The 114,095-nt window shown below is 59.1% G+C and carries 110 protein-coding genes, 3 tRNA genes and 1 pseudogene (2 of these 114 running past the window's edge); 41 read left to right on the plus strand and 73 right to left on the minus strand.

All coding sequences use genetic code 11. The features are described 5' to 3' along the window. The 17 genes from ACQUTG_RS08210 to ACQUTG_RS08290 form a co-directional block, all read right to left on the minus strand. Window positions 1–614, minus strand: the 5' portion of a protein-coding gene (locus ACQUTG_RS08210; RefSeq protein WP_428918934.1) for an outer membrane beta-barrel protein. The gene continues 652 nt to the left of window position 1, outside the view; only the first 614 of its 1,266 coding nucleotides appear in the window; the start codon lies at window positions 612–614; its stop codon lies off the left edge, out of view. Beyond that, on the minus strand, window positions 607–1,518 hold the full coding sequence (locus ACQUTG_RS08215; protein ID WP_428918935.1) for a polysaccharide biosynthesis protein: 912 nt from the start codon (window positions 1,516–1,518) through the stop codon (window positions 607–609). The genes ACQUTG_RS08210 and ACQUTG_RS08215 overlap by 8 nt, the downstream gene beginning before the upstream one ends. After that, window positions 1,515–3,041, minus strand: coding sequence for an XrtA system polysaccharide chain length determinant (locus ACQUTG_RS08220; protein ID WP_428918936.1), 1,527 nt, complete (start codon window positions 3,039–3,041; stop codon window positions 1,515–1,517). Before ACQUTG_RS08220 ends, ACQUTG_RS08215 begins: the two co-directional genes overlap by 4 nt. 54 nt (window positions 3,042–3,095) lie before the next feature. Beyond that, a complete protein-coding gene (locus ACQUTG_RS08225) occupies window positions 3,096–3,740 on the minus strand; it encodes an XrtA/PEP-CTERM system exopolysaccharide export protein (RefSeq protein ID WP_428918937.1) in 645 nt (214 codons plus the stop codon). A 61-nt stretch (window positions 3,741–3,801) separates the two neighbouring features. Then, on the minus strand, window positions 3,802–5,214 hold the full coding sequence (locus ACQUTG_RS08230; protein WP_428918938.1) for a TIGR03013 family XrtA/PEP-CTERM system glycosyltransferase: 1,413 nt from the start codon (window positions 5,212–5,214) through the stop codon (window positions 3,802–3,804). Between the two features lie 240 nt (window positions 5,215–5,454). Beyond that, window positions 5,455–6,228 carry a PEP-CTERM sorting domain-containing protein gene (locus ACQUTG_RS08235; protein WP_428918939.1) on the minus strand — a complete coding sequence of 258 codons (774 nt, stop codon included), beginning with the start codon at window positions 6,226–6,228 and terminating at the stop codon, window positions 5,455–5,457. A 145-nt stretch (window positions 6,229–6,373) separates the two neighbouring features. Then, window positions 6,374–7,858: a 2-methylcitrate dehydratase gene (prpD, locus tag ACQUTG_RS08240; RefSeq protein WP_428918940.1), complete on the minus strand. Its 1,485-nt coding sequence runs from the start codon at window positions 7,856–7,858 to the stop codon at window positions 6,374–6,376. 116 nt (window positions 7,859–7,974) lie between these two features. Then, a complete protein-coding gene (gene prpF, locus ACQUTG_RS08245; RefSeq protein ID WP_428918941.1) occupies window positions 7,975–9,159 on the minus strand; it encodes a 2-methylaconitate cis-trans isomerase PrpF in 1,185 nt (394 codons plus the stop codon). Window positions 9,160–9,245: 86 nt separating this feature from the next. Then, entirely contained in the window at window positions 9,246–11,843 is a 2,598-nt protein-coding gene (acnD, locus tag ACQUTG_RS08250; RefSeq protein ID WP_428918942.1) for a Fe/S-dependent 2-methylisocitrate dehydratase AcnD, read from the minus strand. An 83-nt stretch (window positions 11,844–11,926) separates the two neighbouring features. Next, a complete protein-coding gene (prpC, locus tag ACQUTG_RS08255; RefSeq protein WP_428918943.1) occupies window positions 11,927–13,060 on the minus strand; it encodes a bifunctional 2-methylcitrate synthase/citrate synthase in 1,134 nt (377 codons plus the stop codon). Window positions 13,061–13,278: 218 nt separating this feature from the next. Further along, window positions 13,279–14,166 (minus strand): methylisocitrate lyase, encoded by an 888-nt coding sequence (prpB, locus tag ACQUTG_RS08260; RefSeq protein WP_428918944.1) that lies wholly within the window; start codon window positions 14,164–14,166, stop codon window positions 13,279–13,281. 89 nt (window positions 14,167–14,255) lie between these two features. Beyond that, window positions 14,256–14,936 carry a GntR family transcriptional regulator gene (locus ACQUTG_RS08265; protein WP_091999539.1) on the minus strand — a complete coding sequence of 227 codons (681 nt, stop codon included), beginning with the start codon at window positions 14,934–14,936 and terminating at the stop codon, window positions 14,256–14,258. 108 nt (window positions 14,937–15,044) lie between these two features. Next, window positions 15,045–16,631 (minus strand): glucan biosynthesis protein, encoded by a 1,587-nt coding sequence (locus ACQUTG_RS08270; RefSeq protein ID WP_428918945.1) that lies wholly within the window; start codon window positions 16,629–16,631, stop codon window positions 15,045–15,047. A gap of 42 nt (window positions 16,632–16,673) precedes the next feature. Then, window positions 16,674–18,782 (minus strand): glucans biosynthesis glucosyltransferase MdoH, encoded by a 2,109-nt coding sequence (mdoH, locus tag ACQUTG_RS08275; RefSeq protein ID WP_428918946.1) that lies wholly within the window; start codon window positions 18,780–18,782, stop codon window positions 16,674–16,676. After that, complete coding sequence (locus ACQUTG_RS08280; RefSeq protein WP_428918947.1) at window positions 18,775–19,044, minus strand: hypothetical protein; 270 nt, start codon at window positions 19,042–19,044, stop codon at window positions 18,775–18,777. The genes mdoH and ACQUTG_RS08280 overlap by 8 nt, the downstream gene beginning before the upstream one ends. Before the next feature lie 24 nt (window positions 19,045–19,068). Next, window positions 19,069–20,616, minus strand: a complete 1,548-nt coding sequence (locus tag ACQUTG_RS08285) for a glucan biosynthesis protein G (protein WP_428918948.1) — start codon at window positions 20,614–20,616, stop codon at window positions 19,069–19,071. Window positions 20,617–20,723: 107 nt separating this feature from the next. Further along, the gene (locus ACQUTG_RS08290; RefSeq protein WP_428918949.1) at window positions 20,724–21,875 is read right to left on the minus strand and encodes a ShlB/FhaC/HecB family hemolysin secretion/activation protein; all 1,152 of its coding nucleotides are present in this window, start codon (window positions 21,873–21,875) and stop codon (window positions 20,724–20,726) included. Between the two features lie 283 nt (window positions 21,876–22,158). On the opposite strand from ACQUTG_RS08290, the gene galU reads away from it, so the two are divergent. Then, complete coding sequence (gene galU / locus ACQUTG_RS08295) at window positions 22,159–22,995, plus strand: UTP--glucose-1-phosphate uridylyltransferase GalU (protein WP_428918950.1); 837 nt, start codon at window positions 22,159–22,161, stop codon at window positions 22,993–22,995. Between the two features lie 15 nt (window positions 22,996–23,010). On the opposite strand, the gene ACQUTG_RS08300 is transcribed toward galU, so the two are convergent. Further along, window positions 23,011–23,427: an XRE family transcriptional regulator gene (locus ACQUTG_RS08300; protein ID WP_428918951.1), complete on the minus strand. Its 417-nt coding sequence runs from the start codon at window positions 23,425–23,427 to the stop codon at window positions 23,011–23,013. Between the two features lie 153 nt (window positions 23,428–23,580). Between ACQUTG_RS08300 and ACQUTG_RS08305 the strand changes: the two genes are divergently transcribed. The 7 genes from ACQUTG_RS08305 (at window position 23,581) to ACQUTG_RS08335 (ending at window position 28,300) form a co-directional block, all read left to right on the plus strand. Then, entirely contained in the window at window positions 23,581–24,309 is a 729-nt protein-coding gene (locus tag ACQUTG_RS08305) for a hypothetical protein (protein WP_428918952.1), read from the plus strand. Window positions 24,310–24,501: 192 nt separating this feature from the next. Beyond that, complete coding sequence (locus ACQUTG_RS08310; protein ID WP_428918953.1) at window positions 24,502–25,464, plus strand: DMT family transporter; 963 nt, start codon at window positions 24,502–24,504, stop codon at window positions 25,462–25,464. Window positions 25,465–25,519: 55 nt separating this feature from the next. Beyond that, window positions 25,520–25,596, plus strand: a tRNA-Val gene (locus ACQUTG_RS08315). 254 nt (window positions 25,597–25,850) lie between these two features. Then, window positions 25,851–26,042, plus strand: coding sequence for a hypothetical protein (locus tag ACQUTG_RS08320; protein WP_428918954.1), 192 nt, complete (start codon window positions 25,851–25,853; stop codon window positions 26,040–26,042). Window positions 26,043–26,063: 21 nt separating this feature from the next. After that, window positions 26,064–26,864, plus strand: coding sequence for a hypothetical protein (locus tag ACQUTG_RS08325; protein ID WP_428918955.1), 801 nt, complete (start codon window positions 26,064–26,066; stop codon window positions 26,862–26,864). Between the two features lie 159 nt (window positions 26,865–27,023). Further along, the gene (locus tag ACQUTG_RS08330; protein WP_428918956.1) at window positions 27,024–27,254 is read left to right on the plus strand and encodes a hypothetical protein; all 231 of its coding nucleotides are present in this window, start codon (window positions 27,024–27,026) and stop codon (window positions 27,252–27,254) included. Between the two features lie 236 nt (window positions 27,255–27,490). Then, entirely contained in the window at window positions 27,491–28,300 is an 810-nt protein-coding gene (locus ACQUTG_RS08335; protein ID WP_428918957.1) for an RluA family pseudouridine synthase, read from the plus strand. Here ACQUTG_RS08335 and ACQUTG_RS08340 read toward each other — a convergent pair. From ACQUTG_RS08340 to dapA, 9 genes are all read right to left on the minus strand, one after another. Beyond that, window positions 28,292–28,855: a winged helix DNA-binding protein gene (locus ACQUTG_RS08340; protein ID WP_428918958.1), complete on the minus strand. Its 564-nt coding sequence runs from the start codon at window positions 28,853–28,855 to the stop codon at window positions 28,292–28,294. The genes ACQUTG_RS08335 and ACQUTG_RS08340 overlap by 9 nt on opposite strands. A gap of 72 nt (window positions 28,856–28,927) precedes the next feature. Next, on the minus strand, window positions 28,928–30,232 hold the full coding sequence (locus ACQUTG_RS08345; protein ID WP_428918959.1) for a TRAP transporter large permease: 1,305 nt from the start codon (window positions 30,230–30,232) through the stop codon (window positions 28,928–28,930). Window positions 30,233–30,236: 4 nt separating this feature from the next. Further along, a complete protein-coding gene (locus ACQUTG_RS08350) occupies window positions 30,237–30,776 on the minus strand; it encodes a TRAP transporter small permease (protein WP_428918960.1) in 540 nt (179 codons plus the stop codon). 40 nt (window positions 30,777–30,816) lie between these two features. Beyond that, window positions 30,817–31,791 carry a TRAP transporter substrate-binding protein gene (locus ACQUTG_RS08355; RefSeq protein WP_428918961.1) on the minus strand — a complete coding sequence of 325 codons (975 nt, stop codon included), beginning with the start codon at window positions 31,789–31,791 and terminating at the stop codon, window positions 30,817–30,819. 421 nt (window positions 31,792–32,212) lie between these two features. After that, window positions 32,213–33,220, minus strand: a complete 1,008-nt coding sequence (locus ACQUTG_RS08360; RefSeq protein WP_428918962.1) for an NAD-dependent epimerase — start codon at window positions 33,218–33,220, stop codon at window positions 32,213–32,215. 138 nt (window positions 33,221–33,358) lie between these two features. After that, the gene (locus tag ACQUTG_RS08365) at window positions 33,359–34,096 is read right to left on the minus strand and encodes a TIGR04219 family outer membrane beta-barrel protein (RefSeq protein ID WP_428918963.1); all 738 of its coding nucleotides are present in this window, start codon (window positions 34,094–34,096) and stop codon (window positions 33,359–33,361) included. 37 nt (window positions 34,097–34,133) lie between these two features. After that, on the minus strand, window positions 34,134–34,847 hold the full coding sequence (gene purC, locus ACQUTG_RS08370) for a phosphoribosylaminoimidazolesuccinocarboxamide synthase (RefSeq protein WP_428918964.1): 714 nt from the start codon (window positions 34,845–34,847) through the stop codon (window positions 34,134–34,136). 40 nt (window positions 34,848–34,887) lie between these two features. Then, on the minus strand, window positions 34,888–35,985 hold the full coding sequence (bamC, locus tag ACQUTG_RS08375; RefSeq protein ID WP_428918965.1) for an outer membrane protein assembly factor BamC: 1,098 nt from the start codon (window positions 35,983–35,985) through the stop codon (window positions 34,888–34,890). Between the two features lie 35 nt (window positions 35,986–36,020). Beyond that, entirely contained in the window at window positions 36,021–36,899 is an 879-nt protein-coding gene (gene dapA / locus ACQUTG_RS08380) for a 4-hydroxy-tetrahydrodipicolinate synthase (protein ID WP_428918966.1), read from the minus strand. Between the two features lie 74 nt (window positions 36,900–36,973). On the opposite strand from dapA, the gene ACQUTG_RS08385 reads away from it, so the two are divergent. Further along, a complete protein-coding gene (locus tag ACQUTG_RS08385) occupies window positions 36,974–37,441 on the plus strand; it encodes a peroxiredoxin (protein ID WP_428918967.1) in 468 nt (155 codons plus the stop codon). Window positions 37,442–37,448: 7 nt separating this feature from the next. Here ACQUTG_RS08385 and ACQUTG_RS08390 read toward each other — a convergent pair whose 3' ends face one another. Further along, window positions 37,449–38,528 carry an AI-2E family transporter gene (locus ACQUTG_RS08390; RefSeq protein WP_428918968.1) on the minus strand — a complete coding sequence of 360 codons (1,080 nt, stop codon included), beginning with the start codon at window positions 38,526–38,528 and terminating at the stop codon, window positions 37,449–37,451. Between the two features lie 16 nt (window positions 38,529–38,544). Further along, the gene (locus tag ACQUTG_RS08395) at window positions 38,545–38,772 is read right to left on the minus strand and encodes a sulfurtransferase TusA family protein (RefSeq protein WP_428918969.1); all 228 of its coding nucleotides are present in this window, start codon (window positions 38,770–38,772) and stop codon (window positions 38,545–38,547) included. A 159-nt stretch (window positions 38,773–38,931) separates the two neighbouring features. Here ACQUTG_RS08395 and ACQUTG_RS08400 point away from each other — a divergent pair, with 159 nt between their 5' ends. Next, entirely contained in the window at window positions 38,932–40,410 is a 1,479-nt protein-coding gene (locus tag ACQUTG_RS08400; protein ID WP_428918970.1) for a M48 family metalloprotease, read from the plus strand. 22 nt (window positions 40,411–40,432) lie between these two features. On the opposite strand, the gene nadA is transcribed toward ACQUTG_RS08400, so the two are convergent. The 15 genes from nadA to aspS form a co-directional block, all read right to left on the minus strand. Then, window positions 40,433–41,494: a quinolinate synthase NadA gene (gene nadA / locus ACQUTG_RS08405; RefSeq protein ID WP_428918971.1), complete on the minus strand. Its 1,062-nt coding sequence runs from the start codon at window positions 41,492–41,494 to the stop codon at window positions 40,433–40,435. 191 nt (window positions 41,495–41,685) lie between these two features. Next, a tRNA-Lys gene (locus ACQUTG_RS08410) sits at window positions 41,686–41,761 on the minus strand. Window positions 41,762–41,828: 67 nt separating this feature from the next. Further along, window positions 41,829–41,904, minus strand: a tRNA-Lys gene (locus tag ACQUTG_RS08415). Between the two features lie 83 nt (window positions 41,905–41,987). After that, window positions 41,988–42,737: a tol-pal system protein YbgF gene (gene ybgF / locus ACQUTG_RS08420; protein ID WP_428918972.1), complete on the minus strand. Its 750-nt coding sequence runs from the start codon at window positions 42,735–42,737 to the stop codon at window positions 41,988–41,990. A 28-nt stretch (window positions 42,738–42,765) separates the two neighbouring features. Next, window positions 42,766–43,329 (minus strand): peptidoglycan-associated lipoprotein Pal, encoded by a 564-nt coding sequence (gene pal / locus ACQUTG_RS08425; RefSeq protein ID WP_343810107.1) that lies wholly within the window; start codon window positions 43,327–43,329, stop codon window positions 42,766–42,768. A gap of 56 nt (window positions 43,330–43,385) precedes the next feature. Further along, window positions 43,386–44,699 carry a Tol-Pal system beta propeller repeat protein TolB gene (gene tolB / locus ACQUTG_RS08430; RefSeq protein ID WP_428918973.1) on the minus strand — a complete coding sequence of 438 codons (1,314 nt, stop codon included), beginning with the start codon at window positions 44,697–44,699 and terminating at the stop codon, window positions 43,386–43,388. A gap of 16 nt (window positions 44,700–44,715) precedes the next feature. Further along, window positions 44,716–45,756 (minus strand): cell envelope integrity protein TolA, encoded by a 1,041-nt coding sequence (gene tolA / locus ACQUTG_RS08435; RefSeq protein WP_428918974.1) that lies wholly within the window; start codon window positions 45,754–45,756, stop codon window positions 44,716–44,718. A gap of 22 nt (window positions 45,757–45,778) precedes the next feature. Beyond that, window positions 45,779–46,225, minus strand: coding sequence for a protein TolR (tolR, locus tag ACQUTG_RS08440; protein WP_428918975.1), 447 nt, complete (start codon window positions 46,223–46,225; stop codon window positions 45,779–45,781). 31 nt (window positions 46,226–46,256) lie between these two features. Then, window positions 46,257–46,946, minus strand: a complete 690-nt coding sequence (gene tolQ, locus ACQUTG_RS08445; RefSeq protein WP_428918976.1) for a protein TolQ — start codon at window positions 46,944–46,946, stop codon at window positions 46,257–46,259. 3 nt (window positions 46,947–46,949) lie between these two features. Next, window positions 46,950–47,411, minus strand: coding sequence for a tol-pal system-associated acyl-CoA thioesterase (gene ybgC, locus ACQUTG_RS08450; RefSeq protein WP_428918977.1), 462 nt, complete (start codon window positions 47,409–47,411; stop codon window positions 46,950–46,952). After that, window positions 47,404–48,435, minus strand: coding sequence for a Holliday junction branch migration DNA helicase RuvB (ruvB, locus tag ACQUTG_RS08455; protein ID WP_428918978.1), 1,032 nt, complete (start codon window positions 48,433–48,435; stop codon window positions 47,404–47,406). Before ruvB ends, ybgC begins: the two co-directional genes overlap by 8 nt. 148 nt (window positions 48,436–48,583) lie before the next feature. Next, window positions 48,584–49,216: a Holliday junction branch migration protein RuvA gene (gene ruvA, locus ACQUTG_RS08460; RefSeq protein ID WP_428918979.1), complete on the minus strand. Its 633-nt coding sequence runs from the start codon at window positions 49,214–49,216 to the stop codon at window positions 48,584–48,586. A 30-nt stretch (window positions 49,217–49,246) separates the two neighbouring features. Further along, the gene (ruvC, locus tag ACQUTG_RS08465; RefSeq protein ID WP_428918980.1) at window positions 49,247–49,774 is read right to left on the minus strand and encodes a crossover junction endodeoxyribonuclease RuvC; all 528 of its coding nucleotides are present in this window, start codon (window positions 49,772–49,774) and stop codon (window positions 49,247–49,249) included. 19 nt (window positions 49,775–49,793) lie between these two features. Continuing rightward, window positions 49,794–50,537, minus strand: coding sequence for a YebC/PmpR family DNA-binding transcriptional regulator (locus ACQUTG_RS08470; protein ID WP_428918981.1), 744 nt, complete (start codon window positions 50,535–50,537; stop codon window positions 49,794–49,796). Window positions 50,538–50,598: 61 nt separating this feature from the next. Next, window positions 50,599–52,398, minus strand: coding sequence for an aspartate--tRNA ligase (gene aspS / locus ACQUTG_RS08475; RefSeq protein ID WP_428918982.1), 1,800 nt, complete (start codon window positions 52,396–52,398; stop codon window positions 50,599–50,601). 332 nt (window positions 52,399–52,730) lie between these two features. On the opposite strand from aspS, the gene fabR reads away from it, so the two are divergent. Continuing rightward, complete coding sequence (gene fabR / locus ACQUTG_RS08480; RefSeq protein WP_428918983.1) at window positions 52,731–53,345, plus strand: HTH-type transcriptional repressor FabR; 615 nt, start codon at window positions 52,731–52,733, stop codon at window positions 53,343–53,345. 7 nt (window positions 53,346–53,352) lie between these two features. Here fabR and ACQUTG_RS08485 read toward each other — a convergent pair whose 3' ends face one another. The 6 genes from ACQUTG_RS08485 to guaB all read right to left on the minus strand — a co-directional run bounded on the left by ACQUTG_RS08485 (window position 53,353) and on the right by guaB (window position 59,943). Further along, window positions 53,353–53,772 (minus strand): HIT domain-containing protein, encoded by a 420-nt coding sequence (locus ACQUTG_RS08485; protein ID WP_428918984.1) that lies wholly within the window; start codon window positions 53,770–53,772, stop codon window positions 53,353–53,355. A gap of 3 nt (window positions 53,773–53,775) precedes the next feature. Beyond that, window positions 53,776–55,122 carry a UDP-glucose dehydrogenase family protein gene (locus ACQUTG_RS08490; protein WP_428918985.1) on the minus strand — a complete coding sequence of 449 codons (1,347 nt, stop codon included), beginning with the start codon at window positions 55,120–55,122 and terminating at the stop codon, window positions 53,776–53,778. 42 nt (window positions 55,123–55,164) lie between these two features. Then, on the minus strand, window positions 55,165–56,160 hold the full coding sequence (gene galE, locus ACQUTG_RS08495) for a UDP-glucose 4-epimerase GalE (protein ID WP_428918986.1): 996 nt from the start codon (window positions 56,158–56,160) through the stop codon (window positions 55,165–55,167). Window positions 56,161–56,169: 9 nt separating this feature from the next. Next, window positions 56,170–56,673 carry a tRNA adenosine(34) deaminase TadA gene (tadA, locus tag ACQUTG_RS08500; protein WP_428918987.1) on the minus strand — a complete coding sequence of 168 codons (504 nt, stop codon included), beginning with the start codon at window positions 56,671–56,673 and terminating at the stop codon, window positions 56,170–56,172. A gap of 164 nt (window positions 56,674–56,837) precedes the next feature. Then, window positions 56,838–58,415: a glutamine-hydrolyzing GMP synthase gene (gene guaA, locus ACQUTG_RS08505; RefSeq protein ID WP_428918988.1), complete on the minus strand. Its 1,578-nt coding sequence runs from the start codon at window positions 58,413–58,415 to the stop codon at window positions 56,838–56,840. 64 nt (window positions 58,416–58,479) lie between these two features. Continuing rightward, a complete protein-coding gene (gene guaB / locus ACQUTG_RS08510) occupies window positions 58,480–59,943 on the minus strand; it encodes an IMP dehydrogenase (protein ID WP_428918989.1) in 1,464 nt (487 codons plus the stop codon). Between the two features lie 285 nt (window positions 59,944–60,228). Here guaB and xseA point away from each other — a divergent pair, with 285 nt between their 5' ends. From xseA to ACQUTG_RS08525, 3 genes and pseudogenes are all read left to right on the plus strand, one after another. After that, on the plus strand, window positions 60,229–61,548 hold the full coding sequence (gene xseA / locus ACQUTG_RS08515) for an exodeoxyribonuclease VII large subunit (RefSeq protein ID WP_428919260.1): 1,320 nt from the start codon (window positions 60,229–60,231) through the stop codon (window positions 61,546–61,548). A 96-nt stretch (window positions 61,549–61,644) separates the two neighbouring features. After that, window positions 61,645–63,540, plus strand: a pseudogene (locus ACQUTG_RS08520) (propionyl-CoA synthetase); the annotation flags it as partial. A 314-nt stretch (window positions 63,541–63,854) separates the two neighbouring features. Next, complete coding sequence (locus tag ACQUTG_RS08525; protein WP_008169155.1) at window positions 63,855–64,064, plus strand: cold-shock protein; 210 nt, start codon at window positions 63,855–63,857, stop codon at window positions 64,062–64,064. 95 nt (window positions 64,065–64,159) lie between these two features. Here the strand turns inward: ACQUTG_RS08525 and leuA are convergent, their stop codons facing one another. After that, entirely contained in the window at window positions 64,160–65,854 is a 1,695-nt protein-coding gene (leuA, locus tag ACQUTG_RS08530) for a 2-isopropylmalate synthase (protein ID WP_428918990.1), read from the minus strand. Window positions 65,855–65,999: 145 nt separating this feature from the next. Here leuA and ACQUTG_RS08535 point away from each other — a divergent pair, with 145 nt between their 5' ends. Further along, a complete protein-coding gene (locus ACQUTG_RS08535) occupies window positions 66,000–66,497 on the plus strand; it encodes an Lrp/AsnC family transcriptional regulator (protein ID WP_428918991.1) in 498 nt (165 codons plus the stop codon). Between the two features lies 1 nt (window position 66,498). Here ACQUTG_RS08535 and ACQUTG_RS08540 read toward each other — a convergent pair whose 3' ends face one another. After that, window positions 66,499–67,113: a TetR/AcrR family transcriptional regulator gene (locus tag ACQUTG_RS08540; RefSeq protein WP_428918992.1), complete on the minus strand. Its 615-nt coding sequence runs from the start codon at window positions 67,111–67,113 to the stop codon at window positions 66,499–66,501. A gap of 126 nt (window positions 67,114–67,239) precedes the next feature. Between ACQUTG_RS08540 and ACQUTG_RS08545 the strand changes: the two genes are divergently transcribed. Next, a complete protein-coding gene (locus ACQUTG_RS08545; RefSeq protein WP_428918993.1) occupies window positions 67,240–68,973 on the plus strand; it encodes a proline--tRNA ligase in 1,734 nt (577 codons plus the stop codon). 21 nt (window positions 68,974–68,994) lie between these two features. Here the strand turns inward: ACQUTG_RS08545 and murB are convergent, their stop codons facing one another. The 9 genes from murB to ACQUTG_RS08590 form a co-directional block, all read right to left on the minus strand. Continuing rightward, the gene (gene murB, locus ACQUTG_RS08550) at window positions 68,995–70,044 is read right to left on the minus strand and encodes a UDP-N-acetylmuramate dehydrogenase (protein ID WP_428918994.1); all 1,050 of its coding nucleotides are present in this window, start codon (window positions 70,042–70,044) and stop codon (window positions 68,995–68,997) included. Next, window positions 70,041–70,520 carry a low molecular weight protein-tyrosine-phosphatase gene (locus ACQUTG_RS08555; protein ID WP_428918995.1) on the minus strand — a complete coding sequence of 160 codons (480 nt, stop codon included), beginning with the start codon at window positions 70,518–70,520 and terminating at the stop codon, window positions 70,041–70,043. Before ACQUTG_RS08555 ends, murB begins: the two co-directional genes overlap by 4 nt. 2 nt (window positions 70,521–70,522) lie before the next feature. After that, complete coding sequence (gene kdsB / locus ACQUTG_RS08560) at window positions 70,523–71,311, minus strand: 3-deoxy-manno-octulosonate cytidylyltransferase (RefSeq protein ID WP_428918996.1); 789 nt, start codon at window positions 71,309–71,311, stop codon at window positions 70,523–70,525. 23 nt (window positions 71,312–71,334) lie between these two features. Further along, window positions 71,335–71,523: a Trm112 family protein gene (locus ACQUTG_RS08565; RefSeq protein ID WP_091999861.1), complete on the minus strand. Its 189-nt coding sequence runs from the start codon at window positions 71,521–71,523 to the stop codon at window positions 71,335–71,337. After that, window positions 71,516–72,574, minus strand: a complete 1,059-nt coding sequence (lpxK, locus tag ACQUTG_RS08570) for a tetraacyldisaccharide 4'-kinase (RefSeq protein ID WP_428918997.1) — start codon at window positions 72,572–72,574, stop codon at window positions 71,516–71,518. Before lpxK ends, ACQUTG_RS08565 begins: the two co-directional genes overlap by 8 nt. Next, a complete protein-coding gene (gene msbA / locus ACQUTG_RS08575; RefSeq protein WP_428918998.1) occupies window positions 72,571–74,349 on the minus strand; it encodes a lipid A export permease/ATP-binding protein MsbA in 1,779 nt (592 codons plus the stop codon). Before msbA ends, lpxK begins: the two co-directional genes overlap by 4 nt. Then, window positions 74,336–74,764 (minus strand): ExbD/TolR family protein, encoded by a 429-nt coding sequence (locus tag ACQUTG_RS08580; RefSeq protein WP_428918999.1) that lies wholly within the window; start codon window positions 74,762–74,764, stop codon window positions 74,336–74,338. The genes msbA and ACQUTG_RS08580 overlap by 14 nt, the downstream gene beginning before the upstream one ends. A gap of 5 nt (window positions 74,765–74,769) precedes the next feature. Further along, window positions 74,770–75,396, minus strand: coding sequence for a MotA/TolQ/ExbB proton channel family protein (locus ACQUTG_RS08585; protein ID WP_428919000.1), 627 nt, complete (start codon window positions 75,394–75,396; stop codon window positions 74,770–74,772). Between the two features lie 72 nt (window positions 75,397–75,468). Beyond that, the gene (locus ACQUTG_RS08590) at window positions 75,469–77,841 is read right to left on the minus strand and encodes a DNA internalization-related competence protein ComEC/Rec2 (protein WP_428919261.1); all 2,373 of its coding nucleotides are present in this window, start codon (window positions 77,839–77,841) and stop codon (window positions 75,469–75,471) included. Between the two features lie 131 nt (window positions 77,842–77,972). Here ACQUTG_RS08590 and ACQUTG_RS08595 point away from each other — a divergent pair, with 131 nt between their 5' ends. Beyond that, window positions 77,973–78,518 carry a DUF2062 domain-containing protein gene (locus tag ACQUTG_RS08595; protein WP_428919001.1) on the plus strand — a complete coding sequence of 182 codons (546 nt, stop codon included), beginning with the start codon at window positions 77,973–77,975 and terminating at the stop codon, window positions 78,516–78,518. On the opposite strand, the gene ACQUTG_RS08600 is transcribed toward ACQUTG_RS08595, so the two are convergent. Both ACQUTG_RS08600 and ACQUTG_RS08605 read right to left on the minus strand, forming a co-directional pair. Further along, window positions 78,506–79,216: an ABC transporter ATP-binding protein gene (locus tag ACQUTG_RS08600; RefSeq protein ID WP_428919002.1), complete on the minus strand. Its 711-nt coding sequence runs from the start codon at window positions 79,214–79,216 to the stop codon at window positions 78,506–78,508. The two genes, ACQUTG_RS08595 and ACQUTG_RS08600, sit on opposite strands and share 13 nt — an antisense overlap. After that, window positions 79,209–80,450, minus strand: coding sequence for a lipoprotein-releasing ABC transporter permease subunit (locus tag ACQUTG_RS08605; protein WP_428919003.1), 1,242 nt, complete (start codon window positions 80,448–80,450; stop codon window positions 79,209–79,211). The genes ACQUTG_RS08600 and ACQUTG_RS08605 overlap by 8 nt, the downstream gene beginning before the upstream one ends. A gap of 259 nt (window positions 80,451–80,709) precedes the next feature. On the opposite strand from ACQUTG_RS08605, the gene ACQUTG_RS08610 reads away from it, so the two are divergent. From ACQUTG_RS08610 to infA, 8 genes are all read left to right on the plus strand, one after another. Beyond that, window positions 80,710–81,018, plus strand: coding sequence for a hypothetical protein (locus ACQUTG_RS08610; RefSeq protein ID WP_428919004.1), 309 nt, complete (start codon window positions 80,710–80,712; stop codon window positions 81,016–81,018). Between the two features lie 103 nt (window positions 81,019–81,121). After that, window positions 81,122–82,174 (plus strand): agmatine deiminase family protein, encoded by a 1,053-nt coding sequence (locus ACQUTG_RS08615; protein ID WP_428919005.1) that lies wholly within the window; start codon window positions 81,122–81,124, stop codon window positions 82,172–82,174. Continuing rightward, window positions 82,171–83,094: a carbon-nitrogen hydrolase gene (locus tag ACQUTG_RS08620; protein ID WP_428919006.1), complete on the plus strand. Its 924-nt coding sequence runs from the start codon at window positions 82,171–82,173 to the stop codon at window positions 83,092–83,094. The genes ACQUTG_RS08615 and ACQUTG_RS08620 overlap by 4 nt, the downstream gene beginning before the upstream one ends. 7 nt (window positions 83,095–83,101) lie before the next feature. Beyond that, complete coding sequence (locus ACQUTG_RS08625; protein ID WP_428919007.1) at window positions 83,102–84,013, plus strand: AAA family ATPase; 912 nt, start codon at window positions 83,102–83,104, stop codon at window positions 84,011–84,013. 149 nt (window positions 84,014–84,162) lie between these two features. Next, a complete protein-coding gene (gene trxB, locus ACQUTG_RS08630; RefSeq protein WP_428919008.1) occupies window positions 84,163–85,116 on the plus strand; it encodes a thioredoxin-disulfide reductase in 954 nt (317 codons plus the stop codon). A gap of 25 nt (window positions 85,117–85,141) precedes the next feature. Then, window positions 85,142–85,855, plus strand: a complete 714-nt coding sequence (gene aat / locus ACQUTG_RS08635) for a leucyl/phenylalanyl-tRNA--protein transferase (protein ID WP_428919009.1) — start codon at window positions 85,142–85,144, stop codon at window positions 85,853–85,855. Continuing rightward, window positions 85,856–86,569: an arginyltransferase gene (locus tag ACQUTG_RS08640; RefSeq protein WP_428919010.1), complete on the plus strand. Its 714-nt coding sequence runs from the start codon at window positions 85,856–85,858 to the stop codon at window positions 86,567–86,569. It begins immediately after the preceding gene. Between the two features lie 81 nt (window positions 86,570–86,650). Beyond that, the gene (gene infA, locus ACQUTG_RS08645; protein WP_014421226.1) at window positions 86,651–86,869 is read left to right on the plus strand and encodes a translation initiation factor IF-1; all 219 of its coding nucleotides are present in this window, start codon (window positions 86,651–86,653) and stop codon (window positions 86,867–86,869) included. Between the two features lie 106 nt (window positions 86,870–86,975). Here the strand turns inward: infA and clpA are convergent, their stop codons facing one another. Beyond that, entirely contained in the window at window positions 86,976–89,246 is a 2,271-nt protein-coding gene (gene clpA / locus ACQUTG_RS08650) for an ATP-dependent Clp protease ATP-binding subunit ClpA (protein ID WP_428919011.1), read from the minus strand. Window positions 89,247–89,264: 18 nt separating this feature from the next. Further along, a complete protein-coding gene (gene clpS / locus ACQUTG_RS08655; RefSeq protein WP_091999910.1) occupies window positions 89,265–89,624 on the minus strand; it encodes an ATP-dependent Clp protease adapter ClpS in 360 nt (119 codons plus the stop codon). A 331-nt stretch (window positions 89,625–89,955) separates the two neighbouring features. Between clpS and ACQUTG_RS08660 the strand changes: the two genes are divergently transcribed. The 8 genes from ACQUTG_RS08660 (at window position 89,956) to ACQUTG_RS08695 (ending at window position 97,029) form a co-directional block, all read left to right on the plus strand. After that, a complete protein-coding gene (locus ACQUTG_RS08660) occupies window positions 89,956–90,264 on the plus strand; it encodes a cold shock domain-containing protein (RefSeq protein WP_428919012.1) in 309 nt (102 codons plus the stop codon). A 227-nt stretch (window positions 90,265–90,491) separates the two neighbouring features. Continuing rightward, entirely contained in the window at window positions 90,492–91,109 is a 618-nt protein-coding gene (locus ACQUTG_RS08665) for a pseudouridine synthase (RefSeq protein ID WP_428919013.1), read from the plus strand. Next, a complete protein-coding gene (locus tag ACQUTG_RS08670; protein ID WP_428919014.1) occupies window positions 91,106–91,555 on the plus strand; it encodes an NUDIX hydrolase in 450 nt (149 codons plus the stop codon). The genes ACQUTG_RS08665 and ACQUTG_RS08670 overlap by 4 nt, the downstream gene beginning before the upstream one ends. A gap of 48 nt (window positions 91,556–91,603) precedes the next feature. Continuing rightward, window positions 91,604–92,782: a tRNA 2-thiouridine(34) synthase MnmA gene (gene mnmA, locus ACQUTG_RS08675; protein ID WP_428919015.1), complete on the plus strand. Its 1,179-nt coding sequence runs from the start codon at window positions 91,604–91,606 to the stop codon at window positions 92,780–92,782. After that, window positions 92,779–93,417 (plus strand): high frequency lysogenization protein HflD, encoded by a 639-nt coding sequence (hflD, locus tag ACQUTG_RS08680; RefSeq protein ID WP_428919016.1) that lies wholly within the window; start codon window positions 92,779–92,781, stop codon window positions 93,415–93,417. The genes mnmA and hflD overlap by 4 nt, the downstream gene beginning before the upstream one ends. Before the next feature lie 104 nt (window positions 93,418–93,521). Next, entirely contained in the window at window positions 93,522–94,889 is a 1,368-nt protein-coding gene (purB, locus tag ACQUTG_RS08685) for an adenylosuccinate lyase (RefSeq protein WP_428919017.1), read from the plus strand. A 15-nt stretch (window positions 94,890–94,904) separates the two neighbouring features. Further along, window positions 94,905–96,056, plus strand: a complete 1,152-nt coding sequence (locus ACQUTG_RS08690; RefSeq protein WP_428919018.1) for a JmjC domain-containing protein — start codon at window positions 94,905–94,907, stop codon at window positions 96,054–96,056. A gap of 7 nt (window positions 96,057–96,063) precedes the next feature. Then, window positions 96,064–97,029 (plus strand): GNAT family N-acetyltransferase, encoded by a 966-nt coding sequence (locus ACQUTG_RS08695; protein ID WP_428919019.1) that lies wholly within the window; start codon window positions 96,064–96,066, stop codon window positions 97,027–97,029. Here the strand turns inward: ACQUTG_RS08695 and ACQUTG_RS08700 are convergent. Beyond that, complete coding sequence (locus tag ACQUTG_RS08700) at window positions 97,018–98,028, minus strand: LysR family transcriptional regulator (RefSeq protein ID WP_428919020.1); 1,011 nt, start codon at window positions 98,026–98,028, stop codon at window positions 97,018–97,020. The genes ACQUTG_RS08695 and ACQUTG_RS08700 overlap by 12 nt on opposite strands. Window positions 98,029–98,277: 249 nt before the next feature. Here ACQUTG_RS08700 and ACQUTG_RS08705 point away from each other — a divergent pair, with 249 nt between their 5' ends. Next, window positions 98,278–100,602 (plus strand): ATP-binding protein, encoded by a 2,325-nt coding sequence (locus ACQUTG_RS08705; protein ID WP_428919021.1) that lies wholly within the window; start codon window positions 98,278–98,280, stop codon window positions 100,600–100,602. Window positions 100,603–100,632: 30 nt separating this feature from the next. Here the strand turns inward: ACQUTG_RS08705 and ACQUTG_RS08710 are convergent, their stop codons facing one another. Beyond that, entirely contained in the window at window positions 100,633–101,118 is a 486-nt protein-coding gene (locus tag ACQUTG_RS08710) for a glutathione peroxidase (protein ID WP_428919022.1), read from the minus strand. Window positions 101,119–101,354: 236 nt separating this feature from the next. Between ACQUTG_RS08710 and ACQUTG_RS08715 the strand changes: the two genes are divergently transcribed. From ACQUTG_RS08715 to htpX, 3 genes are all read left to right on the plus strand, one after another. After that, complete coding sequence (locus ACQUTG_RS08715; RefSeq protein WP_091999942.1) at window positions 101,355–102,569, plus strand: pyridoxal phosphate-dependent aminotransferase; 1,215 nt, start codon at window positions 101,355–101,357, stop codon at window positions 102,567–102,569. Between the two features lie 10 nt (window positions 102,570–102,579). After that, window positions 102,580–103,047: a hypothetical protein gene (locus ACQUTG_RS08720; protein ID WP_428919023.1), complete on the plus strand. Its 468-nt coding sequence runs from the start codon at window positions 102,580–102,582 to the stop codon at window positions 103,045–103,047. 93 nt (window positions 103,048–103,140) lie between these two features. Beyond that, window positions 103,141–104,022 carry a protease HtpX gene (gene htpX / locus ACQUTG_RS08725; protein WP_428919024.1) on the plus strand — a complete coding sequence of 294 codons (882 nt, stop codon included), beginning with the start codon at window positions 103,141–103,143 and terminating at the stop codon, window positions 104,020–104,022. Window positions 104,023–104,193: 171 nt separating this feature from the next. Here the strand turns inward: htpX and pdxB are convergent, their stop codons facing one another. Genes pdxB through ACQUTG_RS08740 form a run of 3 tightly spaced genes read right to left on the minus strand, consistent with a single transcriptional unit; the run spans window position 104,194 to window position 107,237 of the window. After that, window positions 104,194–105,348, minus strand: a complete 1,155-nt coding sequence (gene pdxB / locus ACQUTG_RS08730) for a 4-phosphoerythronate dehydrogenase PdxB (RefSeq protein ID WP_428919025.1) — start codon at window positions 105,346–105,348, stop codon at window positions 104,194–104,196. 15 nt (window positions 105,349–105,363) lie between these two features. After that, window positions 105,364–106,650 carry a DEAD/DEAH box helicase gene (locus ACQUTG_RS08735; protein ID WP_428919026.1) on the minus strand — a complete coding sequence of 429 codons (1,287 nt, stop codon included), beginning with the start codon at window positions 106,648–106,650 and terminating at the stop codon, window positions 105,364–105,366. Then, entirely contained in the window at window positions 106,647–107,237 is a 591-nt protein-coding gene (locus ACQUTG_RS08740; RefSeq protein ID WP_428919027.1) for an elongation factor P hydroxylase, read from the minus strand. The genes ACQUTG_RS08735 and ACQUTG_RS08740 overlap by 4 nt, the downstream gene beginning before the upstream one ends. A 128-nt stretch (window positions 107,238–107,365) precedes the next feature. Here ACQUTG_RS08740 and dsbD point away from each other — a divergent pair, with 128 nt between their 5' ends. Continuing rightward, window positions 107,366–109,291, plus strand: a complete 1,926-nt coding sequence (gene dsbD, locus ACQUTG_RS08745) for a protein-disulfide reductase DsbD (protein WP_428919028.1) — start codon at window positions 107,366–107,368, stop codon at window positions 109,289–109,291. An 8-nt stretch (window positions 109,292–109,299) separates the two neighbouring features. On the opposite strand, the gene tusA is transcribed toward dsbD, so the two are convergent. Then, a complete protein-coding gene (tusA, locus tag ACQUTG_RS08750; protein WP_428919029.1) occupies window positions 109,300–109,539 on the minus strand; it encodes a sulfurtransferase TusA in 240 nt (79 codons plus the stop codon). 87 nt (window positions 109,540–109,626) lie between these two features. Between tusA and ACQUTG_RS08755 the strand changes: the two genes are divergently transcribed. Next, window positions 109,627–109,917: an antibiotic biosynthesis monooxygenase family protein gene (locus tag ACQUTG_RS08755; protein ID WP_428919030.1), complete on the plus strand. Its 291-nt coding sequence runs from the start codon at window positions 109,627–109,629 to the stop codon at window positions 109,915–109,917. 20 nt (window positions 109,918–109,937) lie between these two features. Here ACQUTG_RS08755 and rlmM read toward each other — a convergent pair whose 3' ends face one another. Next, window positions 109,938–111,011 carry a 23S rRNA (cytidine(2498)-2'-O)-methyltransferase RlmM gene (gene rlmM, locus ACQUTG_RS08760; protein ID WP_428919031.1) on the minus strand — a complete coding sequence of 358 codons (1,074 nt, stop codon included), beginning with the start codon at window positions 111,009–111,011 and terminating at the stop codon, window positions 109,938–109,940. Between the two features lie 112 nt (window positions 111,012–111,123). On the opposite strand from rlmM, the gene ACQUTG_RS08765 reads away from it, so the two are divergent. Further along, window positions 111,124–112,989, plus strand: coding sequence for a sensor domain-containing diguanylate cyclase (locus ACQUTG_RS08765; RefSeq protein WP_428919032.1), 1,866 nt, complete (start codon window positions 111,124–111,126; stop codon window positions 112,987–112,989). Here the strand turns inward: ACQUTG_RS08765 and ACQUTG_RS08770 are convergent. Then, window positions 112,958–113,611 (minus strand): alpha/beta family hydrolase, encoded by a 654-nt coding sequence (locus tag ACQUTG_RS08770; protein ID WP_428919033.1) that lies wholly within the window; start codon window positions 113,609–113,611, stop codon window positions 112,958–112,960. The genes ACQUTG_RS08765 and ACQUTG_RS08770 overlap by 32 nt on opposite strands. Window positions 113,612–113,831: 220 nt before the next feature. On the opposite strand from ACQUTG_RS08770, the gene ccoN reads away from it, so the two are divergent. Beyond that, on the plus strand, window positions 113,832–114,095 hold the beginning of the coding sequence (gene ccoN, locus ACQUTG_RS08775) for a cytochrome-c oxidase, cbb3-type subunit I (RefSeq protein ID WP_428919034.1). Its footprint extends 1,167 nt past the window's final position; only the first 264 of its 1,431 coding nucleotides appear in the window; its start codon is at window positions 113,832–113,834; its stop codon lies off the right edge, out of view.

Raw genomic sequence — 114,095 nt, forward strand, 5'->3', positions numbered from 1 at the left:
TCTTCCTCTATGGTATCCAGCTCTGCCCGATCAGCAGATGCAAACAGACCCGCCGTCAGGGTCGGACTGAACAGATGATTCCATGCAGCGGATGCGATGTAACGTTCGCTGTCCGGCTCAACCGGCTCGCTGTAGTCCGTCTGCTCATAGGAAGCCCGGAACACCAGTTCGTCCACCGAGGTCGCCCTGAAGCTCAGCACGGGGCCGGTTCGGAAGAGATTCTTTCGGGTGCGGTTCTCAGGGGTATCTCCGGCCCGGGAATCCTGCGTGACATCGCGGAGGTAGTCGGTCAACTCCCAGCTCAGGTTGTCGTTGATCTCGCAATCACCGAGAAACGTCATGTTGCTGTAGACTTCCGGATCATAGGTATCATCCATCCAGTATCCGTAACCGAAGCGTGAACCCAGATCGGCGTTACACCGACCAGGATCGGTGCGGTATCCGATGCCGATGGTGGTCCGGGTTTCCAGATCGCTGGTTTCATCCGAGGCCGACAGTTCCGCGTTGTCACTGAATCGACCTTGCAGAGAACCATCGATCCGCAGAGGCTCGGCGACAGCGGTCGATAACCCGGTGGTTGCGATTGCCAATACCAGTACCTTTTTTTCAACCATTGATCACCGCCCCGACAAATTTCTGCGGATGGAATGCAAGCGCTGCCTGCTCGGCTGTTGCGGGACTCACCCGGCCATGGGGAACCACCAACATGGCGTAGTCGCACAGTTCACCGAGAATTCGGGCGTCCGGCGAATCACTGATCGGGGCGGTATCGAAAATGATGAAGCGGTCCGGATAGCGCCGACGCACGGCCTGCACAAACTGTTTCATGCGAAAAGAGGTAAAAAATTCTGCGGGTATCTCCCGCCGGCTGCCTGCCGGAATCAATCTCAGCCTGGGAATACCGGTGGGATACAGGATACTGGCGACATCGAAATCCGGGTCATCAAGAAAGTCAGTCAGACCGTATTCCGGCACTACATCGACCAGTGAGTGCAGACTCGGCTCGTGCAGATTGCAATCAATAACAACCGCCGTCTTGGCCTGATCAAAGGCAAAGGCCGCCGCGAGATTGAATGCCACAAACGAACTCCCGGCGCTGCTGCTGGCGCCACTGACCACCAGAGTGAAGTTGTTGCCTCCGGAGGCTTCCAGAAGTTTGGTGCGCAAAGCCCGGAACCGGTTGACCAGTTGGCGATTGGGAGATTCGGGATAGATGATGCGCCGCTCGTCAAGATCATCATGGCTGAGCCGCCGCGGCTCCTGCATCCGCACGATCTGTTTGCTGATGACATAGCGGTCGACAGCGCCCGGTCCCAACTCCAGGGAGCTCGGCACCAGCATGCGGGAATCATCCCATTCCGAGTAGGGTACGCCCTCGCCTTTCAGGGCTTTTTCCGCATCGCTCTCCTCCGGTGCCTGTTTGTGCACCTCCCAGAAACGGCCTTCCCGGTTCTGCTGCTCGGCGTCCGGATTGACCGAGCGATCCGTGGTCTTGGCGTGTTTGCTTTGCTCAGTCATCCGATGACTCCCATCATTGATGCTGCCGCGATGGCAACGTAGGCCCCGCAAACCAGCAAGGCGCAGACCACAACCAGCGTTGTCAGGCGGCGTTCACGACGTTGCTCGTAGGGTGTTTTGACCTGCGGCAACTCGGCCAGGACCGGCAAACCGATGGTCTCTTCCAGTTGCTTGCGAGCGCGAACGCGAGGGTCGATCTGGAGCAATCCTGCTATCAGCCCGAAGGGCGCAATGGCACCGAGAAACAGGCCGGCAAACGCAAACGTCGAGAATTTCGGGCCTTTGACTCCACGCGGATACTGAGCATTCTCACTGATCCTGTAGCTCAGACCCTGGCCTTCAACATCCAGATGCATGGACACCCGGGCCCTTTCACGACGTTTGAGCAGATCATCGTAAATCTGCTTGTTCACTTCCATGTCGCGGGTCAGATCGGAGTACTCGGCCTTGTTTTCCTGGATTCTCTCCATACGGAGCATGTGCTCAGACAATAACTCATTAAGTGCCCTGATCCGGGTGTCTTTGGTCCGGATATCGGCGCGGGTTTCTGCCAGTGCGCTCCTGACCTCCTGGAAGACCGGGTTGGCTTCGGCATCCCCGCCGGACACCACGTTTGCCGGCCCGCCGTCCGCCAGGGCCTGGGCCCGGCGCCGCTCGAGTTCCGCAATCTGCTCCCGAAGGATCACGATATCGGGATAGGTGTCGTGATAGCGGAGCCTCAGGTTATCGAGCTTGTCCTGCAAGCCGTTTATGCGTTGCTGATATTGGTCCACCGCCCGTTGCTGGATGACCGGAGCCATCCCCAGCAACTCTTTCTCCAGGGAGGCAGCACGGGACTGCAGTTCCCGGCGGTCGAGTTCGGCCCGTTCAATCTGGCTGCGCAGATTGGCCATGCGCTGGTTGGCCTCACCCTCGGTGCCGTCAACATTTTCCGAGAGGAATTGCTTCATTCGTTCTTCAACCTGAGCCAACTGCTGCTCGTAGCTCTTGACCTGCTTGTCGATGAACTCGTAAGCATTTCTGCTTTCACTGCGCTTACGGGAATTGTTTTCAGCGATGAAAAGCTGGCCGAGCCTTTGTGCAATCTGAAAGGCCTGGTCAGGAGATTCTGATGAGTATCCTATGCTGAAGTAGCTATCGCCCCTGGGACGCACAAAGAGGTTGGCGCGGATAGCGGCAATCCGGTTCTCCAGTGCTTCGGGCGACAGTCCGGATGCTTCCTCCCCGTATATTTCCGGGTCCGTGGCTACGGGCTCGACAATATTCCGGCTCCAGAGCAGCTCCCTGGCGGCAGACGTCCGGTCACTGACCCGTGTCGTCACCGCGCTACCCTCCATAAGCGGGCGGATGATATTCCGGTCATCCACGAAGATAACGACCTGGGACTCGTATTTGTATGGCCACAGAAAGCCGGCGATCAGCACTGCGAAACTGACAACAGCGAATACCATCAGGGCCAGCCACTTGTGGGCCTTGATTTCCCGGAACATTTCGGCCGGCAATTGGGAAAAAGGGAGGGTCATGACACTGTTCCTTCCCGGTTCATACCGGGGTCTGCTACCTTGAAAATCCTTTTATCAGAAGACCCGCTCAGGAACGCTGAGGATATCGCCCGGACGCAACGGGTAGTTTGTCTTTACATCGCCTCGCGTGAGGATATCCCCAAGCCTTACCGGGATCGCCACTACATCGTTACCAACCTGCCGGTACAGCATGGCGTTGTTCTCGGCGGCAAACTGATTGGCACCACCGGCCTGGAGCACGATGTCCAGCACCGTCATACCTGCACGATGGGGCATCGAGAGGGGCTGTTCGACGGCACCGGCAACACGGACCCTGTCGATAAACTCGTGACTGCCCATGCTGGTGACGACAACGCTGACCTGGGGTTGGCGAATAAAGGAAGACAGCTGCAGTTCGATGTCACTGGCGAGACCTTCCGGCGTTTTTCCGCTTGCCTGGACGTCGCCGACCAGGGGCACGGAGACTTTGCCGTCCGGGCGGACCGGAACCGTGATACTGAGGTCTTCGTTTCGCCATACCGAGACCCGGACGGTATCGGTGGGCCCGAGAATGTATTCATCAACGCTTGTCGTTGTATCGACCGTAAGCGCCCTGTTAATCGCTTCGGGCGACGAAGCGCTGGGTGCAGCACATCCTGTAGACAACGCTACCGCCACCAGGGTCGCGATTACGCCCCAAAACCTGAACATCCGTGACATTGTTATTCCTCTCTGAAATCCCTGTTTGAGTTCGGCTCCGAAGACTGCGCCCCTTCCGAAGCTACCTTGAACCTTTCCTGAACAAGATCACTTCCACCGTCTGCATCATGATCAGAAGATCCAGCAACAGACTCTGGTTCTTGATGTAGTAAAGGTCATACCTGAGCTTTTCGCGACTGTCCTCTTCGTTATCTGCGTACGCGAAACACAGTTGCGCCCAGCCTGTAATTCCGGGCTTTACGCGATGCCGTTCGTTGTAGAACGGGATAGTTGCTGCCAGCTTCTCGACAAATATCGGCCGTTCCGGACGGGGCCCGACAAAGGCCATCGTACCGTTCAGCACATTGAAGATTTGTGGCAATTCGTCGATGCGCAACTTCCGGATAAATTCACCAACCCGGGTAACCCGGGTGTCACCCTTGCTGGCCCAGACAGCGCCGTTCTTTTCCGCATCGGTCACCATCGAGCGGAACTTGTGTACACGGAACACCTTGCCATTGAGCCCCACCCGCTCCTGACTGTAGATAACCGGGGCACGGAAGCCGTCTTCCAGCTTGATCGCGAGCATCGTCAGCAACATCAGGGGAAGGGTCGCCAGCAGCAGGGTGATCGATGAAGCCAGGTCCAGTGTTCTTTTCCAGAAACCAGCGACGGAGGCGACGTTGTAACCGTCAGAGAACACCAGCCAGCCCTGGGTAATCATTTCCAGGGCCACCTTGCGGGATTCCCTTTCGTAGAAGGTGGCACCGTCAACAACCTTGACGCCCTGCATTTTGCACTCCAGCAGGTCCTCCATGGGCAGCCCCTTGCGGCGGTCTTCAACCGCCACGACAATTTCATGCACCCGAAGGGAAAGAACAAATCTGTGCAGCGCCACAGCCGGCGTAACCAGCTGGCTCTTGCTCACAGCCACCGGTTCACCCGGCATAGGCACAAAACCCGCCAGCGTAAAACCTTTCCGGTTGAACGGTGTCTTCAGGTCCTCCAGCAACTGACTGGCTCTTGGTCCGGCGCCCAGCACCAGCACCCGCCGCTTGAATGCGTCCTTCCCTACCAGAGCGAAAAAGACAGTTCTTACCAGTCCCAGCATGAACAGCCCGAACACGGCAGCGGTGGTCAGAACACTGGTGTGCCCCAGATACCACAGCCAATCACCACCAATCAGATAGGCCAGACCGCAAAGTGGAAGGCTGATGATCAGGGCCATGAGGGTCCGCAGCATCATGCCTGACATGCCCTCTTCCAGGCGCGCCTGATGAACCGCAACGGCCACCATCACAAACAGATTCAATAGAGCAAAGGCGAGCGCAGAGGGAACGACATACCAGATCTGCGTAATGAAGAACGAAACGTCACCAAAAAAAGCAAAAAAAACAGACAGGCAAAACGCCAGAATCAGGACCAGAAGATCAATCAGCCCCAGGATCAGGAAGGGTAAATGAATGTAATGCCGAAAAAACCTGACGTGAGCCACATAAACTCCTTGTGTTCTTCACGTAACAACCACAACTTTGCCTCACCGGAATGCAGGGTTTTTAACTCTTTCCTGAGCACCTGGTCCGGTCTCAACCGGGCAATAGCTTACTTACAAAGTGTAACCTGTTTTTACAGTCCGTCAACAAACCGCCCTTCGGAAAGTCCGCGAGAATGCCGGCAAAAAATTTCCCCGGCTTCCCCGCGGAGCCTTCGGTTCTGGATTGATTTGATATGGAATTTAACAGGCGGTGTCAGATGACTTGCGCCGCTTCATGACTCCCATTCCGACAAGTCCAAGACCCAGCAAGGCCAGGGTTCCGGGCTCCGGAACGGTACCGACTGTCACATTGTCGATGCCGAAACCATCGTTCTCATCGTTGGTGTAGAAGGTCAGCGAACTGATTGCCACATCGCTCATGATGCCGACGTAGAAGGCAGAGCCACTCGCGAGGCTGGGATCGAATACCGCGCCGAGATCAAGCGTACCTTCAGTCTGATCTGCGAACAGAATATTCATGATACCGCCGACATCATTGGGATCCGTCAGATAGAAGCCCACGGCGGTGTACATGCCCGCAAGCGAGAACTTCATCTGCTGGGAATCCATGCTGTCGAGCCAGTTCTGGTTCTCACCATCAGCCGGCATGGGGTAACGGCCACTGAACGGACTGGTGTCCGAATTCAGGATGGCCAACCCACCCGCGCAGCTGAAGCCACCATCGTTACAGGACTCGGACGGATAATCTCCGCCAGGCTGCAACTGGGTGAAGTCGCCAACGCTGGTGTTGATGGTAGTGGTCTGGTCTGCCGAGCCGGTGGCTGCGGTAAACCCTTCGAAGGTTTCTGTTGTCGTATCCTTGAGGAACGCCAGAAAATCCGTCTCTGCAGCCTCAGCCTCCGTGACTCCCGGACCGCTGACGGTCACGTCGATCATGGCGGCATTCGCTACTGAAACGGAAAATGCAGAAGCAAGCGCAATCCCCGTTAGTTGCTTTGCTAGAGCCAATTTCATGTCTCACTCCTTTGACAATGATTGTGGGTATGTCCACGCCCTCCACCAAAGCAAACAAGGAGCCAACTTCTATTTTTTTTCGCCCTTTCAGTAAGTTAAAAAATGCATCTAAAAGCAGTGTAAAAAATACTGACGGTTTCTCCCCTCAAATCACAAAAAGATTTACAAACTCTGGAACCGACACTTTTTCAAGCCTCTGCTGATCTCTGCTCAAACTGAATATCCGCTCACATTGCTGCACCGGAAACCGCGTCCCCAGATTGGCCCGGAATTTCTCCTCCAGCAGAGGAATCCCATCTTTCCGACGCCGGCGATGGCCAATCGGGTACTCCACGGCCACCTTGTCGGTACTGGAACCATCCTTGAAGAATACCTGTACAGCGTTGGCGATGGAGCGCTTCTCGGGTTCCAGGTATTCGCGGGTGTAGCGGGGGTCTTCCACCACTTCCATCTTGTCCCGCAGCTCGTCGATGATCGGGTGGCCTTCGTGGAAGCTGTCTTCGTAGTGCTCTGCCGTCAGGCTTCCGAAGATCAGCGGTACCGCCGTCATGTACTGCAGGCAGTGGTCCCGGTCCGCCGGATTGGCCAGCTTGCCTACCTTGGAAATGATGCGGATCGCAGACTCATGGGTGGTGATAACGATCTTGTCGATCTCGTCCAGTCGGTCTTTTACTTCCGGGTGCAGCGTAACCGCCGCTTCGGCTGCGGTCTGGGCGTGGAATTCCGCCGGGAAGGAAATCTTGAACAGGATGTTTTCCATCACGTAGGAGCCGAACGCCTGTGGCAGGGAGAACTGCTGCTCCTCCTCGGGCTTGAGCTTCTGGTCCTTGTTGGTCTTGCTGAACAGGACGTCGTAAAAGCCCCACTGGGGCGCGGTCAAGACACCCGGAATGCCCATCTCACCACGCATGGCGATGTCGGCGAGCCGGACCGCACGGGAGCTGGCATCCCCTGCTGCCCAGGATTTCCGGGAGCCGGCATTGGGAGCATGGCGATAGGTCCTGAGTGCCTGGCCGTCGACCCAGGCATGGGACAGGGCCGACAACAGCTGTTCCCGGTTGGCACCCATGAGCTTGGCGGCCACGGCCGTTGAAGCCACTTTCACCAGCACCACGTGGTCCAACCCCACCCGGTTGAACGAGTTCTCAAGCGCCAGTATGCCCTGGATTTCATGGGCCATGATCATCGCTTCCAACACATCCTTCATGACGAAGGGTTGCTTTCCTTCGGCCACCCGCTTCTGGGACAGGTGATCAGCCACCGCCAGGATGGCCCCCAGGTTATCGGAAGGATGGCCCCACTCTGCGGCCAGCCAGGTGTCGTTGTAATCCAGCCAGCGGACGATGCAGCCGATGTCCCAGGCCGCTTTTACCGGGTCGAGCCGGAACTGGGTGCCAGGCACCCGGGCGCCGTGGGGAACAACGGTCCCTTCGACGATGGGGCCAAGATGCTTGGTGCATTCGGGAAAACGCAAGGCCAGCAGGCCGCAGCCAAGGGTGTCGATCAGGCAGTTACGGGCCGTATCCCAGGCCTCATCGCTGTCGATCTCATAGTTCAGGACATAATCCGCGATCTTCTGGAGTACTTCGTCATAATCCGGACGGACATTGACGTCGAACGTTGCAGACATGCTGTTGCCTCCTTTCCTGATTGCTTTCCCGGGCAAATAAAAATGCCCCCGGCTGTTTACCCTCTACCTGAAAGATAGACGGTATACAGTCCGGGGGCATTGTCGGTTCAGCGGGTTCAGCCCTGGAACGAATCCCCCGGCACCCTCACCCAACCTTCCATCAGAATCCGCGCACTGCGGCTCATGATGGCTTTTGTCGCGGTCCACTGACCATTTACTTCCTTCGCCTCCGCGCCAACGCGCAGGGTTCCGGACGGGTGGCCGAAGGTGACGTGGGTACGGTCCCCGCCGCCCGCGGCCAGATTGACCAGTGTACCCGGAACTGCAGATGCCGTAGCGATCGCCACCGCCGCGGTGCCCATCATGGCGTGATGGAGCTTGCCCATGGACAGGGCACGTACCAGTACGTCGATGTCACTGGCGGTGATTTGCTTGCCACTGGAGGCTACGTAGTCCACCGGTTTTGCGACGAAGGCGACCTTGGGCGTGTGCTGACGGTTGGCTGCTTCGCTCACGTCCTGGATCAGACCCATCTTCACGGCGCCGTGGGCACGGATGGTTTCGAACATCTCCAGCGCCTTCGGATCGCTGTTGATGTCGTCCTGCAGCTCGGTGCCCTTGTAATCAATATCTTCGGCATTGATGAAGATGGTCGGGATACCGGCATTGATCATGGTGGCTTTCAGGGTGCCCAAACCGGGCACGTCCAGGTCGTCCACCACATTGCCGGTGGGGAACATGGCACCGTCGCCGTCGGCCGGATCCATGAATTCGATCTGGACTTCCGCCGCCGGGAAGGTCACGCCGTCCAGCTCGAAATCGCCGGTTTCCTGCACTTCACCGTTGGTGATGGGTACGTGGGCGACGATGGTCTTTTTGATATTGGCCTGCCAGATGCGGACGGTGCAGATGCCGTTTTCCGGAATCCGCTCTTTCTCTACGAAACCGCCGTTAATGGCAAACGCACCGACGGCTGCAGTCAGGTTGCCGCAGTTGCCGCTCCAGTCCACGAAGGGCTTGTCGATGGAGACCTGGCCGAACAGGTAATCGACGTCGTGGTCCGGCTGGGTGGGCGCAGCCAGGATCACGGTCTTGCTGGTGCTGGAGGTGGCGCCGCCCATACCGTCGGTCTGCTTCTGGTAGGGATCGGGGCTGCCGATTACCCGCAGCAGCAGCTTGTCCCGGGCTTCACCGGGCACCTGTGCGGCTTCGGGCAGGTCCTGCAGGCGGAAGAACACGCCTTTGCTGGTGCCGCCACGCATGTAGGTGGCGGGGACTTTGATTTGGGGAGCATGGGTCATGGGTTTGCTCTCTGTATCCGTGAAGATGGGGCTGGTCATGAACATGGGGTCAGATGAAAGCCTTCATCTGCCCCCTGCTTTGCGACTCACGCTGCCCCTTCAGACTCCAGGAAGTCCTGGGCGAAGCGCTGCAGCACGCCACCGGCCTTGTAGATGGAGACCTCTTCCGCGGTATCCAGGCGGCAAATCACGGGCACGTGTTCGGTGCTGCCGTTCTTGCGGTGGATGACCAGGGTCAGCTCGGCGCGCGGCGCCGGGGTGCCTTCCACATCGTAGGTCTCGGTGCCGTCGAGGGCCAGGGTCTTGCGGGTGGTGCCTTCCTCGAACTGCAGGGGCATCACGCCCATGCCGACCAGGTTGGTCCGGTGGATGCGCTCAAAACCTTCGGCCACGATCGCTTCGACACCAGCCAGGGCAACGCCCTTGGCCGCCCAGTCACGGGAGGAACCCTGCCCGTAGTCGGCGCCGGCGACGATGATCAGCGGCTGCTTGCGCTCCATGTAGGTCTCGATGGCTTCCCACATGCGGGTCACCTTGCCTTCCGGCTCGATGCGGGCCAGGGAGCCTTGCTTCACGTTGCCGTTCTCGTCCAGGACCATCTCGTTGAACAGTTTCGGGTTCGCGAAGGTGGCACGCTGGGCGGTCAGGTGGTCACCACGGTGGGTCGCGTAGGAGTTGAAGTCCTCCTCCGGCAGGCCCATCTTCGCCAGGTACTCACCGGCGGCACTGCTGGCCAGGATCGCGTTGGACGGCGACAGGTGATCGGTGGTGATGTTGTCCGGAAGGATCGCCAGCGGGCGCATGCCCTTGAGGGTCTTCTCTCCGGCCAATGCACCTTCCCAGTAAGGCGGGCGACGGATGTAGGTACTCTGCGGACGCCACTCGTAATTCGGGCTTACGTTTGCCTGGGCGTCCCGGGTGATGTCGAACATCGGGATGTAGGTCTGGCGGAACTGTTCCGGTTTGACCGACTGCTTCACGATGGCGTCGACTTCCTCATCACTCGGCCAGATATCCTTCAGGGTGATGGGGTTGCCGTCCTGATCGTAACCCAAGGCATCCTTCTCGATGTCGAAACGGATGGTGCCGGCAATGGCGTAGGCAACCACCAATGGCGGTGACGCCAGGAACGCCTGCTTGGCATACGGGTGAATCCGGCCGTCAAAGTTCCGGTTGCCCGACAGGACCGCGGTGGAATACAGGTCCCGATCGATGATTTCCTGCTGGATTTTCGGATCCAGGGCACCACTCATGCCGTTACAGGTGGTACAGGCAAAGGCCACCACACCAAAACCGAGGTTTTCCAGCTCTGGCAGCAGGTTGGCTTCTTCCAGGTACATCTTTACGGTCTTGGAACCCGGTGCCAGGGAGCTCTTCACCCACGGCTTTCGGGTCAGGCCCAGCTTGTTGGCGTTACGGGCAATCAGGCCGGCCGCCACCATGTTGCGCGGGTTGGAGGTGTTGGTACAGCTGGTGATGGCTGCGATGATCACCGCGCCATCCGGCATCTTGCCCTCTTCCAGTTCCCAGTCGCCGGCGATGCCGCGCTTGGTCAGCTCGGAAGTCGGCAGGTGCGCGTGCGGGTTCGACGGGCCAGCCAGGGTGCGGGTGACCTTGGACAGGTCGAACTTCAGCACCCGTTCATACTCTGCATTCTTCAGGCTATCGGCCCACAGGCCAGTTTCCCTGGCATATTTCTCCACCAGGGCTATCTGGTCGTCTTCGCGGCCGGTCAACTTCAGGTAGTCGATGGTCTGACCGTCAATGTAGAACATCGCGGCGGTGGCGCCGTATTCCGGGGTCATGTTGGAGATGGTGGCACGATCACCCACAGTGAGGCTGTCGGCACCCTCGCCGTAGAACTCCAGGTAGGCACCAACCACCCGCTCTTTACGCAGGAATTCGGTCAGGGCCAGCACCATGTCGGTACTGGTAATGCCCGGCTGAAGCTTGCCGGTGAGCTCGACGCCCACAATGTCCGGCAGGCGCATCATGGAAGCGCGGCCAAGCATCACACTCTCGGCTTCCAGGCCGCCCACGCCGACTGAAATGACGCCCAGGGCGTCAACCATCGGGGTATGGCTGTCGGTCCCGACACAGGTATCCGGGAAGGCCACACCGTCACGAGCCTGAACCACCGGAGACATCTTCTCCAGGTTGATCTGGTGCATGATGCCGTTGCCCGGCGGGATCACATCCACATTCTTGAACGCGGTCTTGGTCCAGTTGATGAAGTGGAAGCGGTCGTCGTTGCGGCGGTCTTCGATCTGACGGTTCTTTTCGAAGGCATCTTTCTCGAAACCGGCGTGCTCAACGGCCAGGGAGTGATCCACGATCAGCTGGGTGGGTACCACCGGGTTGACCTTGGCGGGATCCCCGCCCTTCTCGGCGATGGCATCACGCAAGCCGGCCAGGTCCACGAGGGCGGTCTGGCCCAGAATGTCATGGCACACCACGCGGGCGGGGTACCACGGGAAGTCCAGATCGCGCTTGCGCTCGATCAGCTGCTTCAGGGAATCGGTCAGCATCGCCGGATCGCAGCGACGAACCAGCTGCTCGGCCAGGATGCGGGAGGTGTACGGGAGCTTGTCGTAGGCGCCGGGCTGGATGTCTTCAACCGCCTGGCGGGTGTCGAAGTAGTCCAGGTCGGAGCCCGGGAGTTGTTTGCGGTATTCAGTGTTCATGGTCGGCGGCTCAGATTTGTGAAGGTGGGGTCTGAAGGTGGGGTCTGACCCCGCATGGGGTCAGCCCCCTATTTCACGTCTTATCAGTCGCGCTGATCAATCGGCAGCCACTCAGCGTGCTCCGGACCGGTGTAGTCCGCGCTCGGGCGGATGATCCGGTTGTTGGCGCGCTGCTCTTTCACATGAGCGGTCCAGCCGGACACCCGGGACATCACAAAGATCGGGGTGAACAGCTCGGTCGGGATGCCCATGAAGTGATAGGCGGAAGCGTGGAAGAAGTCGGCGTTACAGAACAGCTTCTTCTCGCGCCACATGACTTCCTCGCAGCGCACGGAAACCGGGTACAGCACGGTGTCGCCCACTTCCTCGGCCAGCTTCTCGGACCACTTCTTGATGATGGCGTTGCGCGGGTCGGATTCGGTGTAGACGGCGTGTCCGAAGCCCATGATCTTTTCCTTGCGCTCCAGCATGCCCATCAGGCCCTTTTCGGCCTCTTCCGGGGTCTGGAACTTCTGGATCAGCGCCATGGCGGCTTCGTTGGCACCACCATGCAGCGGACCACGGAGGGAACCGATGGCACCGGTCACGCAGCTGTGAATGTCGGAGAGGGTGGAGGCACACACGCGAGCGGTGAAGGTTGAGGCATTGAACTCGTGCTCCGCATACAGGATCAGGGAGACGTTCATCACGCGCTCGTGCAGTTCGCTCGGCTTCTTGCCGTGCAGGAGCTCCAGGAAAACACCGCCGATGGAGTCACTCTCGGTGTTGGCGGTCTCGATCCGGACGCCCTCGTGGGCGAAGCGATACCAGTAGGTGATAATCGCCGGGAATACCGCCAGCATGCGGTCGATCTTGTCGTCCTGCTCGCTGAAGTCTTCTTCGGTTTCCAGGTTACCCAGCATGGAACAGCCGGTACGCATCACGTCCATCGGGTGAGCGTTCCTGGGGATCTGCTCAAGCACGGTTTTCAGCGCTTCGGGCAGGACGCGCAGACTCACGAGCTTCTTCTTGTAGGCGTCCAGTTCCTGCTGGTTCGGCAGCTTGCCACGCAGGAGCAGGTAGGCTACTTCCTCGAACTGGGCGTTGTTGGCCAGATCGGTAATGTCATAGCCACGGTAGGTCAGGCCGGTACCGGTCTTGCCGACGGTACACAGGGCAGTCTCACCGGCAACCTGGCCACGCAGGCCGGCGCCACCTTGTTTCTTTGCTTCAGCCATTGTTGTTCTCCCTCGTTCTCATCTTGAACTTGATCTTGAAGATGGGGTCAGAACCGAGGGGTCTGAAGAACGCTTTCTTCTGACCCCGTTTTCAGTCCCGCCCCTTTAATTCAGGGGATTGCACCGGGGTCTGAAGAACGCTTTCTTCTGACCCCGACCTTGCTCAATTTCTAAAATGGGGTCAGATGAAGGCTTTCATCAGACCCCGACGGTCGTCCTCAGCCTTTGCTCTGCTCAAACAGCTGGTCCAGCTTCTGCTCGAAGTCGTGGTAGTTCAGGAAATCGTACAGTTCCATCCGGGTCTGCATCAGGTCTACCACGTCTTTCTGGTCACCCTTCTCCAGGATGTTCTGGTACACCGTGAGGGCGGCCTTGTTCATGGCGCGGAAGGCGCTCAGCGGGTACAGGACCATACCGGCGCCGGCCTCGGCCAGCTCTTTCTTGTTGTAGAGCGGGGTTGCGCCGAATTCGGTGATGTTGGCCAGGATGGGCACATCCAGGGCCTCGGCGAAGGCCTTGTAGTCGTCCAGCTCGTGTACCGCTTCGGCGAAAATGCCGTCGGCGCCGGCTTCAATGCAGGCCTTGGCGCGATCGATGGCCGCTTCCAGACCTTCCTTCTGGAAGGCGTCGGTACGGGCCATGACGAAGAAATCATCGTCTTCACGGGCGTCAACGGCAGCCTTGATGCGGTCGACCATTTCTTCCTTGGAGACAATCTCCTTGTTCGGGCGGTGACCACAACGCTTCTGGGCAACCTGGTCCTCAATATGGACCGCAGCGGCGCCGGCACGTTCCATCTCGCGGATAGTACGAGCGATGTTGAACGCACCACCCCAGCCGGTGTCGATGTCTACCAGCAGCGGCAGCTCGGAGGCCGCGGTAATCCGACGCACATCCTCTACCACGTCATTCATGGTGGTCATCCCGAGGTCCGGCAGGCCGTAGGAAGCGTTAGCCACACCACCACCGGAGAGGTAGATGGCCTGGTGGCCGACTTTCTCCGCCATCATCGCGGCGTAAGCATTGATGGTACCCACGATCTGCAGGGGCTGATTGTCTTTCAGGGCCTTGCGGAAGCGGGCTCCCGGGGAGAGTTTGTTGGACATGGTGTTGGCCTCGTGTTGTTCGGAATTTTACATTCGGTTCGTGAAGATGGGGTCTGACCCCGTTCGGGGTCAGACCCCTTGTTCAGCTTCTAAATCGTCAGGACGCCTTCCTCGATCTTCTTCTCGATGTTTATGCGCGCAGCATTGATGTGTCGTTTCATCAGGAATTCGGCGAGTTCTCCATCCCTCTGGGCGATGGCCTCGACGATACGGCGGTGTTCACGGAGCGCCAGGTGCGGGCGCCCGGCGGAAGTGCTCAGCCGATACCGGTACATCCGGACCATGTAGTAAAGGTCACCGAGCAGCATCTGGGCCAGCTTGGCGTTGCGGCTACCGGTAGCGATACGATGATGGAAATCGTAGTCGCCTTCAGCCTGGTAATAGGCCTGGCCCTGGGCTTGCTCGATCATCTTCTCGTGGCTGTCCAGGGTCGCCTGCAGTTCGGCGATTTCCTCGTCGGTCATCCGTTCGGCAGCCTGGCGAGCCGCGAGCCCCTCCATTACCTCACGGATCCGGTACAGCTCCAGCAGTTCGGCGGCACTGACGGAAACCACCTTCACACCCGCATGGGGCCGGCGTACCAGAAGACCACGGGATTCCAGCCGGCCAAGGGCTTCGCGCAATGGCCCACGGGTCAGGTTGAACCGGGAACAGAGCTCAACTTCACCGATCTTCTCGCCGGGAGCAAGCTCTCCCGTGACGATGGCCGTTTGTAAACAATCAAACGCTTCATCGGCTCGGGTCTGGGATTGGAGAGTAGCTTCAGCCATGCCTTGTCAACAATAGTTAGTGGAATAAGCGTAAATCTACGCCCAGAGCCACTTATTGTCAACAAAAACGCCGAGTGGCCTACCCGATTGTTAACATGCCCCTGAATCCTAATAAAGTTTCCGGTCGTCCGGGGCAGGCGGGAAATACTGGTAGAGCCAGGTTTCGGTGATGGTCTCGCCGTTCAGGCTCAGATATAGCCGCAGCTCGATCGGCTCCTCGGATTCATCCGGTACCAGGTCAAACATGGCGCGATATCCGTCGATTGCCGACAAAGGTCTCGCCGAGCTGATCTCCACCCTTCCCCGGCTGACCGAGATTTCCGGGACGATCTCAGCTTCTTCTGCCAGCATCTCCAGCGGGCCGCCCGCAAAATCGACCACAAATCTCCAGGAGAAGTACTTGCGCTCCTGCCCGACCACACCACCCAGACCGGTCCGGGTGTCCACGACCGAAGCGAGTTCATAGGGCCGCACCGGCGCTCGCTCTCCCCAATGAAGCCGGTAGGAAAAGAGATATTCCTGTCCCGCCTCCAGCGGCTGCTCCGGGTGCCAGAAGGCCACGATGTTATCGAAGGTTTCATCGACGGTCGGAATCTCCACCAGGTCAATGCTGCCCTTACCCCAACCTTCCCGCGGCTCGACCCAGACACCGGGCCTGCGATCGTAATACACCCCATCGTCCTGGTAATGGTCGAAGTTCCGGTCGCGCTGAAGCAGGCCGAAGCCGCGGGGATCCTGATCCGCAAAGCTGCTGAATGCGAGCCGCCGGGGATTCCTCAACGGGCGCCACAACCACCCTCCGGCTCCGGTCTGCATGGCCAAACCATCGGAATCATGAATTTCCGGCCGCCAGTCGTAATCCATCCGCTGACTGTTCTCGCCGACCTGGTACATGCTGGTCAGCGGTGCTATGCCTACACGGTCCATCTGTTTGCGCGGGTATAACGCCACTGCCACATCCATGACCAGGTTGCGCCCGGGATCGATCGTGAATGCATAGGCTCCGGTGGTACTCGGCGAATCCAGCAATGCCCATACTCTCATCACCCGCTGGCTCTCGGCCGGCCGCTCCAGCCAGAACGCCGTGAACCTCGGGAATTCCTCTTCTTTTCCGGTCCCCGTGTCGATGGCCAGCCCCCTGGCCGACATGCCGTATTGCATCTCGGCACCCACCGCGCGGAAATAGCTCGCGCCAAGGAAGGAAGCGACGTCCAGCTGAACGTTGGTATGGTAGTGGATCCGGAAGCCGGCAAATCCCAGGTCGGGGGGAAGGTCCCCGAGCGGCTGTTCGCCCTCATAGTCAAAGTAATCCGGATTGTAGGCCAGCTCGGTCGCCCTGCCATCCTTCACTTCATGGATCCTGACCGGCGCCAGGAAAAACAGACCCAGGTGGAATAACTGGACCTGGAATGCCGAATCCAATTCATTCCACAACGCATGATCTTTCCGGAAGCGGATCGCCTGATAATCATCCCAGGAAATGTTTTTCAGGACGTCGGGAATCTCGCCCTCATGGTCCCTGTAGGGCTGACTGGCCAAGGCTCGCGCCTGCCCCTTGAGCCAGGCATAACTGAATGGCGTTCCGTTGGCCTCACCGCCCGCGCCCGAAGCCTCGGGCGCCGCTAATACCAGGGGCGTCAGCCCATAGCTTCCTGCCGTTGCCAGCATCGCCTTGAGCAAGGTTCTCCTGTCCACAACATTCTCCTCCCGTACGGTTCCAGGGTTCTTCGTCAGAGTTCAGGAATCGTTTTCCTGGGCCAGGCGTTGAATGCACCGGCCCCAGTAACCAGATGGCGGCGCACACCAGGCCTTGCAGTGCAGTTCCCTGAGCGAACTTCGGTCCTGCAGCATCTGGCTGAGCTCTGCTGCCGAGAGCGCGTCCGGCCCGCTCTGAAGACACCGGCTAACGGCAGACTTGAGGTGTTCAACGCGCACAGCTAATCGATGATCCCTCGCCAGTGACCAATAAAGTCGGTTGAGGTCCGGGCTCAGAACGGCGCGATCTACCGGCCGGAGTTCGGTGTCTGATGGTGTTTGCGCACGGGTCGCCCGGGCATCCTCCAGGATTGCCAGGGGCTTTCCTTCCTCGGGAATGGCCAACAGGCGCCGCACCTTCAGGCTCTGGCCGATAGACACCCGGCTAAGCAGGACAGAGGTAGGCACCGCCAGCACCAGTGGCAAGGCAACGGGCAGGGACCACAGAAAGAACAGGCGATCCAGGGACCAGGCAAAGGCTGACCAGCCTACCCCGATGATCATGCCCGGCAACTGGGCCCGGAGCGCCTCGGACCAGGTTGTTTCCTCGGTCCGGTTCTGCCCCGCCCATTTGAGGGAGACGTTCAACAATCCCGCAAGCACAAACCGGCTGTGGGCAAGCATCCGCAGGGGCGCAAGCAGGACAGACACGGCAATTTCGATCAGTACGCTTATGGTCAATCGAACCATGCCGCCAAAACCATTTGCCAATCGGTGGAAAACGGCATCAACCAGGGCCAGGATTTTAGGCAGGAACAACAGCACCGCTGTACTCAGGGCCAACAGCAAAGCCCACTCCGGTCGCCACTCGGGCCAGAGGGGGAAAAGCCCTTGGTGCCCATCGGGAAAATAGTCAATCGGGGCCAGGGTCATCCGTGCCGCCTCGATGGTGGTGCAGATCAGGAACAACAGCCACAATGGGGATGCGAGATAGGCCATGATGCCGTTCAGGAAAGCCATCCGATGGGCAAACCGGAGTCCGGGCGCAGTCAGCATGATCCACAGATGCTGGAGATTGCCCTTGGCCCACCGGTTGTCCCGGACCAGCTCATCGGACAACGTCGGCGGCGACTCCTCGAAGCTCTCACCCAGCCCCGGCTCCAGCCACACCTCATACCCCGCACGCCCCATGTAGGCCGCTTCAACGAAATCATGACTCATGATCGGACCACCGAAGATGCCGGGGCCGCGCAGCTTTCTCAGGCCGCAATAACGCATGAAGGGCCGGACCCTCAGTATGGCGTTGTGCCCCCAGAAGGCCGCATCCCCCATCTGGATGGAGGCCAGCCCGGTCGCAAACAAGGGGGAATAGAAGCGGTTGGCAAATTGCTGGAGGCGGGCAAACAGGGACTGCCCGTTTATAATGTTCGGATTGGTCTGCAGAATGCCAACCCGCGGCTCGAGTTCCATAAGCCGCACCATCTTTACCAGGGTACGGGCACTGACCAGGCTGTCAGCATCAAGCACCACCATGTACTCGTAATGCCGCCCCCACCGGCGCAGAAAATCGGCCACGTTCCCGCTTTTGTAGTTCAGGTTCACGGGGCGGCGGCGATAGAACAACCTGCCCTCAGCACCCAACTCCCGGACCAGCTCGTGCCATGCCGCCTGCTCCGCGAGCCAGGTATCGGGATCGCGACTGTCCGAAAGAATGAAGAACTCAAACTGCTCGAGTTGACCACTCCGTTCAAGATCCCGATAAACCGCTTTCAGGCCACTGAATGTCCAGTGCACCGGCTCATGATAGACCGGCATCACGATGGCAGTCCGGGCAAGGGGGACTGACTCCAACTCCCGGTCCCGGTATCGCCGTAACAACGAGTACCGGTCGCCTCCCATCAGCCGGAAGACGAACCCGAAAACCGCAACCCAGAAGCCTACGGCAATCCATGCGTAGAGCACGGCAAACAGCCCGAGTATCGCCAGTTCCAGCCACGTCCCCCCGTGGTAAGGGAGCACCCAGAGCAGGTAATAGCAGGCGACCAGGGTCTGGCCAAAAACAAGAACAATCAGAAGTGCCCGCCGAAAGGCTGCAACCAGCCGCCAGCGCGGGAAGCTTTCTGTGGTCGGAGCTTCACCGAGATCAGACATCACGGCCATACCCGATACTGCCCCGGCACAGTTCTGGGGTCGCCTGCGGGGGAATCTTCTCCGGCAAATCAAAATAGTCGGGGATTCGCGCCATGACCGAATCGAGAAGCTCGTCCCCGTGCCCGTCCTCACCCGCCGAGGCAATGGACGCCTCGATCAGATGGAGGAGGGTGCGGTATCTCTCCACCGTCATTTCCACTCCCGACGCCCGGAGATACGTGAAGGCGCGGTTGAAAACGACCTGTAAGGAGATGTCCGCCATGGCCTGATTCCTCCCTGAAGATAGTTACTGCAGCTGCTTTCTCAGCCCGGTAGCAGGGCCGAGCTGATAGGTCCAGGTTTCACTGACGGGTTTTCCGTCCGCCGAAAGGGAGCCTCGCAACGCCAGGCGCTTCCCTTCTTCCGGCCTGGCCAGCACCGACAGTCGCCAGCCATGTCTGGCTTCGATGTATTCGGCAAAATGCTCGATGATCTCGCCCTTGCCACTGACACTGACTTCACTCACTACGGCTGCATCACGATCCAGCTGATCCATGGCCCCGCCCTGGAAATCGACAATGAAGCGGTAGGCTCCTTCAACCTCGCCCCCGCCTGGCTGCCCACCGTCGCCGACAAAAGTCCTGACAGCCTGCCCCAGCGGGTTCCCGGTGATGTCTGGTGGCCCGAACGTCAATGAGTAGGTCAGGTACCGGCTGTCTCCTGCAGCAACCTGCTGGCGGGGTTTCCAGAAGGCAACAATGTTGTCATTCACCTCGGAGTCGGTTGGAATTTCCACCAACACCACCTCACCATTACCCCAGTCTTCTCCCGGCTCGATCCACGCACTGGGCCTGAGATCATACCTGGCCTCGCTGTCCTCGAACCGTGAGAACTCCCGGTCACGCTGGATCAGGCCAAAGCCACCGAGATTCCGGACCTGGTGAAACCCCAGTTCCAGTTCTGCCGGATTCAGCACGGGGCGCCACAGCCACTCTTCAGAGTCCTGGTCATGGATGAGCAGCCCGTCGGAATCGTGAACCTGGGGCCGCCATTGCCCCCTCGGGCGCAACGTGTTTTCACCGTAGTAGAACATGGAGGTAAGCGGTGCCAGACCCAGCTGGTCAACTTCCGCTCTGAAAAACAACCGGGAGCTGACATCAAGCTTCAGCACCTCCCCGGGATGAATTTCGAAGCGGTAGGCGCCGGAGAGGCTGGGGCCATCAAGCAGCCCGTAGACCACCATGGACTCGCTGCCGGCTTTGGGTCGCTTCAGCCAGAACTCCCGGAAAACGGGGAATTCCTCACCCGAGGCCAACCCGGTATCGATCGCGATGCCACGAGCCGACAGACCAAAACTCTGCCCCGCTCCCACACCACGAAAATAACTGGCCCCACCGAAAACCAGGAACTGGTTCTGGACTTCCGCACCAGTGAGCGGATAAGTCAGCTTGAAACCCGCATAGCCAAGATCGGCCGGTACCCGCTTGGCCAGTTCCGTTGACGGAAAATCGAACAGGGTTTTATCAAAGCCGAGAGGATGAACACCTTCACGATCAATCACATTCAGGGCCACCGGGTGCCGGTAGAAGCTACCGGTGGGCATCATCATCACCCGGAACTGCGAACGCCCACCGCGCCATAGACTGGCTTCGGGCCTGAACCGGATGGACTGGTATTGCTCATAGCCGAGATTTTGCAGGAAGTCGGGCACAGGCTCAGGGGCCTGGTATTCCTTGCCCGCCAGCTCCTTTGCCTTTGCGGTTACATCATCAAACCCGAATGCGCCGGCCGGCCCCGAGAGGGCAAACAGTACGAAAGCGGTGAATGCGAACTTGAGGTTCGGGTTGCGGACCATTCTGAAAACTCCCTGTTTTCCGTCTCTTGAATGTAACACTTGTGGCACAAACGGCCACAAGTGACATCTTCGTAACGGCTGTTTAAGGAGCCTTTGATTAAGGAGCTTCAGATGCCCATATGCAGGGACAGCGCAACATCCGGGGTTGAAGGCACGACCACATCGGACCGGCCGGAATCGAGCAGCCGGCCAACGGTCATATTGGCCCGGAACCTGTCTGAATTGATGTTGAAGGAAATTTCACCGGCGCTGACCGCCGTGAGTCTCTGGTCGTTATCCGTTCCATCAGGCGCCCAACCGCGCATCACCGACAGGGACAGGGAAGACTGGAAGCGCGAAGCGAAAGGCACCTGCCAGGACGGGCTCGCTGCGTTGAGCCGGAGCCATCCTCCCTCGGTGCTCGAGACTGACTGACCATTGAAGCCGGAGATCAGGGCCGACCCGCCGACGGTAATCCGTTCGGATCCGGGAAGGTCCTCCGGTGCGAACTGATACCGCCCGCCCAGATCCAGGTCCCAGTTCAGCACCTGCCTCTGCAACAGAGCTGCTAACTCGATGCGATGAAACTGCGCCCGGTCCTCCGTTTCACCATCAACATATTCCGTGCTGTGGTATTCCATCCCGCCGACAGCGGTCATGTGTGTCGAGGCCCGGAGGCCGCCGATCAGTTCTCCCGCACTGGAGTATTTCAGGCCGATACTGGATAACTGGTGCGAGGAATCACGCACCCACTCGGATTCCTCATAGACACTCCGGGTGCTGGCGGTATGGCGTATAACCTGGTGCATATCCAGACCGAGGAAAGATCCCAGTGACCGGGTCGCCGTTAACCGGTAAAAACTCCGGTTACCACTGGTATCTCGTTGCTGTTCCGGCTCTTTCACCACGCCCCGAAACTCGCTTTCCTCGACCTCCAGCTCCAGGTGGTTTCCGATCAGGGGCATGGCATAACGCAGGGCAAAGGACTGCTCGCCATCCCCTTCCTTGCGGGAGGCGGTATCCCGGAACCGAAGGCCCAACTCATGCCGGGACCAGATAATGCCATTGCCTGACAGTGCGAGATGGCCCGCGGAACGGTCGCTGTTCTGGCTGGAGTTGCCGGACACCTCGATCCGGTTGGAGAGATAGTCTGTCACGGAGTCGAGCATGCTCGCGGCCTGAAACATCCAGGCGCCAGCCATGCCTCGATCCTGGGCCGCCAGCGCAATGGTGGGCAAAAACGCGCACAAAAACAGTGCAGCAATATTCAGCGCTCGCAAACCCGGCCCTCTCCGATAACCCGAAAAATTACCGTTACGTTATATAAGAGAGACGGACTTTCTTACAGCCGATGTTGCCAATCTTTACAAATTTAATCCGGCAATCAGAGCGATATAAACAAAACCTCACACATCATGTTAACAATCAGCTTGGTTACTCAACGGTAACCTACGGATTTTCATATTCATTGTTTCTATATCTGCATTTTGCCCCCTGAATTGGGTTAAACTCGGCACACTTTGTGTTTGTACTGGATCACCCCAACTCTTAAGGATGACTGGAATGATCAAGAAATGCCTGTTCCCCGTTGCCGGCTACGGCACCCGATTCCTGCCGGCCACCAAGGCCATGCCCAAGGAGATTCTCCCGGTGGTCAACAAGCCGCTGGTGCAATACGGGGTTGAGGAAGCCGCAGCCGCAGGAATCCACGAATTCGGGTTCGTCACCGGCCGGGGCAAGCGCGCCATCGAGGACCATTTCGACATCAGCTACGAGCTGGAGCACCAGATCGCGGGATCGGGCAAGGAGGATCTGCTGACCTCAATCAGGAATCTGATTGATCACAACAGCTTTGCCTTTACCCGTCAGAACGAGATGAAGGGACTGGGCCACGCCATCCTGACCGGTCGCAACCTGGTGGGGGATAATCCCTTTGCTGTGGTCCTGGCGGATGATTTCTGCCTGGGTCCGGAAGACGGCGAAGGCGTGCTCGAGCAGATGGTGAAACTGTACAACCAGTTCCGCTGCTCTATTGTGGCAATCGAGGAAGTGCCCGAGGACGAAACTCACAAGTACGGGGTGATTGCCGGCGAATCCATGAAGGACGGACTGTTCCGGATTACCGATATGGTAGAGAAACCGGCCCCCGAGGATGCTCCGAGCAACCTCGCCATTATCGGTCGCTACATCCTGACACCGGATATCTTCGACATCCTTGAACGCACTCCGGCGGGCAAGAATGGCGAAGTGCAGATTACCGATGCCCTGCTCGAGCAGGCAAAGAACGGTTGTGTTCTCGCCTATCAGTTCAAGGGCCGGCGCTTTGACTGCGGCAGCATCGACGGGTTCGTCGAAGCCACCAACTACGTCTACGAGAACATCTACAAGAAGAAAAAATAAGGCGGATTCGGGACCTCAACGTCCCAGCAGCTGAAACACCATGCGCCGGTTTTCCGTGGAAGTCCTGCGGAACCGGCGCAGCAGCTCGCTTTCCTCGTCCGTCAGCTGGATGCGCTCGAGTTCCTGCTCCAGCTCCTTCAACGCCACCGAAAGATCATCACTGTTACTGAATGCCAGGCCAGGCAATTCCAGCTGGCCACCCTCGCCCTGGACTTCCAGATCCAGCAAGTGCTCCAGCGGTGTCTCGGTCTTAAGGCACAGGTCCAACAACTCGACCACGCCCGGGTAACCTCGCTGGCGGGCATCCGTGGCTTCCCAGCTGATTACCCTCGCCTCGTCCACACCACACATTTCGGCCACATCCCAGCAGGACAGCCGGCCCTGCTCCCGGAGCTGTCGCAGCCGACGGTTGAACGATTGAAGGTACCGCACATCATCCCCCACATTGCCAGCGCACACACTTAATTTTTTTCACAGTATCAAGTACTTTGTTTCCAAACCACTAAAACTTACCAAAAGGTTGAAAGCAAAAAAATGGAAAGTCGGAATTTTATTTATGCTCCCAAATGGGTGAAGGTAATTTCCTTGGGCGTACTGACGTTTGCGCTCGCGTCATCTGCTACCGTCTCTGTCTACTTCATTGGAAAGGATGACCACCAAGACTGGATACTGATTGCCATGTCTTTGGGTCAGGTCGCAGCCTCGGGCATCGTAATCGCTATTGTCGTTTTCTTTTCTGAACGAGACGTAAACACGAATGACCTGTGCAAACGATCTGAACGGCTTTTTTGCGAAACGTTTCCCAGAGCCTGCTTACTCATTGATTCTCCGATTGAAAATTTTAGAGGCTGGGAATTTAAGCGACATCGACCTAAAGACACAACTGAGGCCTACAAGAAAAGTCCCACCAAGATTCAAGTAAGCCACTTTCCCGGGCAAATAGACTCCTACTACAAAATCACAAGGCCTTGCGGTCAATCTTTGACTATACGATTGCAAGTTAATGTTGGAGAGGTGGTTGTCAGCTACTACATACCGGCCGAGAGCGAAGAGCACAAAGACGATATCGCAGCAATGCTTAAATGGGCATTCTCTCGTTTTCTGAATGAAAGCGGTTATGAAGGTCGCTGGTATTTCAGTAACGAATCCTTTGACGGACATGACTACGCATCAATTCACCTTACCAAAAACTTTGACTCCGATTTTCTCGAAAATGAGAGAAAAAAACTCTTTATGGCTAACGATGTAGCCGCAAGTACTCGCGGAATTATGAAGGATTGCCAAAAACACAGCATCAAAACATCCTATTCGTAGAAATCAGACGTACATCACGAGCCAGATCTACGACATGCCCCGCTCCAGAACAGCAGATGCTCCGAATGAATTCATGCTTAACCATCCGGCTCAGGGACGAGCCAACCCGCCCTCGACTAAACGCCACTTCCTTTTTTAGTTTGCAAACTATACATTGGGCCGTTTTTCCTCGTTGAACAAACCGGGTACCCAATGACCGACGCCCATAAATCAGACCTGCTGCTGGTGGTTGTCACCCTGCTCGCCGCCGTCAGCTGGATATTCTCGAAAGAAGCCATCCTGTTGATGCCACCGCTGATGTTCATGTCGGCGCGTTTCCTGATTGCCGGAATTTTTCTCGCCATCTTCGCCCACAAGGCGATACTGGCACTGAATGGCGACCAGATCCGGCGGGCCGTGGGGGTGGGCCTGGTCTTCGGTATCGCCATGAGTTTCTGGATCATGGGCCTGGTCAATATCGAAAGCATGGGCGAAGGCGCCTTCCTGACCAGTCTCGGGGTGGTCATCGTGCCGATCATTGCCCGGCTGGTCTTCCGGGAGACCCAGCCTGCCAGCACCTGGCTTGCCATTCCGATTGCCGTGGCCGGTCTGGCCCTGCTGTCCCTGAAGAACGGTTTCCGGCCCGAGGCGGGGCAACTGTTTTTCGTGGTTGCAGCCACCATTTTCGCCCTGTACTTCACACTGAACACCCGGGCGGCCAATCAGCGAACCGTAATCAATCGTCGGGGCGAAACCGTGGAAAAGCTCCGGGTTCCGGCCCTGCCCCTGACCGCTCTGGCGCTGCTAACCGTGGGTGTGGTGACCCTGGTTGAGTCTGCGTTAATGGAACCATGGCATCCCACCCTTTCCGAGCCGGCTCCGCTGCTGATCTGGTGGGTGCTGGCTAGCGCCATCATCGGTACCGCTGGCCGTTTCCTGGTACAAACCTTTGCCCAGAGTATGTCGGCCCACAGCCATGGTGTGGTGATTCTGGTGCTGGAGCCCGTATGGGTAGCCCTGTTTGCCGCCGGCTGGTTTGGCGAGACCATGGAGCCCCTGCAATTGGCCGGCTGCGGGCTGATTTTCGCCGCCCTGATCGTCAACCGCTGGAACGCCCTGAGCCGGGCCTTGAAGGACTGGATGCGCCAGCGCCGATCCGGAGAAAAATCCGCATAAAAGTGGTTGACCACCACCCTCAAAATCCGTATCTTACGTCCCCGTTGCAGGACACAGGACCATAGCTCAGTTGGTTAGAGCGCTACCTTGACATGGTAGAGGTCCCCAGTTCGAATCTGGGTGGTCCTACCAATCCTGCAACAAGAAGAGTCACTTAGCGCGAAAGCGGAGTGGCTTTTTTTGTGTCTGGTCTTATGAAACACCCAAGTGTCACCAATACGTGACCTTAAGAACAGAACAAACCGCTCGCAAGATGAGCCGCAAAAAACGCCGCTGACAGGTATATGGGATTGTATGCGCTGGCACACAGCCAAGCGTGATCCGTTTATGCAAAACGCAGGAAAATATGCTGTAATACGATCAAATTACAGCGAATAGGAGACGGCATGTCTCTGTTAAGTATTTTCTTCAGTGAAGAAGACCGTAAACTTCACCAGATGCTTAAAGAGTACCCCAACCCTGATATGCATGTGGTTGGTGACGGTACGGTGCGCCTGGACCCGAAGAAGATTCGGGAGTCCGATGAATACAAGGAATTCTCGGCAAAAATGAGAGAGTTTGCAGAAGCCGCGAATTGATCCACGTCCAGGGAGGGCCGGGTGCTTTTTCTTCTCATCTTTCCGGTTCTCGTGGCTGGCTACCGCGCCAGCCTGATCCATCCCGTAATAAGCCTCGCTAACGCCCGCCACCAGGGCCAACGGTTGTACCTATCCAGTGCCACGATGGGCCTGAAATGCTTCGCGCTGGCCGGCCTGGTCGTCTATTGCCTACATGAGTTCCTGCCGGACGCCATAAGTCTTTGGGGTTGGCACCTTCCACTATCACTTGCTGATTATATCGGCAAGTCCATTGTCTTGATGGGGGTGGCTTCGACCGAAGTTGCCATGAATTGGTCGTGGTTCATACTGCTGAGCGTCGCCACTTGGTTTGCCGGTGATCTGCTAAGGATCAGGGCGTACCTATGGCAGGCGCTCTGGCACGGCACCTTGAACATCAAGGTGCCCGTCACCGGCAAGCTCCTCGCCGATTCCCCAATGGACTATCTACTGTTCAAGGCCATGCATTCGAGAAGAGCTGTAATGCTGTCCATGAACGATCGAAAGGTGTACGTGGGTTACGTCGCAGCCTGTGCAGAACCGTCCCAGAATGGCGGTGCGTACCAAGAAGTGACTCTGGTGCCAATGATGAGCGGCTACCGGGACAAGAAAACACTCAAAATAACCATCACTACGTATTACGAGGATGCCAATGAGTCCGTAGAGCTCATTGTGCGCCAGGACGCAATCCTCTCAGCGGGGGAGTTCAACTGGGAGGCGTTCGAGAAACTTCAACCCAAAAAGCCAGCACCCACCAGAGTTCACATAGGAAGAAACCCGGGACGAACGACACTGAAGACTTAAAGAGCCTCTGAGGAAGCACGTGCCTGCCACACGAAGAAAAAGGGAAAGTTATTCACTCGCAGCACATTACTCGTTTAGCTTATACTGGCGTGATTTTGCAGCGAGGCTTTATCTTATCCGTTCTTGCCTTGCGCTCGAGACCACCTCATTCTGTAGCTGATGAAAAAACACGAGATTAAAGTCCTGCGGGAAAAAAGCCAGGTTGACTCCGTCAAGGTCGTCCGATCGCCCTCGGATGCAACCGAGTGGGTTGTGCTCATAAAAATACTCGGCGGGCAAAGCTTTTTCCTGATTTCTGACGATGACGAGGTGCGTAGTTACGCGTCTCTGGACACTGCCGTCGCCGAACTGGATGCGTTGGGATTTGCTCGGGCGGAAGTCCTGTTTTAATCACCAGGCAGCCATGAGGCTTTTACTTCTGGCCCGGAGCATGCCGCCCCTGCTCCACCAGAATCAACTCGCTCAGATCGAATCCTTCGGCCTTCGCACGATCCCTGGTTACCTATTTGTTGAGTTGATTTGTAGAAAGTACGCTCAAACTCTCGCGGAGTTTTCTCGGGGATGGTATAAAGTTTCCAGTATAACGCCGTGAGTTATCCGCCCCATTCAGAGCTCTACCTTATATCATGCGAACCACCATCGACCTTACCCTTGACCAGGACCAGACCGCCGTCGATGCGCTTGCGGAGGCCTCTGGTTTACCCAAACAACGCATCAAGGACGCCATGGCGAAAGGTGCCTGCTGGTGGACAGTGAAGGGTAAACAGGTTCGGCTTCGCAAAGCCAAGCGGGAGGTGAAGGCAGGCACCCGCCTGCAACTATTCTACGACGACGCCGTGCTGGCGCGAAAGCCAGAACCAGCGGCGCTTCTGGAGGACTTCGGACGTTACTCGGTATGGTTCAAGCCCAACAGCATGCTGGCCCAGGGCTCCCAGTGGGGAGACCATTGCAGCCTCTTGCGATGGGCGGAGGTTTCTCTGAAAAAGCCCTGTTTTCTGATTCACCGCCTGGATGCCGGCGCCGCGGGATTGATGCTGATCGCCCATGACGCCAAGGCCGCGGGAGCGCTATCGCAGTTATTCTCGGGAAGATCAGTTAGCAAGGTGTACCAGGCACGGGTATCCGGATTGCTGGAGGCCAATGATCGAATCGTTGACGCACCCGTGGAAGGGAAAGCCGCTGTCAGTCACATCACCACCCTGGCACTGGATGACCAACAGCAGACCACGCTGCTCCGGGTCCGGATCGAAACCGGCCGTAAACATCAGATCCGCCGCCATCTGGCCGGTATTGGCCACCCTATCCTGGGTGATCGGCTTTATGGTAAAGCCGCGCCAGTTCCCCTGCAGCTGCTTGCCTGGCTTCTGGAATTTGACTGCCCCATATTCCGACGCCGGGTCTCATTCCGCCTTCCCGACGGACATCGCCTACAGTGATGCGGCCGACCGTGCGGCCTGGTCATAAAGCCCCGAGATGCCCCGGAGGAAGCTGGCAATGGAACCAAGGTCAGTATTGGAAAAGCCAAGTGTTCGTAGCGAATCCACCAGGCAGTTTTCCCGAATCTCGGCGTAAGCCTGGCAGATCGTCTCACCCTTTTCGGTGATTGAATAGAACGTTTCCTTGCCACGGCGCTCCGATACCACCACCTCATGCTTCAGGAGCTTCTTCAGTGCGTAGGTGACGGTGTGGGTATCCTCAACATTGAGCACCAGGCAGATATCCGCGGATTTTTTTGACCGGCCCCGATGATTCACGCTGTGCAACACGAGAATATCAAGGGGGCTCATATCAGGAAGACCCGCTGCATTCATGCAGCGCACCATCCATCGGTTGAAGGCATTTCCCGCAACAATCAGCCCGAATTCAAGTTCCGACAGTTCGGCTGCACGGCCTGACAGGTGTGCCGAGGACACAATCGGCCCTACGCTTCTTGCGCCTGGCTGCTCTTCCCTGCCCTGTTCGGTCAATTCCTTGTCTGCGCTTTTTTTCATAGGCCCACCACGACTATCCTGTTCGATACCACAAATAGCCTGCCCCGCCACTCGGAGCAGGCCGTGAGTCTATCAATTCCCCATTTGACTGGGTAGGTAGGTAACGATGTCCGGGAAGATCGTGATCAGCAGTACCCCTGCCAGCAATAGCAAGAAATATGGTAATGCAGCCAGCGCCACCCGAATGATGTTTTCACCGGTAAGCCCCTGAATAACAAAAAGATTGAATCCCACAGGCGGCGTAATCTGGCTCATTTCCACCACGATCACCAGGTAAATCCCGAACCACAGCGGATCGATCCCCGCGGCCTGAACCATAGGCAGGATGACGGAGGTGGTCAGCACCACAACCGAAATACCATCCAGAAAGCAGCCCAATAGGATAAAGAACACCGTCAATGCGAGGAGCAGCAGATAGGGAGACAGTTCCAGGGTATTGATCCAGGCCGCCAGATTCCTGGGAATACCCGTGAAGCCCATGGACACGGTCAGAAAATGGGCGCCGACAAGAATGAACGCGATCATGGTAGACGTTTTTACCGTCCCCATCAGAGCCTGGCTGAATGTTTCGCGGCTCAGGGAGCCGCCACGCCACGACAGCAGGTGTGCCAATGCCACGCCCACCGCAGCTGATTCCGTTGGTGATGCCAGCCCGGCATAGATAGAGCCGATAACACCAACGATCAGCAAAACAACCGGGATCAAAGGCTTGCTACGCCTGACCTTCTCCGCCAGCGGCAAAGCCTCCTCCTCTTCAGCGGGCACGCCAGAGGGGTTCAGCTTGGACCAGATGCCAACGTAGCCGGCAAACAGAACCATCAGCAGCACACCGGGAAGAATACCCGCCACGAATAACCGGGCAATGGACTGTTCGGTAGCGACGCCGTAAACAATCAGGATGATCGACGGGGGAATCAACAGTCCCAGGGTTGCAGATCCGGCCAGGGTGCCCAGAATCTGCTTACGATCATAGCCACGCTGGGTAAGCTCCGGCACTGACATCTTCCCGATCGTTGCCGCTGTCGCTGCCGACGAGCCGGAAATGGCGGCGAAAATACCACAGCCAATAATATTGGTGTGTAGCAGCCGCCCGGGGATCCGACCGACCCAAGGGGCGATACCGCTGAACATTTCTTCGGAGAGGCGGGAACGGAACAGTACCTCGCCCATCCAGATAAACATCGGCAGAGCAGCCAGCTCCCACGAGGCGCTGGCACCATAGAACGAAGTTGCCAGACTATAACCCACCGGGGTGTTGCTGAAAAAATGCATGGCAGCAAGGCCGGTGGCTGTGAGGGCAAAAGCAACCCACAGCCCGGCGCCGAGCACAATCAGGAGCCCTGTCAGGAGTACCAGGCTCATCCAGATCATGTCCATGGTGTCACTCCTGCGGGGCTTCGTCTTTGATGCGGGTAATACGGCCGGTGATCAGTCCGATCAGTGCATCGAGCAAGGCAATCAACAGCCAGACCAGCCCGACAACCATAACGGTTTGGGGAATCCAGAGCGGCACCGGCACCATACCGATAGACAAATCCCCGAAGTCATAGCTGTCATAGGCCAGCAATACGCTGAACCAGACACCATAGCCGGTGATCGCCGCAGCGATCACCGTCACCAGGATGTCCAGCGCTCGCTGGACACTCTCCGGCAGGGCTCTGTGCAAAAGGTCCACCCGGATGTGGCCACCCACCGTCAGTGTGTAGGCCAGACCGGTAAAAGTGGCCCCGAGCAACAGAAAACCCGCCAGTTCCGCCAATCCGGGAACCTGCAGACCCAGGGATTTCATCCCCAGGGTCAGCAGGGCCTTGTCGAGAATTCGACCCGACACCTGCAGCACCACCATCACCATGATGACAAAGAGCTGCAGGGCCGAGATGTATCCGCCAAGGCGGTACAGGGAATCCAGAAACCTGCGCATGTAAATGCTCCCGGATCGTTCTTTTCAGGTGTATCGGAAACTAGCGGGCACGATAGGCTTCGATGAGGGCTTTGCCATCCTCGCCTGCACGTTCCAGCCATTCCTGCTCCATGGTGGCGCCAACTTCCTGCAGCCGCTCGACCAGTGCCTCACTCGGCTCGGAAACCACAATGCCGTTGTCTTCCATGATTTTGATCTTGGCAGCGGTTTCAGCCTTGCTGGCCTCCCAGCCCCGCTTTTCCGCTTCAGCTGCGGCGGTCTTGATGGCTTCTTGCATGGACTCCGGGAGACCCTCAAAAGTCCGGGTATTGATGATCACCATGTTCTTGGGCAACCACAGCTGGGCGTGATTGAAGTGACTCAGGTAATCCCAGGCCCGGGTGTTGGCACCGGTTGATGGCGATGTGATCATCGCGTCCACGCGCCCGGTTCCGAAAGCGGTCGGAATATCCGGAACCTCAACCTGGGTCGGAACAGCACCGAACAGTTCGGCCAGGCGCTCACTCGATTTGTTGTAGGCGCGCATTTTCACACCCTGGAGCTCTTCACCGGTTTCCACCGCGAATTTGGTGTAAATACCCTGGGGCGGCCAGGGCACCGCGAACAGCAGTGTCAGTCGCTGGCTTTCCAGACGCTCTGCCAGCATATCTTTGGAGGCCTGCCACAGCTCCCACGCTTCATCGTAGTCACTCGCCAGATAGGGAACGGAATCTGCCTCGAACAATGGATCTTCGTTCGCCAGGCGGGACATGATCAGTTCACCAATGGGAACGAGGCCACGGCGAACGGAATTCTTGATTTCGGGGTGTTTGATGAGAGAACCACCGCTGTGAACAGTGATGTTCAGCTCACCATCGGTGGCTTCACGCACATCCTCTGCAAACTCGCGAATATTGACAGTATGGAAATTGGAATCGCCATACGGCGTTGGCATATCCCAGTTTGTTTCAGCCTGTGCGGTTCCGATAGCAGCAGTCAGCACGACTGCGGCAAGGTGTTTCGCTTTTATCTTCATCTTTGGTCTCCTCTTGGCCCGATCACACTCGGGCAACTCATGATTGTTGTTGTTAAAACGCAAAGGACACGCATCGCAGAATCTGGCACATGAGCCTGTGCCTTATTCAGCCAACTTAGTTCCCGACCACACCACTGTCAAAGTTTTTGCCGTAAAACGATGCGTGTTTTACGGACATTTCATCTACATTTTGTGGATATTTTACGTGTCGTGATCTTTATTAATACAGCTGCCGGACGGCAAAATAGAAAGCTCTGAAAGTCGTATCGTAGAAATTCCGATTTATTCCGAACAAGGTGGCGGGAAGTCATTCAGGTGCCTGGCGACCAGGCTTCAGAAGGAGGAGACAGATGGGAAAAGGTTCCTGGAATTCTTCTCCAGGAACCTCTGAGTCCTTTGGAACGGAAAGAGCGGTCTGAAATCAGACCTTGTAAAAATCCCGGTACCAGTCAACGAAGTTGGCAATGCCCTCCTCCACGGTGGTCGAAGGCTTGTAACCTACATCCTCGATGAGGTCATCGACATTGGCGTAGGTGGCGGGCACATCACCCGGCTGCAAGGGCAGCAGGTTCTTCTCCGCCTTCTTGCCGATGCGTTCTTCGATGATTTCGATGAAGCGGGACAGTTCCACCGGATTGTTGCTGCCGATATTGTAGAGTCGGTAAGGCGCCTTGCTGGTACCAGGATCCGGACGTTCGCCGCTCCAGTCCGCGTTGGGCTCGGCGACGTGATCCAGGGTGCGGATCACGCCCTCGACGATGTCATCGATGTAGGTGAAGTCCCGGCGGTGGTGGCCATGGTTGAACACGTCGATCGGCTCGCCGGCGAGAATCTTTTTGGTGAAGATGAATAGCGCCATATCCGGGCGGCCCCAGGGACCATACACGGTGAAGAACCGCAGTCCGGTGGTGGGCAGGTTGTACAGATGGCTGTAGGTATGGGCCATCAGTTCGTTGGCCTTCTTGGAGGCGGCATACAGGCTCAGGGGGTGATCGACGTTGTCATGCACCGAAAACGGCATGGTCTCGTTGGCCCCGTATACCGAGCTACTGGAGGCATAGACCAGGTGCCTTACATCGTTATGTCGACAGCCCTCGAGAATATTCATGAAGCCAACCAGGTTGGCGTCCACGTAGGCGTGGGGGTTCTCGATGGAGTAACGAACCCCGGCCTGGGCCGCCAGGTGCACCACTCGTTCGGGCTTGTGCTCGCGGAACAGGGCTTCCATGGCGGCGCGATCGGCAACGTCCTTACGGATCTCGGTGAAGCCGGGCTTGCAAGTCAGCCGCTCCAGACGCGCTTCCTTCAGGTTCACATCGTAGTAATCATTGACGTTATCGACGCCGATCACCTCATCACCACGATCCAGCAGGCGGTGCGCCAGGTGTGAGCCGATGAATCCGGCGGTTCCCGTAACGAGAATTTTCAAGGTCTAGTCTCCATAAAACGTTCGTGTCCTGAGCTGCCAAGTTTACCGAATCGGCCGTTCCGGCAACACCACAGAAAGTGTTGGCCACAAAAAAAGAGCGCCGCAGCGCTCTTTTTCAGCTATTCAACCGGTAATCGATCAGAGCGTCAGACCGACACTGGCAAAAGGACCGGACAGCTCAACATCCATCTTGTCATCGTCATCTTCGTAGTCGATGGACATCTGACGGTAGCCGGCACGCAGCTGCAGCAGTGACAGTTCGTACTGACCGTAGACATTGAAGTCGTGAAGGGAGTCGCCGTCGAAGCTGATCAGGTTACCCTCACCACCTACGGAAACGCCGGTAAGCGGCAGATCGAAACGTGCAGCGGCGTAGCCCATGGGGATCACGCCTTCCACAGTGGTTTTACTGACGGGGAAAAGGCCCGCCTTGTCACGAACGACGAGCTCACCGTCCAGCTTGCGCGCGGTCAGGCCCAGATCCAGATTGACCCAGTTGTCCAGGACTTCGTAATAGAAGGTGGCGTCCAGCTGATCCAGGTCCAGCTCGGAATCGACTTCGGTACCTGCCGAAATCTGGTCAAAATCCTCCAGCCCGAGCTGACCACTGCCGTTCTGGGAAATGGTGGTGTAGTTCACCCGCACGTTCGGCAGTACCGGCACCGGATGCTCGAAGTAGGCGGTAAAGTTCGCGTTGCTGTCGCTGTCGAGATTCAGATCGTTCTCGATATCAACGGCAGAACCCTTGTTGACCACCTTACCGGAGAGGTCGGAGTCCCAGTAGCTGACATTGGCACCAACGCCGACAACATCTGCGTTGGCCAGAGGCGTGGCAAGCGCCACGGTGCCACCTACTGCAAGGATCAGTTTACGCATAAGATACCCTTCTGATGGTTATTGTATTGATTGCGTTTCAGTCGAACTGGATGCCGAGACGGCGACCGACTTCTTCGTAGGTCTCGATGACATCCCCGAGCCCCTGGCGGAACCGGTCCTTGTCCATCTTCTTGCGGGTTTCCTTGTCCCAGATGCGGCAGCCGTCAGGGCTGAATTCGTCGCCGAGGACGATCTCATCGCCGCTACGGCCGAATTCCAGCTTGTAATCCACGAGCAGCATGCCGGCGTCATCGAACAACTTTTTGAGCACGTCATTGACCTTGTAGGTCAGTTCCTTCATGCGCGCGAGCTCGCCAGCAGTCGCCCAGCCAAAGCTCTCGGCGAGGGATTCGTTGACCATGGGATCGTGCAGCTCGTCATTCTTCAGGAACAGCTCGAAGGTGGGCGGGTTCAGCTCCTGGCCCTCTTCCACACCCAGCCTGCGGCACAGGCTACCCGCAGAGATGTTGCGGACCACACACTCCACCGGAATCATGTCCAGTTTCTTGACCAGGGATTCGGTGTCCGAGAGCAGTCCCTCGAAATGGGTGGGGATACCCGCCGCTTCCAGCTTCTCCATGATGAAGGCATTGAACTTGTTGTTCACCATGCCCTTGCGATTGAGCTGCTCTTTTTTCTGGCCATCAAACGCTGAGGTGTCGTCACGGAAGACCATCACGAAACGCTCCGGATCATCGGTGCGGTATACGGATTTGGCCTTGCCTGCGTAGAGTTCTTCGCGCTTTTCCATTGAAATCTCCGAAGCGGATGCGCCGGGCACCCCCTTTCAATCAGTAAAGGTATTCAAAGAGTCGGTTGAGCAGATCGGATGTCGTGTGCTCGCCGTCATAGCTCTCAAGCCGCTCTGCTTCAATAAACACCGAGCCGTCGCGCTCTTCCAGGGTGACGGTATGGGTATGCCTTGGCTTTTCCTTGTCGCTGAACCAGTCAAACCAGCCCGATTCTTTCTCATCCTCTGTGCGGAAGTCGACATAGAGCCAGCCTGCACTGCGGTTCAGGTCGATAACCGGGATTTCGGCTTCTTCCAGGGCGCGATTGGCTTCTGCCCAGGAGCGACCATAATCCAGGTCCATCCGGATGGCGAAGGCTTGCTCGTTCTCGGATTGCAGATTCACCAACGGTTCACTGGTCATGCCCGACGCCGCCCTGGAGAAGGATTTGCTCTCTTCCCTGGCTTTCAGGAACTCCCCGAGATCGGCAAGCAGTTCCTTTTGCAGGGCCACGGCCTCAGCCGGGGGATTGGCAACGTCCTGCCAGGGCAGCAGTTCTCCCGGCCGGTCAGAGCGCTCTACGCGGCGCACCTGGATTTCAGTCGTCTTGCGGCGGATACCCGGGGCCATGCGCATCTGGACGATGGTCATCGGTTCGTCAGTCGATGCCTGGTTGGTCAGGCCTACCAGCTGCCGCGCCTGCTTGCTGAAGTTGGCCAGCTCACTCTGCATCAGGCCCAACTGGGGGCTGTCGTAGGCGACACCCAGACCCCGCTCATTCATGTAAGCGGTAGCCTGTGGCCAGAGCCGACCGGGAACGTCATTCACCAACAGCCAGATGCGGCCATCGAGCTCCTCGATCACGTAGTTTTCCTGGAGGATCTCGGAGGTCATGTCCGGCGGCCGGGGAATATCGGACGGATACATCTTCCCGGACTCGGCGGTATTGATCTCGCGGATCGGCATGACCTGGCTGAAGCGGGATTCATCCGCGCTTTCAGGGAGCTCCAGCGGAGTGCCTTCTTTGGCATTGACATACCGCTCGGAACGGTCTTCCAGCAGGCTGCAGCCGGAGGCTGTTGCCAGCAGCAACAGCCCGGACGCAGCAAGGATCGATCTGTAAAAACGGGGGGAACGGGTTCCTGAAAGAACCTGCATCGGGTTACTCCGGTTCAGGGACGATTTCAGCAAGCTCAGAGCACGCCTGAGGCTTTCAGGGCTTCTTCCACTTCCGCGTGGAACTTCTCGCTCAATGGTGTCAGCGGCAGACGGATGCCCTCGCTGATCATCCCCATGCGATGCAGTGCCCATTTTACCGGAATCGGGTTGGCTTCCAGGAACAACTTGCGGTTCAGCGGCATCAACAGCTCGTTCAACCGTTCGGTTTCTTCCCGGTTACCGGCAATAGCTGCCTCGCACAGCTGCGCCATGGATTTTGGTGCCACGTTGGCGGTAACCGAGACATTGCCCTTGCCGCCAGCCAGCATCAGCTCGGCTGCGGTAGCATCGTCACCGGAATAGACCGCAAGACGGCCGTCGAGCGCCTTGATCAATTCGGCGCCACGGGGAATGTTTCCGGTAGCATCCTTGATAGCCACGATATTCGGAATATCCGCCAGGCGCAGGACAGTCTCGTTGAGCATGTCGCAGGCTGTCCGGCCGGGAACGTTGTACAGCATCTGGTTCATGCCCGGCACCGCCTCGGCAATCGCCTTGAAATGCTGGTACAGGCCTTCCTGGGTCGGCTTGTTATAGTACGGAACCACCAGCAGGCAGGCATCCGCTCCGAGCTTATGGGCTTCGGTGGTCAGCTCGATGGCTTCACGGGTGCTGTTACCGCCAGTGCCGGCGATGACAGGAATCCGTCCGTCGACGCGTTTTATGATCCGGCCAATGGTCTGGCAGTGCTCTTCCGGGTCCAGGGTTGCGGATTCACCGGTGGTGCCCACGGCGACGATGCCGTGCGTGCCGTTTTCAATGTGGAAGTCCACCAGCTTGTCCAGCTCCTCCCAGTGGATATCACCGTTTGGATGCATGGGCGTGACCATTGCGACAAGGCTACCCGTAATCATAAAAGCTCCGTCCGAATAAAACCGATATGGTAATGTTGGGCTCGAACTGACACAAGGGAATTAAAGGAGATGTCATGTCATCTGTCGAATTGAACAAGCCCGTCCCCGATTTTGAAGCGCCCGCGACCGGTGATCAAACGATCCGGCTCTCTGATCTTCGCGGCCAGAATGTTGTTATCTATTTTTACCCCAAGGACAACACCCCCGGTTGCACAACCGAGGGCCAGGATTTCCGGGACCGGATGAAACAGTTTGTGGAACTGGACACCGAGATATTCGGTGTGTCCCGGGACGGCCTCAAGGCTCATGAAAATTTCCGGAGCAAACACGAGTTCCCGTTTCACCTGATCTCAGACAAGGACGAAACCCTGTGCAAGCTGTTTGATGTTATCAAGCTGAAGAAACTGTACGGCAAAGAGCATCTCGGCATCGAACGCAGCACCTTCCTGATCGACAAGGAAGGCGTGCTCCGGAAAGCGTGGCGCGGCGTCAAGGTCAAGGGTCACGCCGACGAAGTACTTGAGGCGGCCAAGGATCTCTGACAGGATCTCAGGCCGGTTCATCGGTCGGTGGGGACGTCATGTCCTTCACCGGCCAGGCCGCAAACACCGCTTTAAGCAAGGTCGCCAGCGGGATGGCGAAGAACACACCCCACAGCCCCCAGATACCGCCAAAGAACAGTACCGCAACGATAATGGCCACCGGGTGCAGGTTATTGACCTCGGAGAACAGCAGCGGCACCAGCACGTTACCGTCCAGCGCCTGAATGACACCGTACACCACCATTACCCAGATAAAATGGGTGCCCCAGCCAAAAGCAAACAGCCCGATCATGGCGACCGGGATGGTCACCACTGCGGCGCCGATGTAGGGAATCACCACACTCAGGCCCACCAGCAATGACAACAGCGCGGCATAAGGCATGCCCAGCAGCTTGAAGGCAATATACGTTGCCCCGCCCACGATGAGAATCTCCACCGCCTTGCCCCGGACGTAGTTGGCGCACTGCAGATTGACCTCACGCCAGATCTTCAGCATCAGCGGGCGCTGTGGAGGCAGCAGACGGGCGACGGCTCCGAGCAGCACTTCCTTGTCCTTCAGGAAGAAGAACACAAGAATGGGCACCAGGACCATATAGATCAGCAGGGCCACCAGATCCGGAATACTGGAAAGGGAGAAGGAAACCAGCCACTGGGTCAACTGGCCCACTTCCGTGGAAACCTGTTGGTACACCGTGTTCACGGCTTCCGCGGAAATCAGCTGCGGATACTGATCGGGCAGCAGTTCAAGGTAGGACTGCATTTCCCGGATAATGCGCGGCGCCTCGCCGGCCAGGTTGGTGACCTGGGTCCAGACCAGCGGCAGGAGACCGAACAGGAAGCCCACCAGAACACCCAGAAACACCAGGAAAACCCCGATGATGGCAACAAATTCCGGTATTCCCAGCTTGTTGAGCTTGGTCACCAGGCCCTGGAGGATGAAGGCAACGATCAGGGAAGCGATGGCTGGCGCCAACATGGCACCGAACCAGATGATAAACACCGTTCCCGCCACCAGGATGAGCGAGAGGATGACAGCTTCTTCATCTGAAAAGTATTTGTGCGCAAGACCGCGTAAAATCCTGACCATCAACGTCTCCGATAGGTTAACCGCCGCACTTTATCACAAACCGGTATTCGCCATTGGCCTCGGTGGAATTGACCAGTGTGTGGTTCGACAAAGCGAGGAATGCCGGAATGTCCCGGGCCGAGCCGGAATCGGTAGCAATAACCTCCAGCTCCTCACCGGGCGACATCCCGTTGAGCTCCAGCTTGGTTTTCAGCAGAGGCATCGGACAGCGCAGCCCGGAAGCATCCAGTGTACGGTCAGCCATAATGTAGACGCACCATCACAATCAGTGGAATTGACAACGCGGCATTATGCCGCGAGATGCCGGGTATTGCATCTCAATAGCTGGTAATCTCATATTCAGAACTTTTCATGGCAAGACACTGTCCAAGCGGCAGTCCGAACCAGAGGCAAGTTGCAGTACATGAAACCCGATCATGGCCGAAAAACCTCCACCCGGGGGATCCTGAAAGCAGCAGTCTTCACACTGGCGGCGTTGCTGACAGCCTCCCCTGCCTCCGCCCAGGAAACATCTCTGCCGAGTATCGGAGGTACCGGTGGCGGATTGATTTCCGGCCAGCAGGAATCCGAGATCGGCCGCCAGGTCATGGTCTCGATCCGGCGGTCGGCACCCCGCATCACCGATCCGCTGGTGTACGACTACCTCAGCGCCATCATCTATCGACTGGTGCCCTCTGCGCCGTTGCAGAACCGCGATCTCACCCTTGCGCTGATCGACAGCCCACAGCTCAACGCCTTTGCGGTTCCCGGAGGCATTGTCGGCGTTAACGGCGGACTGTTTCTTAACGCGACCACGGAGCAGCAGTTTGCCTCGGTACTCGCACACGAGCTGGCGCATCTGAGCCAACGCCATTTTGCCCGCCGCGTCGAACAGCAGGAAACCAGCGCACCGCTCACCCTCGCGGGGATGATTGCCGGCATTGTTTTGTCAGCAGTGACCCAGTCCGACATCGGCCTGGCCGCCATTGCCGGCACCCAGGCGCTGTCAGTACAGAACATGCTGGCATACAGCCGATCCCATGAACAGGAAGCCGACCGGGTCGGCATGGACATCCTAGCCAGTGCCGGCATGGATCCCCGCGGCATGCCGGAAATGTTCGAGATCATGATGCGAGAGAACCGGCTACAGGGAAACCAGGTTCCTGAGTACCTGTCCACCCACCCCCTGACCCAGAGCCGGGTAGCCGATACCCGCAACCGGGCTGAGCAGTATCCGCACCTGGATATAAAGGACGGCCAGGAATACCACCTGATGCGCAGCCGCCTTCAGGTACATTACTCCCCATCACCGGATGTGGCGGTGGATACCTTTGAATCTTACCTCGAACGCCCGGACGCAAAGAGGAATCATGCCATCCGGTACGGACTTGCTGTTGCTTACCAGGCCAACAACCAGCTGGACAAGGCAGAGCAGGAACTCCGGGACCTGCTCGGGCAGAATCCGGGCCGGATCACCCTGCAGGTCACCCTCGCCGAGGTTCTCAACGCCCTGAACAAGACCGGGGAAGCCCGAACCTTGCTTACAGAGGCCCTGGCCCGAAATCCGGGCAACTACCCGATTACCTACACCCTTGCGCAGACCGAAATTACAGCGGGAAACGGAGCTGCGGCGGCAGACCTTCTGAGGGAACTCACTCGCCAGATGCCGGAGCAGGAACACCTCTGGTCGCGGCTGGCGGAAGCGGAAGGAATGGCACGCAATATCGTTGGCGTGCACCGTGCCCGGGCCGAATATGATGCCCTGATGGGAGATCTGGAGTCAGCCCAGCGCCAGCTGCGCCAGGCGCAGGAAAAACTGCCGGCCGGTTCGCCCCAGCGCCAGGCGGTCACGGAAAGACTGGCGGAAATTACCCGGCAGCTGCAGGTTCAGCGCAACAGCTGACCGGGCACCGGGCTCCCACAAATCAGGCGTTGCCTGCAGCCTTGAGATTCATGTTGGCGGTGAACTCCAGCATGCGGCCCAGCGGCTTCAGCGCCCTTTCCCGCAATTCCGGATCCACCAGCACTTCCTGACTGCCGGTCTGCAGCACGTGCAACAGGTTCTCAAGGCCATTCATCGCCATCCAGGGGCAATGGGCACAGCTTCGGCAGGTAGCACCGTTACCGGCAGTGGGCGCCTCGATGAGCGTCTTGTTAGGGGCCAGCTGCTGCATCTTGTAGAAGATGCCGTTGTCCGTGGCAACAATGAACTCCTGATTGGGCAGTGTCTGAACCGCGTGGATCAGCTGGGAGGTGGAGCCCACCACATCGGCCATTTCCACCACTGCGTCCGGCGACTCCGGATGCACCAGCACGGCAGCGTCCGGGTACAGAGCCTTGAGATCCTCAAGCCCACGGTACTTGAATTCTTCGTGGACGATGCATGAGCCGTCCCAGAGCAGCATGTCTGCCCCGGTGGTCTTCTGGACGTAGTGCCCCAGGTGCTTGTCCGGAGCCCAGAGGATCTTCTCGCCCCGGGCATCCAGGTCCTCGACAATGGCCTGGGCGCAACTCGAGGTCACTACCCAGTCCGCCCTCGCCTTCACGGCTGCCGAGGTATTCGCATACACCACCACTGTCCGGTCCGGGTGCTGATCACAGAACTCGGCAAATTCGTCGGCCGGGCAGCCGACATCCAGGGAGCAGGTCGCTTCCAGGGTCGGCATCAGGACTGTTTTCTCGGGATTGAGGATCTTGGCGGTCTCACCCATGAACCGGACACCCGCCACAACTACCGTGGACGCCGGATGCTGATTGCCAAAACGGGCCATCTCCAGGGAATCCGCCACACAGCCCCCGGTTTCTTCCGCCAGGCGCTGGATATCCGGATCAGTGTAGTAATGAGCAACGAGCACTGCGTCCCTGGCCTTGAGTTCCGCCTTGATTCGGGCCTCGAGTTCCGCTTTCTCACTCTCACTCAAAGGCTTGGGCTCCGCTTCGTGGGCCAGGTGCTCCTGAACAAGGATACGGTCTTCTGCTCGTGTCATTCCTGCGTCTCTGTGTTGCGTTAACCACCGAAGTATATCACCTCGGCCACTGTTTTCATGGGCCTGCAACGCCAGCGTCACACACCTGAAAACAAACATTGACCACTCTCGGACTATAACTGGGATCTTACAGGCAAAAAAAAAGAGCCCTAAGGCTCTTTTTTCCCAGGATCCCGGGAGATCCTGTTATTTGGTGGGTCGTGAAGGATTCGAACCTTCGACCAATTGGTTAAAAGCCAACTGCTCTACCAACTGAGCTAACGACCCTTGACTGGTGATCAGACAATTTACCTGATCGATACCGCTCGAGCTCAAACGAACAGTACCCGGAATTTGGTGGGTCGTGAAGGATTCGAACCTTCGACCAATTGGTTAAAAGCCAACTGCTCTACCAACTGAGCTAACGACCCAAACGAGGCGCATATAGTACTGATATTTTTCCGGTGATCAACCCTTTTTTTGGAGTAATCCCCGATTTTTTTCCTGAGCCGGATTAACCGTTTGCAGAGGAAAGAAACTTCTTGGCAAGCTCCGCCGCACCGCTATTCGGATAATCATCAACGACGCTCTGCATGCGCCGCCGAGCCTCGTCAGTTTCGCCCAGACGATCCAGGGCCACACCCAGCTTGTAAACCGCATCCGGGGCCTTGCGATGGTCCGGAAAACGGGTCGCCACAATAGTGAAGGCCTGTTTTGCCTGCTCCAGCTGCGGCTTGACCAGGTAGACCTCACCCAGCCAGTAGTACGCGTTCACCGTCAGGTCCCCTTCGGGGTATTTGTCGATGAACTCGTACAACCGGGTAATGGCCTGGTCGTAGTCTTTCTGGTTCCGGATCAGGTCCTGGATCTCGTTATAGGCCTTGCGCTCCTCATCCCCGGGCTGGCGATATTCGCGGGTTTCCACCGCCTGTCCGCCGCCATCAGCGGGAGCAGACGACGAAGCCGGCGCCGGTTCCGGCTGGCTCGCCATCTTCTCGGACAGATCGAGGATGCGCTGGTCCAGATCGATGTAGCGATCGCGGCCCTGCTCCTGCAACCGGGTGATCATGTGCTGCTGCTCTTCCACCTGCCCCTGCAACCTGCGTACCTCCTGCTGGAGCTGCTGAATCATATAGAACAATTCTGAGGTTGCCTGGTTGCCAGAGGAGCTTCTCTGGGCCGGTGCGGAAGATTGCGCCTGAACCGGCCCCACCTGCGCAAGCGCAAGTGGAACCAGCAGTAACGCCACGAGCCGTTTTCTCATGGATACACCCGATCTGTCAGTTAGCGGTTCAGTCGAAAACCAGTTCTACCCGACGGTTCTGTGCCCAGGCACTTTCAGAGGAGCCCATGACCGCCGGCTTTTCTTCACCATAGCTTACGGTTTCGATCTGGCCACGTGAAGCACCGTTGACGATCAGGAACCGCTGCACTGCGTTGGCGCGACGCTCACCCAGGGCGAGGTTGTATTCCTTGGTACCACGCTCGTCGGCATGGCCTTCCAGGCGAACGTTCCGGCCCGGGTTGTTGGCCAGGTACTGGGCATGGGCCACCAGTACGTCACGGGCTTCAGGCTTGATCTCTGCGGTGTCGAAATCGAAGTAGAAGGTGGTGATGTCACGCAGGGCTTCCATCTTGGCGCGCTCTTCGGCGGCCATACGCTCTTCTTCGGTCAGCGCGGACGAGGACACACCGCCCTCATCATCACCACCGTAGACCGTGGAGCCGTCATCTACAGGAGCAACGTCGGAATCGTAGGTGCCATCGCCCACAGTTTCACCTGTGGAGCTACAACCGGCGAACAGACCGGCAGAAAGCAGCATGGCGAGGACCTTGGAGTGCATTGACAGTTTCATGTTCATTTCCTTTCAGTGGCTTGAGTTTATTGATTGCTTTCGAAAGCCCGGGGCGTTCAGTTAACTATCGGCCCCCAGGCAGGTTCACGGACATCCCCTTCCGAAGCCGGCAGGCTGTATGCCGCACCGCCATCGGCCGAGATCACGGTCAGCACACTGTCGCCACCCTGTTTGGTGGCATAGATCAGCATCCGACCGTTGGGTGACACACTCGGTGATTCATCCGATTCGGTCCGGGTCAGGACCGTCTCTTCACCGTTCTTGAGATTGGTGCGGGCAATATGGAACGCGCTGTTTCTCTGATGCACGTAATATACGTAGTCCCCGGTGTTGTCCGGCCGCGGCCGCGCGTTATAGCGACTGCCGAAGGTAATACGGCGGGGTTCTGCGCCGGGCGATTTCATATGATAGATCTGCGGTCCGCCGGAGCGATCCGAGGTGAAGAAAATACCGTCACCCGAGTGGTCGTAGGTTGCCTCGGTATCGATTGCCCAGTGATTGGTGAGCTTGGTCAGCTGCCGGCTCGCCAGCTCCATCCGGTAGATCTCGGCGTTACCGTCCTTGGACAGTGTCATCAGCAGCGAGCGACCGTCTTCGGACCAGGCCGGCGCAGAATTGAGACCTTTGAAATCGGCCACCTTGGTGCGCTGGCCGGAGGACAGCTCGTGAATATAGATGGCCGGCTTGCCGGTTTCGAAGGAGACATAGGCCAGCCGTTTTCCATCCGGCGACCAGGCTGGTGACAGGATCGGTTCCTGGCTTTCCAGTCGGATCCGTGCACGCTTGCCGTCTACGTCACTGACCTGCAGGCGGTACCGGGGTTTGCCATTGAAAGTGTCGAGGGTGATGTACGCCAGTTTGGTGGAAAACGCCCCCGGCACGCCAGTAATCGCCTCATACACCTTGTCACTGATGTGATGGCCAAGCGTACGCATACCATTGACCGATGCTGCCGCGGTTTCGCCGAGAATACGTTTTTCCTGGTTAACGTCGAACAATTCATAGCGGGCAACGACCCTATCGCCGTTCCGGCTCAGCTCACCGACGAGGACGTACCGCTGGCCGAGCATACGCCAGTCCCGGAAGTACACCTCCTCCCGACGGGAAGGCAGGCTCAGCATCTTTTCCGGAGACAGGGGCCGGAACTCACCACTCATGGCAAGATCATCCCGGACAATATTGGCCACCTTGTCCCCGGGCGGAATTGCACCATTCTCCGCAAATGGCACCACGGAGATGGGAAGGGCGGCATCAGCGCCCTCGGTGATTCGAATCAGCAGCTCGGCGCGTGCCCCGGTTGCCAGCATGATCAGGGCAACCAGCGCGGCGGCCAGGGCTTTATGTGAGGTCGTCCAGGTCCGCTTTGTCATGATCTTTCCTGTTTCCTTATCTCAACCGGCGCGGGTTGAATTCAATAGTAAACTGACGGAAATAACGCTCGAAGGTTTCCCTGTCATCCGGTATCGGATAACGGTTCAGTGAGCGTACAGCACTCAGGGCCGAATTATCGAATGCGGTGTTGCCACTACTGCTGACAAGTTTGACACTGGCCAGTTCGCCCGTCGGCAACAACGTTATCTGCAGCCGCGCAGTCATTTCTTCGGTGGCCGACGATGGCGGATACCACGCCTGGCTCAACCGTTCCCGGATCAGCGCCTGATACTTCTCACTTTCGGAGAGCATCTGCGCTTCCTTCGCCCGGGCCGCGGCGGCCTGCTGCTGACGGCGGGCTTCGGCCTCCTTCGCCTTGCGAGATTCTTCGGCCAGAGCTTCAAGCTGCTGCTCTTTCAGGCGCCGTTCGGCCTCAAGGCGCTTGCGTTCGGCTTCCTTGCGGGCCTCTTCTTCCTGTCGGCGACGCTCGGCTTCTTCCTGCCTGCGCTGTTCTTCCAGTCGCCGCTGTTCTTCCTCGGCCTTCTTCCGTTCAGCTTCCTTGCGCTTGCGCTCCTCCTCGGCTTTCTGCCGCTCGCGCTCCCTGGCTTCAGCCTCTGCTTTCTGACGGGCGGCTTCGCGGGCTTTCGCCTCTTCCCGCTCCTTCGCCAGGGCTTCCTGTTTCTTGCGTTCTTCCTCGGCCTTGCGACGGGCCTCCTCTTCCCGGGCCTTCTGCTCCGCTATCCTGCGCGCCTCTTCTTCCTGGCGACGACGCTCGGCCTCGGCTTCCGCCTTTTTCTGTTTTTCCTCTTCAGCACGGCGCTGCTGGTCACGATCCGGCTGATCGTCAGGCTCCACCACCGGGCTTGGCTCCGGCTGCTGCTGAGTAATCAGGCGCGCCGAAATACTGCGGGGTGGCGGCTCATCAACAGGACTGGTCCAGGACCAGCCGGCCAGAGCCACCACCACAATCAGCAGGTGCAAAAACACCGACAGGGCGACCGGCGATTTCCACGGCGGCGTTCCGGTACTGATTACCCTGTGATCACGATTCGTCACAACAGCTCCCCGCCTTCCTGACTCACTTCTCATCCGGGGATGGTTCGGTGATCAACCCGATGCTGGTGGCACCGGCACCCTGCAACTCCGCCATCAGGCGCACCACCGTGCCGTATTCCACATGTTCGTCACCGCGCACCAGGACCTCACCGTTGGGACGCTGGGACAGGATTTTCGCAACCCGTTCACGCACCTCCCCCAGGGACATGGGATCACTGCTTTCATCACCGATTTCCATGAAGTAGGCACCGTTGGTGTCCACCGAGACCACGATCGACTCCACATCCTTGTCAGACTGGATAGGGTCCGATGTGGTTTCCGGCAAATCCACTTTCACGCCCTGGGTCAGCATGGGCGCGGTCACCATGAAGATCACCAGCAACACCAGCATTACGTCGATGTACGGAACGACGTTGATTTCCGACATCGGCTTTTTCCGCTGCTGCGGCATCATTCCCATGCCTTTCATATCACCCGGCTCCGGTCGTTGCGTTCATTCATCAGGCGGCACTCTGCTCGCTGGCATGCACGCGACGGTGCAGAATGCTGGAGAACTCTTCGGCGAAGGTCTCATAGTTCTTGAGCAAGGCATCGGACATGGCTGAAAAGCGGTTGTAGGCAATAACCGCCGGAATTGCCGCAAAAAGGCCCATGGCCGTGGCAATCAGGGCTTCCGAAATACCCGGGGCGACCGTGGCCAGAGTTGCCTGCTGGACCTGTGCGAGACCACGGAACGAGTTCATGATCCCCCAAACGGTGCCAAACAGGCCGACATAGGGACTGGTGGAACCGACCGTAGCCAGAAATGGCAGATGGGTTTCAAGGCGCTCCTGTTCCCGGGAGAATGCGACGCGCATGGCGCGCTGGGTGCCCTCCATGACGGCGTCGGCGTCCCGGCTCTGTTGCCGGAGGCGCGAGAACTCCTTGAAGCCGGCGCGAAACACCGCTTCCACCCCGGAGAATGGCGTCGGCTCGGCGTTGACCTCCCGGTACAGTTGCCCCAGGTCCATTCCGGACCAGAACCGTTCCTCAAATTCCAGCTGGGCTCGCCTGGCTTTCCGGAATACCTGCAGGCGCTGGAAAATCAGGGCCCAGGAAATCACCGAGGCCAGTCCCAGCAACAGCATGACCAGCTGTACCAGTAACCCGGCATTTGAAATGAGATGCCATACAGAAAGTTCTGACTCCACCTTTTACTCCTGGCTGGTTCCGTTGGTTGGGTCCGGGTGCTGAACATTGCGCTTCAGCAGATCCTGCATATTCTCGGGCAGGCGCCTGGGCCTGCCGGTATCCAGTGCCACGCAGGCCACGCGAACATCCGCCTCGCACAGCAACTTACGATCACTGGCACGCAGAACACGCTGTCTGAAGTTCATCCAGACCCGGCCGTAGGCCACGGGCTCGGCAGTGACCAGCAACTGGTCATCCAGCCGGGCCGGCACCGCATAGTGAATGTTCATCCGCTGCACCACGTAGCTGATGTTATCCGCCAGGCCGGCCCGAAGACCGACTCCGCAGCTGCGCACCCATTCGGTACGGGCACGCTCCATGTAATGCAGATACTTGGCATGGAAGACAATTCCACCAGCATCCGTATCTTCTATATACACCCTGATGGGTAATTCAAAGACCTGGGCGTTGGCTGGATCAGTCAAAGAGGTCCCCCTCGGCATCCGATCTGCGAGGCACCACCCCGAAGTGCTGGTAGGCGTTGGAGGTCACCATTCGTCCACGCGGTGTTCGAACCATGAAGCCCTGCTGGATCAGGAAAGGCTCCAGCACGTCCTCGATGGTGCCCCGCTCCTCGCTGATCGCGGCCGCCAGGCTTTCAACGCCCACCGGTCCGCCATCGAACTTTTCAATCATGGCCAGCAACAACCGCCGATCCATGTGATCGAAGCCCTGGTTATCCACCTTGAGCATGTTCAGGGCCTGATCCGCTATGTCAGCGGTAATCCGACCATTGGAGCGTACTTCGGCGAAATCCCTGACCCGGCGCAGCAGCCGGTTCGCGATCCGGGGCGTCCCCCGGGAACGGCGGGCAATCTCGAAGGCCCCGGCCTCATCAATCGCCACCGTGGAGAGCCGGGCCGAGCGGATGATGATATTGGTCAGATCCTCGGTGTTGTAGAACTCGAGCCGCTGCACGATGCCAAAACGGTCCCGCAGCGGAGAGGTCAGCAGCCCGGCACGGGTAGTCGCCCCAACCAGAGTGAATGGCGGCAGATCCAGCTTGATGGAGCGGGCGGCCGGACCCTCGCCGATCATGATATCCAGCTGGTAGTCCTCCATGGCCGGATACAGGACTTCCTCAACGGCGGCGCTCAGACGGTGGATCTCGTCAATAAAGAGAACATCGCCTTCTTCAAGATTGGTGAGCATCGCGGCCAGGTCGCCGGCTTTCTCCAGCACCGGGCCGGAGGTGGTCTTGATGGCTACGCCCATCTCGTTGGCGATGATATTGGCCAGAGTGGTCTTGCCCAGACCGGGCGGGCCGAAAATCAGCACATGGTCCAATGCCTCCTGCCGGCCGCGGGCGGCGGAGATGAAAATCTCCATCTGCTCACGGACCGAGGGTTGGCCCACGTATTCGGACAGCAGCGTCGGACGGATGGCCCGATCCTGGACCTCCTCATAGTCACCGGTCCCGGCTGAAATCAGTCGGTCGGATTCAATCATGGCATCACCCGTTCTCTGGGAATCAACATCGTGCCTGTGCGCCTTGCCCTGCTATTCAACGTTGACCCAATTGTACAAACGGGCCCCTGACTGTCACGTTACGCTCTCTACAGGTTTGGCGCCACTGAGGCGACATATTACCGTCAGGTCATCCGGCTGGAATCATGTTGCGCAGGGCCAGACGAATCAGGGTCTCACTGGTCGCGCCTTCCTCGGCGACCTTACTGATCGCTTTTGCGGCCTCCTGCGGTTTGTAGCCAAGGGCAATCAATGCGGCCTCGGCTTCTTCCCTCGGATCCGGGCCAGTCACTACCTGTTCGGAGGCGGGCCCACCGGCAACTGTCGCGCCCGGCGACATCGGCACAAACTGGCCTTCAAGTTGCCCGATCCGGTCAGCCATTTCAATAAGCAGGCGTTCCGCCGTTTTTTTGCCCACACCGGGCAGCTTGACCAGGGCATTGGCATCCTTCGACTCGACACAGCGGATGAACTGCTGGGCATCCAGACCGGACAGGATTCCGACCGCCAGTTTCGGTCCAACGCCATTGACCTTGATCAGCAGGCGGAACAGGTTCCGATCCAGCTTCGCCGCAAACCCATACAGGCTCTGGGCATCCTCGCGTACGGCAAAATGGGTATGAAGGGTCACTTCCTGCCCCGATTCAGGCAGATGGAAGAAGGTAGTGTAGGGAATGTCGATTTCGTAACCCAGCCCGGCGCACTCCACCAGCGCCTGCCCGGGGGTCTTTTCGACCAGAATGCCTCGGATACGACCTATCAAGGGGTAGCTCCTGTGGCTCCTGGGAGCCGGTTATTGTTGTCTGACCCGACCGCTGCGCACCTTGCCGCCATTCCCCGCCAGGCGCAGCACACTCTGGCTCATATGGGCGTGGCACAGGGCAATGGCCAGGGCATCGGCCGCATCTTCCTGGGGTTTGCGGGACAGTGACAGCAGGGCCTGCACCATATGCTGGACCTGGGACTTGTCCGCCCCACCCTTGCCGACCACCGCCTGTTTGACCTGCCGGGCGGAATACTCGTGCACCGCCAGCCCGCTGTTGGCAGCACTGACGATCGCGGCACCCCGGGCCTGACCCAGCTTGAGAGCGGAGTCCGGATTGCGGGCCATGAACACCTGCTCGATAGCGAACTCCTCCGGCCGATACTCGCCAATCAGCGTGGCCAGGCTGTGGAAGATGGTCTGGAGCCGCTCGGCCATGGGCTTTTCCCCAACCCGGATACAGCCGCTGTCGATGTACTCGATCACCCGACCCTCGGCACGAATGACCCCGTATCCGGTGATTCGGGAACCGGGATCCACTCCGAGAATGATCGGCATGCTCAGGCTCCCGCCATGGTCACAGGGATTCCATGATGTCTGCGGAGATATCCGCGTTGTGGTAGACGTTCTGAACGTCATCCAGATCCTCAAGCATGTCGATCAGCTTGAGAATGGTTTCGGCCCCATCCCGGTCCAGTTCGACCCGGGTTGACGGGACCATGGTGACCTCGGAATTGTCCGGCTTCAGCCCCGCCTCGACCAGGGACTCTTTGACGTCCAGGTACTCCTCCGGGGTGGTCACAATCTCGTAGGAGCCGTCTTCCTGTTCCTGCAGGTCCTCGGCCCCGGCTTCCAGCGCCGCTTCCATTAAACGGTCGCCGTCCACGTCCGGGCTGTAGCTGATAATGCCCTGCTTGGTGAACAGGTAGGCCACGGAGCCATCGGTTCCGAGATTGCCGCCAAACTTGTTGAACGCGTGGCGCACCTCGGCGACGGTCCGGTTCTTGTTGTCGGTCATGGCCTCGACAAAAATGGCCACACCACCCGGACCGTAACCTTCGTAGGTCAGTTCTTCGTAGTTGCTGTCATCGCCACCACCGGCACCACGTTCAATCGCCCGTTCGATGGTGTCTTTTTTCATGTTGGCCGTCAGGGCCTTGTCGACAACCGCCCTGAGCCTGGGGTTATCGTTGGGATCGCCGCCGCCAAGGCGGGCGGCAACGGTCAGTTCCCGGATGATTTTGGTGAAGATCTTGCCACGCTTGGCGTCCTGTGCCGCCTTGCGATGCTTGATGTTGGCCCATTTACTGTGACCAGCCATGCCTAACCTCCGTCCATCGTCCGGAGAGCGGGCCGCGGGCCCGCCCCCGACTTGTCAGAATTTACTCGTCACCCTCAGCCTTGTTGCCCTCAACCGGCTTGGCCGAACGGCGCAGACGGATGTGCAGCTCACGCAGCTGCTTCTCGTCCACCTCGCCCGGTGCCTGGGTCATCAGGCAGGTCGCGCTCTGGGTTTTCGGGAAGGCAATCACGTCCCGGATTGAAGAAGCACCGGTCATCAGCATGACCAGACGATCCAGGCCGAACGCCAGACCACCGTGGGGCGGGCAACCGAACTTCAGGGCATCCAGCAGGAAGCCGAACTTGGCACGGGCCTCCTCCTCACCGATTCCCAGGATGCGGAACACCGCTTCCTGCATTTTCTCGTCGTGGATACGGATGGAACCGCCGCCGAGCTCGGTACCATTCAGCACCATGTCGTAGGCGCGGGACAGCGCGTTGGCAGGATCCGCAGCCAGATCTTCCGGTGAGCAGGACGGCGCGGTGAACGGGTGGTGAATCGCAGTCAGGCCACCATCCGGGGTTTCCTCGAACATCGGGAAGTCTACAACCCACAGCGGCGCCCATTCGCAGGTCAGCATGTCCAGGTCGTGACCCAGCTTCACGCGCAGAGCGCCCAGCGCTTCGTTGACGACCATGGTCTTGTCGGCACCGAAGAACACGATATCGCCGTCTTCCGCACCCACGCGCTCCATGATGGCCTGGGCGACGTCGTCACCAAGGAATTTGATGATCGGGGACTGCAGCCCCTCCACACCCTTGGCCAGGTCGTTGACCTTGATGTAGGCCAGACCCTTGGCGCCGTAGATGCCGACAAACTTGGTGTAGTCGTCGATCTGTTTCCGGGTCAGCTCGCCACCCTTCGGTACACGCAGGGCGGCAACACGGCCCTTCGGATCCTTGGCCGGACCGGCGAATACCTTGAAGTCTACGTTCTCGACCAGATCATTGACGTCCACCAGCTCCAGCGGGATACGCAGGTCCGGCTTGTCGGAACCGAAGCGCTGCATGGCCTCGGAGTGCGGCATGCGCGGGAACTCCGGCAGGCTGACCTCGAGCACGTCCTTGAACAGGGAACGAACCATGTCTTCGTTCAGCTCCATCAGGGCCTGCTCGTCGATGAAAGACGCCTCGATGTCCACCTGGGTGAATTCCGGCTGACGGTCGGCCCGAAGGTCCTCGTCCCGGAAACACTTGGCGATCTGGTAGTAACGGTCGACACCGGAGACCATCAGCAGCTGCTTGAACAGCTGCGGGGACTGCGGCAGCGCGAAGAAGGAACCTTCGTGGGTGCGGCTCGGCACCAGGTAATCACGGGCACCTTCCGGAGTTGCACGGGTCAGGATCGGGGTTTCCACGTCCATGAAGCCGCGGCTGTCCAGGAAGTTGCGGATGTAACTGGTGACCCGGGAGCGGAACCGCAGGCGGTTGATCATCTCCGGACGGCGCAGGTCCACGAAACGGTAGCGCAGACGTACGTCCTCGCCCACGTCCACGTGCTCATCCAGCGGGAACGGCGGTGTGGCGGCAGCGTTCAGGATGGTCAGTTCCTTGCCCAACAACTCCACCTGGCCGGTGGGCATGTTGTTGTTCTCGGTACCCGCCGGGCGACGACGCACGCGGCCGGTGACTTTGATGACGAATTCGCTGCGGACCTTTTCGGCCAGGGCGAAGCTTTCAGGGGTGTCCGGATCGACAACCACCTGGGACATACCATCCCGATCTCGCAGATCCAGGAAGATAACCCCACCATGGTCACGACGGCGGTGTACCCATCCGCAAAGTGTGACTTCCTGATCGATGTGGGATTCATTGATCCCACCGCAATAATGACTGCGCATACCGGTTCCCGTTACGTTAGATGTATTCGAAACTTTTTCGTGTCTTGCCGCCTCAGGTGGGGTGACCCTTTCCGAAACACGCTGTGGATACGTCCCTGTACGCTCTGCTCCGCCATCCATGGCTCCGCAAGGTTTCGGAAAGGGTCACCCCACCTGAGGCTACTTGATTCGTGGCCGCTAAAATTTTTGCGACCTTACTGGAAAAGCGGCCCATTATAAACACAATGGGGCCGAAAATCAGGCGTGCTGGTATGCAAATCCGCCGCCCGGATGACTGTATGGTTCCAGCCGGCTAGAATGCCCCTCTTCTTACCAACAAACGGAGTCTGACGTTGGCCACCAGAGCGGAGCAAAAACTGAAAACCCGACGCGCATTGATGGACGCTGCGCTCTCGCAGCTGAGTGCCGACCGGGGGTTTGGCAGTTTGAGTCTGAGAGAAGTGGCCCGCGAAGCCGGCATTGCCCCCACCTCCTTTTACCGCCACTTCTCGGAACTGGACGAACTCGGACTCGCCCTGGTGGACGAAGGCGGTGTCGCCCTGCGCCAGTTGATGCGCCAGGCCCGCAAACGTATCGCCCGGGACGGCAGCGCCATTTCCACCTCGGTGGATACCTTCATGGAATATCTGGGCAACAACGCCAACCTGTTCCGGCTAATGCTGCGGGAGCGCACCGGTGTTTCAAAACCCTTCCGGACGGCGGTGAAGGCGGAGATCGATCACTTCGTGACGGAACTGGCCGACGACCTGCGGCGCTTTGCCGAGGAACAGGGCAAACCGCTATCGGACGCACGTGTGGTGGCCGAGGCGATGGTGACGCTGGTTTTCAACCAGGGTGCGGAGGCACTCGATGCAACACCGAAAGAAAAGGAAGAGCTGAAGGTGAAGCTGAAAACGGAGCTTCGGATGATCCTGCTGGGCTCACAGACCCTTGCCCGGAGGCGCTGACAGCCGCTCAGGCCAGACTTGCCAGTATCGGTTCCAGCGCCTGTTTCATGCGGGCAAGCCCGCTTTCTTCATAGGGCACCGGAGTCTGGGTCCCCCACACCGGCCCAGGCCAGGCCGGGTCCCCTTCAAAGCGCACGATGTGGTGGACGTGAAGTTGCGGCACCATGTTACCCAGTGCCGCCACGTTCATCTTGTCGCCTTCAAACGCCTCCATCATGGCGCGGCTCAGCGTGGACGACTCCGTCATCAGCCTCTGCTGCTGGGCTTCCGGAAGCTCATAGATCTCCCGGATACCGGCGATCGCCGGCACCAGGATGACCCAGGGCCAGGTTTTCTCGTTCATCAGTCGCACTTCGCACAGGCGGGTCCTGCCCAACAGGAAGCTATCCGCCGCCAGACGCTCATGTAGCTCGAATTCCTGGCTCATCGATCACACCACCGAGTGGAACTGGTTACGGCCGCGGCCGATAGCGTAGTAGATCAGGCCATAGCGATCGAGCATTTCCGGCTCGTACAGGTTACGACCATCGAAGACCACCGGGTCCCGCAGGTTGGCGGCCACCACGTCGAAATCCGGGGAACGGAATTCCTTCCATTCGGTGCAGATTGCCAGCACATCAGCGCCCTTGAGCGCCTGCTCCTTGGTTCCGCACAGGGTCAGACCCGGCTGGTCACCGTAGATGCGCTGGGTTTCTTCCATGGCTTCGGGGTCGAAGGCCTGTACCGAGGCACCGGCTTTCCAGAGGTCTTCCATCAGCATACGGGAAGAGGCCTCGCGCATGTCATCGGTATTGGGTTTGAACGCCAGTCCCCACAGGGCAACAACCTTGCCCTCGAGCTTGCCCTGGAAGTGATGGCTGATCTTGTCGAACAGCACATGTTTCTGGGCATAATTCACCTCTTCCACCGAGTTCAGCAGCCGGGCGTCATAACCGCAGTCACGGGCGGTACGGGCCAGAGCCTGAACATCCTTCGGAAAGCAGGAGCCGCCGTAACCGCAACCGGGGTAGATAAAGTGGTACCCGATACGGGGATCGGAACCGATACCCCGACGTACCGCCTCGATATCGGCGCCGAGGCGCTCGGCCAGATTGGCGATTTCGTTCATGAAACTGATCTTGGTTGCCAGCATGGAGTTGGCGGCGTATTTGGTCAGTTCTGCCGAACGGATATCCATGAAGATCATCCGGTCGTGGCTGCGGTTGAACGGGTAATAGACTTCCCGCAGCAGATCCGCCGCCTTCTCGCTGTCGGTACCGACAATGATGCGGTCCGGCTTCATGAAATCGTTGATGGCCGCGCCTTCTTTAAGGAACTCGGGGTTGGAGACCACATCGAATTCCAGCTCAAGGCCGCGGTGGTCCAGCTGTGCCTGCACCGCTGCGCGAACCTTGTCGCCGGTGCCGACCGGAACCGTGGACTTATCGACCACCACCTTGTAGTCGTCCATGTACTGGCCAATGGATTTGGCAACGGCGGTCACGTACTGCAGGTCTGCCGAACCGTCCTCATCGGGCGGTGTTCCTACCGCAATGAACTGTAATGCGCCATGTTTTACCGCCTCTTCGGTATCGGTGGTGAAAGCCAGGCGGCCCGCCTCCACGGTGTGCCGGACAATCGAGTCCAGGCCCGGCTCGTAGATGGGAATCAGGCCGTTGCGCAGTTTGTCGATCTTGCCCTGGTCCACGTCCATACACAGGACATGGTGACCAACGTCCGCCAGGCAGGCACCCGTCACCAGCCCAACATATCCGGTACCGAAAATTGTGATCTTCATGGGTTACTTTCCAAACGTATCCAAATGGGTAAAAGTCAGAACTCAGTGTTCGCCGGAGGCTTTTTTCTTCTGCCAGATCGCTTCCCAGGCCAGCGCAGTCCGGACAATGGTTTCCAGATCATCGTAGTCCGGCTCCCACCCCAGAGTGCCACGGATCAGGGTGTTATCAGCCATCAACGCGGCGGGATCGCCAGCGCGCCGATCGGTCTCGGTCACCGGGAAATCCACGCCGGACACCCGCTTGACCACATTGATGACCTCGCGCACGGTGAAGCCCCGCCCGTAACCGCAGTTCAGGACCTTCGATTCGCCACCGTTCACCATGTAATCCAGCGCCATGACATGGGCTTTGGCAAGATCCTCTACGTGGATGTAATCGCGAATACAGGTGCCATCCCGAGTGTCGTAGTCCGTGCCGAACACACTCATACCTTCCCGTTGTCCGGTGACACACTCGCTGGCCACCTTGATCAGGTGGGTAGCTTCCGGAGTCGCCTGCCCCAGCAGACCGTCAGGATTGGCGCCGGCGACGTTGAAATAGCGCAGGATGACGTAATTCAGACTTGAGGCAACTGCCAGATCCATGATCATCCGCTCGCTCATCATCTTGGACGCGCCGTAGGGATTGATCGGTGCCAGCGGCAGGTCTTCGGTAAGGACCTGCTGGTCCGGCATGCCATAAACTGCAGCCGTGGAGGAGAACACCATGTACGGAACCTGGTATTGCTCGACAGCCTTCAGCAGGTTCAGGGTGTTGCGGGTGTTGTTGCTGTAGTATTTGAGGGGATTGGACACGGATTCAGGCACGACAATGTTGGCGGCAAAATGCAGCACAGCCTCGAATTGGTGCTCAGAGAACAGCCGGTCAATCGCCGCCTCGTCTGCCAGATCCCCCACCACCAGTTCGCCGGCTGTCACCGCCCAGCGGTAGCCAGTGGAGAGGTTGTCAAAAACCACGATATCGTGACCGGCCTCACCCAGCTGCCGGACCACGTGACTTCCAATATATCCGGCTCCGCCGGTGACAAGCACTTTCATGGGTAAAGGCTACTCCTTCCCTGAGGATAATGACTGGCGCTGGCGCCGGATTTCCGCCCGGCGCTGACTGAAAAATTCGCTGATGATTTCGCTGCACTGCTGTTCAAGGACGCCCCCGGTCGCTTCCACCGCCCAGTTCAGATGGGGCTCCTCCAGAGTCCGGCGAGCCGATTCCACAGCGCCCGCTTTGGGCTCCGTGGCACCGTATACCAGGCGGCTGACGCGGCCATGCACAATCGCTCCGACACACATGGTACACGGCTCCAGCGTTACGTAAAGCGTCGCCCCTGACAAGCGGTAATTGCCCACGCGAGCGGCGGCATCGCGCAGGGCCCGGATCTCCGCGTGGGCGGTAGGATCGCAACCCGAGATGGGGGCGTTGAAACCGGCTCCGATTTCTTTGCCGTCCAGAACAACCACGGCACCCACCGGGACCTCGCCTGCCGCCGAGGCCTGTTTGGCCAACTGCAGGGCTCGGGACATCCAGTGTTGGTCGGTTAAGGACTGGGGCATAGTCGGGATTCTGGTTGATGAAAATGGGGTCAGAAGAAGGCTTTCTTCTGACCCCGGGGGCTGGTCCGGACTGGAAGGATAAAATTGGGGCCGCGAAATGGGGTCAGATGAAAGCTTTCATCTGACCCCGCCTTCATGCCTGCCCGCTCAGCCCGGGCTGCAGATCATTCCCACTCAATGGTCGCCGGCGGCTTGGACGAGATGTCATAGGTCACCCGGGATACACCGCTGATCTCGTTGATGATCCGGTTGGAGACTTTCTCCAGAAGATCGTACGGCAGGTGCGCCCAGCGGGCGGTCATGAAATCGATCGTCTCGACGGCGCGCAGGGCCACTACATATTCGTAGCGACGGGCGTCGCCAACCACACCTACTGACTTGACCGGGAGGAATACCGCAAAGGCCTGGCTGGTCTTGTGGTACAGGTCGGCCCGGTGCAGCTCTTCCAGGAAGATCGCATCGGCACGGCGGAGGATATCCGCGTACTCCTTCTTGACCTCACCCAGGATGCGGACACCCAGGCCCGGCCCCGGGAACGGGTGACGGTAGACCATGTCGTACGGCAGGCCGAGCTCGAGACCGATCCGGCGGACCTCATCCTTGAATAGCTCCCGGAGCGGCTCCACCAGCTTCATTTTCATGGTCTCCGGCAGACCACCCACATTGTGATGGGACTTGATCACGTGCGCCTTGCCGGTCTTGGAGGCGGCAGACTCGATCACGTCCGGATAGATGGTGCCCTGAGCCAGCCAGTTCACGTCCTTGATATTGGCGGCCTCATCATCGAACACGTCGATAAAGGTGTTACCGATGATCTTGCGCTTCTGCTCCGGGTCATCCACGCCTTTCAGCTTGGACAGGAACAGGTCCTCGGCGTCCACACGGATGACCTTCACGCCCATGTTGCTGGCGAACATGTCCATGACCTGATCACCCTCGTGGAGACGCAGCAAACCGTTGTCGACAAACACGCAGGTCAGCTGGTCGCCGATGGCCTTGTGCAGCAGAGCTGCGGTTACCGAGGAGTCCACGCCGCCGGAGAGACCGAGAAGCACCTTCTCGTTCCCGACCTGCTCGCGGATCTGGCGCACGGCATCGTCCACAATCTTGGCCGGCGTCCACAGAGCCTCACAACCACAGATATCCATCACAAAGTGCTCAAGAATGCGCTTGCCCTGGAGGGTATGGGTTACCTCCGGGTGGAACTGCACACCATAGAGATTACGACTGGTATCCTGCATGGCTGCAATCGGCGCACTCTCGGTAGAGGCCAGCAGCTCGAAGCCTTCCGGCATGACCACCACCTTGTCACCGTGGCTCATCCACACGTCCAGCAAGGACTCCCCGGCTGGCGTCAGGTGGTCGGTAATATCCGCCAGCAGCGGGCCCTTGGCGCGCACCTTTACCTGGGCATAGCCGAACTCACGCTTTTCGGAACTGGCCACACGACCGCCAAGCTGCTCAGCCATTGTCTGCATGCCGTAGCAGATACCGAGCACAGGGATGCCGCGGTCAAAGAGATCCTCCGGAGCCCGGGGACCACCCAACTGGGTTACGGATTCCGGTCCACCCGCGAGAATGATGCCTTTGGGATTGAACTCCCTGAGCTCTTCATCGGTGACATCAAAGGCCTTGATCTCACAGTAAACGCCTATTTCCCGGATACGGCGGGCAATCAGCTGGGTGTACTGGGAACCGAAATCAAGAATCAGGATACGGTGGTCGTGGATGTTCTGGGCCATGGAGTCCTCGGATCACAAATAAACAACGCGGCCCGTTCCGGGGCCGCGTTCATTAGGGTCATTCTTAACCGATACGGTAGTTGGGCGCTTCCTTGGTGATGGTCACGTCGTGGACGTGGCTCTCACGCATGCCCGCATTGGTGATGCGCACGAATTCCGGCTTGGTGCGCATTTCTTCCATGGTCGCGCTGCCGGTATAGCCCATGGAGGCACGCAGCCCGCCCATCAGCTGATGGACAATGTTACGCATCGGGCCCTTGCATGCCACACGACCTTCGATACCCTCCGGCACCAGTTTTTCGATACCCTTGCTGGCATCCTGGAAATAGCGGTCACTGGAGCCCTGCCCCATCGCGCCGATGGAGCCCATGCCACGGTAGGCCTTGTAGCTCCGACCCTGGAACAGCTCCACTTCACCCGGAGCCTCGTCGGTACCTGCCAGCAGGCTCCCGATCATTACGCTGTGCGCACCGGCTGCGATCGCCTTGGCGATGTCACCGGAGAAACGCACACCGCCGTCAGCAATCAGGGGGACGCCCCGGTCCTTCAGCGCCGCCGCGACGTTGGATACCGCAGAGATCTGGGGTACGCCGATGCCCGCAACAATACGCGTGGTACAGATGGAACCGGGACCGATACCGACCTTCACGGCGTCCGCACCGGCATCCGCCAGGGCAATGGCTGCGTCGGAGGTGGCAATATTGCCGCCGATAACCTGGACCTCGGGGAAGTTCTGCTTGACCCAACGGACACGCTCGATAACACCCTTGGAGTGGCCATGGGCGGTATCGACCACAATCACGTCCACGCCGGCCTCGGCCAGAGCAGTAATCCGGGCTTCGGTATCACCACCGGTACTGACCGCGGCACCAACACGCAGGCGACCCTGCTCGTCCTTGCACGCCAGTGGATAGTCCTTGGCTTTCTGGATGTCCTTGACGGTAATCAGGCCACGCAGTTCAAACTCATCATTAACCACCAGCACCTTCTCGATGCGATGGCGGTGCAGCAGTTCCTTCACGTCCTCGAGGCTGGCGCCTTCCTTGACGGTCACCAGCTTGTTCTTCGGTGTCATGATGTCACGCACCAGGGTGTCCATGCGGCTTTCGAAGCGGATATCACGACCGGTAACGATACCCACCAGATCGTGGCCATCGACAACCGGCAGGCCAGAGATATTATTGGCCATGGTGATATCCACCAGTTCACGCACGGTGGTGTCCGGCGACACGGTGATCGGATCCTTCACCACGCCACTCTCGAATTTCTTGACCTTGCGAACCGCAGCCGCCTGCTGCTCCACAGTCATGTTCTTGTGCATGATACCGATGCCGCCTTCCTGGGCCATGGCGATGGCCAGCTCAGCTTCGGTGACCGTATCCATGGCAGACGAGACCAGCGGAATGTTCAGGGTGATATTCCGGGTCAGCTGGGTCTGGAGACTGACCTGGTGGGGAAGAACTTCCGAGAATCCGGGAACAAGCAGAACATCATCAAACGTGAGGGCTTCTTCAGCAATTCGCAGCATTGGGCTCCGCCTTTTGAACGTGCTAAGTTTGGAAATCCTGTACCGCGCCCTGAGCGGCGCGACAAAGCAAAATCCTTAATCGATCTATTATAAAGTGGTGGCCCTGGACAGTAAACCGCACCATTTTTAAGGTCTTGTTGCATCTTTTTGAATTCCCGATATTTTTACTTCAAATTTTTCGGGTATTGCGTATAAATCCAACCATGGAGCACGGCATTGACTCCCTCCTTCCAGGACTCCCAGCCCCTTTCCGGTGATACTGGCAGCCTTCGCCCGACACGGGCCCTGAGCGTCAGCGAACTCAATCACCAGGCCAGGCACCTGCTGGAATCCAGTTTCATGCAGGTCTGGGTGGAAGGCGAGATGTCCAGCTTCTCCCGTCCCTCCTCCGGCCACTGGTACTTCTCCCTGAAAGACCGCAAATGCCAGGTCCGGTGCGCCATGTTCCGGGGCTTCAATCAGCGGGTCCGGGCCATCCCGAAGGAAGGAGACCAGCTCCGCATCCGCGGCAAGGTGACACTGTACGAAAGCCGGGGCGACTTCCAGATCATTGTCGAGCACATCGAGCCGGCGGGACTGGGCGCCCTGCAGCAGGCATTTGAGGAACTCAAGCGCAAGCTCCAGGCCGAGGGACTGTTCGACCCAGCCCGCAAGAAGCCGATTCCAGCCCTGCCCCGGCATATCGGGGTGATCACCTCCCCGACCGGCGCCGCCATCCATGACATCCTGACGGTGCTTTCACGCCGATGCCCGGCCATCCCGGTCACTCTCTACCCGACCGCCGTCCAGGGCAAGGCCGCGACTAACGATATTGTCCGGGCCATCGAGCAGGCCCAGAGCCATGGTGTTGCGGATGTCCTGATCATCGGGCGTGGCGGTGGCTCCCTCGAGGATCTCTGGTGCTTCAACGAGGAGGCGGTCGCCCGGGCCATTGCCGCCTGCCGGATTCCGACCGTGAGTGCCGTCGGCCATGAAGTGGATGTCACTATCGCTGACTTCGTGGCGGATCTCCGGGCACCAACCCCGTCGGCCGCGGCGGAAAAGATCTCCCCGGACCAGAGCCAGTGGCTGAGGCAACTCGCGGAACAGGAGCTGCGACTTGCCAATGCCGCACGGCGGGCCCTCAAACGGATGTCGGTACAGCTGGAACACCTGAGCGCACGGCTGCGGGATCCTCGCCGGGAGCTGCAGGAAAAGGCCCAGCGGATGGATGACCTGGAACTGCGGTTAGGTAAGGCAATAAAGCAGAAACTGGAGCGCTGGGATGTGCGCACCGGACACCTCGCCCAGAGGCTGGCCATGCAGTCCCCACAGAAACAGCTGACCATCAGCCGTGAAGCCCTCGTCCGCATCGAGGAGCGACTGTTTGCAGCAACCCGGCTGACCATCCGGCAGCAACGGGAGCGCATGGAACATCACGCCCAGACCCTGAATGTGGTCAGCCCGCTCGCCACCCTGGGCAGGGGCTACGCCATTGTCCGAGGCCCGGACGGCGACATCATCCGGGATGCAGACAACCTCTCACCCGGTGACCGGATTTCGGCCAGGGTAGCCAGAGGCGAGATCGAGGCCGAAGTGACCTCTGTCAAATCAGGCCAGGAATAACTCCCGGAAACCGCCTTACTACGCCTATGGTCTACTAGTCCACAAACTCAAAGTGCCTAAAGTTGAGTCAATACGTACAAACAACACAAAAACAACAGGCACCAAGAGGTGGAATCTATGGACTACAATTCCGAATTCCGGCGCTCGATCGACCAGCGTGACGAATTCTGGCAAGAGCATGCCAACCAGATTGACTGGATCGAAGCGCCGAAGACCATCTGGCAGCCAAAGGACAATGGCCACGGCGAATGGTTCCCTGATGGCGTCCTCAACACCTGCGACGTAGCACTGGACGCGAACATCCGTGCTGGCCGGGGTGACCAGAAGGCTCTGATCTACGACTCCCCGGTTACCAACACTCAGCAATCCTGGACATACAACGAACTCACCGCCGAGGTTGCCCGGTTTGCAGGCGCCCTGAAAGCGAAAGGCGTCACCAAGGGTGACCGGGTCATCATCTACATGCCGATGATCCCCCAGGCCGTCGTGGCCATGCTGGGCTGTGCCCGCATCGGCGCCATTCACTCTGTGGTCTTCGGCGGCTTTGCCGCCCACGAGCTGGCGGTGCGCATTGAAGACGCAGAACCCAAGGCCCTGATCACCGCCTCCTGCGGCATCGAGGTCAACCGGGTTATCGAATACAAGCCGCTGGTTGACAAGGCCATCGAGCAGTCCAGCCACAAGCCGGACCTGTGCGTGGTGTATCAGCGTCCGCAGGCCCGGGCTGACATGCAGGATGGCCGCGACGTTGACTGGGAAGCCGTTATGGCGGGCGCCGAACCGGCCGACCCGGTACCCGTCAAATCAACGGATCCCCTTTACATCCTGTATACCTCCGGCACCACCGGTAAACCCAAGGGCGTGGTCCGGGACAACGGCGGCCATGCCGTCGCCCTCAAATACAGCATGAAGCTGGTGTACGACGCCAACCCCGGGGATGTCTACTGGGCCGCCTCCGATGTGGGCTGGGTCGTGGGTCATAGCTACATCGTCTACGGGCCTCTGTTTGCCGGCTGCACCACCATCCTGTACGAGGGAAAGCCGGTAAAAACCCCGGATGCCGGCGCTTTCTGGCGGGTAGTGCAGGACCATGGGGTGGACCTGCTGTTCACCGCGCCGACGGCATTCCGTGCAGTGCGCAAGGAAGACCCCGAGGCGGACGAGCTGAACAAGTACGACGTCAGCTCCCTGAAGCGGCTCTTCCTGGCGGGCGAGCGACTGGACCCACCAACCTACGAGTGGCTGAAAGAGCACACGGGCCTTCCCATCCTTGATCACTGGTGGCAGACCGAAACCGGCTGGGCCATCTGCTGTAACCCGGTGGGTATCGAAATGATGGAAACCAAACCCGGCTCTGCCACCGTGCCCTCTCCTGGCTACAACGTTCAGGTTGTGGACATGAATGGCAGCCAGGTTCCCTCCGGGGAGCAGGGCCAGGTCGCGGTCAAGCTGCCGCTGCCGCCGGGCTGCATGATGACGGTCTGGGGTGATGATGAACGTTTCCGCAAGACCTACCTGGATCCGATCAAGGGCTACTACAGCTCCGGTGACGGCGGCTTCATCGATGATGACGGCTACGTGTTCATCATGGGCCGGACCGACGACGTCATCAACGTGGCGGGCCACCGGCTTTCCACCGGCGAAATGGAAGAAGTAGTGGCATCCCATCCGGCCGTGGCCGAGTGCTGCGTGGTGGGTGCCCATGATGAGCTGAAGGGCCAGGTACCAATTGGCCTGGTACTGATCAAGGACGGAGCCACCATCGATCACGATGAGCTGGAAGAAGAACTGGTTGAAATGGTGCGCGACAAGATCGGTGCCATTGCCTGCTTCCGCCGGGCAATGGTGGTCGAGCGGCTGCCCAAGACCCGGTCCGGCAAGATTCTACGCCGGGTGATCCGCCAGATCGCCGATGGTGAGGAGTACACGGTACCCAGCACCATTGATGATCCGGCCATCCTGGAAGAGATCAGCCAACAGTTCCGCTCCTGAGCATCGTGCTCGCAACCATCGTGGCCGGCCAGCTGAAATCGGCCGGCCGCGATACCTCTCCGCCTGTCACTTTCCTGTCAAATCCTTGTTTTTAATACGAATAAAAGCTTCAAAAAAAGCGTTGACGCTCCCGAAACTCGGTCTATACTGAAATTGCTGTGAAAAAACAGCGGTATTTAGTGAATGCGTTACAACGTCGTGCCTCCGTGCTTTTCGTTGCCCCTTCTCTCAGTACTCTCTGGATTTCTCAGCACAGTTCCATAAGGAATTCGAAGGTCCCGTGAGGGCAAATTTTAGAAAGACAGGAAAGATCAATGTCCGATACAAAAACCGGCCACGTGAAGTGGTTCAACGAGTCCAAGGGCTTTGGCTTTATCGCTCAGGACGGTGGCAGTGACGTATTTGTTCACTACAGTGCAATCAACGCTTCCGGTTTCCGCACCCTGACCGAAGGTCAGCAGGTGCAGTTCACCGTAACTCAGGGCCCGAAAGGCCCGCAGGCGGAAAACGTAACGCCGGTGTAACCGGGTTAAGTGGACCGTTCCTTGCCCCTCACGGGCATTGGAAACGTAATAAGCCGGCATCATGCCGGCTTATTTTTTACCTTCGATTTCTTTCCTCAGGCGTCAGCCATCTCGGCGGTCTTTTCCGTGGAGGGCATATCGGTACCGACAGCCTGGGCGACGGCAGAGAACAGCGCCTGCAGAGTGGCTGACGTCGTGTCCTCGGCGAGAGCCGCGGCGCTGCAGTGCTGACCATTCACCGTCAGGCGGATACATGCCAGGGCATTGGCATTGGTCCCCTCGCCCAGCGCGAACTCATCATAAGCCTCGACCCCAATGGAAATACCGAAGCGGTTTTCGAGGGCCTCGGAGACCGCCTCTACTGCGCCCAGACCACGACCTTCCAGTCGAACAGGGGAGGCATGAGAGCCCACGACCACGTCGGCACGCACCCCTTCGTCATCCCGATGCAGGTCATAGGAGCGCAGTTCCCAATCGGTATGCACCTTCAGGTACCGGTCCTCGAACAGGCGATGGATGGTGTGTGAGTCGATTTCTCCACCCTCGGTCTCCGCCTCGCGCTGGACCACTTTGCTGAATTCGATCTGCAGCCACCGGGGCAGACTGATGTCGTAGTCCCGCTCGAGCACGTAGGCAACGCCGCCCTTGCCGGACTGGCTGTTGATGCGAACCACTTCTTCGTAGCGCCGTCCCACATCAAACGGATCAATGGGCAGATAGGCAACGCTCCAGACATCGCCCTCCCTGCGACGAGCCAGGCACTTGCGAATCGCATCCTGGTGACTGCCCGAGAAGGCGGTGAATACCAGTTCGCCGGCATAGGGATGGCGCGGGTGCGTGGAAATTTCCGTGCAGGCTTCGACCACTTCGGTGATTTCTGCCATACCGGACAGGTCCAGCGTGGGGTCGACGCCCTGGGAATACAGGTTCATGGCCATGGTGACCAGATCCATATTGCCGGTACGCTCTCCGTTACCCATCAGAGTACCCTCGACGCGATCGGCACCCGCCATCACTGCCAGTTCGGCAGCGGCCACGGCACAACCGCGGTCGTTGTGGGTGTGAACACTGATGCTGATGTGCTCCCGGCGATTGATGTTGTCACAGATCCACTCGATCTGGTCGGCAAAGACATTCGGAGTCGCCATTTCCACGGTCGCCGGCAGGTTGATGATCACCGGCTGGCCCTGATCCGGGCGCCACACCTCGGTGACCGCATCGATGACCTCCGCGGCAAAGTCCAACTCGGTTCCGGTAAAGCTCTCCGGGGAATACTGGAAGGTCCAGTCCGTATCCGGATAGCGGGTTGCAATGTCCTTCACCAGCTTCGCGCCATTGACGGCGATGTCCCGGATACCGTCCCGATCCAGTCCGAACACCTGCTCGCGCTGGACCGTGGAGGTGGAATTATAGACATGCACGATGGCGCGCCTGGTACCCTCCAGAGCCTGGTAGGTGCGCTCGATCAGCTCCGGGCGCGCCTGGGTCAGAACCTGGATCTTGACGTCGTCAGGAATCCGGTTTTCCTCAATCAGTTTGCGGCAGAAATCAAAGTCCGGCTGACTGGCCGCCGGAAAACCGATCTCGATTTCCTTGAAGCCGAGCTTGACCAGCAAATCGAACAATCGCTGCTTCTGGGCAACAGACATGGGCTTGACCAGCGCCTGGTTGCCGTCCCGCAGGTCTACAGCACACCAGGTGGGAGCCTTTTCGATCACCTTGTCCGGCCAGCGACGGTCGGTCTTGGCGATCGGCTTGAATGCCATATATTTGCGATGATCAAAAGCCATGGAAGGGTTCCTTTCGATTGCCGGTGGAGTACCTGATTTAGTTACTATGCTAACTCAGCCCGGAGGAAATTTGATTGCTATTTCAGGCTTCGAATGGCTAAATTGAAGCATAAACAACCCCTAAGGAAATTCAGGGCGCAATATTATGCTCAAGCAATCCAAAGAACTCGTAAAAATTGATAAAACCGACCGGCGGATCCTGGAAGAACTCCAGAAAGACGGCTCACTGACCAACCAGGAACTGGCGGAAAAGGTAGGACTTTCCCCCTCCCCCTGCCTGAGACGGGTAAAGGCGCTTGAGGACGCAGGTGTCATCCTTGGCCGGGCCACGATTCTGGACCACAAAAAGCTGGGGCTTTCCTTGACGGCCATCATCCTGATCGGCATGGATCGGCACACCCCGGAACGCTTTGCAGCCTTTGAAGAAAAGGTCGCCGGTTACCCGGAAGTCCAGGAGTGCTATCTGATCACCGGGCAGGACGCCGACTACATGCTCAAGGTGGTGGTCCCGGATATGGACCATTACCACCACTTCCTGCTGAACCACATAACCCGGATCCAGGGGGTCAGTGGCGTCCACTCCAGCTTCGTTCTCAGGCGGGTTATAGACAGCACCGCCCTGCCCCTGGGTTACCTGTCCTGAGTCAGCGAATCAGTTCCCGGACGTAAGCACCGGCCATGCATTTGAGCTCCTCCACCAGCTGACGGCCCTGATCTTCGGGCAGGGTAACCGCCAGGCGAAGAATGTTGCCGGCCGAACGGGGCAACAGAAGGCTCGCCGTCCATCGACGGGTGTCGGGAATATGGGGGCACTCCTCTTTCAGCCGGGCATCCAGATCCTGGGCGTTGCTATAAAGTTCCCTCAGGTCCAGCTCCCGCAACTCGGGCATCGCCTCGACACCACTCCAGATGGCGGAATAGGCTGGCTCGGTCCGGTAGAACTCGTAGAACTGGTCGATAAGAATGTCCACCGCCTCGATCAGGCCCAGCTCCGGCAGATGCTTGCGCAGGGCCTTCTCCATCTTTTCCACATGCTGTTCGGCAATGGCGTGAACAATCGCTGCCTTGTTGGGAAAGTACCGGTAGAGCGAGGCCAGGGACATACCCGATTGCCGGGCAATGGCGGACATGCTGGTGGCATCGACACCGACTTCGTCAAATATCGCCGCGGCATGCGACAGGATGGTGTTTACCCGCTCACGACTCCGGGCCTGGACAGGCTGGCGGCGAGGGGCAACATCAACAGTTTCATCAGTCATCATCTGTACCTTGTCAGGCTGGCTCCGTACAATAACCACCACTTTACGACATAATAAGACGCCGGCGGCGAGGATCCGCCTGTCCATTAGTCTAACCATTCTGATTCAAGCCATACGGAAGAGACAATGCGAGCAAGCCGTTACCTGATAGCGACCCAGAAAGAGACCCCCGCTGACGCCGAGATTATCAGCCACCAGCTGATGTTACGTGCCGGTATGATCCGCAAGCTCGCAGCGGGCCTGTATACCTGGCTGCCGATGGGGCTCCGCACCCTGCGCAAGGTCGAGCGGATTGTTCGTGAAGAGATGGACAAGAGCGGTGCCCAGGAAGTTCTGATGCCAGCGGTACAGCCGGCTGAACTCTGGCAGGAATCCGGCCGCTGGACCCAGTACGGTGGCGAACTGCTACGCATGAACGACCGCCATGGCCGGGACTTCTGCTTTGGCCCGACCCACGAGGAAGTCATTACCGACCTGATCCGCAATGAGCTCAAGAGCTATAAGGAACTGCCGGCCAATTTCTACCAGATCCAGACCAAGTTCCGGGATGAACGCCGTCCCCGGTTTGGCGTCATGCGTGCCCGCGAGTTCATCATGAAGGACGCCTACTCCTTCCATCTGGATGCGGAATCCCTGAACGAAACCTATCAGGTCATGCACCGCACCTACTGCAACATCTTCGACCGTCTGGGGCTGGACTATCGCCCGGTACAGGCCGACTCGGGCGCCATCGGTGGCAGCGCTTCCCACGAATTCCACGTGCTGGCTTCCTCCGGTGAGGATGACATCGTGTTCAGCACCGACAGTGACTACGCCGCCAACATTGAGAAGGCAGAAGCCGTTGCACCTTCCGGCGAGCGTCCCGCGCCGGCCGAGGAGATGAAAGAAGTCCACACCCCCGGCCAGCGCACCATCGATGCCATTGCCGAATTCCTCGGTATCGACACCACCCGGACCGTGAAGACCCTGTTGGTGAAGGCCGAAGGGGACGAGAATGGCGAGGCCGGACTGGTTGCGCTGATCCTGCGCGGCGACCATACCCTGAACGAGATCAAGGCTGAAAACCTTGAAGGGATCGCCGAGCCACTGACCATGGCGACCGACGAGGAAATCAAGAGCGCGACAGGCTGCGAGCCCGGCTCCATCGGCCCCGTAAACCTGCCGGTGCCCACTATTGTCGACCGCAGTGCCGCTCACCTGGCGGACTTCGTCTGCGGCGCCAACCGGGACGATTATCACCTGACCGGCGTTAACTGGGAGCGGGACGTCCATCCGGGACGGGTTGAAGATCTTCGCAATGTGGTCGAGGGCGATCCGAGCCCGGACGGCAAGGGCGCCCTGGAGATCCGCCGCGGAATCGAGGTGGGCCACATCTTCAAGCTGGGCAACAAGTACAGCAAGGCGATGAACGCTACTGTGCTGGATGAGCACGGCAAGAGCGTGGTCATGGAAATGGGTTGCTATGGCGTTGGTGTGTCCCGGATCGTGGCTGCGTCCATCGAGCAGAACCATGACGACAAGGGCATCATCTGGCCTGATGCCATTGCGCCTTTTGAGGTGGCCATCGTCACCCTGAACGCTCACAAGTCTCCGACCGTAGCCGAGGCCGGAGAAAAGCTTTACGAGCAGTTGCGCCAGGCAGGCTTCGATGTCCTGCTGGATGACCGCAATGAACGCCCCGGAGTGAAATTCGCGGACATGGAACTGATCGGCATTCCCCACCGTTTCGTGGTCTCCGATCGGGGTCTGTCTGCAGGCACCCTGGAGTACAAGGGCCGCAGGGATGAAGAAAAGCAGGATATCCCGGTAGCCGAAGCCCTGCCCTTCCTGATTAACGCTTCGCCGCGCAAGGGGCTCTGAGCGCGGCCGTCCCGAGCGGACTCAAGCTATCGAAGGGAGCCCGGCACCGCCTACCACGCCGGGCTCCATCTCCAGGATCACTCCAAACCGTTTCCGCACCGACTCCCGTATCCGGGCCGCCAGCTCCAGAATATCCCGGCCACTGCCGTCCGCATGATTGATCAGAACCAGAGCCTGCCGGTTGTGCACCCCTACCCGCCGGTCCCGGTAACCTTTCCAGCCACACTGGTCGATCAGCCAGGCCGCGGCAACCTTGACCCCCTGGGCCTGGGGATACGCCGGGATCTCCGGGTATTGCTCCTTGAGCCGACAGTAGTCCGCCTCCGTCACCACCGGGTTCTTGAAAAAGCTGCCGGCATTGGGGATCTGCTGGGGATCGGGGAGTTTGCGTCGGCGAATCGCCATCACCGCTTCAGCGATCGTCAGGGCGGCCGGCTCCCGGTCGGGAAGACTGGCAAGGTACTCTTCCAGGTCGCGGTAGCCCAACTGGAGGGGTTTGCTGCGTGACAGCCGCAGCCGTATCTCGGTGATCACATAACGGCCGGATTTGCGCTTGAACAGGCTGTCGCGATAACCAAAACCGCACTGGTCATTGGCCAGACGAAGCCACTTGCCGGTCTCGCGGTCAAATGCGGTTACCGACACCAGAGTGTCACAGAGTTCCACCCCGTAGGCGCCTATATTCTGGACCGGGGCGGCGCCCGCCGTACCCGGAATCAGGGCCAGGTTCTCAATGCCCCGGTAGCCGGACTTTGTCGCGTAGAGCACGGCTTCATGCCAGTTCTCCCCGGCACCCAGAACCAGGGTGGCCTCGTCACCCTCGATCTGCTCCCAGTGGCGGCCGCGAATTGCCATATGCACCACCAATCCCGGGAAATCACCGGCAAACACCAGGTTGCTGCCACCGCCGAGAAACAGGGTGTCCAGACCTCGCTCCCGTGCCCACGCAAGGGCATCCTCCAGCAGCTCCGACTCCCGCAACTCAAGGAAATACCTGGCTGTGGCCGGGACCTGCAGGGTATTGAACGCCTGCAGATCAACCCGCTCCTGAACGGACACCCGATCCTTCAACGCAGGCGCCCCCGAATTTCATCAAGGAGTCCCTGACCGGCCTCGTGGATGAGGTCCAGCACAAGCTCGAAGCCATCCTCGCCACCGTAATAGGGGTCGGGCACCTCCTCGTGGCGGGACGTGCCATACGACAGGAACAGCTCCGGCGCGGTACCGCCATTCTGGTGCCAGATATCCTTCACATCCGCCAGGTTCTGGCGATCCATAACCAATACATAGTCAAACTCATCCAGGTCGGTCTCGATAATCTGGCGCGCCCTGAGATCACTGATATCAATGCCTCGTTTGCGAGCTGCTTCCATAGCCCTGGAATCAGGTGACTTGCCGACATGCCAGCCGCCGGTGCCGCAGGAATCGATGTGGATCCGATCCGACAGCCCGACCTCCTCCACCAGAGAACGAAAAACGCCCTCGGCGCTGGGAGAACGGCAGATGTTTCCAAGGCAGACAAACAGAACCCGAACACCATTGCTCATGCTCATCTCTCCTGTTTCGTTATCAGCCACGCACGGACACGTTCAAGATCCTCTTCGGTGTCCACACCGGGAGGCGGATTCTGCGCGGCAATGTCTACGTGGATCCGGGCGCCGTTGTAGAGCGCCCGCAGCTGCTCGAGAGATTCCACCCGCTCGGTCGGCGCCGGCGCCCAGGATACAAATTCGCTCAGCACACTGGCCCGGTAGCCATAGATGCCGATGTGCCGGAAATAGCCAACACCGTCCGGCAGCGACACCAGCCCTCTGGCCGAATCCATACCGGAGGGCCAGTGATCCCGTGCCCAGGGAATCGGCGCCCGGCTGAAATAGTGGGCCATGCCCTGATGGTCAAAGACGACTTTGACCACATTGGGATTGAACACCGGCCCGATATCATGGATGCGCTCACACAGGGTGGCAATCGAGGTCTCCGGGTATCGCTCGAGATTTTCTGCCACCTGGTTGATCAAAGCGGGCGGAATCAGGGGCTCATCGCCCTGGACATTCACCACCCTGTGATCCGGGTCAAGCTCCAGCTTGCGCGCCACCTCTTCGAGCCGGTCGGTGCCACTGGCATGGTCGGGGGAGGTCATTACCACTTCCGCCCCAAAGCTTTCGCAGGCTTCCTGAATCCGTCGGTCGTCGGTGGCCACAACCACACGGGAAGCGCGACTTTCGGCCGCACGCTCACACACATGGCGAATCATCGGCTTGCCGGCAATATCCGCCAGCGGTTTGCCAGGCAGGCGGCTGGAGGCATAGCGGGCAGGAATCACAACGGTGAAGGACATGCTCTCTCCCTTACCAGATGGGGTCAGTGCTTTTCGAGACGTTCGTCGGTGCTCAGGGTCCGGGCCTCGCTGGCCAGCATGACCGGGATTCCCTCCCGGATCGGAAACGCCATGGCATCCTGGTAACAGATCAGCTCGGTTTTCTCTTTGTTGAGCTTGAGGTCACCCTTGCAGACCGGGCAGGCCAGCATGGCAATCAGCTTTTTATCCATGGTCCGTTCTCTTCTGGTTTGATTCGTTCAACTGTTGCGAGCATTCCTCAAGCCGATGGAGAAACGCTTCGATAAAGCTGTCCGGCAACTCCGCCTCCACCGCAAGGTACCAGGCATTATCCGGTGCAAACTTCCGGCATTTTACGGCGTCCTTCGCGGTCATCACCAGCCACTCGCCCGGCTCTGCCGACAAATCGCGAATCCTGAAACGGTGGTGGTCCGGGAAAGGCGTTTCCCGGACCTGGGCACCAAGCTGCCTGAGCGTGGCGAAAAATCGCGCGGGATTGCCAATACCGGCAATACCATGAACCTTTCGCCCGGCAATTTCGGCCAGCGACACCTGATGCCCCGTAGCCACCTGAACCAGGGAGGAAGGGAGCAGCCGCATGGGAAAGATATCCGGATGCTCAACACCCTCGAAGTTATCGAGCCGGTCCTCGGCCTCTTCGGCAATGGCACCATTAACCACCACAAAATCGACACTCGAAAGCCTTGAAACGGGCTCCCGAAGAGGACCGACCGGAATCAAGCCACCATTACCGATACCACGGCTGGCGTCGAAAACTGCCAGCTCGATATCCCTTGGCAGAGCATAGTGCTGGAGGCCGTCGTCACAGATCAGGACATTGCCCAAATACCGGGAAACAGCAAACGCGGCTCCTCGGCGGCGCTGGGGATCCACCACCACCGGAACGCCGGTTGCCTGTGCCAGCATCACCGGTTCATCACCGGCCACTGACGGATCGCTGTCACCGTCGACCACCAGCGGGTAGTGGGCGGACTTGCCACCATACCCGCGGCTGAGAATCACCGGCCGCCAGCCGCTGGCGGACATTTCCTTGACCAGCCGGGCCGTCAGCGGGGATTTACCGGTGCCACCGGCGGTAATGTTGCCAACCACCACCACCGGAACCGGCAGCGGTTCATCACGAAGGTCCCAGGCCTTGCGGCGACGGGAATCAGCGATGGTGCGATAGAGCCAGGCCAGCGGGGCCAGCCATCCAAGCGGCCGGCCCTTGCCATACCAGACCCGGTCGACCAGGGAAGTCATGAATGCTCACTGAACTGCATCTGATGTAGCTGGGCGTAGGCGCCGCCGGTCAACAACAACTCCTCGTGGCGTCCGGATTCGACGATCCGGCCCTTCTCCATCACCAGGATACGGTCCGCCTTCTCGATGGTGGACAAACGGTGGGCAATCACCAGAGTTGTTCGACCTTGCATGACAGTTTCAAGGGCCTCCTGGATATGGCGTTCAGATTCAGTATCAAGCGCTGAGGTCGCCTCGTCCAGGATCAGGATCGGCGCATCCTTCAACAGGGCTCGGGCTATCGCGAGCCGCTGGCGCTGGCCGCCGGACAGCATTACGCCGTTGTCGCCGATCATGGTATCGAGTCCTTCCGGCATCCGGTCGATAAACTCCAGGGCATGAGCCTTGTCCGCCGCCGCCCGGATTTCCTCCCGGCTACAATGCCTCAAGGCACCATAGGCTATATTGGCGGCGATGGAGTCGTTGAACAGAACCACGTTCTGGGTCACCAGCGCAATCTGGGCGCGCAGTGCCGTGAGCGAATACTCCCGCAGGGAATGGTCATCGATGCGGATATCACCACCGGTAAACTCATAGAATCTGGGCAACAGACTGACCAGGGTCGACTTGCCACTACCCGAGCGGCCCACAAGGGCTACACTCTGGCCTGCCGGAATGGTGAGGGAAATACCCTCGAGGACATTATCGAGCTGGTCCCGGTACCGGAAGGAAACATCGTCGAAACGGATATCCCCCGCAACGCGATCCGGTGCGTAGGTCCCCGGATCCTCCTCCGGCTGTTCATCAATGGTTTCGAACACATCATGAGCCGCAGCCACGCCCTTCTGGATCTTGGCGTGAATGTTGGTGATCTGGCGGATGGGTTTGGCCATGGTGGTTGCCGCGGTCAGGAAGGCCACCAACTGGCCGGTGGTCATTTCGCCCCGGATTTCGGGAGCAAGCATCATCCAGACCAGCGCCGCTATCGCGATCGCCACCAGCACCTGGATCACCGGCACGCTGATCGCCTGGGTAGCCGCCATTTTCAGACTCTGCTTAAGGTTCTGGTCATTGACGGTGCGGAAACGCTCCCTTTCATAGCCTTCGCCGCCGAAGGTACGGACAACCCGGTAACCGGTAATCGACTCAGAGGCCACGTGGGTGATATCGCCCATGGAGCCCTGGATACGTTTGCTGATCTTGCGGAAACGCTTGCTGGCGTAGCTCACCACCGCCCCGATGATCGGGCCCACGGTGAGGAACAGCAGGGTCAGTTTCCAGTTGGTGTACAGCATGAAACCGAGCAGGCCGATCACCGTCAGACCCTCGCGCAAGGCCGTGGTTACCGCGTTAGTGGTCGCCTCGGCCACCTGCTCGACGTTGAAGGTCAGCTTCGACACCAACCGCCCTGACGCGTTGTCATCAAAATATCGGGACGGCAATGCCATGAGCCGTTCGAACAGGTCCCGGCGCAGGGAATTGATCACATGGCGGCCGACGTAACCGATGAAGTAGGTACTCATGTAGGTGCCAAGACCCCGGGACGCAAACACTCCCACAATCAGCAGTGTCAGCAACAATCGGTTCTGGTCGGTGGGATTTTCGATGGCCGTGATGACGTATTCCATGGCCGCCGCCATGCCAGTGGACGCAGCCGCGTAGATGACGTTGCCAATGACCGCCAGGGAAAAGGCAATCCAGAACGGCCGGGCATAGGACAGCAGACGCTTGTAGGTCTCCCAGCTGCCCTTGTCCAGGGCGGCTGGTGCAGCAGGTTCCGGATTATTCACCAGCATCGGTCTCCCGCTCCGTGGTTATGCTCAACTTGGCAAAACCCAGGCGGCCGGCAACGTCCATGGCGCGAACCACATACTCGTGTGGTGTGCGGGCATCGGCGGTAATGATAAATGGCAGGGAATTATCACCTTCGGCCAACTCACGCACACCCCGCTCAAGGGTCTCCCGCCGGTTGTTGACCAGGGTGCGGTCATTGAGGATGTACTGCCCCTCAGCGTTGATCACCACATCAATCTGCTTTACCTCGGCCGGCTTGGCTGGCTCGCCGCTGGCCTCGGGCAGCTCGACCTGCAAATGGCTTTCACGGGTGAAGGTGGTGGATACCATAAAGAAAATCAGCAGCAGGAACACCACATCGATCAACGGGGTCAGGTCGACGCCGACTTCCTGGCTTCTCTGGCGCTTGAACTTCACGGTGTTCAGGCTCCTTCCACGTCGATTTCGCGGTCTCCGTGCACAACCTCAACCAGCTTGATGGCTTCCTGCTCCATGTTGACCACCAGTTCATCAACACGACGGATGAAATAGCGGTGACAGATCAGAGCGGGAATGGCCACGCTCAGACCAGCCGCCGTGGTGATCAGGGCCTCGGAAATACCTCCGGCCAGGTTGCCGGCGTTGCCGACTCCGGCGAGCTGGATCTCGGCGAACACCTTGATCATCCCGATTACCGTACCCAACAGGCCAAGCAAGGGTGCGATGGTGGCCACAGTGCCGAGCGGATTCAGGAAACGTTCCAGATCGTGGATCACCTGGCTGGCTTCGTGCTCAATGCTTTCCTTCATGATTTCCCGGCCATGCTTGGCGTTGAGCAGGCCGCCGGCGAGGATTCGCCCAAGAGGAGATGAAGCCTGGAGGGCCTTTAGCTTCCGGCCGTTCAGATCCTTTTTCTTGATCCAGCGCCAGAGTTCGTTGATGGTCTGGGGGGGAGCAACCCTGGAGGCACGAAGGGTCCAGAAACGCTCCAGGACGATGGCCAGAGCCAGGATGGAACAGGCAACAATGGGCACCATCAGAATGCCACCGGCTTTCAACAACTCGAACACGCTTGGTCTCCCTGGTTAGTTACAAGCCGCGCTACTTTAGCATAGCTGCCGTTCGAGGCCACACCCGTTGTGTCACGGTATTTTACATTGGTCACGGGCCAGCCCCGCTCCACCGATCCAGAACGGTGAATCGTGTCTCATTTCATGGACTTCCAGCCCTCCGGGAGTTGCCTTGAACGTAATGCCACCGGAGCACGCGGTATTCAGCGCGACCGCCCCGATCCGGCGGTAACGGGCAACCACATCCGGGTGCGGGTGACCGTATCGGTGCCGGTAACCGGCCGTATAAATGACATGATCCGGCTCCAGCGTATTGACCCAGGCAGCAGAGGACGATGTCTTGCTGCCATGGTGCGGCGCGAGGACAACCCGATGCAGAGGCGGATGGGACGCAGGGGCGAAGGTTTTCAGGAAACCGGCTTCAACCGCTTCGGTGATATCCCCGGGCAGAATCCACTCCATCGACTTGTGCCGGACCAACAGCACGCAGGACCTATCGTTGCCGGACGCACCGCCTGGACTCCGCCAGAAAGTCAGCTCCAGGGCTCCCAGTGCTGCCGGCTTCCGCTGGCAACTTTCAACAGGCACCGGGGCCGGTACGTCCACCTCGGCAATCGCCTCCGGCTCCCCGGCAATCACACGCCCAACCGGCAGGCTACCGAACAACAGACCAACCCCACCGGCGTGATCATTGTCACTGTGACTGATGACCAGTTGGTCTATCCGCCGGACCCCGAGGTCCCGCAGATTCGGCAGGACCGTTGACTCCATAGCGGAAAACACGCCCGGTACCGCCGGGCCGGTATCGTAGAGCAGGACCTCCCGGCGATGGCGCACCAGCACCGAAAGCCCCTGCCCGACATCCAGAATACGCACTTCCGGCACAGGCACATACCGGTTCACCCGGCCACCGCTGACGGAGTCGGACCCGGGCCACAACCACACAACCACCGCACTGAAGACCAGAACCGGAAACCAGGGCAGGGGCAGACGCAGAGCCAGCAAGCCGGATGCGGCCACCAGAGATAGTGACAGGGTTGCGAATGAAAGAACCGGCACCTGCCACTCTGAAAGGCGGACCAACAACCACCAGAGTCCCGCCAGCACAGCATCCATCACGGGGACCACCCATTCCGTCAGCATGGGCATCAGGGCGACCACCACGCCACCAACGATGATGACCGGCATGACAATCACCGAGACCCAGGGAATGGCAATCAGGTTGGCGACGAGGCCGGCAATCGGCTGCCCCTGACCAAATTGTGAGAGCACCGGCCAAAGCCCGATAAAGACTGCCATCTGGGCCAGGACCAGCCCTGCCAGCCAACCAACGGCTCCCAGCCGTCCGGAGAAGGTGACGAGCAGGATGGCGACCGCCGAGAATGAGAGCCAGAAACCCTGATCCAGCGGAGCAAAAGGATCAAGAACAAGAACTGTTGCGAACGCCAGAGCCAGCGAGCTCCAGGGGGAGATCTCCCTCCCGCATATCAGGGCCCAGGTGGCAATCATCACCATGATCAATGCCCTGCGCGTCGGTACCGTGAACCCCGATGCCAGTGCATAAGCCAGACAGCAGACGCCAACCACGGTAAAGACGCCCCAGCGCAAAGAGGCCTCGGAGAACCTGTGCCCGGGGAAGGCCAACAAGGTCCGACGGGCCACAAAACCTGCTCCCAGTGCCACCAGGCCCAGGTGCAAACCGGATATGGCCACCAGGTGGATGGTCCCGGTAGCCTTGAGCACTTCCCAGTGAGACGATTCCATGGCGCCGCGGTTGCCGATCATCAGTGATGCGATCAGAGGGTACCGGCTGGCTTCGGAGAATCGGCTTTCCACCCAGCGAGCAAGGGACTGGTGGCCAGCGGTGTACTGGCAGTGCAGATGGCAAGGGAGGGTTGCGGCAGGCTCTGCCGACCGGACACTACCGGTCGCACGATAACCCTTGCGGAACAGCCAGTCCTCGTACCTGAACCCGGAGGGATTGAGGGTTCCGTGTGGCCGCCTCAAGACCACCTGCAGAGTCAGGCGATGGTGTGCCAGCGTCTGCGCCTCACCACCATACCAGCTCAGCCGCAGCCGCTCGGGCAGCCCCGATTCAGCCCTCCCTGGCCAACCGGTGATGCAGAAACTGAAACGCAGGCTGTTGAAACTGCCGGCCGCCGGAATATCGCAGACATAGCCCTCGACCGTCAGGGGAATGCGCTCCAGATCCGGAGGCAGGCGCTGACTCAACTGGTGCCCGGCCTGCCACGCGCCCCATGCCAGACCGGCTATAAGGGCGGCAGCAACCAGAGCCAGGCTCCGCAGCGCCGGAGACTTCGCCGCCAGCACACTGTAAAAAGCTGTCACAAGGGCCACCAGCAGCCACCACGATACTGGTAACACCGACAAGCGATACAGTAAGATAACGCCGCACGAAAAAGCTATGGCGCAAGGAAACGCCACGCCGTGCGATTGCGGCTTATACGGCTGTTCAGAGCTGGTATGACTCGCGGACAATCCTTGTCCTCCTGATATTTATTCTCCGGCAACATCCTTTTGCCGGTGCAATCACACGCTTACAGGCAGAACTTCCTATGCCAAAGAAGTTCATGAAACGATATCTGCCGTCACCGGAACGGGTGCAGTCAATGAAGTCACTGCACTTTCTGGGCGATATCCTTCATGAACCCAACCTGTGGCACATCAATCGCCACAGCGTCGCCAGAGCCTTTCTCATCGGCATCTGGTTCTGCTTTATCCCCATGCCGTTCCAGATGCTGGCGGCCGCGCTGTTCGCCATCTGGTTCAACGCCAACCTTCCGCTGTCGGTGGCACTGGTGTGGATCAGTAATCCGGTCACCATGCCACCCATGTTCTACTTCAATTACAAGATCGGCGCGTGGATTCTGAACCGGCCGGTACTGGCCTTTGAATTCGAACTTTCCTGGCCCTGGATCAGCGAACGACTCGTGGATATCGGGATACCCCTGTATCTGGGCTCATTGATCTGCGCCACCGTCTTTGCCTGCTTTTCCTACCTGGTCATCCAGTATCTCTGGCGCCGGAAAATCCGCTCGGACTGGCGGGAAAGACGGCTGGCGCGGCGCAGACGCCGCCGCACCGCCAATCAGGTTTCCTGAAGCAGACGCCCCTGTTCCAACCGCATCACCCGCCCCAGACTCCGGGCCATGCGCATATCGTGTGTCACCATGACAAAGGCAATGCCGGACTGGTCACGCAGGGTTTCAATCAGCGCCTGCACCCCCTCCCCGGTGTGTTCATCCAGGTTACCGGTGGGCTCGTCCATCAGCACGCACTCCGGCTCGTTCACCAGGGCGCGGGCTATGGCCACCCGCTGACGCTCTCCCCCGGACAGCTCACCGGGCTTGTGAGTCAGACGGGCCCCGAGACCAACCTTCTCGAGCAAGGCCGCCGCCTTGTCACGGGCCGCCTTGACCGGAAGTCCGCCAAGGGCGCAGGGCATCATGACATTCTCCAGGGCCGTGAATTCCGGAAGCAGGTGGTGAAACTGGTACACGAAACCGAGGTGCCGGTTGCGAAAGCGTGCCCTGCCCGCCTCCGACATGCGATGAATATCCTCGCCGCAGATGTGGATCTGCCCCGAGGACGGCTTATCCAGCCCACCCAGCAGGTTCAGCAAAGTGGTCTTGCCGGCCCCGCTGCTGCCGACAATGGCGACGGTCTCGCTGGCACCAACCTGCAGGGAGATATCGGAAAAGATCGTGAGTTTTTCCGGGCCCTCGTTGTAGGTACGGGTAACGCTGCGGCAGTCAATGACCGGTGTTTTATCGTTCATGGTAGCTCTTGCCTCACTCATACCGCAGTGCCTCCGCCGGATCGATCCGGGACGCTCGCCAGGCAGGATAGATGGTTGCCAGCAGACTCATCGCCAGCCCGGCACCGCTGATGATCATTACGTCCTGCATCTGGAGCTGCGACGGCAGATAGCTGATGAAATAGACATCGGCACTCAGAAACTGGTGCCCCAGGGCCTTTTCCAGCCAGGAGATAAAGGCGCTGATATTCAGGGCTCCGAGCACTCCCAGCGTGGTTCCGACCAGAGTCCCGAACACACCGATAACCGCGCCCTGAACGATAAAGATCCGCATGATACGACCCGGGGTCGCCCCCATGGTCCGGAGAATGGCGATATCGGCGGTCTTGTCGGTCACTACCATGACCAGTGTCGAAACAATGTTGAACGCTGCTACCGCCACAATGAACATGAGCAGCAGGCCGATCATGGTTTTCTCCATGCGGATGGCCTGAAACAGGTTGCCGTGGGTCCGGGTCCAGTCGGAAATGTAGTAACGACCGTCCAGGAGCCGCGCAGCCTCTTCCGCCACCTTCGGAGCGGCAAACAGGTCATCCACCAGCAGGCGCACGCCCTGGGCTTTGCCACCGGTGCGCATCAGCTTGGCGGCATCATCCATGTGTACCAGGGTGTAGTTGCCGTCCAGCTCCGCACCCACGCTGAAAATGCCCTTGACGGTAAAACGCTTGAGCCTGGGCAGAACGCCTGCCGGGGTCACGGAGGCTTCGGGCAGTACCACCGTCAGCCTGTCTCCTACCTTGAGACGCAGGCTCGCTGCCATTGTCCGTCCCACTATGATGCCGAACTCACCGGACACCAGATCCTCCAGGTCACCCTCGATCATGTGGTTCTCAATGATGGAGACAGTTCGCTCCTGCTCCGGAAGGATGCCATTGAGCATCACACCCCGGACGTCGCCGCCACCGGTTACCATACCCTGCCCCTGGATGAAGGGCGCGGCGGCCAGCACCCTCGGGTGCTCCTCCACTCGGGCATCTACCGCCTCCCAATCAGGCAGCGGACCGGAACCCTGTATCACCGCATGGGGCACCATGCCCAGGATCCGCTGCTTGAGCTCGCGGTCAAAGCCGTTCATCACCGACAAGACGATGATCAGTACCGCAACACCGAGCATCAGGCCGATCATGGAGGTCAGTGAGATAAACGAGATGAAGTGATTACGACGCTTGGCTGCGGTGTACCGCAAACCGATATAGAAAGATAAGGGTCGGAACATGTAGAGTGCTGCTCTGTTAGAATCCCTGAATGGCAAGCTCGGCGTGGTCGAGCGCATTATGGCCCTTGTCGAAAATAGGTTGCAACCGGACCTCCCGCACCCTGCGTGTGAAAGCCTTGGCAAAAAACTCGGGCCCAAACAGTATAAACTGGGGAAAAGCGGGTGACTTTTGCTAGTCTTTTTCGGATATTACGTTTTATCCATGTCCTTTCGGACCCCCCGCAAGGACCCGAGCTGTAGCGTGAATGGAGAGCCATCAATGAGAAACAACAGAACCCTGTTCGGTGTACTGGCCCTGGCGGCCGCCCTGTCGTTTGCACCGGCCAGCGGTGTCCTGGCTGAAGAGCTTCGGACTCCGGTAGGAAGCCAGGCAGACCGGAACGAGGGAAACTATCCGAAAACCGGGCTGTCCCAGTCCACGGTCCGCGCAAAGTGGGGCAACCCCCTGGAAGTTCGTGGTCCCGTTGGCGAACCTCCCATTAGGCAATGGCATTATCAGGATTTCGTCGTTTATTTCGAAAGGGATCTTGTGCTCCACACGGTACTGAAACGCGAGACCGGACGATAACAAAAATACACCGCCGGCCAGTCTGTTTTTACGGCTCCTGTCCTGACGCCGGGCCAGTCCTTGGTTAGAATGGCGGCTTTTGCGAGTTAAGGTAGCTTCAACAGTGACTTCAAGACGCGTGTTGCCCGCCGAATGGGCACCTCAAAGTGCCGTAATGCTGACCTGGCCCCACCCCGGTACTGACTGGGCTTCCCGCCTGGACGAGGTGGAACCGGTCTTTGAAGCCATCGCCCGGGCGGTGCTGCGCTTCGAGCACCTCGTCATCAGCTGCGAACATGTGTTCCGCCTCCAGGAGCTGGACCGCGACCTTAACCGCTACGCCGAAGAAAACCGGCTTCCGGGCCGCGTCGTCACTATTCCTGCGCCAGCCAACGACACCTGGGCCCGGGACCATGGCCCGATTACGGTCCAGACCGGAGACGGCCCGGAACTTCTCGACTTCCGGTTCAATGCCTGGGGTGGCAAATTCCCCTGGGAAAAGGACGATGCGTTGAGCCGCCACCTGGCCAGTGCCGGCGTGTTTGGTTCAGTACCACTCAAACCCGTGGATTTTGTGCTCGAAGGCGGCTCCATCGAATCCGATGGTCAGGGCACACTGCTCACCACCAGCGAGTGCCTGCTCACCCCCAGCCGCAACCCGAGCCTGGATCGTACCGCCATTGAACATCTGTTGTCCGAGGTCCTGGGTACCGAGCGGGTGCTCTGGCTGAATCATGGCTACCTGGCGGGCGACGACACCGACAGTCACATTGATACCCTGGCCCGTTTCTGCGGCCCCGACCATATCTGTTACGTGACATGCCCCGATGTTGCCGACGAGCACTACAGTGCCCTGGCCGCCATGGCGGAGGAGCTGCGGGAGTTCCGGCAGGAAAATGGCGAGCCCTACCGGCTGACGGCGCTGCCCTGGCCCGATCCGATTCACGATGAGGCCGGCGAACGACTGCCGGCCACCTACGCGAATTTCCTGATCATCAACGGTGGTGTCCTGCTGCCAGTATACGGGGTCGCCCAGGACGACGAGGCAATCGACGTCATGCAGGGCATTTTCCCGGATCGGGAAATCATCCCCATTGACTGCCGGCCACTGGTCTACCAGCACGGCAGTCTGCATTGCGTCACCATGCAAATCCCCGCAGGAGTGGTTCATACATGAGCAAGGCCCGCGACAGTCGAGAACTTCGCATCGCAGCAATCCAGCAAGCCTGCAGTGAGGACAAGGCCGCCAGCCTGGCCACCAGCGAAAAACTGATTCGTGAAGCGGCAAGCCAGGGCGCGGAGCTCATTGTCCTGCAGGAACTGCACGCCACCCTGTATTTCTGCCAGACCGAGGATACCTCGGTGTTTGAGCTCGCCGAGCCGATCCCCGGTCCGACCAGCGACCGGTTGTCAGCACTGGCCCGGGAACTGGGCGTGGTGCTGGTGGGTTCGATCTTCGAGCGGCGCATGAACGGTGTCTACCACAACACTGCCGTGGTGTTTGAACGGGATGGCGACATTGCCGGAATCTACCGGAAAATGCACATCCCCGATGATCCCGGTTTCTACGAGAAATTCTACTTTACCCCCGGCGATGCCCAGTTCAACGACGGCCACAATGGCTTTACCCCCATCGACACGTCGGTCGGCAGGCTCGGCGTGCTGGTGTGCTGGGACCAGTGGTATCCCGAGGCTGCCCGACTGATGGCCCTGGCCGGTGCCGAGATCCTGATCTACCCCACCGCCATTGGCTGGGATGTCACCGACGATCCGGACGAACAGAGCCGCCAGCTGGAAGCCTGGGTAACCGTCCAACGCGGGCACGCCGTCGCCAACAACCTTCCGGTGGTGGCACCGAACCGGGTGGGTACCGAACCGGACCCGTCGGGTCAGTCCGATGGCATCCGCTTCTGGGGCAACAGCTTTATCTGCGGTCCTCAGGGAGAGTTTTTCGCCCGCGCCGATGACGAAAACGAATGCATCCTCTCTGTCACCCTCGACCGTACCCGCACGGAGTCCGTGCGCCGGATCTGGCCATATCTCAGAGACCGTCGTATCGACGCCTACGGCGACATTCTGAAGCGGGTAAGGGACTGAGGACAGCATGAAAAAACTGGTAGACAGCGTTGTCGATGAACTGAACAGCATTCTCCTGGGCAAAGACCGACAGGTACGCCTTGCCTTGTGCGGCCTGCTGGCCCGGGGGCATCTGCTGATCGAAGACATTCCCGGCATGGGTAAAACCACCCTGTCCCACGCCCTGGCGAAGGTGATGGGCCTGAGCTACCAGCGCATCCAGTTCACCAACGATCTGCTGCCCGCCGATGTGCTCGGCTACTCCATGTATGACAAGGCTGCAGGCACCCTGGTCTTCCATCCCGGCCCCATCTTCGCCCAGGTGGTCCTGGCGGATGAAATCAACCGGGCCTCCCCGAGAACCCAGAGTGCCCTGCTCGAAGCCATGGAAGAGCGCCAGGTATCCATAGAGGGCGAGACCCGCCCCCTGCCGGAGCCGTTTTTCGTGATTGCCACCCAGAACCCCATCGAACAGGGCGGCACTTTTCCGCTTCCCGAATCCCAGCTCGACCGGTTCCTGATGCGCCTGAGACTGGGCTATCCGGACCCGCGCGCCGAGCGGGAGTTGCTTGAGGGCGAGGACCGTCGCGCCATGACCGAGCGCCTGGGCACCCTGCTCTCTGCCGAAAACCTCCGCACCCTTCAGGACGGTGTCACCCGGGTCACCGCCAGCCCTGCACTGCTGGATTACGTGCAACGGCTGCTGGAGCAAAGCCGTCGCATGCCCGGCCTTCTCTACGGCCTCTCCCCCCGGGCCGGCCTGGGCCTGCTCCGGGCAGCAAAGGCCTGGGCCATGATGGAGGGGCGCCACCATGTCCTGCCCGACGATATCCAGGCCGTCTTCCAGGCTGTCGCTGAGCACCGGCTCGAGCAGGGCGAATCCGGCAAGAGCGCCGAGCGGGTCCGGCAATTGCTGGCAACGGTCTCGGTACTTGAATAAAAACCGTCTGACCACATAGCAAGGTTTTATAACCGGAATTGGCCGAAACGAATGGCGCCCCTAGCGTTTCATGTTAGCCTTTCGTCAATTTCCCGAACCGACGCCCTGACCCGCGGGCATCCATTTTCAAACGTCAGTGAGAGACATTCATGAGCGACACCCAACACTCCCGACTGATCATCCTCGGCTCAGGTCCTGCCGGCTATACTGCAGCAGTCTATGCGGCCCGCGCCAACCTGAACCCGACCCTGATTACCGGCATTGAAGTCGGTGGCCAGCTGACCACCACGACCGACGTCGATAACTGGCCCGGGGACAACGACGGGGTTCAGGGTCCGGAGCTCATGCAACGTATGCAGAAACACGCGGAGCGGTTCGAGACCAGCATCGTGTACGACACCATCAACGAGGCTGACTTGAGCAACCGCCCGTTCCGGCTCAAGGGCGACGGTGGGGAATACACCTGTGATGCCCTGATCATCGCGACCGGTGCCTCCGCCATTTACCTGGGACTGGAATCCGAAGAGAAATTCAAGGGCCAGGGTGTTTCCGCCTGCGCCACCTGTGACGGCTTCTTCTACCGCAAGCAGAAAGTTGCGGTGATTGGCGGCGGCAACACCGCGGTCGAGGAAGCCCTCTATCTGTCCAACATTGCCGACGAAGTGACCCTGGTGCACCGTCGCGACAGCCTGCGGGCGGAGAAGATCCTTCAGGACAAACTGTTTGAGAAGGCGGAGAACGGCAACGTCAACATCATCTGGGACCACACTCTGGACGAGGTGCTCGGTGATGCCACCGGCGTGACCGGCATGCGCATCAAGAGCACCAGGGATGATTCCACCCGGGAGATCGAGCTCGCCGGCGTTTTCATTGCCATCGGTCACAAACCCAATACCAGCCTGTTTGAAGGACAGCTGGACATGGACAATGGGTACATCCGTATCCGTTCCGGCCTCGAAGGCATGGCGACCCAGTCCAGCATTCCGGGCGTATTTGCCGCCGGTGATGTCGCCGACCACGTCTACCGCCAGGCAGTAACCTCTGCCGGTTTTGGCTGTATGGCCGCACTGGACGCCGAGAAGTTCCTGGACCAGCAGGACTGATCCCGGCCGGAGCAACTGGAGCAGGATGACCACTCTCCCCTGGCTAGAACCGGACCGGCTTTGGTTCCCACCCGCCGAGGAAGCCCTGGATGACCCGGACGGTCTTCTGGCCCTCGGCGGCGATCTCTCGACCGAGCGGCTGATCCTCGCCTACCGGAACGGCATTTTTCCCTGGTACAGTGACGATCAGCCGATCCTGTGGTGGTCCCCGGATCCCCGATGTGTTCTGTTCCCGGCTGATATCCATATCTCACGAAGCCTTCGTCGAACATTGAACCAACGGCGCTTCCACGTCACCGCGGATCGAGCCTTCAGTCGCATTATCCGGCTCTGTGGTTCCACCCGCGCGGAGGGCACCTGGATTACCGACGACATGGTGTCGGCCTATACCGAACTGCATCGGCAAGGCATTGCCCATTCCATCGAAATCTGGAACCGCAACAACCAGCTGGCCGGTGGGATGTACGGGGTTGCCATGGGTCGATGCTTTTTTGGCGAATCCATGTTTTCCCTGGAGACCAACGCGTCCAAGGTCCTGATGGTACACCTGGCCAACCAGCTGCGGCTGTGGGGCTACCGGATGATGGACTGCCAGGTGGAGAGCGACCACCTGCTGACCATGGGCGCCCGGAGCATTCCCAGAGCGGAGTTTTTATCTATACTCAGGGCATGTGTTGATCAGAAACCGGACCAGTCCGACTGGACCTTCACCTGGGAATGGCGTGGGCCGGAGGTGTAAATGAGTAACCTCAGAACCCTGGTATTTTTTGCGACTCCTCCCCATGACTGCAGTTACCTGCCCGATCGCGAGGCCACCACGATGTTTGTGGATCCTCGGGCCAACATCGACAAGAAACTGTACAGTCAGCTAACCGCCCTTGGTTTCCGCCGCAGCGGGTCCCATTACTACCGGCCCCATTGCGAGCACTGCAACGCCTGTATTCCCGTTCGCCTGAAGACAGAAGAGTTTCAGCCGGATCGGAGTCAGCGTCGGGTAATAAAAAAGAACACGGACCTCGACTGTGAAATGGTGCCCGCCCGCTTCACCGAGGAGTACTACACTCTCTATGCCCGGTATATCAATGAGCGGCACAGCGACGGCGACATGTACCCGCCGTCCCGGGAGCAGTTCAGCTCATTCCTGGTGGAAGGGGCCACGGATTCCTGGTTCCTGGAGATGCGCCTGGAGCGCAAACTGGTGGGCCTTGCGGCCGTCGATGTCCTTGATGACGGCCTGTCGGCCATCTATACGGTGTTTGCCCCCGAACTGGAGCACCGCAGCCCGGGAACCTTTGCCATCCTGTGGCAGATCGAAGAGGCCAGGCGCCGCGGCCTGCCACACCTGTACCTGGGTTACTGGATCAGGGAATGCCGAAAAATGAACTACAAGACCCGTTTCCAGCCGATTGAGGCTCTGCGCGATGGCCACTGGCGAACAATGGATGACAACTGACTTTGCCAAATGACGACAAATCAGGCAGAATTGCGCAATTTAAAATCACGAGAAGCATATTCAAAGAGAGGTTTCTACTGAATGGCGAAATCAGATGTCATTGAAATGGAAGGCGTAATCATCGACACCCTTCCCAACACCATGTTCCGCGTTGAGCTGAGCAATGGTCACGTTGTGACTGCTCACATTTCCGGCAAGATGCGCAAGAACTACATCCGCATCCTGACGGGCGACAAGGTCAAGGTTGAGCTGACCCCCTATGACCTGAGCAAGGGCCGCATTGTTTACCGCGCCCGTTAATCTGCCTCAGTGACATCTGAAAAACCCCGCCACGGCGGGGTTTTTTATTGCCTGTAATATAAAAAAGCCGCTGCACAAGGCAGCGGCTTTGCCGGATAGACCGGAATCAGACGGCTTCCGCGGGTTCGTCCTCGTACTCGAACTCGAGTTCGTCCCCCTTCAGGTGGATATAGACGTCGCCGCCATGCTCGGACAGACGTCCGAACAGGATCTGCTCCGCCAGCGGCCGCTTGATCTTGTCCTGAATCAGGCGGGACATCGGGCGCGCACCCATGGTGACGTCGTAACCGCGCTCCGCGAGCCAGATCTTGGCCTCCTCGTCCACATGCAGGACCACATGCTTCTCGTCCAGCTGCGCCTGCAGCTCGGTGAGGAACTTGTCGACCACGTGGGTGATAGTCTCCTTCTGGAGATCACGGAACTGGATGATGCCGTCGAGCCGGTTACGGAATTCCGGTGTGAAGGTCTTGGTGATCACCTCCATGCCATCGGTGCTGTGATCCTGCTCGCTGAAGCCGATGGAACGACGGGCCATGCTCTCGGCACCGGCGTTGGTGGTCATCACCAGAATCACGTGGCGGAAGTCCGCCTTGCGGCCGTTGTTGTCGGTCAGGGTACCGTGGTCCATCACCTGCAGCAGCAGGTTGAAGACTTCCGGATGTGCCTTCTCGATCTCGTCAAGCAGCAGCACGCAGTGCGGATGCTTGTTGACCGCTTCGGTCAGCAGACCGCCCTGATCGTACCCGACGTAGCCCGGAGGTGCACCAATCAGACGGGACACGGTGTGCCGCTCCATGTACTCGGACATATCGAAGCGTACCAGTTCGATGCCCAGTACTTTGGCCAGCTGCTTGGTCACCTCGGTCTTGCCCACCCCGGTGGGACCCGCAAACAGGAACGCGCCTTCCGGCTTCTCCGGAGCCTTCAGACCCGCACGGGCAAGCTTGATGGCTGTGGCCAGGGATTCGATGGCCGGGTCCTGTCCGAACACCACCATCTTGAGGTCCCGCTCCAGGTTGCGGAGCAGATCCTTGTCGCTGGTGGACACATTCTTCGGGGGAATCCGCGCGATGTTGGCCACCACGTCCTCGATTTCCGAGACATCGACGGTCTTCTTGCGCTTGTTTTCCGGCAGCATGCGCTGGCGGGCACCGGCCTCGTCGATCACATCGATGGCCTTGTCCGGCAAGTGACGGTCGGTAATGTAGCGATCGGCCAGTTCCGCAGCTACCCGAAGGGCCTTGTCCGTGTACTTGAGATCATGGTGCTTCTCGAAGTTGGGCTTGAGGCCCTTGAGGATCTGGTAGGTATCCTCGACGCTCGGCTCGTTGACATCGATCTTCTGGAAGCGACGTGCCAGCGCGCTGTCCTTCTCGAAGATACCCCGGAACTCCTGGAAGGTGGTGGAACCGATACAACGGATCTCACCGGAGCTGAGCATCGGCTTGAGCAGGTTGGACGCATCCATCACACCGCCCGACGCGGACCCCGCACCGATGATGGTATGGATCTCGTCGATGAACAGGATCGCATGCTGCTGCTTCTTCAGTTCACTCAGCAGGCCTTTCAGGCGCTTCTCGAAGTCACCCCGGTACTTGGTACCGGCCAGCAACGCGCCCATGTCCAGGGAGTAGACCACCGCATCAGAGATGATGTCCGGCACCTGACCGTCCACGATCCGCTTGGCCAGGCCCTCGGCGATGGCGGTCTTGCCAACGCCAGCCTCCCCCACCAGCAGCGGGTTGTTCTTGCGGCGACGGGCCAGGATCTGGACCACCCGCTCGACTTCGTGTTCACGGCCGATCAGCGGGTCGATACGACCCTGACGGGCCTGCTCGTTCAGGTTGGTGGCATAGCTTTCCAGTGGCTTGGACTGGGAACCCTCTTCACCTGCCTCCTCGTGGGAAGCCTGGTCATGCCCTTCCTGATCCTCGGCACCCTGAACCCGGGAAATGCCATGGGAAACAAAATTGACCACGTCGATGCGGGCAATGCTCTGCTTCTTCAGCACATACACCGCCTGGCTTTCCTGCTCGCTGAAGATCGCTACCAAGACATTCGCACCGGTAACCTCCTTCTTGCCAGAGGACTGTACGTGGAAAACAGCCCGCTGCAGCACACGCTGGAAGCCCAGCGTGGGCTGGGTTTCACGTTCGCTGTCGTTACTGGGAATCAGTGGTGTGGTGGAATCGACGAATTCCACCAGTTCTTCCTCGAGGCGCTTGAGGTCAGCACCACAGGCTTTGAGGACGCCCACCGCCGATTCATTATTAAGCAGAGCCAACAGTAAATGCTCGACGGTCATGAATTCATGACGTTTGTCCCGGGCACTTTTGAAGGCCGTATTCAGCGTAATTTCAAGATCTTTGCTCAGCATGGGCCACCCCAACGTCTGTCAGTCCGCACGTTCAATCTCGCAAAGGAGCGGATGTTCGCATTCCGAGGAATACTGGTTCACCTGTGCTGCCTTTGTTTCTGCGATGTCTCGGGTATATACCCCACATACGGCTTTTCCCTGCGTATGGACGAGCAGCATCACCTGCGTCGCCTTCTCCTCGTTCATTCCGAAGAACTTCATCAATACATCCACCACGAAGTCCATGGGGGTGTAGTCATCGTTCAGAAGCACGACCCGGTAACGCGCCGGGCGCTTCAGAGCAGGCTTTTCGGGCGCAACACTGAGGTCGTCCTGTCGGCCTGGCTGATCGTCCTCCCCCTGATTCAATACTAGTAGAGAATTGTCGATAGTCCGCATGTTTCTTTACCGGTTTACTCGGTGTCCTCGGGTTAAATGTGGTTGTCCGGGGTCGGGTTTTCAAGCGGCCCGAGTCCCCGGGCGTGAGATATTTATCAATACGAGGATGATACAGCTTCCGGACCGCGTTAAACCACACATAACCTCGATAGAAACTATTGACTCCGGGCGCTGATTGGTCGACAGTTAAGGAGCATTGTAAAATAATGTAAATGTATGCGATGCAAACGTAACCAAGCGCGCAAACAAGCAACAGGATCCCGGCGGAGTTCCGGGATTCAGGGTGTAACGAATAATAAGAACTGACAGCAAAAGAACAGGGGAGTTCATCATGCCAAGAGGCAAGGTCAAGTGGTTCAACAATGCCAAGGGCTACGGATTCATCATCGAGGATGGCTGCAGCGACGACCTGTTTGCCCATTTTTCCTCGGTTCAGATGGATGGCTACAAGACACTGAAAGCCGGTCAGGCCGTAACCTTTGACAAAAAGCCCAGCGACAAGGGAATTCACGCAGTCAATATCGTGCCCGAGGACATGCCTTCCCGGCAGTCCCAGGCGCCTTCCGGTAGTAGCGAAAAGAAGTCCGCCCCCCGCGACGAGGACCGTGGAGACTACCCCCCGCGGGCAGTAAACGCCTGAGGCGGCAACCTGTTTCCCCATACCTGCCCGACAGGCAGGTATGAACCGGATGGCTGGCGCCAGCGCCAGCCGGGCTGTTGAGGACTCGTGCTCGACACGGCGGGCAGCATACGCTTACGCCCGAAGAGGCGTTTAGTGTCCAGACACCGGTTGCCAAATCCCCGGATTCGGGTACCCTGCAAACCTCCGTCCCGTCAGACCAGCAACCGACAGTATGCAACGCAGGCATGGCCGAACTCGTTCTGTTCAATAAACCTTTCCAGGTTCTCTGCCAGTTTACCGACCGGCCCAACGACCCGGACCAGCCCCCACGCCAGACCCTGGCAGACTGGATTCCCCTGAAAGATGTCTACCCGGCCGGTCGTCTCGATTTCGATTCCGAGGGTCTCCTGCTGCTCACCGGTGATGGCGCTCTGCAACACCGGATTGCCTCGCCTTCCCGGAAAATGCCCAAAACCTATTGGGTCCAGGTGGAAGGCGAAATTACTGACCAGGCACTGTCGCAGCTTGCCACAGGGGTCGAACTCAAGGACGGCAAGACCCGCCCCGCCAGGGCCAGGCGCATGAAAGCTCCCAAGGTGTGGCCCCGCGTTCCACCAGTCCGGCACCGGGAGACGGTACCCACCAGCTGGATCGAGCTGACCATTACCGAAGGCAAGAATCGCCAGGTACGACGCATGACCGCTGCTGTCGGCTTCCCCACACTGCGCCTGATCCGTTACCGTATCGGAGACTGGAGCCTGGACAACCTGGCTTCCGGGCAATACCGCACCGTTACGGTGAACGTGCCGGCTGCCAACCAACCGGCCAGACTTCAACGCCGCAGGAGACGCCCCCGATCATGACCTGGACACCCCACGCAACCGTTGCCGTAATCGTCGAAGATGACCGCGGGCGTTTTCTCATGGTGGAGGAAGTCAGTAGTGGACAGGTTGTCTTCAACCAACCTGCCGGACATGTCGAGGAAGACGAGGCTATCCTCGATGCTGTACGCCGGGAAACTCTCGAAGAAACCGGCTGGCAGGTCGAGCCCCGCCATTTCCTCGGGGTGTACACTTACAAGGCGCCGGCCAACGGCGTTACCTATTATCGCTTTTGCTATGCTGCAGAGGCGGTTCGCCACCGTTCCTCCGAACTCGACGATGGCATCATCGCCGCCCACTGGCTCGAGTTCGATGAGATCCGCCAACTCGGGGGCAAGCTGCGCAGCCCCCTGGTGCTCCAGTGCATAGAAGATTACCGAAAAGGCCGCCGTTACCCGCTTGACGTCATCGTCGATGCGCAGACGTGATTCCGCGGAAATGTTAGAATCCTCTGTTTTAGCGGCAACAGGGCTGACATGAGCACAACACCCGATACCAAGTCTCCGGAATCCACCCGTGTCATCGTCGGCATGTCCGGCGGCGTCGATTCTTCCGTGGCTGCCTGGCTCCTGAAACAGCAGGGGTACCAGGTCGAGGGCCTGTTCATGAAGAACTGGGACGAAGACGACGGCACCGAATACTGTACCGCCATGACCGACCTGGCGGACGCGCAGGCCGTGGCCGATGACATCGGAATCAAGCTGCACACCGCAAGCTTCGCGGCAGAATACTGGGACCGCGTGTTCGAACACTTCCTGTCCGAGTACAAGGCCGGGCGCACCCCCAACCCGGACATCCTGTGCAACAAGGAAGTGAAGTTCCGAGCCTTCCTCGACTATGCCATCACCCTGGGCGCGGATTACATCGCCACCGGGCACTACGCCCGTCAGCGCCCACTCGATGACGGATCCGGCAAGGCCCTGCTCCTGAAAGGCCTCGATCCCAACAAGGATCAGAGCTATTTTCTCCATGCGGTTTCCGGTGAGCGCATCGCCCGCACCCTGTTCCCGGTCGGCGAACTGGAAAAACCCGAGGTACGGCGGATTGCCGAGGAACAGGGCTTCGTCACCCATGACAAGAAGGATTCCACCGGCATCTGCTTCATCGGCGAACGGAAATTCCGGGACTTCCTGAAACAGTATCTGCCGGCCCAGCCAGGCGATATACAAACCCCGGACGGCCAGGTCATCGGCCGACACCAGGGCCTGATGTATCACACCATCGGCCAGCGCCAGGGCCTGGGCATCGGCGGTCTCAGCGAGTTCGGAGACGAGCCATGGTATGTGGCCGGGAAAGACCTCGCCCGCAACGTGCTGATTGCCGTTCAGGGCAAACACCATCCCCTGCTCTTTTCCCGGGGTCTGGTCTCGGGTCCGATCGACTGGGTCGCCGGCGAGCCACCGGCCGGGCAGTTCCGCTGCAAGGCAAAAACCCGCTATCGCCAGCCGGACCAGGACTGCGAGGTGACCCTGCTCGACGGCGGCGTGGAGGTTGTCTTTGACGATGCCCAACGTGCGGTTACCCCCGGTCAGTCAGTGGTCTTCTACGATGGCGAGGTCTGCCTCGGCGGCGGCGTGATCGAGGAAACCTGGCGTGACGGAGAGCCCCTGCCCCAGCGCCTGCTGAGTACGGAACAGAAGGAAGCCCGCGCATGAGCCGGTCCCTGCATGATCAGACCCTGGCGCTGGCCGGCGTGTTCCAGGCGGCCAACCTGGTGCAGCAGATTGCCCACAACGGCCAGTGCAACCCGGCATCCCTGGAGACCTGCATCCGTTCGCTGTTTGCCACGGATCCGCCCTCAACCCTGGACGTCTATGGCGGTGAACTGTCCGATATCCGGGAAGGTCTGGTTACCCTTTCCACAGTCATGAGCCAGCAAAGCAAGCAGCGGGACATCGAGGTACTCAAGTATGTACTCAACCTGATCCACCTCGAGTCCAAACTGAACCGGCGTTCGGACATGCTGGAAGTGATCGGCAGTCGTATCGATCAGGCCCGCCATACCGCAAGCCATTTTGGCTATACGCACGCCAACCTGATCGGCAACCTGGCCTCGATCTACGCCGACACCATCAGCACTTTCCGTCAGCGCATCCAGGTCACCGGTGATCCCGCGGTACTGCAGCGGGACGAGAATGCCGACAAGGTCCGGGCCCTCCTCCTGGCCGGCATCCGCTCGGCGGTGCTCTGGCGCCAGTGCGGCGGGCGCCGCTGGCAGCTGATCTTCTCCCGGCGCAAGGTCATCCACCACGCCCGGGAACTGGCCGAGAAGGCACGCCAGCCGCTGTAACGGCAAAGCCTGGATTAACGCTGATTCAGAGGGCCCGCTGGTGTATCATTGGCACCCCTGTTTCCCAGTTTGTTTCGATTCTTTGATCACTTGAGAGGTTTTCGATGGAACTCACCGCCCTGACCGCCATTTCCCCGGTCGATGGACGCTATGGCAGCAAAGTCAGCGTATTCCGCAGCATCTTCAGCGAGTATGGTCTGATCCGTAACCGGGTAACCGTCGAAATCCGCTGGCTCCAGAAGCTGGCCGCGCACCCGGAGATCACCGAAGTGCCTGCGTTCTCCGCCGAAGCCACCAGCTTTCTCGACAAGCTGGTCAGTGAGTTCAGCCTGGAAGACGCCGAGCGCATCAAGGAAATCGAACGCACCACGAACCACGACGTCAAGGCCGTCGAGTACTTCATCAAGGAAAAGATTGCCGAAGTTCCCGAACTGCATGCGGTCACCGAATTCGTACACTTTGCCTGCACCTCCGAGGACATCAACAACCTCTCCCACGCCCTGATGCTGCGCGAGGGCCTGGACCACGGCCTGTTGCCGGCCATTGATCGGGTGGTCGACAAGCTGGCAGATCTGGCAAAGGAGCACGCGGACCAGCCCATGCTGTCCCGGACCCACGGCCAGACCGCCTCCCCCACTACCGTGGGCAAGGAACTGGCCAACGTGGTCTACCGCCTGCGCCGCCAGCTGATGCAGATCCGTGAAGTGGAAATCATGGGCAAGATCAACGGCGCTGTGGGTAACTACAACGCCCACCTGTCTGCCTACCCGGACGTGGACTGGGCCGCCAACGCCGAAGAGTTCGTCGAGAGCCTTGGCCTGGACTGGAACCCGTACACCACCCAGATCGAGCCCCACGACTACATTGCCGAGCTGTATGACGCCATTGCCCGCTTCAACACCATCCTGCTCGACCTCGACCGGGATGTCTGGGGCTACATCTCTCTGGGTTACTTCAAGCAGAAGACTGTGGAAGGCGAAGTGGGTTCCTCCACCATGCCGCACAAGGTCAATCCGATCGATTTCGAGAATTCCGAGGGCAACCTGGGCATTGCCAATGCCCTGTTCGATCACCTGGCCGCCAAACTGCCGATCTCACGCTGGCAACGGGATCTGACTGATTCGACCGTTCTGCGGAACCTTGGCGTCGGCTTCGGCCACAGCCTGATTGCCTACGAAGCGACCCTCAAGGGTCTGGGCAAACTGGAAATCAACCCTGCCCGCCTGGACGAGGATCTGGACCACGCCTGGGAAGTCCTGGCCGAGCCGATCCAGACGGTCATGCGCCGCTACAACATCGAAAAGCCCTATGAAAAGCTCAAGGCTTTGACCCGGGGCAAGGCAATGACTCCGGAAGTGATCAAGAATTTCGTGGAAACCCTCGACATTCCGGACGCCGCCAAGGCAGAGTTGATGGCCCTCACACCGGGCAACTACATCGGTAATGCCATCGAGCAGGCGCGCAACATCTGATAGCGGGAGCACACCATGGATATGCTTGGCGGACTGACACCTTCCGAGTTTCTGCGGGACTACTGGCAGAAAAAACCCTTGGTGATCCGCCAGGCGTTCCCCGGCTTCCAATGCCCGGTAAGCCCTGACGAGCTGGCCGGCCTGGCCTGCGAGGAGGGTGTGGAATCCCGGATCGTCATCGAGAACGACAACGGCAAGCGCTGGCAGTTGCACAACGGCCCCTTCACCCCCGACCGGTTCAGCGACCTGCCGGAGCAGGACTGGACGCTTCTGGTACAAGGCCTGGACCACTGGGTTCCGGAAATTGCCGATCTGCTCGAACACTTCCGGTTCATTCCCAACTGGCGCCTGGATGACATCATGGCCAGCTACGCCCCGAAAGGTGGCAGCGTCGGCCCCCATTACGATCAGTACGATGTGTTTCTGCTCCAGGCTCAGGGCCATCGCCGCTGGACCTTCGGCGGTCAGTGCGACCATACCTCGCCCAGAGTGGAAGGCACGCCCCTGCGGATTCTGAGCAGCTGGGAAGGCGAGGAAACCGTCACCCTGGCTCCGGGCGATATGCTCTACCTGCCGCCGGGCATCGGCCATCACGGGGTGGCCGAGGACGACTGCATTACCCTGTCGGTAGGGTTCCGGGCGCCCACCGTCGACGACATCCTGACAGGTTTCACCGACTTTCTGTGTGGCCAGTCAGATGCCGCCGAGCACATCAACGATCCCGACCTCAAGGTCCAGGACAACCCCGGCACCATAGCCCCGGAAGTCATTGACCGGCTTAACGGCATCATCCAGGAGAAAGTCGGCAACCGGCGACAACTGGCCCTGTGGTTTGGCCAGTACGCCACCGCACCAAAGAGTCTCGACATCGTGGTCCCCGCCGACGAGCCCGCCTCCGCAGAGGACCTGGCCGAGGCCATCGGCGCCGGCGAACAACTTCGATGGAACGAGGGGTCCAGGTTTGCGTTTTATGAACTCGGCGAAGACACCGCCTTGTTTGTGGATGGTGAGCAATACCTGCTCAAGGGCGATGCCCGTCCACTGGCGCCGCTGCTATGCGCCGCTGCCCGTGTCGACATGGAGGCACTCTCCGGGTTTGCTTCGGACCCGGCCCTGCTCGGACTGCTGACGACCCTGTACAACCAGGGCTCGGTCTATTTCGAATAGGAGTGTCATGACTGTCCGGATTCGCAAGTACAGCTGGCAGCTGGCCCCCGGCCATATCCGGGAGATCCGCCAGCGCGTGTTTATCGAAGAACAGCGGGTGCCGCCGGAGCTGGAGTGGGACGATACCGACGAGATTGCGGATCATTTCCTGGCGGTACTGCCTGACAACACCCCGGTGGGCGTGGCCCGACTGTTCTCCAGTCTTGACGAAACTGCGCACATCGGCCGCATGGCAATCCTGCCGGACTATCGGGGCAAAGGCATCGGACAGGCGTTGCTGCGCCACCTGCTCGCAGAGGCCGCAGGCCAGTATGAAGAAGTCCGGCTGTCCGCCCAGGAACACGCGATTCCTTTCTACCAAAGATCCGGATTCCATGTGTGCTCTGACGTCTATGACGATGTCGGTATTCCCCACTATGACATGCGTTGCCTTGCGCCGGAGCTCGCCATAGCCGCACTGGAGGAACGCGACAACCCCCTGCTACTGGAAGCGGATCGGCAAAGCTGGCTGTTTGATAACGAGCCCCACATGCTGGCCCTGATGGACTCCCTGGCCGGTCAGGCGGGGCAGCGGATCTGGCTGTATGACCGGTTGCTGGAACACGACCTGTACGACCGTTTCCGGTTCCGGGAGCTGATTTCCGCCCTGGCCCGTCGCCACCGTCTCAGCGAAGTCCGGCTACTGATCCACGATGACAAACCCCTGGTCAAACGCCGTCACCAGCTGGTGGAGCTGATGCGCCGGCTGCCCAGCCGGATTGAGCTGAAGCTGGTGAACGACGACTATCCGGTGGAGGATCAGCCGTTCATGCTGATCGATCGGGAGGGCGTGCTGTACCGCCACAACTTTTACAAGCCGGATGGCTTCTGCAACTTTTCCGACAGTGGGCGGGTGAAGCTGCTGTCAGAGGCGTTCCAGCGCATGTGGGACGCCGGGCGAAGCTCCCTGGAGCTGCGCCAGCTACCGCTCTGAATGGCGGACCTGCGGCAGGTCTGCGGATTCAAAGCGGGCACCGAAGGGCGCGAACTCCTCATCCACTTCCTCTGCCACCTCGGCGATCAGCTTCCTCAGCCACTGGTGATCCGTGTTGTGCTGCAGTAACGGGCTCCAGGCCATTTTCAGCTCGAACGGCGGTATTTCGAACGGCGGCACCTTGACCACCAGGTTGGGGTTGTCCTTCTGAAGCCAGGCCGCCCGTGACGGCAGGGTGGCAATCAGATCGTGCTGCTCGGCCAGCAGCATCGCCACCTGGTAGTGGCGAGTGAACACGGAGATTTGCCGCTTGGCCCCCATGCGCCCGAGCGCCTCATCCACCCAGCCAAGACGCTGCACGTCTTTGGGATTCACCCCCACACCAACGCCAAAACCGGTCTTGCTGACCCAGATATGGCTCGCCGCCAGGTAGGTATCCAGGGTGAACGGCTCCTTGAGGATCGGATTCCGGGCATTCATCAGGCAGGCGAAATACTCGGTCCAGAGCGTTTTCTGGTGAAACGACTGGGGAATCTTGTCGAAGCGGTTAATGGCCATATCCAGCCGCCCCTGCTCCACGTCCAGGAAGCTCACGTCACTGGGGGTCAGCACATCCAGGGTGACATGGGGCGCCTCCTGGCGGATCCGGCGCAGGACCCGGGGCATCAGGCAGGATTCGGCGTAGTCACTGGCCATAATCCGGAACACCCGTTGGCTCTCCATGGCCGAGAATGGCGTTTTCTCCTGAACCGCCTGTTCGATATCCGACAGGATGCCTCGAACCAGCGGCTGCAGTTCCCTGGCCCGCTCCGTGGCGGTCATGCCCTCGCTGGTTCTGACCAGTAACGGATCGGCAAACAGATCCCGCAATCGACGCAGGCCGTTACTCATGGCAGGCTGGGTGATCCCGAGATGGTTGGCCGCCTTGGTCACGTTGCGTTCCCGCAACAGCACATCCAGATACACCAGCAGGTTGAGGTCGACACGGGAAAGATCCATCAGGCGCTCCGGCGTTGCGTCAGGGAAAGTCGGATAGCGGCTAGCCAGCCAATCGCTACATTCACCGCAATGATACATCTGCGATAGAAAATTCACAAAATCTATAGGATGGATTCTCCACGTTATTCAAAACACGGATTCCATTCGCCTTTTCTGCTACCCTTGCCCTCGCGTGTTGAATACTATCGGCAAACCGCAGTAGCCGGGCTCCGATGCTTAACCTGCCGGGAACAGAGACAGCAACTACCCGTGACCAACACTTTCAAGAAGCGACTTTCCTACAGGCTGACCCGAGACACCCTCCTCGTCGCCATGGCGCTGGGGCTTGTGCTGAACCTGGTCCAGATCACCCTGGACTATTTCAGTGCCAGGGATGCCATGGAAGCGGAAATCAACGCGCTGATCGAGATCAGTCACAGCCCGGCATCCCAGATTGCGTACAACATCGATGTCCGCCTCGCCGAGGAACTGCTTGATGGCCTGCTGCGCCATCCGGCCACCATCGATGCCCGTATCATCGACAACGAAGGGCATACCATGGCGGCGGCCAGTCAGAGTAGCCCCGTGTCTCCCTACCGCTGGCTCAGTGACCTGCTGTTCGGGGACAGCCGCTCCTTCAGCTCGGAACTCGAGGTGCGTCAGCTTGCCAACCTGCCCCTGGGGGAGCTCGTCGTCACCATTGATACCTTTCACTACGGACTGCAGTTCCTCAAACGAGCCGCCTATACCCTATTCAGCGGCCTGCTGAAAAGTCTGGCACTGTCGGGTGCCCTGCTGGCGATTTTCTACGTGGTACTGACCCGCCCCATGATGAATGTCATCGGTGCGCTGAGCCGGGTTTCCGCCGATTCCCCGGAAAAGATCCGACTGCCCGTGCCCGCACGGCATGAGCAGGACGAGATCGGCACCATGGTCGGCATCATTAACCAGCATCTGGAAACCATCGACTCCAGTCTGGAACAGCTGCGCGACGCAGAGAGCGCCATCAAGAACTACTCCAATCAGCTGGAGCAGGAAGTCGCTGACCGCACCCGCGAAATCTCGGACAAGAACGCAGCGTTGCAGCGGGGCAACCGGGCCCTGGTAAGAGCCAAGGAAGATGCCGTCCGCAGGGCCCGGTCGCGGGCCAACTTCCTTGCCAGCATGAGCCACGAAATACGCACACCGCTCAATGGTGTCCTGGGCATGCTGGGAGTCGCGCTTGAGGGCGAGCTGGACCCGGCTCAACGCAACCGGATCGAGATCGCGCTGAATGCAGGCGAAAGTCTGCTTGGCCTGCTCAACGATATTCTGGATATTTCCAAAGTCGAGGCCGGCAAGCTCAATCTGGAAAATATTCCGTTCAGCATGCGACACCTGATCGAGGAATGCGCGACCCTGCACTCCCAGCAGGCCCGGGCCAAGGGCATTGACCTGGTCAGCGAAATTGATCCGGAACTGCCGGAAACCTTTCTCGGCGATCCCACCCGGACCCGACAGATTCTCAACAACCTGATCAGCAATGCCATCAAGTTCACCGATGCCGGGCATGTGAAGATCAAGGCTACCCATTCCGGGGGCAGTCTGCGCCTGGAAATCATCGATACCGGCATTGGCATGTCCCGGGAAGGGTTGCACCGGATTTTCTCCCCCTTCTCCCAGGCCGATACCGACACCACTCGCCTCTACGGCGGCACCGGCCTCGGCCTGACCCTTTGCCGGCAACTGGTGGAGCGGATGCACGGGCAGATCATGGTGGATTCCCAGGAAGGCAGCGGCACCCATTTTACCGTCACCTTGCCCCTGCCCGTTCACGAAGAACCCGAATCACGCGCAGCGGTTGAATCGATTCCGGAGAAGCTCCAGCAGATTGGCGTTGCGCTGGCGGTGCCACCGGCGCATCCCCACCGTCTGGCACTGGAGAGCCAGTTGAGGGCCTGGGGAATACCGGTCCGGGGCGCAAGCCGACATCCCGAGGGCATCCTGTTGTCAACGATCGACGCGGGTGACACCGAAACCATGGCGTATGCGGACAACTGGTCCGGGGAAGGCGTCATTCTCGCCGAGGCCAGGGGCAACAGCGTAGACGGCCATACAGACCACCAGATTCTGTCGCTCCCCCTGAGGCGGGATGAACTGTACCGGTGCCTGTGCCGGGCTGCCGGGCTGATGCCGGCAGAACAGGCGCAGGAACAGCAAGCAGAAGTGCCGACCGGCCCCATCCGACCCTTGCAGATACTATTGGTGGAAGACAATCAGGTGAACCAGCTGGTCGCCAGCAGCCTGCTGAAAAAGCTTGGCCACCGCGTGGACCACGCAGAAAATGGCAAGCGGGCACTGGAAGCCCTGAAGAATGCCTCCTATGACCTGGTCCTGATGGACTGCCAGATGCCGGTCATGGACGGCTATGAGGCCACCCGGCAGATTCGCGAGAACCCGGACTGGAAAGACCTGCCCGTGATTGCGGTCACGGCCAATGTCATGCAGGGGGACCGGGAGGACTGCATTGCCGCCGGCATGAGCGACTACATCACCAAGCCCTACAACCGGGACCAGCTCCGCAGCGCTATCAGTCGCTGGGCGCCCCGGGAGTAACCCCCCTCCGGATTCCGGGGCACAATGCCGCTACAGCAACTCTTCAATATCCTTCCGGATCGCCTCGGGTTTGGCGGTGGGCGGGTAGCGGCGCACAACCCGGCCGTTACGATCCACCAGGAACTTGGTGAAGTTCCATTTGACCTTCTCTGATCCCATCAGGCCCCGCGCTTCCTGCTTCAGGAATCGGTACAGGGGATGTGTTCCGTCACCGTTCACCTCGATCTTGGCAAACATGGGAAAATCCACGCCATAATTGAGGCTGCAGAACTGGCTGATGGATTCATCGGTGCCCGGATCCTGGTTCATGAACTGATTGCAAGGAAACCCCAGAACTTCCAGGCCTTGTTCGTTCAGGTCCTTGTATAAGGCCTGAAGACCTTCAAACTGGGGCGTGAAACCACACTTGCTGGCCGTGTTCACGATCAGCAATACCTTATCGCGGTAGGCCTCCATGCTCTGTTCGTTGCCCTGAATATCACGAACGGTAAAATCGTAGATACTGGATTGCGCCATTCTGGTCTCCTGTGGTGAGCGCGAGGTTCCTGATTGTGACCAAGTCCGATGGAAAATAACACGCCGTTACAGGCCACTTGATCACAAAACCGGGAATTCGCCTGAGGTTTACTCCCTACATCCGCCACAATTCATCATAATTACCCTGTTGTAGCGCACCCTCGCTCCGATAGAATAAAGCCTTCCGTCAACCGGACGGCTGTGTATCCGTATTACCTCTCAAGGAACCTGAATTCATGCAGAACTACTACAAGTCCGCCAAGCTCGATAACGTCTGTTACGAAATTCGTGGAGTGGTTCTGCGTGAGGCGCGTCGGCTGGAAGAAGAAGGTCACCGGGTACTCAAGCTCAACATCGGCAACCCGGCCGCGTTCGAGCTTGATGTGCCGGAAGAGATCCAGCAGGACGTCATCTACAATATGCATCAGGCTCAGGGCTATGTGGAGTCCAAGGGCCTGTTCTCTGCCCGCAAGGCGGTCATGCATTACTGCCAGCAACGCGGCATCGACAAGGTGGATATTGACGACATCTACCTGGGTAATGGCGTCAGTGAACTGATCGTGATGTCCATGCAGGCGATGCTCAACACCGGGGACGAAGTACTCATTCCGGCACCGGATTATCCGCTGTGGACCGCCGCGGTCACCCTGTCCAGTGGCAAACCGGTGCATTACCGCTGCGATGAGGAACAGAACTGGTTTCCGGATATTGACGATATCCGCAAGAAGATCACCCGGCGCACCCGTGCCATCGTGCTGATCAATCCCAACAACCCGACCGGGGCGGTCTATTCCACCGAGTTGCTGGAGCAGGTCATCGAACTGGCCCGCAAGCACAACCTGATCGTGCTGTCGGACGAGATCTACGACAAGATTCTCTACGACGGCACCCGGCACGTGTCCACCGCTTCCCTGGCGGATGATGTCCTGTTCTTCACCTACAATGGCTTGTCCAAGAATTACCGCGCGGCCGGATACCGCTCCGGCTGGATGATCATCAGCGGCGCCAAACACCGCGCCCGGGACCTGGTGGAAGGCATCGAGATGCTCTCCAACATGCGCCTGTGCGCCAACGTGCCGGCCCAGCTCGCCATCCAGACCGCCCTGGGTGGATACCAGTCCATCGACGATCTGGTCGCCCCGGGGGGCCGCCTGTTCGAGCAGCGCGATACCGCCTGGCGGATGCTGAACGATATTCCCGGTGTCAGCTGTGTGAAGCCAGAAGGTGCTCTGTACCTGTTCCCGAAACTGGATCCGAAGAAGTTCCCCATCGTCAATGACGAGAAGCTGGTACTTGACCTGCTGCTGCAGGAAAAGATCCTGCTGGTACAGGGGTCGGCGTTCAACGTGGATGACAAACAGCACCTGCGGGTGGTCTTTTTGCCGAGGGCGGACACTCTCGAGGACGCCATGGGCCGCCTCGGCAATTTCCTGAGCAAATACCAGCAGTAACGGACAAGTTATGGCAGACATTCACGTCGAGGAATTCTATAAGGACGTCGCCGTCGCCCTGGTCCAACTCTACGGTGTCTTTCCGCGCCGGGTGAACCTGTTCGTGGAAGACATTGCCGGGCCGGACGAGCCCGATGAGTTCGGCCTGCACAGCAAGCGGCACATGGCCTGTTTCGGCGCCCTGCTCTGGCTTGAGGAGGAAGGGCTACTACGCTACGTGGATACCATCCGTCAGGAAGCCCTCGACCAGGCTGTGCTGACCCGGGATGCCTTCATCCGGCTCAGCGCTCCGGCGCCCCAAGCCCTGGCCGATGCAGCCGGTGTACAAATGGCCAAAACCGACAACCTGCCCCGGTCCGTCCGGCGGGACCTCTCCACCCATATCCATCTGATCCGCCAGGCGCTGAAGAGCGGCAACTCTGGGCGCATCAGCCAGGTGGTCCAGGCTACTTTTTTCGCCGACAGCAGCTACCATTAAATCGCGGTAATACTCTTGAAGCCGAGAACCCGGGCCGCATATTCCGGTCAGATGGGTGAATTGTGTCTTTGACTGAACTTTCAAGGAATTAACATGCGCATACTGCTGTTTCTGGCGACCAACCTCGCGGTCATCGTGGTGGCCAGTTTTACCCTGCGTTTGCTGGGTGTCGACAGTTACCTGAGCCAGCAAGGCATCGAATACGGCTCGCTGCTGGCATTTGCGGCAGTGTTCGGCTTCGCCGGTGCCCTGATTTCACTGTTCATTTCCAAGCCGATGGCAAAATGGAGTACCAAGGCACAGGTGATCGAATCACCCCGGACTCCGGCCGAGCGCTGGCTGGTGGATACCGTCGCGGAACTGGCCCGCAACGCGGGAATCAAGACGCCGGAGGTGGCCATTTTCCCCGCTTCCCAGTCCAACGCGTTCGCCACCGGCTGGAACAAGAATGATGCGCTGGTGGCCGTCAGTGAGGGCCTTTTGCACCGTTTCAACAAGGACGAAATTCGGGCAGTACTCGGTCACGAGATCGGTCACGTGGCCAATGGGGACATGGTGACCCTGGCGCTGATTCAGGGTGTGGTGAACACCTTCGTGATCTTCGCATCGCGGGTGATCGGCTCTTTTGTGGACCGGGTAGTGTTCAAGAATGAACAGGGCCACGGCATCGGTTTCTTTGTCGTGAGCATTGTCGCTGAGATCGTTCTTGGCATCCTGGCCAGTACTATCGTGTTCTGGTTCTCCCGTCGCCGGGAGTACCGGGCGGATATTGCCGGTGCCCAGCTGGCGGGTCGCTCGGCGATGATCAATGCTCTGGCACGGCTGAAACAGGAAAGTGAAGTGCCGGATCAGATGCCGGATTCGCTGCAGGCGTTCGGTATCAACCGCGGTGCCCGGGCGGGTCTGAGCGCTCTGTTCATGACGCATCCGCCGCTGGAAGATCGTATTCGAGCGCTGCAGGAAGCGAATCTCTGAAGACTTGCACAAAGGTTCGATAGCTCCGCTGGTGGGGCCACCCTTCCGAAACTGTGCGGAGCCATGGATGGCGGAGCTCAAGCGTCACAGGGACGTGCCGCCAGGAGCGTGTTTCGGAAGGGTGGCCCCACCAGCGGAGCTCCCCCCAAGTTAACGCCTGACGGACATCCCTCAGATCTTCAGTTTGAAACCAATCGCTCTGAAACTGTCCTGCAGGGACTTACTGGTTCCTTTGAGCTGGACCTTCAGACTGGAGCATTCCCTTCTTACCGGGTAATCCCGGCGCAGGCGGTCGAACGCGGCGCCCCTTTCTTCTGCACTACCGTTCATGGCGAGGCGTAAACGGACATCGTCCTCTCGGGGGTCGTAACAGGCCCTGAGCGCGGTCTTGATGGCCTTGTCTTCGTCAGCCGCCGAGGTAAACGAAACCTTGCTCAAAGCGGGTTCCGGGAGGAACTGGCCGGCTTTTTTGCGGATCGGCAGACCCAGGAAGTTGCTGAGCGCCTGATAGATCATTTCGGTGCCCTGGACCTTACCTTCCAGGCTGTAACCGGCGATGTGGGGGGTTGCCAGCCAAGCCAGGTCCACCAGTTCCGGGTCGATTTTCGGTTCCCGCTCCCAGACATCCAGGGCAACGAGAGGCGGGTTGGCGGAGGTCAGGCGCTGCTTGAGGACCGAGGTATCGATTACTTCGCCACGGCCGGCACTGATAAGGAGTTGGTCGGAGGTGAGTCCGGCGAGTTCGCGTTCTCCGATCATGTGGAAGGTGGCGTGGGGGCTGTTCCGGGTCAGCGGAGTGTGGAGGCTGACCACGTCGCATTCCATGGCTTCGTCCAGGCTGACGAATTCCGGGCCCTGTTCGCCTTCCCGTTCGGCCCTGGGCGGATCGCACAGTCGGGTGGTGAAGCCGAGGCGTTCCAGCTTGGCTGCCAGCTCACCGCCGACGTTGCCGACACCGACGATACCGACACTCAGGTCCGTCCAGTCAGTCAGGCCACGCCTCTCGGCATAAAGTGAAAGTACCGAAAGAACGTATTCGACGACGCTGTTGGCGTTGCAGCCCGGCGCGGCGGAGAAGCGGATGCCCTGCTCTTCCAGCCACTGGAGATCCACGTGATCGGTGCCGATGGTAGCGGTTCCAACGAAGCGGACACGGCTGCCTTCGAGCAGTTCGCGGTTGACCCGGGTTACGCTCCGGACCAGCAGGATGTCGGCATCCCGCACGTCTTCGGGGCTCATGTGGCGGCCGGAAACCCGGCGGATTTCGCCCATATCTCCGAAGAAGGAGTCGAGTAACGGAATATTCTCGTCAGCTACGATCAGCATGGTCGTCTACGTCCTTCAGTTCCTGCGCTGGCGCTGGGAGCCGCGGCCGCCCTGGGGACGTCCGCCGCCACCACTGCGGCGGCCACCGCGCTTGCGGGTGATAGCCGGCTTTTCCAGGGGTGCTCTGAGGGTATCGTCAGGAACTTCGGTTTTCAGCTTCTGGTTGATGTAGGTCTCGATCGCCGGGAGGGTGAACGAGTCGTCCTCACCGGCCAGGCTGATAGATACCCCTTTGCTGCCCGCGCGCCCGGTCCGGCCAATGCGGTGCACATAGTCTTCCGCGTTGTCCGGCAGGTTGTAGTTGAACACGTGGGTGACGCCGTTGACGTGTATGCCCCGGCCGGCCACGTCCGTAGCAACGAGCACCTGGATATTGCCTTTCTTGAACTGGTCGAGGGTACGCAGGCGTTTGTTCTGGGCGATCTCACCGGACATCAGGGAGACCTTGACCCCCTGGTTTTTCAGATCTTCCTCGAGGTCCCGGCACTGGTCCCGGCGGTTGGCGAAGACGATGGCCTTTTCCACTTCCGGGCGTTTCAGGTAATTGACCAATACCTGCAGTTTTTCATCTTCACCCAGCAGATAGACGGTCTGTTCGACCCTTTCGGCGGTCTTCTGCTCAGGCTCGATTTCCACAAACTCGGCGTTGCTGGTCCACATGGACGCCAGGTTGAGCACGTCCTGGTTGAAGGTGGCGCTGAACAGCAGGGTCTGACGGTCGTCCTTGGGGGTGCACTTGCGGATGATCCGTTTCACGTCCGGGATGAAGCCCATGTCCAGCATCCGGTCGGCTTCGTCGAGGATCAGGATGTCCAGTTGGTCCAGGAAGACATCCTGGGAACCCAGAAAATCGATCAGCCGCCCCGGTGTGGCCACCAGGATATCCACGATTTCATTCTGGAGCTGGTCCCGCTGTTTGTCATAGTTCATGCCGCCAACCACGGTGACAACGTTGTGCCCGGTATACTGGCACAGTTGCTCGGCGTCCTTGGCAATCTGCATCGCCAGCTCCCGGGTTGGCGCCAGCGCCAGTACGCGGGGCTCGGAGGCGAAGCGGTCTTTTTCGGGAATCGGAGTTTCCAGCAGTGTCTGGATGGCGGTGATCAGAAAGGCCGCGGTCTTGCCGGTACCCGTCTGGGCCTGACCAATCAGATCTTCACAGGCCAGCGTCCACGGGAGCGTTTCTGCCTGGATCGGCGTGCAGTATTCAAATCCGATGTTGGTGATGGCGTCCAGCAGGCGTTTGTCCAGGTTCAGGTCACTGAACTTCAGATCGCCGGTGTGTTTGGGGTCAGATGTCATACAGTCTCTGTATTCCTTACTCTGTCAGAAAGCGAATTGGGTGGAACCAGGCGTTGCACGTCCCGTTGCCAGGCGTTATCGAAGTTCCGGGCGGTTCCATAAAAACTCTTCAGTGAATCAAAAAATTGCTGCCCGCGGGACGGTAGCCCCTCGACCAGGTAACGCTCGGCCTGTGCCAGGACATTGGCACGGAACTGCTGTTCGTCGCAGGCCCCATCACCGGAGAGATTGTCCACGCTGATGTGAAAGCGTGAGCCGGCAGCCACTGAAAACAGCCATTCCTGGGCCTGGGGCCTGACTTCTACCCGCTCAAAGGCCCGCTGTTGTTCCGCAGTGCGACCATCCGGGCAGTACCAGTAACCATAATCGTGAAGTGTGCGGCGATGCTCACCGGCAATACACCAGTGGCTTATTTCATGTAAAGCGCTGGCATAATAACCGTGAGCAAACACGACCCGGGCCAGACCGGACGGTCCGTCAGCGGGCAGGTACTCGGGTTCTGAGCCGCCCCTGACCAGAATCGTCCGGAATGGCTCCCGGAACAGGTCATTGAACAGCATGATAAGATCGTTTGGACTGTGATTCATTGGATGGCTATTGTGCGACTTTAACGCATCCAATACCAGACCACCGGGAACTTTACCCGCAACCCTTTGTCCACTGCCGTCGGAGCAGGAATCGTCCACACACCTATAACCGGGAACTTGCACACCAGATGACAAACCCGATCTATGCCGACCGCGTTCGCCAGATAGCCTTCACCATCTTTTTTTTCCTGGCCACCTGCCTGGCCCTGTTCGCCTCCACGGCCCATGCCCTTGGCAGTTCCGGTTCCAGCCTGTTCGGTGGCGGCAATGACTTCCTCCCCGTAGACGAGGCGCTGCCCTTCAACTACACCACGGATCAGGGCGCGGTTACCCTCAACTGGAACATCACACCCGGTCACTACCTTTACCAGAACCGCGTTGCCGTCACCTCGGTTACTGACGGCGTGACCGTGGGAGAACCATCCTTCTCATTGCAGGGCGAAACCACCAACGACGAATTCTTTGGTGAAGTCACTGTCTTCTATGAGCCGGTTGAAGCTCGCGTGCCCGTCAACCTGCCGGAAGGTGCACGCGAGGCCACTCTCGAGGTCACCTACCAGGGTTGCGCCGAGGCCGGGCTGTGCTACCCACCTCAGACCCGGGAGGTACTATATTACCCCGGCGGTTCTGATGCTGGCTCTGGCTCTGCGACAACCGCGACGGGCAGCCCGACCGGAACCGCGACCGCAGCGGGGGCCGGATCTGCATCTTCCGCAGGCGCTGACGTGTCCGTCGATACCAACTCGGCCACCGGCCTGGCGGGCTTCCTCTCCGAGCAATCTGTCCTGGTCATTGCCGGTCTGTTTTTCCTGCTGGGCCTGGGGCTGACCTTCACGCCCTGCGTCCTGCCCATGGTTCCCATCATCTCCACCCTGGTGTCCGGTCATAATACCCGGACGACGGGCCATGCCCTTATGCTCTCGGGGAGCTACGTACTGGGTATGGCGCTGACCTATGCCGCTGCCGGTGTTCTGACCGGATTGCTGGGCGCCAGCTTCAACCTGCAGGCCCAGCTGCAGTCTCCGTGGGTTCTGGGCGTCTTTGCCACGCTGTTCGTAGTGTTTGCACTCTCCATGTTTGACCTGTTCGAGATCCAGCTGCCGCGTTTCATCCGGGATTCCCTCAACAACGCCAGCCACAAGCTCACCGGGTCCCGGGTCGCAGGCATTTTCGGCATCGGAGCCCTGTCGGCGCTGATCGTCTCGCCCTGTGTCTCGGCACCACTGGCGGGCAGCCTGCTGTATATTTCCACCACCCAGAATGCGGTTACCGGCGGTGTCGCTCTGTTTGCGCTCGGTCTGGGCATGGGCGTTCCGCTGATCCTGGTTGCGGTTGGCGGCCGCAAGCTGCTGCCCACCACCGGCCACTGGATGACTGCCGTCAAACACTTCTACGGTGTGATGCTGCTGGCGGTGGCCATCTGGCTGGTAGAGCGACTGGTTCCTGCCTGGGTGGCCCTGACCCTCTGGGGTTTGCTGATTGCCATCACCGGGGTCCAGCTCGGTGCCTTTGACGCCGCCAAGGCCGGCTGGCAGCGGACCCGTAAGGGGCTGGGACTGATCATGTTCGCTTACGGCCTGGCACTGCTTGCCGGGGCGGTGGGTGGCGCCAACGATCCACTCAAACCCCTGGCGCCATTCACGGTTGCCTCTTCGGCACCTTCAGTTCAGGCGGCAGGCAGCCACGCGGAGTTCCAACGGGTCGAGGAGCCGGCGGAAATCCGGAGGTTGCTGCAGGCTGCCCGGGACCGGAATCAACCGGTCATGCTCGACTTCTATGCGGACTGGTGCATTTCCTGCAAAGTCATGGAACGCAACGTCTTCAGCGATGCTCAGGTTGGCCGGGCATTGTCATCCTATACCCTGCTGCAGATCGACATGACCCGGAATACACCCGAACAACAGGCCTTGCTGAACGAACTTGGCCTGTTTGGCCCACCTGCGATCCTGTTCTTCCAGGCTGATGGCGACGAACTGGAAGACCAACGGATCCTCGGTGAGATGGACAAGCGGGAGTTCCTGGCCCACCTTGAGCGGTTACCGATCCGGACCTGATGGCCGGATCATCCGCCACGACGAATCAGGTAGACGAACTCCCCCTCCTGCTCCGCCTGTCCCACCAGCTCATGCCCGAGGAACTGGCAGAAACGGGGAATGTCCCGGGTGGTGGAAGGGTCGGTCGCCACCACCCGCAGAACGCCGCCGGGCTCGACGTCGTTAATGCGGTTGTGGAGCATCATGACCGGCTCCGGGCAGAACAGGCCCCGGGCATCAAGTTCGGCGTCAAATTCAGTGGCCGTCAAACGATCACTCCTTCTGGTTAAGCTGATTTTTCAGAAATTCGTGCTAAATTGCTGTTTATAACAGTTAAAAATGTACGGAGGAAAACCATGATACGGGTTTTGATCGAACGCCATATCGCCGAATCCCTGGAAGAAGCCTATGAACAACGGGCCCGCCTTGTGCTGCAGCAGGCAGTGGCGGCGCCGGGCTTCATCTCCGGGGAAACCCTGGTCGACAGCCACGACCCCAATCACCGCATCACCCTCGCCAACTGGCGCTCGGAAGCCGACTGGGACCGCTGGTACCACTCCGTGGAACGCAAGGATCTGATGGCAGAACTCGTCCCGATGATGGACAAGGATGAAGTCATCACGGTGCTCGAGCAGAACGCAATCTGATCGCACCGGATCAAACTTGATCAGCCAATGCGCTCGATAAAGCAGGTGATCTCTTCCCGGTCATGATACAGGTGGCGGGCGCGCATTCGGAAGCCGACGCCCGCCCGGGCCAGCCCCTCCTCAATGATTTCGCGGCAGATCAGCCACTCTTCATAGCGTTTCTTCATGGGCAGTTTCAGGTTGAATACGGTAAACCGGCATAAACCGGAACCCACCCAGTCCACCGCCAGGCGTGCCGTCTTTCTGGGCTGATCCACAATATCGCAGACCATCCAGTCGATACCGCGCTTCGGCCGCCAGCTATAGCCGTCGGCTCGAACATGTTCAACCTGACCGGAGGCCATCAGGTCCGGATCCATCGGGCCATTATCCACCGCAGTGACCAGCATGCCCTGACGGACCAGCTGCCAGGTCCAGCCACCAGGAGCGGCGCCCAGGTCCGCGGCTTTTTTCCCTCCCCCAAGATACTCCAGCTCCTGTTCAGGAGGCAGGAACACCTTCCAGGCTTCCTCCAGTTTCAGTGCCGAGCGGCTTGGAGCCGACGCCGGAAGCCGAAGCCGCGGGATGCCACCCACGAAGCGGGCCCGGTTATTCCGGAGACTGAAGCCCACCACTGCATGGCCGAAATCCGGCAGGAAAATCTCCAGCCGGGCAGGCGTGTCCGCTTCTACGTCCTGCAGGAGCCCTGCGCCCCTGAGCCCCTTTGACAGTGGGGCCACCCACTTCCGGGCAAAGTTGCCAAGGTCCCTGTCAGCATTGTTTTCCAACAGGCGGATTTCCACCCGGGCACACTCCGGACAACCACCGTCCAGCTGTCGGAGTCCTTCAATGACCGCACCTACCCGATCTTCTGACGGTAACTCCAGCCGCTCGAGCACCACCAGCCAATCCCGGACAAACACCAGTTGCGCCAGCCTGACCCGAGCCAACAGCTCCTCGGCAGGTTCAGGGCCCGGTAGAGAAAACCAGACTATGCCCTCGCCCCTCACCGGTTCGAAAAAGCCATACATACCGGATTCCATCGCGGAATCGGTAAGTTCCCGCCCGGCCTCGGTCTCGAAGCCGGGCCGGCAGAATGCGAGAATCTGTTCCATGTTGCCCCTGTAGCGGACTCCTGCCTGAAACCCGCAAATTTGAATCTGTTTAACAGTGAAGATTGTGTACGTTGGCTACACTTCCAGCTCACTTTGTTGCTGGAAGCGCTGAATGCCAACTCTGATCCGGCTTATGTCTGCAGCCATGATCTGCTGCCTGTCTGCCCTGGCCTGGGCCAATCAGCCCCTCTCTCCGGGCACATGTCCGGTGTTGGATGTCGCAGACGACAGCGCCCGCCACAACCTGATGGACTATGTCTGCTTCCACAGCGCCGACCCGGAAGATGCCGCCCACCAGGCTACAGCTCCGGAAGACCTGCCGCAGTCATTGGCCTGGACCGCAGCAGACGGCCATGACCTGGTATTCAGTCATACAGAATCGGTGTACTGGCTGAACCTGCAACTGGCCAATACCGGCAATACCCGGGGGTTCTGGTATCTCAAGCTGGATTATCCCCTTCTTGACGAGGTGACATTCTGGACCTCCGGTCGCGATGGCGCTACCCGGAAACTGGCAACAGGCGACCAATACCCCTTTGCCTCCCGGGGCATAGATTATCGGTATTTCCTGCTGCCCGTCACCCTCGGGTCGCAGGAGCTGCTTGATGTCACAATCCGCATCCGCAGCAGTGGCGCGCTCAACGTTCCCCTGTCTCTGGAAACCCCGGCCGAGGTCATCTCCACCAGCAATCACCTCACCCTGACCCACGGGCTGTTCTACGGAGCGCTGGCAATCTTTGCCGCCTTCAATCTGCTGCTGTTCTTCAGTTCCGGGACCGTCTACTACTTCTACAATGCCTTTTACATGGCCGCCATGGGCCTGTTCCTGTTTGCCATGGGCGGTTTTGCCAACCAGTATTTCTGGCCCGAAAGCGCCGGCTTTGCCAACACCTCGATTCCTCTGGCCCTGGGACTCTGCGCCCTGGCCATGACCCTGTTCGGTCGGTCTTTCCTGGAAGTGAAGCCGGATACCCTCGCCAACACCACCCTCAAGGCCCAGGCCTGGTTCTGTATCGTCTTTTTGGGACTGACCTTCATTCTGCCCTACAACAAAACCATCATCCTGAACACGGTTCTGGCTCTGACCGTCATCGCCAGCCTGCTGATCTCAGCGGGGATTCGCTGGCGCCAGGGCTATCCACCCGCCATCTGGTACCTGCTGTCCTGGATGGTCATGCTCGCCGGCGCCCTCATCTATGCACTGGCGGCTTTCGGTTATCTTGCCGACTTCCTGGCACGGGAATCATTGATGCAGGTAACCATCGGCGGTCAGGTCATCCTGCTGAACTACGCCATGGTCCAGCGCTGGCGCCTGCTGAACCAGAAACTCCTCGAGGTGGAGCACAAGGCCCGCACGCAGCTCGAATTCAAGGTGCACGAACGCACCTCACAGTTGCGCAACGCCATGCGGGAACTGGAAAAAGCCAATCGGAAACTGGCGGCACTGAGCCTGAACGACCCGCTGACCGGCCTGTATAACCGCCGGCATCTGGACAACATCCTTCCGGAACTTTGTGCCGAAGCCAGGAGGACCGGCCAACCTCTGACTCTTGCCCTGATCGATGCCGACCGGTTCAAGGCAGTGAATGATAGCTGGGGCCATGGTTTCGGGGACACCTGCCTGCAACTGATTGCCGACATCCTCTCCCGCCATGTGAAACGTCCCAGGGATATAGCCATCCGCTTTGGTGGCGAGGAGTTTGCCGTGCTGTTACCCGGCGCCGACAGCGCGGGCGCCCGCAACGTGTGCCAGGCGATACTCGATGAGTTGAGGAACACGCCGCTGGATACGCCCGACGGCAAGACCCTTACCATGACTCTGAGTGCTGGCGTAGCAGAGTTTGCAGCCCCGGAGGACCAGAGCGCGCTGTTCCGCCGTGCCGACGATGCGCTGTACCGGGCCAAAGCCTCCGGGCGTGACCGGGTACAAATCGCCGAGCCGGAACTCACTGATCAGGGCGCACCAGCGACTCAATAAACTGACGGACGTGACGGGCGGCCTCGTTGATCAGGTCCTGGCCGGTTTCCGCCTGTCGGGCCAGCGGCTGGAAGTCGTGGTTACCACCTTCCAGCCATACCACCTGGCAAGACCCGAGCTCACTTTGCCGCTCATTCACCTCACCCGGCTTGCCAAACGGATCGCGGGTTCCCTGGACCACCAGCATGGGGCACTCGATTCGGGGAAAATGGTCAATACGCCAGTTATCCGGCCTTCCGGGGGGATGAAACGGATAACCGAAGCATACCACCCCGTCGATCCCGCCCTTTCCGGCTGCCAGGAGACTGGCCATTCGCCCGCCCATGGATTTGCCACCGATGAGGACCGGGCACGCATCTCCCACCTCTGACCGGACTTGCTCCACAACGCTACGGAAACTCTCAAGAAGTCGGGGCTGCCGGTCTGGCGGCCGTTTCTTGCCATCCTCCCGGCGCTTCTGCATATACGGAAACTCGAACCGCACCGCAGCGATCCCCTCCGCATCCAGCGCTCCGGCCAGTTCCTCCATGAACGGAGAATCGGCCGGTGCGCCGGCACCATGGGCCAGAATCAGTACGACTTTCGGCTGATTTTGGTAGTAATTGCTCTTAATCAATTCCACTGAATTCACCTCTGCCAAATCAGGGACTATCATACCCAGAGCAAGCAGCAATTACCCTGGGCGCATCTCCCTCTTCGCGAATGATTCACATGCTCGCCATGTCGCTGATTTCGGTGAATTTGACGGATATCAGGAGTTGACCTGAGTCATTGCAAACAGCTAATGGTTTCTCCATACTTGCGCCCGCATAATTCCCCATCCTAAACCCATTGGTAAGGCTATGAGCACAGTAAATGCAAACCTGACATACAACTATAAGGTGGTGAGACAATTCGCCATCATGACAGTGGTATGGGGTATTGTAGGAATGGCTATGGGTGTGCTGATCGCAGCGCAGCTCGTCTGGCCATCCCTCAACCTCGACCTGCCCTTTACCCACTTCGGCCGGCTCCGGCCGCTGCATACCAACGCCGTTATCTTCGGCTTTGGTGGAAGTGCCTTGTTTGCCACCTCCTATTACGTAGTCCAGCGTACGTGTCAGGCC

Source organism: Marinobacter sp. DUT-1, assembly GCF_050379415.1.
Taxonomy (GTDB): Bacteria; Pseudomonadota; Gammaproteobacteria; order Pseudomonadales; family Oleiphilaceae; genus Marinobacter.

Excerpts from the sequence above, each read along its gene's own strand:
- clpA (WP_428919011.1), bottom strand. The coding sequence starts at position 89,246 with ATGCTGAGCAAAGATCTTGAAATTACGCTGAATACGGCCTTCAAAAGT.
- ACQUTG_RS08395 (WP_428918969.1), bottom strand. The coding sequence starts at position 38,772 with ATGGCTGACCGTACACTGGATGCTTCCGGGCTGCGCTGTCCGATGCCT.
- mnmA (WP_428919015.1), top strand. The coding sequence starts at position 91,604 with ATGAGCACAACACCCGATACCAAGTCTCCGGAATCCACCCGTGTCATC.
- galU (WP_428918950.1), top strand. The coding sequence starts at position 22,159 with ATGATCAAGAAATGCCTGTTCCCCGTTGCCGGCTACGGCACCCGATTC.
- ACQUTG_RS08565 (WP_091999861.1), bottom strand. The coding sequence starts at position 71,523 with ATGGATAAAAAGCTGATTGCCATGCTGGCCTGCCCGGTCTGCAAGGGT.
- ACQUTG_RS08490 (WP_428918985.1), bottom strand. The coding sequence starts at position 55,122 with ATGAAGATCACAATTTTCGGTACCGGATATGTTGGGCTGGTGACGGGT.
- ACQUTG_RS08365 (WP_428918963.1), bottom strand. The coding sequence starts at position 34,096 with ATGCGTAAACTGATCCTTGCAGTAGGTGGCACCGTGGCGCTTGCCACG.
- ACQUTG_RS08720 (WP_428919023.1), top strand. The coding sequence starts at position 102,580 with ATGGCAGACATTCACGTCGAGGAATTCTATAAGGACGTCGCCGTCGCC.
- ruvB (WP_428918978.1), bottom strand. The coding sequence starts at position 48,435 with ATGATTGAATCCGACCGACTGATTTCAGCCGGGACCGGTGACTATGAG.
- ACQUTG_RS08660 (WP_428919012.1), top strand. The coding sequence starts at position 89,956 with ATGCCAAGAGGCAAGGTCAAGTGGTTCAACAATGCCAAGGGCTACGGA.
- ruvC (WP_428918980.1), bottom strand. The coding sequence starts at position 49,774 with ATGCCGATCATTCTCGGAGTGGATCCCGGTTCCCGAATCACCGGATAC.
- ACQUTG_RS08620 (WP_428919006.1), top strand. The coding sequence starts at position 82,171 with ATGAGCAAGGCCCGCGACAGTCGAGAACTTCGCATCGCAGCAATCCAG.
- dsbD (WP_428919028.1), top strand. The coding sequence starts at position 107,366 with ATGACAAACCCGATCTATGCCGACCGCGTTCGCCAGATAGCCTTCACC.
- galE (WP_428918986.1), bottom strand. The coding sequence starts at position 56,160 with ATGAAAGTGCTTGTCACCGGCGGAGCCGGATATATTGGAAGTCACGTG.
- prpC (WP_428918943.1), bottom strand. The coding sequence starts at position 13,060 with ATGGCTGAAGCAAAGAAACAAGGTGGCGCCGGCCTGCGTGGCCAGGTT.
- lpxK (WP_428918997.1), bottom strand. The coding sequence starts at position 72,574 with ATGACTTCCCTGGTCGACCGGGTCTGGTATGGCAAGGGCCGGCCGCTT.
- ACQUTG_RS08640 (WP_428919010.1), top strand. The coding sequence starts at position 85,856 with ATGAGTAACCTCAGAACCCTGGTATTTTTTGCGACTCCTCCCCATGAC.
- ACQUTG_RS08345 (WP_428918959.1), bottom strand. The coding sequence starts at position 30,232 with ATGGACATGATCTGGATGAGCCTGGTACTCCTGACAGGGCTCCTGATT.
- acnD (WP_428918942.1), bottom strand. The coding sequence starts at position 11,843 with ATGAACACTGAATACCGCAAACAACTCCCGGGCTCCGACCTGGACTAC.
- ACQUTG_RS08765 (WP_428919032.1), top strand. The coding sequence starts at position 111,124 with ATGCCAACTCTGATCCGGCTTATGTCTGCAGCCATGATCTGCTGCCTG.
- ACQUTG_RS08625 (WP_428919007.1), top strand. The coding sequence starts at position 83,102 with ATGAAAAAACTGGTAGACAGCGTTGTCGATGAACTGAACAGCATTCTC.
- ACQUTG_RS08310 (WP_428918953.1), top strand. The coding sequence starts at position 24,502 with ATGACCGACGCCCATAAATCAGACCTGCTGCTGGTGGTTGTCACCCTG.
- mdoH (WP_428918946.1), bottom strand. The coding sequence starts at position 18,782 with ATGTCTGATCTCGGTGAAGCTCCGACCACAGAAAGCTTCCCGCGCTGG.
- ACQUTG_RS08535 (WP_428918991.1), top strand. The coding sequence starts at position 66,000 with ATGCTCAAGCAATCCAAAGAACTCGTAAAAATTGATAAAACCGACCGG.
- dapA (WP_428918966.1), bottom strand. The coding sequence starts at position 36,899 with ATGATTACGGGTAGCCTTGTCGCAATGGTCACGCCCATGCATCCAAAC.
- tolR (WP_428918975.1), bottom strand. The coding sequence starts at position 46,225 with ATGAAAGGCATGGGAATGATGCCGCAGCAGCGGAAAAAGCCGATGTCG.
- ACQUTG_RS08225 (WP_428918937.1), bottom strand. The coding sequence starts at position 3,740 with ATGTCACGGATGTTCAGGTTTTGGGGCGTAATCGCGACCCTGGTGGCG.
- ACQUTG_RS08390 (WP_428918968.1), bottom strand. The coding sequence starts at position 38,528 with ATGGTCAGGATTTTACGCGGTCTTGCGCACAAATACTTTTCAGATGAA.
- trxB (WP_428919008.1), top strand. The coding sequence starts at position 84,163 with ATGAGCGACACCCAACACTCCCGACTGATCATCCTCGGCTCAGGTCCT.
- nadA (WP_428918971.1), bottom strand. The coding sequence starts at position 41,494 with ATGACACGAGCAGAAGACCGTATCCTTGTTCAGGAGCACCTGGCCCAC.
- ACQUTG_RS08740 (WP_428919027.1), bottom strand. The coding sequence starts at position 107,237 with ATGAATCACAGTCCAAACGATCTTATCATGCTGTTCAATGACCTGTTC.
- ACQUTG_RS08235 (WP_428918939.1), bottom strand. The coding sequence starts at position 6,228 with ATGAAATTGGCTCTAGCAAAGCAACTAACGGGGATTGCGCTTGCTTCT.
- ACQUTG_RS08670 (WP_428919014.1), top strand. The coding sequence starts at position 91,106 with ATGACCTGGACACCCCACGCAACCGTTGCCGTAATCGTCGAAGATGAC.
- ACQUTG_RS08690 (WP_428919018.1), top strand. The coding sequence starts at position 94,905 with ATGGATATGCTTGGCGGACTGACACCTTCCGAGTTTCTGCGGGACTAC.
- ACQUTG_RS08600 (WP_428919002.1), bottom strand. The coding sequence starts at position 79,216 with ATGAGTGAGGCAAGAGCTACCATGAACGATAAAACACCGGTCATTGAC.
- bamC (WP_428918965.1), bottom strand. The coding sequence starts at position 35,985 with ATGCAGGTTCTTTCAGGAACCCGTTCCCCCCGTTTTTACAGATCGATC.
- kdsB (WP_428918996.1), bottom strand. The coding sequence starts at position 71,311 with ATGTCCTTCACCGTTGTGATTCCTGCCCGCTATGCCTCCAGCCGCCTG.
- clpS (WP_091999910.1), bottom strand. The coding sequence starts at position 89,624 with ATGCGGACTATCGACAATTCTCTACTAGTATTGAATCAGGGGGAGGAC.
- ACQUTG_RS08710 (WP_428919022.1), bottom strand. The coding sequence starts at position 101,118 with ATGGCGCAATCCAGTATCTACGATTTTACCGTTCGTGATATTCAGGGC.
- pdxB (WP_428919025.1), bottom strand. The coding sequence starts at position 105,348 with ATGCTGATCGTAGCTGACGAGAATATTCCGTTACTCGACTCCTTCTTC.
- ACQUTG_RS08340 (WP_428918958.1), bottom strand. The coding sequence starts at position 28,855 with ATGAAAAAAAGCGCAGACAAGGAATTGACCGAACAGGGCAGGGAAGAG.
- purC (WP_428918964.1), bottom strand. The coding sequence starts at position 34,847 with ATGGAAAAGCGCGAAGAACTCTACGCAGGCAAGGCCAAATCCGTATAC.
- ACQUTG_RS08215 (WP_428918935.1), bottom strand. The coding sequence starts at position 1,518 with ATGACTGAGCAAAGCAAACACGCCAAGACCACGGATCGCTCGGTCAAT.
- ACQUTG_RS08220 (WP_428918936.1), bottom strand. The coding sequence starts at position 3,041 with ATGACCCTCCCTTTTTCCCAATTGCCGGCCGAAATGTTCCGGGAAATC.
- ACQUTG_RS08735 (WP_428919026.1), bottom strand. The coding sequence starts at position 106,650 with ATGACATCTGACCCCAAACACACCGGCGATCTGAAGTTCAGTGACCTG.
- ACQUTG_RS08385 (WP_428918967.1), top strand. The coding sequence starts at position 36,974 with ATGTCATCTGTCGAATTGAACAAGCCCGTCCCCGATTTTGAAGCGCCC.
- prpF (WP_428918941.1), bottom strand. The coding sequence starts at position 9,159 with ATGACCCATGCTCCCCAAATCAAAGTCCCCGCCACCTACATGCGTGGC.
- ACQUTG_RS08665 (WP_428919013.1), top strand. The coding sequence starts at position 90,492 with ATGGCCGAACTCGTTCTGTTCAATAAACCTTTCCAGGTTCTCTGCCAG.
- ACQUTG_RS08335 (WP_428918957.1), top strand. The coding sequence starts at position 27,491 with ATGCGAACCACCATCGACCTTACCCTTGACCAGGACCAGACCGCCGTC.
- ACQUTG_RS08695 (WP_428919019.1), top strand. The coding sequence starts at position 96,064 with ATGACTGTCCGGATTCGCAAGTACAGCTGGCAGCTGGCCCCCGGCCAT.
- hflD (WP_428919016.1), top strand. The coding sequence starts at position 92,779 with ATGAGCCGGTCCCTGCATGATCAGACCCTGGCGCTGGCCGGCGTGTTC.
- ACQUTG_RS08320 (WP_428918954.1), top strand. The coding sequence starts at position 25,851 with ATGTCTCTGTTAAGTATTTTCTTCAGTGAAGAAGACCGTAAACTTCAC.
- msbA (WP_428918998.1), bottom strand. The coding sequence starts at position 74,349 with ATGCTGGTGAATAATCCGGAACCTGCTGCACCAGCCGCCCTGGACAAG.
- ACQUTG_RS08400 (WP_428918970.1), top strand. The coding sequence starts at position 38,932 with ATGAAACCCGATCATGGCCGAAAAACCTCCACCCGGGGGATCCTGAAA.
- pal (WP_343810107.1), bottom strand. The coding sequence starts at position 43,329 with ATGAAACTGTCAATGCACTCCAAGGTCCTCGCCATGCTGCTTTCTGCC.
- guaB (WP_428918989.1), bottom strand. The coding sequence starts at position 59,943 with ATGCTGCGAATTGCTGAAGAAGCCCTCACGTTTGATGATGTTCTGCTT.
- tadA (WP_428918987.1), bottom strand. The coding sequence starts at position 56,673 with ATGCCCCAGTCCTTAACCGACCAACACTGGATGTCCCGAGCCCTGCAG.
- prpD (WP_428918940.1), bottom strand. The coding sequence starts at position 7,858 with ATGTCTGCAACGTTCGACGTCAATGTCCGTCCGGATTATGACGAAGTA.
- ACQUTG_RS08330 (WP_428918956.1), top strand. The coding sequence starts at position 27,024 with ATGAAAAAACACGAGATTAAAGTCCTGCGGGAAAAAAGCCAGGTTGAC.
- ACQUTG_RS08525 (WP_008169155.1), top strand. The coding sequence starts at position 63,855 with ATGTCCGATACAAAAACCGGCCACGTGAAGTGGTTCAACGAGTCCAAG.
- ACQUTG_RS08470 (WP_428918981.1), bottom strand. The coding sequence starts at position 50,537 with ATGGCTGGTCACAGTAAATGGGCCAACATCAAGCATCGCAAGGCGGCA.
- infA (WP_014421226.1), top strand. The coding sequence starts at position 86,651 with ATGGCGAAATCAGATGTCATTGAAATGGAAGGCGTAATCATCGACACC.
- guaA (WP_428918988.1), bottom strand. The coding sequence starts at position 58,415 with ATGGCCCAGAACATCCACGACCACCGTATCCTGATTCTTGATTTCGGT.
- ACQUTG_RS08555 (WP_428918995.1), bottom strand. The coding sequence starts at position 70,520 with ATGAGCAATGGTGTTCGGGTTCTGTTTGTCTGCCTTGGAAACATCTGC.
- aat (WP_428919009.1), top strand. The coding sequence starts at position 85,142 with ATGACCACTCTCCCCTGGCTAGAACCGGACCGGCTTTGGTTCCCACCC.
- ybgF (WP_428918972.1), bottom strand. The coding sequence starts at position 42,737 with ATGAGAAAACGGCTCGTGGCGTTACTGCTGGTTCCACTTGCGCTTGCG.
- aspS (WP_428918982.1), bottom strand. The coding sequence starts at position 52,398 with ATGCGCAGTCATTATTGCGGTGGGATCAATGAATCCCACATCGATCAG.
- ACQUTG_RS08285 (WP_428918948.1), bottom strand. The coding sequence starts at position 20,616 with ATGGTCCGCAACCCGAACCTCAAGTTCGCATTCACCGCTTTCGTACTG.
- ACQUTG_RS08715 (WP_091999942.1), top strand. The coding sequence starts at position 101,355 with ATGCAGAACTACTACAAGTCCGCCAAGCTCGATAACGTCTGTTACGAA.
- ACQUTG_RS08700 (WP_428919020.1), bottom strand. The coding sequence starts at position 98,028 with ATGGATCTTTCCCGTGTCGACCTCAACCTGCTGGTGTATCTGGATGTG.
- ACQUTG_RS08280 (WP_428918947.1), bottom strand. The coding sequence starts at position 19,044 with ATGGCGGACATCTCCTTACAGGTCGTTTTCAACCGCGCCTTCACGTAT.
- prpB (WP_428918944.1), bottom strand. The coding sequence starts at position 14,166 with ATGTCCAACAAACTCTCCCCGGGAGCCCGCTTCCGCAAGGCCCTGAAA.
- leuA (WP_428918990.1), bottom strand. The coding sequence starts at position 65,854 with ATGGCTTTTGATCATCGCAAATATATGGCATTCAAGCCGATCGCCAAG.
- ACQUTG_RS08485 (WP_428918984.1), bottom strand. The coding sequence starts at position 53,772 with ATGAGCCAGGAATTCGAGCTACATGAGCGTCTGGCGGCGGATAGCTTC.
- ACQUTG_RS08545 (WP_428918993.1), top strand. The coding sequence starts at position 67,240 with ATGCGAGCAAGCCGTTACCTGATAGCGACCCAGAAAGAGACCCCCGCT.
- purB (WP_428919017.1), top strand. The coding sequence starts at position 93,522 with ATGGAACTCACCGCCCTGACCGCCATTTCCCCGGTCGATGGACGCTAT.
- htpX (WP_428919024.1), top strand. The coding sequence starts at position 103,141 with ATGCGCATACTGCTGTTTCTGGCGACCAACCTCGCGGTCATCGTGGTG.
- ACQUTG_RS08355 (WP_428918961.1), bottom strand. The coding sequence starts at position 31,791 with ATGAAGATAAAAGCGAAACACCTTGCCGCAGTCGTGCTGACTGCTGCT.
- ACQUTG_RS08755 (WP_428919030.1), top strand. The coding sequence starts at position 109,627 with ATGATACGGGTTTTGATCGAACGCCATATCGCCGAATCCCTGGAAGAA.
- ACQUTG_RS08610 (WP_428919004.1), top strand. The coding sequence starts at position 80,710 with ATGAGAAACAACAGAACCCTGTTCGGTGTACTGGCCCTGGCGGCCGCC.
- ACQUTG_RS08595 (WP_428919001.1), top strand. The coding sequence starts at position 77,973 with ATGCCAAAGAAGTTCATGAAACGATATCTGCCGTCACCGGAACGGGTG.
- ACQUTG_RS08350 (WP_428918960.1), bottom strand. The coding sequence starts at position 30,776 with ATGCGCAGGTTTCTGGATTCCCTGTACCGCCTTGGCGGATACATCTCG.
- ACQUTG_RS08265 (WP_091999539.1), bottom strand. The coding sequence starts at position 14,936 with ATGGCTGAAGCTACTCTCCAATCCCAGACCCGAGCCGATGAAGCGTTT.
- tolB (WP_428918973.1), bottom strand. The coding sequence starts at position 44,699 with ATGACAAAGCGGACCTGGACGACCTCACATAAAGCCCTGGCCGCCGCG.
- ACQUTG_RS08605 (WP_428919003.1), bottom strand. The coding sequence starts at position 80,450 with ATGTTCCGACCCTTATCTTTCTATATCGGTTTGCGGTACACCGCAGCC.
- ACQUTG_RS08540 (WP_428918992.1), bottom strand. The coding sequence starts at position 67,113 with ATGACTGATGAAACTGTTGATGTTGCCCCTCGCCGCCAGCCTGTCCAG.
- rlmM (WP_428919031.1), bottom strand. The coding sequence starts at position 111,011 with ATGGAACAGATTCTCGCATTCTGCCGGCCCGGCTTCGAGACCGAGGCC.